This is a genomic window from Candidatus Njordibacter sp. Uisw_002 (genome assembly GCF_047730155.1).
GTDB lineage: Bacteria > Pseudomonadota > Gammaproteobacteria > Pseudomonadales > Balneatricaceae > Njordibacter.
Map to the genome: position 1 here is coordinate 887672 of NZ_CP159832.1, position 115343 is coordinate 1003014.

Here is a 115343-nt window from a genome sequence, read left to right on the forward strand (position 1 = left end):
TAAAACTAAAAGAAGATGAAATTGAACGCCTAAGAGACTTTAAACAGAAGCTTTCAACGAAAATGGTGGGTGAAAGCTTGGAGCAGCATTGTGAGATTGAATTCAACAAACTTCGCGCAACAGCCTTTCAGAATGCTTATTTTGAAAAAGACAATGACTCGAGTGGTGGAACCAAAGGCGATTTTATTTACAGGGAAAATGATAGCGAAGGCATTGAAATCATCTCAATAATGTTTGAAATGAAAAATGAAAATGATGAAACGGGTAAGAAGAAGAAAAATGAAGACTTCTTTTCAAAACTCGAAAAAGACCGTAATGACAAAAATTGTGAATATTCAATTTTGGTTTCTCTTTTAGAGTCTGATAATGAACTCTACAACAACGGAATTGTTGATGTTTCATACAAGTTTGAAAAAATGTATGTCATTCGTCCTCAATTTTTTATACCAATCATCACTCTTCTGCGCAGTGCGGCAATGAATTCTTTGAAATATAAGAAAGAATTAGGTTTAGTGAGAAATCAAAATATTGATGTCAGTAATTTTGAAGATAAAATAACTAAGTTCAAAGAGGGATTCGAAAAAAATTATGAATCAGCTTCTGAGCATTATGAAAAAGCAATAAAAGAGATTGATAAGTCTATTGCTGCTATGGAAAAAGTAAAAAAAGAACTAACAACAAGTGGAAACCAGTTCCGTTTGGCTAATCAGAAAGCCGACGACTTAACGATTAAGAAATTGACTCATGGAAACCCCACAATGAAAGAAAAATTTAATGAAATTAACTAAAATAAATGTATAACAAGGCCATTAAGTGCGCTCCGTACGGTCGCCGGACGCTCGCAAGCTCGCGCCGTTTATGGAGGCGTTAAGTAGCAAAGGAGAAATCATGCCAGACGGAAATTCTGTAATTAATCTAGGCGATTTGGCTAAGCCAGCTACTGTCCTAATAGAGAAAGTTTGTAGTGCCGTAGGGGTCTTATATGAACCTCAAAGAATCAAAAAGAAAGCGGCAGCAGAGGCTGAAGCTGAAAAAATTAAAGCACTTGCTAATATCGAGTTAAGCGAAATTGAGCAAAGAGGCCTTGAGCGTTTAGTGCATCAGGAGGGGAGAAAGCAGGAAAATATTGAGAATATTACTGCCAAGGCTGCAAAAGAACTTCCCCCAGAAGCTAGAACCGAAGAGCTTGAAGAAGACTGGGTAGCGCACTTCTTTGATAAGTGCGATAAAGTTTCAGATGAATCGATGCAATCACTATGGTCAAGTTTATTGGCTGGAGAAGCTACTAAGCCCGGAACTTACTCTAAGCGTACAGTTGACTTTGTGGCGTCTATGGACAAAAAAGACGCCGATCTCTTTACAAAATTTTGTCAATTCACATGGGTTCTGGGTGAGCTAACTCCGTTAGTTTTTAATACTGACAATGAAATATATGAAAAAGAAGGCATCGACTTTACAGCGTTAAAACATCTAGACGCGATTGGATTAATATCATTTGAACCCACTAGTGACTACCTTAGAATGGGATATCAAAAGCAGACTGTGTTTTTTTATTACGGACAGCCAACACTCGTAGAATTTTCTAAAGAAAAAGACAATCAGATTCAGGTAGGTAAGGTTTTGTTTACACAGGCGGGAAAAGAGCTTGTAAATATATGTGGCGCCAAGCGAAATCAGGAATTTTATGAATACGCAGTTCAAGAATTATCTAAGCAAGATCTTATTCTGTCGAGTTTGCTACTTAACAAGTAGCTGCACCGGAAAAATTACTCGCTGCGCTCGCATTTTTCCGGTGAGCTAGGCGTTATGTTTACTAATTTTAAAAGGAGTGAAGTTTGAGTTTTGAAACTTGGGGTGTATTTTTCGTTTCGTACTTATTTATTACTTTAGCTCCAGGGCCAAACGTTTTATTTGTCGTGCAAAACGCTATGAAATACGGGTACAAAGAAGCTCTACTTTCAATATTTGGAAATTTATCATGCCAAGCTATTATCGTAGTTCTCGTTTCATTTGGTGCCGGTGCAATATTGGAACAATCGCCATCAGCATTTTTTATACTTAAGGTGATAGGTGGACTCTATTTGATTTACATTGGGGTTAAAGGTCTACTTAAAAATGATAGTCCAAAGTCCAATACAAAAACCTCAATAGCACGTGAAGCGTCAAACAAACTATTAATCTGCAAAACAGGATTCTTTGTTTCAGCTAGTAACCCTAAAACAGTAATATTTTTATCAGCATTCTTGCCGCAATTTATTACATCCGATTACCCAGTTGAAAGTCAGTTTTTGCTCATGTTCTTCTTAATATGCGTAATAGTTTTAGTAGTCCATTTATTATATTCATATATTGCAAAAAACATAGGCAGAAATTTAAAGAATAAGCTTATAGGCCGTGTTTTCTCCAAAATTTACAACAGTATTTTTGTTGTCTTTGGTGGTGGCATTATCTTGAGTAACCGTTAACGTATACATAACTAAAAGATGGAGGCTTGTTGCAATTATCTTATCTTTGTTGCCACTTGAGCGATATCTAAAAGCAATAAGTTAACAAAGCAAGGGAGAGTGCGTAAATGATCAAAATTAGAGAAATGTTAATATCTGATTATGAAGCAGTTATAGAATTATGGAGTAAAACTGAAAGTCTTTCATTGAAAGATGCAGATTCCAAGCAAGGCATTAATTCATACTTAGTTCGGAATAAAGGTTTAAGTTTTGTTGCGTTGTTTGATCATGAAGTTGTCGGTGCATTATTGGTGGGTACAGATGGTAGAAGAGGGTATTTACAACATTTGGCTGTGTCCAATATACACAGAGGAAAAGGGGTAGGTAAAAACCTTGTTTCAGAGTCAACAAGCGCTTTATCATCAATAGGTATCTTGAAAACACATCTGTTTGTTTTAAACGAAAATGTAAAAGCGCAGGAATTTTATGTAAAGTGTGGTTGGTTTCCAAGAGAAGAAATAAGAATGTACTCTTTTAATAGCACAACTAATGCCAATGTTTGATACTTGTACGCATCCACTTTGCTAGGCATCCACTGGCTCCTAAAATAGTTTTTTCAACTCCATGCATAAAGCGTGCAAAAACCTAAAGTTTGAGCAGGCAGGTGATTACCGTGATCGCTGTATTTACTTAAAGTGCAGCTAATGAGCCGTTAAGCTCATTAGCTGCCACTAGTAGGGTGCAAGTAAAGCTCAGCTTCAACGCTTACCGCCATGGTGGTGTTGATGAGAAGGTCTTTATACTGCTTTAAATCGTCCACCGTGTGCCTAGAGGTAGAGGTAGCGATAGAGATGGCGCCAATCACTAGCTTTGATGAGGTGAGAATAGGGGCCGCGATGCTAATAATACCGTTTTCATGCTCTTCTTTATCATAAGCAATGCCTTCACGTTTTATACTGCTTAGCTCTTCAAGTAAAGCCTGTTTGTCTGTAATAGTAGTGTTGGTAAACTGGATAAAGGTTTGCCTTTGTAGGGCGTAGTCTTGTTGTTCTGGTTGCATGTAAGCTAGCATCACTTTGCCCACCCCTGTGCAGTGAGCGGGGGCAATGCGCCCAGCTTGAGCTAGAGTTTCAAAGCGGTGCGAAGTGTGGCGCTTATCGATAAATAACACTTGTCCGTTATCAATTTGCGCCAAGTGCACGGTTTCACCCACTGCACTTGCTAATTGGTTTAAGTGAGGTGCAGCTATGGGCCCTAAAGAGGCTTGTTTCCAAGCATTATGTGCAAGGCGCACTAAGCGCATGCCTAAAGAATATTTCTGGCTTTCTGCATCATAGCTAAGCATGGCTTGGCTGGTCATAGTTTGCAGTAAGCGATAGGTTGTGGCTTTTGGAAATGGGCTTACATCAAGAATGCTATTGAAACGCAAAGACGTGCCAGAGTCTGCAATAATGTCTAGCATAAGTAAGGCTTTGCCTACTGTTCCGTCTTGTTGCGAGTGATCCATAGAGAAGTCTGCTTTTATGTGTAACCAATATTAAATTTGGAACTAGGTTTCAATTCCAAATAGTGAGACCTTATATATTAGCAGTTTGTAAATATACTGGCAATTTTTAATGGGTATAATTTACGCAGTAATGTGTTTTTTTGCTGGTGTGGCTTCATTAGAGTGACTAGGCTCATTTCGTTGCTCAAACCATTGCTGTAAAACCTGTTGTTGTTGCTCACTTAAACGCAAACCTAGCTTAGTGCGGCGCCATAATACGTCATCTGCACTCATGGCAAACTCGTGGTCAATAAGCCAGTTGACTTCTGTTTCGGTTAGATTTTCACCAAAATTATGCCCTAAGCTAGTTATGTCTTGGCTTTTGCCTAGTAATTGGAATGACTCCGTGCCGTAGGTAGTTGCTAATCGCTGAGCCCACTTTTGATCAAGATAACTATAGGTGTTACACAGTTCATCTATAAGGGCAGGCACGCCGTCCACTGCCAAGTTACCCCCTGGTAATGGCACGCCAGCTGTCCAGTTGTGGTGTTTTGCATCAAAGTCTAAAGCAGCCATAGTGGCTTCTGCTAGTTTGCGGTAGGTGGTGATCTTGCCGCCGTATATATTTAATAAAGGCGCGGTATCTGCGCCCACTAGCTCTAGTACGTAATCGCGGGTTGCAGCACTGGCCTTGCCTGCGCCATCATCAAATAAGGGCCGCACACCAGAAAAGCTCCAAACAATGTCTTTAGTGCTTACGCTTTTATCTAAATATTCATTCACAAACTCACAAATATACTGCGCTTCTTCATCGCTACACTCTGCTGATTGCGGGGCTGATGAGTGGTCTACATCGGTAGTGCCTATGAGTGTGAAATCATTTTCAAAGGGCAATAAAAAAACAATGCGGCCATCATGCCCTTGCATTATATAAGGATGCTCGTGGTCATAAATTTTAGGCACCACTATGTGGCTGCCTCGCACCAAGCGCACTTTATGCATTGTGGGTACTTTTATCTGGTCTGAAATAACGTTTTGAATCCATGGGCCAGAGGCATTAACCAATTTTTTAGCACGAAACTGCTGCTCTTTTTGTGTGTTTACATCAAGGGTAGTGATGATCCATTGGTTGTTATCGCGCTGCGCATTAATCACTTTAGTGCGGGTCATTATTTTGGCCCCACGCAGCGCTGCATCTTTGGCGTTTAGCACGACTAAGCGTGAGTCATGCACCCAACAGTCTGAATATTCAAAGCCATGGGTGTAGCTGCTTTTTAGTGTCGTTCCAGCGATATGTTGGCGCATATTAATCTGGCTAGAACCTGCCAACCATTTGCGCTTGCCTAAGTGGTCGTACAAGAACAAACCCATACGAATAAGCCATTTGGCTCGTAAGCCTTTATGATGGGGCATTATAAAACGCATAGGGTAGCTGATGTGGGGCATGGCGCTTAATAACACTTCACGCTCTTTTAGCGCTTTGCGCACTAAGCTAAATTCATAGTATTCCAGGTACCTTAGGCCACCATGAAATAATTTGCTTGAAACAGAAGAGGTGCCTTGGGCCAAGTCGCCTTGTTCGGCAAGGCAAACACTTAAGCCACGTCCGGCAGCGTCGCGAGCTATGCCGCAGCCATTTACGCCGCCACCAATAATAAATATATCTACAGCCTTTTGGTTGGCTGATGTGTCTACAGTGCACTTGTGAGTGGTCAATGCAAAGTCCCTTTATGTTTTATAAATCTGCTGTGTTATCGAATACGTAATTGGGTTTGAGCATCAAATACCATGACATCGTCCAAATCTACGGCCAAGTTGATGGTTTCTACGCCACGCTCTAGCGAGCTGCCACGCTGCTCTACAATGAGTTTCTCACCTGTAGCTGTGTGCAAGTGCACATAAGATACACCGCCTAAATGTTCAATTATATCCACTTTAAATGGATTAGGTACTTCACTTTGTACAAAGTGCTGGGGTCGAATGCCAACTACCAATTCAGTGCCTTCGGCAGGCAAAGTGGCTTTAGAAGGCACGGTGATGTTATTCAACCCGGGCACCATAAGGGCGCCATTTTCTACCACAGCATTTAAGAAGTTCATGCCAGGAGAGCCAATAAAGCCTGCAACAAATTTATTCACTGGATTGTTATATAGCTCTAAAGGTGAGCCCACTTGCTCTATTCTGCCTGCTCTAAGCACTACTATTTTGTCAGCCATAGTCATGGCTTCTACCTGATCGTGGGTCACGTATATCATGGTAGCCCCCAATTCTTTATGCAGGTGGGCAAGTTCAACCCGCATTTCTACTCTTAATTCGGCATCTAAGTTTGATAGTGGCTCGTCAAATAAGAATACTTCTGGGCCGCGCACGATGGCTCTGCCAATGGCTACACGTTGACGCTGGCCGCCAGACAAAGCTCTAGGTTTGCGGTCAAGGTAAGGGGTTAGCTGCAATATGTTGGATGCGTGATCTACTTTTTTGATGATTTCTAGCTTAGGAACCTTATTCATTTTCAGACCAAAGCTCATATTTTCACGCACAGTCATGTGAGGATACAAAGCATAGGTCTGAAATACCATGGCCACGCCACGATCGGAGGAGTCTGCTTTAGTCACATCGCGCTCACCAATTTTTATACTGCCAGATGTGGTTTCTTCCAAACCAGCAATCATGCGTAAAAGGGTAGACTTACCACAGCCTGAAGGGCCTACAAATACGCAAAAATCTCCCGCTTCAATATGTAGATCCACTCCATGGATAACACGGATGTCATCATAATTTTTAGTGGTATTGATTAAAGAAACGCTGGACATGTTAATAACCCTTTTATTTGATACGTAACTAGAGATCTAGTGAGCTTATTCTACACGTTCATGATTTCGAAAGTGCTTGACAAATAGAGGTTCTCATACTTATTATTCGATTGCAATAAGTGAAAACAGATCTCATTATCTGGAACTTAATAAAAACGGAGAACCACAATGTTGCATAATAAAAAAACTTTAGCTGCCCTATTTGCTGCAGCTTCTATGATGTCTGCAAATGCCTTTTCTGGCGAGTTAGTGATCAACACTGACACGTCTGATCCAGCCCCAAAAGCTGCTTTTGAAGCACTCATCGCTGGCTTTGAAGCTGAAAACCCTGATGTAAGTGTGACTTGGAACTTATTTGACCATGAAGGTTATAAGACTTCCATTCGTAACTTCCTTACCGCAGATGCGCCAGATTTGGCCAACTGGTATGCCGGTAACCGTATGTTGCCATACGTAAATGCAGGCTTATTTGAGCCAGTAGATGATGTGTGGGCAGCCAACGGACTAAATGATTCTTTGGCTTCTGCCGCAGCATCTATGACCATTGACGGTAAGAAGTGGGGCGTGCCTTACACTTATTACAACTGGGGTGTTTACTATCGCCAGGACATTTTTGAAGCAAATAACATTGAAGTGCCTACAGACTGGGCTGGCTTAATGGCTGCCGGTGAAACGCTGAAGGCTGCTGGTGTCACGCCAATTACCATTGGTACTAAGTACTTATGGACTGCTGGTGGTGTATTTGATTACCTAAACTTGCGCACCAACGGTTATGACTTCCACATGGCATTAACTAAGGGCGAAGTCTCTTGGACTGATGATCGTGTAAGAGCCACCATGGCCAACTGGAAAGAATTGATCGATGCAGATTTCTTTTTAGCAGATCATGCTGCTTATTCTTGGCAGGAAGCTTTAGCACCTATGATTCAAGGCAAAGCTGCCATGTATGTTATGGGTAACTTTGCTGTAGCGCCATTGCGTGATGCAGGCTTGACGGATGATCAACTAGGTTTCTTCCAGTTTCCTGTGATCGATGCAAGCATCCCTGTTGCTGAAGAAGCACCTACGGATACGATGCACATTCCTGCTAACGCAAAAAACAAGGTAGACGCGAAGCGTTTCTTGGCGTACTTGGCACGTGCTGATGTGCAAACTGAAATAAATGCTACTTTAGGTCAGTTGCCAATCAACAGTGGTTCTAGTGTGTCTGATGACAAGTTCTTACAAGCTGGTTACGAAATGTTGTCTAATACCGATGGTGGTATTGCTCAGTTCTTCGACCGTGACGCACCTGCAGAAATGGCATCAGCAGGTATGGAAGGCTTCCAAGAGTTTATGGTTAAGCCTGACCGTTTAGATGCTATCCTTGAGCGTTTAGAAAAAACCCGCAAGCGCGTTTATAAGTAAACCCGTGGCGCATGGCCAGCCCATAAACAGGGCTGGCTTTTTCTATTCTAGTAAAAATCTGTGTTAAGGATAAGTATATGAGAGACTATTGGCGCGCTAATCAGCAACGTCTGGCGCCTGTGCTGTTTCTATTGCCAGGCCTATTGATGTTTTTGGTGTATGTTGTTGTGCCTATTTTCCAATCTGTTTCTATCAGCTTTTATGCATGGGATGGTTTGGGTGACAAGGAATACGTTGGCATTGCAAACTATGTTGAGCTGATGGATGACGAAGCGTTTTATACCTCTTTAAAGAACAACGTCATTTGGTTGGTGTTGTATATGCTGGCCATACCTGCAGGTTTGTTCGTGGCCTTATTTCTTAATCAAAATGTAAGAGGGATTCGTATTTACAAATCTCTGTTCTTTTTTCCCTTTGTTATTTCTCAAGTTGTAGTGGGCCTGGTTTTTTCTTGGTTCTACGATCCAAGTTATGGTTTATTTAACAAAATATTAGAATTTTTTGGTGCCGACCCTATCGCTATATTAGCTGATGAAGATTGGGTTACTTATGGCATTATTATTGCTGGATTATGGCCCCAAACGGCCTATTGTATGATTTTATATTTAACGGGCTTAAATGCTGTAGACAGCGAGCAAATTGAAGCCGCCCGTTTAGACAACGCTAAGGGACTTAAACTCTTGTGGTACATTATCTTACCGCAGTTGCGCCCTGCCACATTTATAGCCATGGTGGTGACCATCATCGGCGCATTACGTAGTTTTGATTTAGTCTCTATTATGACCAACGGAGGCCCGTGGGGCTCTAGTCGTGTATTGGCCTTTTATATGTACGAGCAAGCTTTTTCCGAATATGGCTTTCGCATGGGTTATGGCGCTGCCATTGCTGTTGTATTATTCGCTATTATGATGATTTATATCGCGTCCTTTCTTTATAAAATGTACCGTGATGAGAGGGGCCACTAACATGTTTCCAAGACCTATTGAAAAAGCTTCTCCTCCTGCCAAAGCACTCTATAAAATCGCTTTGCCAGTGGCTCTTATTATTTGGCTTTTGCCTTTATTGGCTGTGGCCTTAACGTCTTTACGTTCTCAAGCAGACATATTAACTGGCAACTATTGGGGCTGGCCTACTTCGTTTAATATGCTTGAAAACTACACCGCTATTTTTGAAAATACGCCGATTGGCCAATACATCCTAAACTCGTTTAGGGTCACCATCCCTACAGTGATAGGCGCTGTAGGCTTATCATGTATGACAGGTTTTGCCTTGGCTGTGTATAAGTTTAAAGGCAACTTAATACTGTTCTTTTTGTTTGTGGCAGGCAATTTTGTGCCGTTTCAAATTTTGATGGTGCCAGTGCGTGATTTCACCGTTAGCTTAGGTATTTATAACACCATTAGTGGCCTTGCCTTGTTTCATATTGCGTTTCAAACTGGGTTTTGCACCTTGTTTATGCGCAACTTTATTAAAGCGTTGCCATTTGAATTAGTAGAAGCAGCTCGAGTGGAAGGGGTGAGTGAGATACGCATTTTTTGGTATGTGGTTTTGCCGTTAATGAAGCCGGCTATTGCCGCATTGTCGGTGCTTATTTTCACCTTTATATGGAATGATTATTTCTGGGCTATGGTGCTTACTCAAGGTGCGGATACACAGCCTATAACTGCGGGTCTAAACTCACTGAATGGCCAGTGGGTCTCTTCTTGGCATTTGGTTTCTGCAGGTTCTATTGTGGCGGCTATGCCACCTGTGATCATGTTCTTCTTAATGCAGCGTCACTTTATCGCGGGCCTAACGCTTGGGGCAGTTAAATAATGCAAGTTTGGCGCTTGGATGATAGTGCACAAACCATCGTTGTTGCATCCATCGATAACAGTATGGCCTTTATTGCATACTGGGGTGCGGTGCTGCCAGAGCATGAGAACTTAGCACAAGTCGTTCACGCCCAAATGCGTGATCTGACGGGGGGCATGATAGATCAGAACGCGCCCGTGTCTTTGTGTCCTGTAGAAGGCGACGCTTTTCCTGGAATGCCAGCCTTAGTGGCAAGCGATGCATCAGGCATAGACCTAATGCCGTGTTTTACCTTGCGCCAAGCCCATTTTAAAAAACAATCACTAGAGCTTATCTATGTGGATAAAGCCCTAGGCTTAACCTACAGCGCAAATATTAACAGTGCCATAGACGGTGTTTGGCAATTAACCAGTCAGCTAGATTCTGAAGTTGATATTAAGGTGCATTGGCTAGCCGCTCCCGTATTACCCAGCGCAGATAAAGCGCCACGAGTGTTAGAGTTTGGTGGCCGCTGGTGTGGCGAATTTAAACTCAGTGAGCGTAGCTTTGGGCCCAGTGCCTTGGTGCGTGAAAACCGCACAGGTCGCACTGGCCATGAACATTTTCCAGGTTTAATGACACTCGCCCAAGGGGCTAACTATTGCCAAGGCGACGTTTATGCTTGGCATTATGGCTGGTCTGGTGGCCATAAAATGGTTGCAGAGCAGTTGCCAGATGGTCGCAGACAAGTGCAGTTTGGCCACGTGCCTCACTCGCACCGCGCTTTGGCAAAAACCTTTTCCAGCGCCAACCAATATATCGCTTTTAGTGCTCATGGTATCAATGGTGTAAGTGTGCCTTTGCAAAAATACGTACGAGAGCAATTATTGCCCTCTAGCATCATGCAAAAACCTAGGCCTGTGCATTATAATTGCTGGGAAGCGATCTATTTTGATCATGATGTTGATTTACTAAAAGATTTGGCTAGCCGTGCTGCAGGTCTTGGTGCAGAGCGCTTTGTACTTGATGATGGTTGGTTTGGTAAACGTGATGATGACACCACATCTTTGGGGGACTGGGACCTTGATATACGTAAATACCCCCATGGTTTAACCCCTCTTATTGAACATGTGCAATCTTGTGGTATGGGTTTTGGTTTGTGGTTTGAGCCTGAAATGGTAAATGAAGAATCTAATTTATATAAAGCACACCCGCAGTGGGTTTTGGGCAGAGCTTCACAAACCCGTGGGCGCCAGCAGTTAGTATTAAATATAGCTTTGCCTGCAGTGCAAGAATACCTCTACACCAAAGTGAGCCATATGCTTGCCAACAACGCTATTGAATACATTAAATGGGACCATAACAGAGTGCTGCCGTTTGCTGATGTGGCACAAACTCAAGCTATTTATGGCCTGCTATCACGCTTAAGAGCAGCATTCCCCCATGTGGAAATTGAATCGTGTAGCTCTGGCGGCGCACGTATTGATTATGGCGTTTTAGAGCACACCCAAAGAGTATGGCTATCAGATAGTAACGATGCGCTTGAACGCTTGCGCATCCAGCATCAAGCGGCTACTTTTTTACCAGCCATTGTGACTGGAAGTCATGTGGGCCCAAGGCATTGTCACACAAGTGGTCGAGTGCACAGTATGAACTTTAGAGCTTGGGTGGCGGCGCAGCGCCACATGGGCATGGAAATGGACCCAAGGGAGCTTACCACCACAGAAGCAGATCAACTGCGACAGGTGGTGACTTTTTGGAAGCAACAACGAGATTGGCTGTTAAAGGCAGATATTCTGCGTTTAGACAGCCATGATGAGGCTATTTTAGCCGAGCTGCACTTGGCAGCAACAGGTGAGCAATTTGTAGTGTTTGCAGGGGTTGCTGATAGCAGCGCACAAATAAGCCCTAGGCCATTGCCGCTCACTGGATTAGATGCCAAAGCCCAGTATGAAATAGATTTAGTAAACCGTGATGAACTAGTCAGTTTGTCGCGTGGAGAGATGGCGATTAAGGTGGAAAAACTAACCCTTAGTGGCAGCTATTTAATGAACTATGGTGTCACCCTACCTTGGCAGTTTCCTAACGCCATGTGGGTATTAAAAGGAAAGCGATTATGAGTAAACCAAGACGCAGCCAAGCCTGGTATGGAGGCGCTGATAAAGACGGGTTTATACATCGTAGTTGGATGAAAAATCAGGGTTTTCCAGATCATGTATTTGATGGACGACCTATTATCGGTATTTGTAATACTTGGTCAGAACTCACTCCTTGTAACTCAGGGTTACGAGAGCTGGCAGAGGGTGTGAAACGCGGCGTATGGGAAGCAGGTGGTTTTCCAGTAGAATTTCCAGTAATGAGTTTGGGCGAAACCCAAATGAAGCCCACGGCAATGATGTTTCGTAACTTATTGGCCATGGACGTAGAAGAGTCTATTCGTGCCTATGGTATTGATGGTGTCGTGCTTTTGGGTGGCTGTGATAAAACCACACCAGGCCAGCTAATGGGCGCCGCTTCTGTAGATTTACCTACTATTGTAGTGAGCTCTGGCCCTATGCTTAACGGCAAGTGGAAAGGCAAAGACATTGGCTCTGGAACAGATGTTTGGAAATTTTCAGAATCAGTAAGGGCAGGAGATCTGAGTCTAAAAGAATTTATGGATGCCGAAACTGGCATGAGCCGCTCTAAAGGCGTGTGTATGACCATGGGCACTGCCTCCACTATGGCTTCTATTGTAGAGGCTATGGGCATGTCATTACCTACTAATGCTGCACTACCTGCAGTAGATGCAAGGCGCATGGCATTAGCCCATATGACGGGCAAACGTATTGTTGAAATGGTAGAAGAAGACCTAAAACCATCAGATGTGATGACTAAAGAAAGTTTCCAAAATGCGATTTGTGCTAATGCCGCAGTGGGTGGCTCTAGTAACGCTGTGATTCACTTACTAGCGATTGCAGGGCGAGTGGGAATAGATTTGGATTTAGATGCCTTTGAGCTAGGTGGCAGTGTGCCTTTGCTGGTTAATTGCATGCCCTCAGGTAAGTACTTAATGGAAGACTTTTGTTATGCCGGTGGTATGCCAGCGGTAATGGCAGAAATTAAGGGGTTGTTAAAGCCTGCTAACACCATTTTAGGCCGTGACATTAGCGCCTATTATGAAGGAGCTGAGTGTTATAACCGTGACGTCATTTATGCCTTTGACGAGCCGCTTAAACCTGCTGCTGGTCTGCGTGTATTGCGTGGTAATTTGGCAGTGAATGGCGCCATTATTAAACCTTCTGCAGCTACAAAAGAATTACTTGAGCATGAAGGTGAAGCCTATGTGTTTGAAACCATTGAAGAGCTAAAGGCTACTATCGACGATCCCGATTTACCGGTCACTAAAGACTCTATATTGGTGCTCAAGGGCTGTGGACCTAAAGGTTATCCCGGCATGCCAGAAGTAGGCAATATGCCTATACCTGGCAAGCTCATTACTCAGGGGGTCACCGATATGGTGCGTGTTTCTGATGCGCGTATGTCTGGTACAGCCTTTGGCACTGTAGTGCTGCACGTGAGCCCCGAAGCTCAAGCTGGTGGTACATTGGCTTTGGTTAAAACTGGTGATCGTATTCGTTTATCTGCCAGTAAAGGTGAGTTGCAACTATTGGTAGATGACACTGAACTGGCCTTGCGTCGTGCTAATTGGCAGCCTGATCCGCCGCATTATGTGCGTGGCTATGCCAAGCTTTATATTGACCATGTGATGCAGGCAGAACATGGGGCCGATTTTGACTTTTTGGTGGGTAAAGATACTCGCCCGGTCACCAGGGAGAGTCATTAATGGAACTCACAGCAACTTATCCGGATTTAATGGATAAAAGTGTTTTCATTACTGGTGGTGGAGCAGGCATAGGGGCTTTTTTGACGGAAGGTTTTCTTGCTCAAGGTGCTAAAGTAAGTTTTGTACAACGATCTAATGCGTCTGAATTTGTGGCTCAAATGAAGGCTAAATACAAAAACGCACCGCTTGCAATCACTTGTGATATTACAGACATTGATGCACTGCAGGCAGCGATGGATAAGGCGGCAGCAGCCCATGGTGTGATCAATGTTGTGGTGAACAATGCCGGTGATGATACCCGTCATAGTTTGGCACAAACTTCTGTTCAAGCATGGGACCTGTGCCAAAATATTAACCTGCGCCCGCATTTTTTTACTGCACAAAAAGCAGCCCAAGGCATGGCAGAAAGTGGTGGTAGCATTATTAATGTCTCTTCTGTTTCTTATATGATGGGCAATGCAGGTTATCCAGGCTACGTGGCTGCTAATGCAGGTATCAATGGGCTAACGCGTGCTTTAGCTCGTGAGTTAGGCCCGCAAAATATCAGGGTAAATTCTCTAATGCCAGGCTGGGTAATGACCGATAAACAATTAAAAATGTGGGCCACACCAGAAAGCATGTCACAACACTTAGAAAAACAGTGTTTAAAAACACACCTTAAACCAGAAGATATTGTAGGTGCGACTTTATTTTTGGCCTCCAGTGCCAGCCGCATGATGACAGGCCAAGCCATGGTAGTGGATGGTGGTGTAGTGGTGACTGGCTAATGCAATGGAAAAACACACAAGGTGTTTGCTGGGTGGCTGTAGATTGGGGCACTAGTAATTTACGCATTTGGTTAATGTCAAAAGACAGCCAAGTGATAGACCACAATAGCAGTGATCAGGGTATGGCAAGCTTAAATAGCGCCGCTGAATTTGAGCAAGTGCTATTTGAATGTTTAGAAACATTACTTGTTGATGGTGACACTTTACCCGTGGTTTGTTGTGGCATGGTGGGCGCCAAACAAGGCTGGCAAGATGCAGGCTATTCTACAGTGCCTCATAACCCCCTGGAGTATCAAAAACCTGTTGCTTTGCCTACCAAACATAGCCAGTTATGGGTGTGGGTGCTACCGGGATTATGCCAACAGCAGCCTGCTGATGTAATGCGCGGTGAAGAAACTCAAATAGCTGGTGTATTATGTGGGCATAAAGATTTTACAGGCGTGTTGTGTTTGCCTGGCACGCATAGTAAATGGGCACTTTCTCAGGCAGGACAAGTGGTGTCTTTTAATACTTTTATGACAGGTGAGTTGTTTGCTTTGTTGTCAAAGCAATCAGTGCTGCGCCACTCAATCATTGATGATCAGTGGAGTGATGAGGCATTTAAGCAAGGTGTGAGTGATGGTTTTAATAACCCTGCCCAATTTACTGGTGCGCTTTTTTCTGTAAGGGCAGAAGATATATTGGGTAGTGGTGCTGTTTTGTTTGGTAAGGCCCGTTTGTCGGGTTTGTTAATTGGTATGGAGCTAGCTGGCACTAAGCAATGGTGGCAGGGGCAAAAAGTGATGTTATTGGGTGACAGCCTATTACAATCACTATATAAATTAGCCATGGAGCAAATGAATATCGACGTGGCTTTAATGGACGCAACACAAATGACTTTGGCAGGTTTAACCGCTGCCTACGAGCAACAAGGATAATATAATGTCCAGAAACTTAATGGCTATTTTGCGAGGTGTGACACCAAGTGAAGTGGTAGCGCTGGGTGAACAGCTTGTGCAAGCTGGGATTCATCAAATAGAGGTGCCACTTAACTCCCCTAATGCACTAGAAAGTATCGCCAAACTACACGAAGCCTTGGGTGGGCAGGCATTTATAGGGGCAGGTACAGTGCTAAATGTGCCTGATGCTAAGGCTGTTTATGCCCATGGTGGTGAATTTATCGTTTCGCCAAACGCTAACAGTGATGTGATTAAAGCCACTAAAGACATGGGTATGATGTCTTATCCTGGTGTTCTCACACCTACTGAGTGTTTTTCAGCCCTTGATAGTGGCGCAGATGTATTGAAACTGTTTCCAGCATTTTTGTTGGGCGTGAATGGTTTTAGGGCCATTCAAGCGGTATTACCCACACATGTGCAATGCTACGCTGTGGGTGGCATCGGCAGTGATGATTTTGTAACCTGGCGCAAAGCTGGCATCGCAGGCTTTGGCTTAGCTTCCAACCTTTATTCTCCAGGTGATAACCCACAAAAAATGGCCCAAAAAGCTAAAATTTTAGTCAATGCGTGGGATAATAGTTTGTGACTCCCAATCTTTTTGTAGCTAATAATGTGTTTGATGATCGAGCTTGCCAATTGGGTGAAGGCCCCTTATGGCATCCGTTACAGCAGCGCTGGTATTGGTTTGATATTTTACAAAACAGATTATTAGCAAAAGACACACATGAGAACTCTCTCCAAGCACAGTATAGTTGGCAGTTTGATGAAATGGTGTCAGCGGCAGGATGGCTAGATGAGTACATGCTGCTCATTGCCAGTGAAACAGGGCTGTATAAGTTCGATACCCGCAGCCCAAGTTCACCTCAGGCAAGTAAGCAATTAGTTGTTGAGCTAGAAGCAAATAACCCGTTAACTAGATCAAACGATGGCCGCAGCGACCCATGGGGAGGCTTTTGGATAGGCACTATGGGTAAGCAGGCCCAGCAAGGTTTAGGGTCTATTTATCGTTATTATCAAGGGCAGCTGCGACAGCTAGTAACAGACATTACCATCAGTAACGCGATTTGTTTTGCGCCAGATAAAACCTGTGCTTATTATACTGACACGCCTAGCCAACAAATTATGCGCCAAGCTTTAGATACACAAGGCTGGCCCGTGGGTAAAGCGTGTGTATGGGTAGATTTACGAGCCCAAAACCGTAACCCAGACGGGGCAGTGGTAGATGCACATGGCAACCTATGGAATGCGCAGTGGGGGGCAAGTGAAGTGGTGTGTTATAACCTAGAAGGCCAAGCCATACTTCGGGTGGCCTTTGATGCTAAACAAATAAGCTGCCCAGCGTTTGGTGGAACCCATATGAAAGTGTTATTAGCCACCAGCGCCGCGGTAGACGCGGACATAAAAGATAAAAATGCAGGTATGACATTTACAACAGACACTGCAGTTATGGACATTACTGGTTTGGCTGAATATCGCGTGGAGTTATAGCATGAGCACTGATAAATCATCACACCAATTTGCCTTACCCATTAAACCTACACTTGGTACTTGTTATTACCCTGAGCAATGGCCAAGGGAAAAGTGGCAAGAAGATGCGCAGCAAATGGCACAACTAGGTTTAACTTGGGTGCGTATTGCTGAGTTTTCATGGGGTGTATTAGAGGCTAAACCTGGAGAACTAAAGTGGCAATGGTTAGATGATGCCATAGAAGTGTTGGGGCAAGCAGGGCTTAAGGTAGTGCTTGGCACACCCAGTGCTACACCGCCAAGGTGGATGTTGGATAAATGGCCAGACATGCTAGCTTGTGATGAAAATGGCCATGCTAGAAAATTTGGCTCACGTAGGCATTACTGCTTTAGCCATCTTGGCTATCGTGAGGAATCTGTGCGCATGGCGCAGCTTATGGCCAAACGCTATGGTAACAACCCCTACATACACGCATGGCAGGTGGATAATGAATATGGCTGCCATGACACTATCTATTCATACAGCGAAGCGGCTAAACAAGGGTTTCGCACTTGGCTGCAACAACAATTTAGAGATATTGATGCGCTCAATGAAGCTTGGGGTAATGTGTTTTGGTCGATGCAATACAATAGTTTTGAGCAAATAGAGCTGCCTAATGCCACTGTTACCGAAGCTAATCCAGCCCACTATATGGCTTATCGTCGTTTTAGCTCAGACCAGGTATGTGATTTTAACCTAGCTCAAGTGCAGGTTATTAAAGCCCACTCCAAAGCCCCTGTAAGCCATAATTTTATGGGCCGTATTACCGATTTTGACCATGGCGCGGTAGCACAAGATCTAGACTTTGTAACTTGGGATAGTTACCCACTCGGTTTTTTAGAAGATCGTGTTAATGCAACGACAGACCATCAGTGCCAATATGAGCGCCAAGGTGATCCAGATTTTCAAGCTTTTCATCATGATTTATACCGTGGTGTGGGTAATGGCCGCTGGTGGGTGATGGAGCAACAACCAGGGCCTGTCAATTGGGCGCCTTATAACCCTGCGCCTTTGCCTGGCATGGTGCGGTTGTGGAGCTGGGAGGCTATAGCTCATGGAGCTGAGGCTGTGTGTTACTTTCGCTGGCGCCAAGCACCTTTTGCTCAGGAACAAATGCACTCAGGCCTATTGCGTCCAGATTCAAGCCAAGCACCGTGTTATGAACAAGTGCGTCAGCTTGCACAAGAGATTGAGCAGTTTCCAGTGAGCAAAGGCAAGGTAGATGTGGCTTTGGTATTTGATTACCATGCTCAGTGGGCCTGGGAAATTCAACCTCATGCTGCCAATACTAGTTACTTTGATTTGGTATTTGACTGCTACAAAGCGCTACGAAAGCAGGGCTTGTCGGTAGATATTGTGCCGCCATCATCGTTGCAGTTGCAAACGTGTTGTGATCAGTATGAGCTGATCTGGGCGCCAGGGCTTATGCATATGCACAGCTTGTTAAAACAAACACTAAGCCAAGCCAAAGGTCACGTAGTGTGGGGGCCGCGTAGTGCTGCCAAAACCCAGCAGATGGCTATACCAGTGCCGCTGCCACCTAACGTTGATGCTTTGCCTGTGACTGTGTTGTCATGTGAAAGCCTGCGACCAGATAGGCCCATAGCTCTAGACAACGGTGGCTATGTGGTAAATTATCGTGAAATATTGAGTATAAATGGCAGCCTCGGTGATGTTATTGAACACAGTGAAGATGGCGAGCCGGTGTTAGTGCAGTGTGGCAAGCAATTGTATTTATCAGCCTGGCTAGACCAAAGTGCTTGGCAGCGGGTGGTGAAAAATGTGTGTGCTATGGCAAATATCACTACCCAAAAAATGCCAGAAGGGGTGCGCCGTCGTAACACTCAAACCCACAGTTTTTGGTTTAACTATGACAATAAACCTCACCAAGTGGATGCACACACCATAGAACCAGGTGGTGTGTTAATCCAATGAGCTTAAGGCCTTGTGCTAAAGCCCCAGATGGTAGTGACATTGCCTGCGTGACTATTGGTGATGATCAGCTACAAGCCACAATAATTAGTTTTGGTGCCTGTCTAAAAGATCTTCGTTTAAAAAACTTTGATTATCCACTGGTGCTTGGGTTTAAAAAAGTAGAGGACTACATTACCAATGCTGCTTATTTTGGCGCAGTAGTTGGGCGTAATGCCAACCGGATTGCAAAGGGCAAATGTGTATTAGAGGGCCATCCATTAAAGCTCACTATGGCTGAAAATGACCAACATCAACTGCATGGTGGGCCTAATGGTAGCAGCTTTCGTAATTGGAAATTAGTGTCTGCAACCGCTAATCAAGTGGTGCTGCAAGATAATCTACCTGATGGGCATATGGGCTTCCCTGGTCACTTGGCGGTGCAAGTCACCTACACTGTTGAACACAATGTGTTGGATGTGAAGATTGAAGCCACTACAGACCAAACGACCTTGTGCAACTTTGCACTACATAACTATTTTAATTTAGATAATACACTCACGTTAAAAGATCATTATTTAAGCGTAGCAGCAAACACTTATTTAGCCACTGATACGAGCGGTATTCCTCTAGGGCATGAGGCAAGTGTAGTCAATACAGACAAAGACTATCTGCAACTAAAAAGCTTAGATGGTTTAGCTCAAAAGCCGTCTTTGGATCACAATTTTTGTATCAACCACTTTTCTGGAAAGCTAAAACCTGTGGCTTTATTGCAGTCGCGCTTATCAGGAATCAGCATGCAATTGTTTAGCTGCGAAGCAGGCTTGCAAGTATATGATGCGGCCCATGTGAATGTGAATGCACAAGAAGCGCTTCACGCACGCCCCTATACTGCGCACGCAGCTTTGGCATTAGAACCGCAGGGGTGGCCTAATGCAGCTAATGAGGGCGCATTCCCAAGTGTTGTGCTGCACCCTAAGAATGTGTATTCACAACATACACGATTTGCTTTTGATATAGATGCACATTAATCGTTAAGTTTTATGCTTAAATAAGGCCCAGGTGAAGTTGATATAATGGAAGGTTAGCAATACATGCAGTTTAGCGATGAAAAGCAGTTTACAACACCTCCAAATATTTGTATCATGCGCCCCCACTGATCTGTACTATGGGTCAGGAATTTTTAGGACTATAGCTCAGTTGGTTAGAGCGCATCCTTGACATGGATGAGGTCAGCAGTTCGAATCTGCTTAGTCCTACCACATATTCAACGTTTAGTTGTATTGACTAAATGTCCAAAAACTAGGCATTAATTTATGGGTCAAGCCCCTATAATGCGAGTTTTAAGTTAAAAAAGGCTATCCTTTGCGGGCTAGCCTTTTTTATTGGTTGTAATTTAGTTGTGGCAACTAACGTAATAATTAACGCCACAGCCCATGCCGGATTGGCTTTATTGATACCACAGTTATAAACACTCAAACGCACACCTAAGGTCTTTAATTGGATTCCACAAAAAGGCAAAACTGTGCTATTTTTTATCTGATTAAATGACTAATTATTTAAAGCAGCCGGCCTCACTTTATTCTAGGTGAATGCTTAGTGTTGTTCTGCTAATAAAAATGGAGCATTGAATGAGTTCTTTCATACGTGTGTTGGCTTTATTAATGACCTTGAGCTTTAGCCTCACTGTGGTGGCTAATTCAACGAAAGGCACACAAGAAACTATCCTTCAGCACTTTCAAAGGCATGCGCCGGCAGACACCTTGTTTTACATGGATGGTCTAGGGAATCCTGAAATATCCGGTGCCGCAGAAAACTTTGGCGCTAATAATTTACAAATAGACTTGTTAGTTAATCAACTGGAAAGTATAAACTCCAAGCAATACACTGCTGAGATTGACTTCCTAGTTAGCCTACTCAAAAGTGGGCTTGAAGATAAAAGTGATGGATTATATGACTTAAGCAGTGTTTATGGCCTGCATGAAAGTATGGCCAGTGCGGTTTATTTAGATGGATTGATTCCTGTTGTCCAACTGGCAGTTAACGACTCACAGTCGCTGATCAAGTTGTTTTCTCACGCAGGCAAGCAAAGTGGGGTAAAGCATCAAGTACAAACCTGGGGCATTCATGATGTCAATTTATGGCGACTACAAACAAAACAAGACTTGGGTTTTGATTTGTGGCTAGCGTTGGCAATATCAGACAATGTCGCTAGCATTTCTATCATGCCTGATAAGCTCTCTAAGGCGCGTCGCTTGGATGTACTAGGCTTGTTACCAGAAGCCTATTCTGTGGCTGATAGCCAAAGCATGGCAAAGATAAGAGAGGCTGAAGGGTATTTAACCTACTCCACTGGATTTATTAACTTGCTTGAAATAGCCAGGGCAGTGAGCGACCCACAAAGCAGCAAAGCGGGCGAAGATTTAATTGCGCTTGTTGGTGATGAGCTTTTGTCTGACATAACCAAAGCTTGCAGACGAGACTGGTTAGACATCGCAGAGGCTGTGCCACAACTAGTGTTTGGTGTGGACAGCATGGGCCTACAAGGCGATGTGTTAGATGTAGATGCGCATCTGTTATTACAAATTACAGACGTTGGAGTAGCGCAAGCTCTTGAACAGCTTAATGGGCACCTTCCCAGCTATACATTGACAGCCCAAGATGCACTTTTTTCTGCCGCCTTAGGTTTTGATATGAGTGCTTTGGTACCAGTAATGAGTCAGCTTAGAAGCAAAATGCTTGCTGCCGACTTTAGCTGTGACGAGCTTCAGGACCTACAAAAAGAGGTCATGGCTATGGATTTGTCAGCCTTATTTATTGCGGCATCTGCTGGACAAGGCTTTAGCGGATTGGGTGCTGCCATTTATGACATAGACTTAGCTACTATTGCAGATGGAAGTGTGGTCATAGACGCCATTGTTTCAATCACCACACAATACCCCGAATTACTGTCAAGTTTAGTGCCGTTTGTGCCCCAATTATCAGGTGTGGAAATACCTTCTGATGGCTCTAGCGTGGCGTTGAATATAGCAGAGCTACCGCCAGGTATAACACCAAAATTGGCGGTAAAAGGTAAACATTTTGTCATCTTTGATGGCCCAATTAGTAAACGAGTAGCACAAGAGATGCAGTTTGAAAAAACCAATAAGCTTGGCATATATTCATCCTCTATTAACTACGAAAAACTAGGCAATATGGTTAGTCAGGGGATAGGTATCTTTGCTGGTGAGAGCGGCTTTAAAGCCCATGAGTGCGCCGATTTGCATGTTAGTATGGCTACCCTTTCCAATACAAAAGCGAATATAACCATGCAAATGGCCGCACAAAGTAAAGGTATTCGTTTTGATGTTAATAGCCGTGTAAAACTACCGGCTAATAGCCCCAGTGGTGAGCCAACAAATGCCGTCAAGCCTGGTAACTACCTGCTACAAACTCTCGCCCAGGGCTGTGAATGGATTGATGTGGGCACTGAAAGCATACACGCTGATGGTACAGGGCAATATGAAATCATCAATGAAACGCAAGAATGTGCCACTTTCCAAGCGCAATATGATTGGCAGCAACGGGGTGGGCGGCTTGTGTTCAGTGAAACTTTGTCGCAAGCAAGAGAGAGTTGTAACCAGGCTATGGATGACCAAGAATTGCTGACAAGCCAGTGTATCCTGCTAGCTTCACGTGGAAGTGGATTTGACTGTTTGTTTATAGGATCCAACGATACTGATGTTATTTATCGTTATGCATTGATTCCTTAGGCGGTGTTTTACGTTAAAATTACAGGCTATGGCTACTAGATGCTAGCTTAGGCCACATCGTAGGTTTTGAGAAAATTAAGTGATTTTATATATAGCCGAAAAACCAAGTGTAGGGCGTGCCATAGCCGATGCCTTGCCTAAGCCCCACCAAAAAGGTGACGGGTGTATTACTGTGGCCTCTGGAGATGTGGTCACTTGGTGTATTGGCCACTTGTTAGAGCAAGCAGGGCCAGAAGCTTATAACCCAGATTATAAAAAATGGGATAAAGCACATTTGCCTATTATTCCTGCGCAATGGAAGTCACAAGTAAAGCCACAAACACGTAAACAATTTAATGTGGTTAAAAAACTTATTAAGCAAGCAGATACTTTGGTCAATGCAGGGGACCCAGATCGAGTAGGTCAAATTTTAGTGGATGAAGTAATCAATTATTGTAACGTAAGCCCCGCCAAACGAGCGTCAACAAAGCGGTGTTTGATTAATGATATGAACCTTGATGCCATCAAAAAATCTCTTAACAATCTTCACAATAATATAGATTTTATTCCCCTTGCGACGTCTGCACTGGCAAGAGCTAGAGCAGACTGGCTATACGGTATTAACATGACTCGCTTATGCACGCTGCAGGGACAAAGCTCAGGTTATCAGGGTGTGCTTTCTATTGGTAGAGTGCAAACCCCTATTTTGGGTTTAGTTGTGCATCGAGACCAAGCTATCGAGAAATTTGTTTCAAAAACGTTCTATGAAGTATTTATCACTTTGCAAACGACTCAAGGTGAACAGTTCATTGCTAAATGGAAGCCTAGTAAAGCGTGCCAACCCTATGCAGATGAAGAAGGCAGAATCCTTTCCAACCAGCTAGCATCCAAAGTAGTGAATAAAGTAATGCATCAGCAAGGCGTGGTCACTGTGGTTAAACAAACCAAAAAGAAGCAAGCCCCACCATTACCCTATAACCTCTCCACACTGCAAATAGATGCGTCTAAACGTTTTAACTTATCTGCCCAGCAAACATTAGACATATGTCAGCAACTTTATGAAAAGTATAAGTTAATTACTTATCCTCGTTCTGATAGCCGTCATCTACCTCGTGGCCATCTCAATGATAAGAGCAAAGTAACCCAAGCCATTGCTAAAACCAGCCCCACTTTAGCGGACGCGGTAACACAAGCAGATTTATCAATTGTGAGTAATGCATGGAACGACTCTAAGGTAGGCGCGCACCATGGAATTATCCCTACGGCAAGATCTACAGGCAGTGCTGCACTGAGCAAGGATGCCAGCAACGTATATGAATTAATTGCTAGGCAATACCTCATTCAGTTTTATCCTCACTTTGAATTTGCTGAAAAGCAAATTGATAGTGAAGTGGCAGGAGGACTATTTATAGCAAAACAAAAAGATGTGCTGTGCCAAGGATGGAAGGCATTATTTCCAAAACCTAAGTCTTCTAAAAGTGATAATGAATTTGCTAGCAAAAACCTACCTAATGTTGCAAAAGGACATTCAGTGGATTGCATAGATGCCAGCCTTAATGAAAAACAAACCAGCCCATCAAAGCATTTTACAGACGCCACTTTACTTGGGGCAATGACTGGTATTGCTAGATATGTATCAAGTGTTGATATAAAAAAAGTACTCTCAGAAACTGACGGTTTGGGCACTGAAGCTACGCGGGCAGGGATCATTGAGCTGTTATTTAAAAGGCAGTTTTTAGCGCGTAAAGGCAAAGAAATCCATGCAACACAGGTGGGCAGACAACTGATTAATAGCCTGCCAGAGCAAATGGTCTTGCCTGATATGACGGCCCACTGGGAATCTCAGCTTGAAGCGATTAGTAAAAAAGATATTAAATATGAAGCGTTTATGCACCCCCTAACTCGAAGCCTAAGCACTTTGATTGAAGAGGTGAGTCACGTAAGCTTCTCTGGTATGCAGGGCATGGGTAAGGCATATACTAAGCGCAAAGTAAGAAGAAAAAAGGCAGCATCGGCTAATAAAATTTAACTTCATGATTGAGATCTAGCTCAGTCATGACTCACTGCTCCCCTATAAATTCGCCCTATTGGCCTTTGGCAGGTTTTTCTAGCCTACATTGACTATACCAACTAAAGCCTATCTCAGTTGATGACTTAGGTATAAATGATAATATTTCACCATGTAAGCTAGGTGCCATGAAATGTACATTACTGCAGGGCTTGGTTTAAGCTATTTTGTTACGTAATAACATGCCGAGATTGCCAGTGTGTTCTGTGCCAAAAGAGAGCCTTGCTAATTTCTAGACTTATTCCTCCATGCTGCATATTATTGGTGACTTAAGCAGATCCTTATAACAGGCAAGCACGGAAACGGCATAATGTACTTATCACAAATCCATACTTACCCGATTAAATCTACACACCCAATATCACCTCAAAGCGCCTATCTGTTCCCTACAGGGATTGCTTTAGATAGGCATTGGATGGTTATAGACGGCAATAACGCTATGGTGACTTCGCGTAAGCACCCCAAATTATTGCATGTATTAAGTCGTGTTGAAGGCGATAATTTACGCGTTACATTAAAGCGCCAAGAGTTTTTATTGCCTTTAGCTGCAAAGCCAAATACGCCAATTATGGTTAAACACTGGGCGCAAGCGCCATTGCTTGCTTGGCCACAAAGCGAGGCGTTAGATGCTGCTTTAAGTGATTATCTAGGGATGAACTGCCGTATAGTTTTTAGTGCTAGCTTATACTCAAAAAGCACCAGTGAAGCCGTATCCTTTGCAGATGCGCAGCCTGTTTTGCTGACCACTACTGCTTCTTTAGCTGCTTTGAATCAACGCTTGGATGTGCCTATTGGAATGGACCGATTTCGAAGTAACTTGGTGGTTGACAATATTATTGCAGATGTTGAAGATGGCTGGAAAAGAATACGTATCGGTGAATGTGAGCTAGAAGTTACTTACCCATGTGAGCGATGTGTACTTACCACGATTGATCCTGAGTTACTCACTAAGCACCAACAGCAAGAGCCCTTGCGAACTCTGGCAACTTATAGAAAGTTACCAGAGGGTGGCGTGGGATTTGGAGTTAACCTCATTGTAGTTCGACCTGGCGCTATCTCTATCGGAGACACTGTAGAGGTTTTGAGCTAGACGGGTGAAGCTCATGCATGATCGTGGTATTAATATGACTCCATTTAAACCTAACCATAGAGCTATCTATGCCTTATTTTGATTACATTGTTGTTGGTGCAGGCTCAGCTGGGTGTGTGGTAGCTAATAGGCTCAGTGCTGACCCAAGCGTTAGTGTGTGTTTGATTGAAGCTGGTGGCAAAGCTAAGAGCCCTTGGGTCAGTATTCCTGCTGGAATATTTGGTCTTTACGGTAATCAAAAATACGATTATAACTTTGTTAGTTTGCCACAAAAAAATCTGTCCAATAGGGTGATGAAGATTAATCGTGGCAAGGGCTTAGGAGGATCTAGTGCTATTAATAGCATGGTGTACATTAGGGGCAGTCGCAATGATTATGACACTTGGGCTGAGCTGGGATGTGAAGGTTGGGGTTATGAAGACGTGTTGCCTGTGTTCAAAAAAATGGAGTCTAATCAAATAGGCCAAAGTGCCTATTTTCATGGCTTTGATGGCGAATTGAATGTGTGTAAACAACAAGACCCAAACCCTGTTGCTAAGGTGTTTGTTGCTGCAGGAAAAGTTGCTGGATTATCAGAAAATACTGATTTTAATAGCACTACTCAACTAGGGTTAGGCATCTATAATGTTAAACAAGAACGTGGCCAGCGTGTGAGTAGTTATACGGCGTTTTTAAAGCCGGTAGAGGGTCGCCGTAACCTTACTATTATGACGCATACCCAAGCATTAGCGTTAACAATTGAAGCTGATGTAGTAACAGGTTTAACCATTGAACATAAAGGTGAGCAGCAACATTTGCATTGCAACATTGAGGTGATTCTTTGTGGAGGCACTATTTTGTCACCGAGTATTTTATTGGCTTCAGGCATTGGCGACAGGGATGAACTAAGTCTGGCGGGTATTGAGTGTAACCATCATCTACCTGGCGTTGGCAAAAACCTACAAGACCATATAGACAGCATGGTAACAGTAAGATCTGTGCCGCCTGACTCTATGGGAGTATCTTTAAAAACATTATTACCTCATGTGTTATCGGCACCGTTTAAGTACTGGTTTAGCCGTAAAGGATGGTGGACAACCAATTATGTTGAAGCGGGTGGTTTTGCTAAAACAAAGCTTGCCCTCAATGAAGATACTCAGCCAAATCCAGACCCAGACGTGCAATTTCACTTTGCTCCGCTATATCGCAGTCATAGGGGCAAAAAGTTTGAATGGGGCCATGGATATTCTTTATTCACTTGTGTCTTACGCCCTCTTAGTAGGGGGAGTGTGAAACTGGTTCATGACGGATATAAGCGCAATTTGATGATTGACTATAATTTTTTTAGTCATAAAAAAGATCAGCAAACATTGATAGAAGGTATTAAGGAAGCTAGAAAGATATTGGCTGCACCTGAATTTGATCATTTACGAGGCAAAGAAATGGCGCCCGGGGAAAGTGTTCAAACGGATGCTCAAATTCTTAATTATCTGCGTGATACTGCCACTACCGTATACCACCCAGTAGGCACGTGTAAAATGGGGATAGATGCATTAGCGGTGGTGCACCCAAAAACATTAAAAGTCATTGGTGTAGATAACTTACGCGTCATGGATGCCTCTATAATGCCCAATATTATCAGTGGTAATACCTCAGCCGCCACCATGATGATCGGCGAGCGGGGGGCTGCTATGGTGTTGGCAGAGCGGCACTAAGTTTGTTTTTTATCTTTGATAACAAATAGGCTCATGCTTTAGCTAGAAAAAGAAACAAGATCTGAAACTTTTATAAGTGCTTTAGTTCTATGATACTAAAGTGGGTAGTATTATTGGTTGTGCAAAATACTCTTTTAAAGCTAGTAAATTATTCCCTCCAATACCAACTAGTAACGTTAAACCGGTATAGATCGACATCCTCAAAGCGTAACTTTTCTACCCAATGTTCAGAGCCTGAGGATGAAGGATTAAAAAAAACACAACGATTGTATAGCGGTGAGATAGTGATTGGTTGGTTGTCTTTGTTGCCTATAAAACTGAGCTCGCCACCTTTTTTATTACTCCAGTTCTTATTTAAATACAGTAACATGCAGACCTCTCTGCCAGGTGAGTCATCTGCATGTTGTTCAACAAAGTCTGTGCTTGCTAGGCGAAAGTAATTGGTGTTTATTTCAGGCTCAGCCACATTGATATCGGTTAATTGCACGTTAAAAAGGCGTGATAAGACCGACATAAATGCATCACTACGCAAAAAGGATAAAAATTCCTCAGCAAGGTTAGGGCTTACAGCATCACGTTTCCAAACATCGCGCTGTACAAAGCGCTGCGCTGCAGTTGCGTTCTTCCATGCAGCGCTATCCACATATAAAGCAGAGTAGGTGTGTTGTTGAGTTTGCCAGTATGGGGATTGTTGCAAGATGTGCATGACATCATCAAGTTTGGCCTCATTAAATAATCCATCAATCACTATATGATTAGGGCAGGCGCTTAGTAAGGACTCTTGATATTGATCTAATTTAAGATCAGTTACTTGTTCATCATTGAGCCACATTAAATCATCCCTTTATTTAATTGCGTGCGTGATTAGTAAAAATATTTATACAAAGGCACAAACTCTAGGGCATCTACGTAATGTAATCAGCACTGTTTACCACTTATTAATTACGTGTAAAATGGCTATTGACAATATGTTAGCAACTTCCATGATAATTGGCGAATTAAGGCTGCTATGATGTTGGAAGGTCGACACAGTTTATCAAAGAGAAAGACATGGAAAAAGCTAATTCAAATCCACAAGACATTGTCATTATTGGTGCCGGTTTTGTTGGTGTCGCTACAGCAATGTGGCTACAAAAAAGTGGTCATAAAGTCACACTAATAGACCCAGAACCCTTCGAAAAAGGAGCTTATTTTGGGAATGCCTGTACTATTGCCACTTACGCTAATATCCCTGTAGGGACGCCAAGCACCATAAAAAATATCCCTAAACTATTATTTAGCCCCCAAAGTCCTTTATCGCTAAGCTGGTCTTATCTGCCAAAACTCACACCTTGGTTGTTGCGCTTTGCATGGGCCAGTAGGCCTTCTCAGGTAGCGTCTATTAGTCATCAGCTTGGTGTTTTATTGAGTCACGCACAAAGTGCACTAGCGCCTTTGATTGAAACTGCTAAAGGTGAAGATCTTGTCGCTAAAAATGGCACCTTGTATTTGTATGGTAGTGAAGCAGGTTTTATGAAGGCTAAATCAGATATCCAGCTACGCCGCCTTAGTGGAATACCTGTTACTAAGCTAACTAAAGCTGAAATTTCAGACTTAGAACCTCAGTTAAACCCTGTTTACAAGCGCGGTTTGTTTTTTGACAACGCTCAGCACCTTCTTAGCCCATTAAATTTATTGCAACGTATGGGTGCTTCAGTCATTGCTAAGGGTGGGCAAATTATTACCAACAAGGCGCTAGGCATTGAAAGGGTAGATGCGCATAAGCTTAAAGTATTACTGCAAGGCAGCAGTGTGTTGGCTGATAAGGTCGTTGTTGCCGCTGGTGCTTGGTCTAAAGATTTGGCTCGACAGGCAGGTGATCAATTGCCCTTGGATACAGAGCAAGGTTACCACTTAATGTACAACGCTCAACAGCAACTTCTTCAGCGGCCAGTGGGCTGGGCTGATGCCGGTGTTTATTTGACACCGATGAACGATGGGTTAAGAGCAGCGGGGACAGTAGAGTTGGCAGGTCTTAATAACCCAATAAATCCTCGACGTTTGGAAATCATCTCAGGTGCGGTAAATGACTTGCTGCCACAACTTAAAAATTACGACAGCCAGTGGACAGGATTTAGGCCTTCTATGCCTGATTCCAAGCCTGTCATTGGTCGCTCTAGTAAGGATGGTGGGATTTTTTACGCCTTTGGCCATGGCCACATTGGCGTAACCTTGTCAGGCATCACCGGTAAGTTGATTAGCGAGTTTATTGATAACAAGGCACCTAGTGTTGATATTAGTGCTTTTGCACCAGGGCGCTTTTAAGATGATCAAAGAGCGTGGTTTATGATGGGTAACCCAGACACTTCACCCGCTTTAATCGTCTTTTGAGCATAGGCTTTACGCGCAAATACGCGCTCTAAAAAAGGGGCAAAAAATTCTAGAGATTGATTTTCATAGTCAGGCTCAAAACAGTTCTGGTCCCAGCGCTCACAAAAATCTACTGCACTTTGATAGTAGCTGTGGCCGGCATATTGATCTCGATCATTAGGGTTCCAGCCATCTATATGATGGGCGTAATAAATCATTTGGAACGCACCATGGTGCTCAATCACCCATGTTACTTCTTCACTCACAAAGGGCCTTATTATTTCTGCTGCCATACGGTCGTGATTTTGTGGTGCCAACCCATCGCCTATGTCATGCAGTAAAGCAGCCACTATCCAGTCGTCATTGGCATTGTCACGCCATGCACGAGTGGCAGACTGTAGGCTGTGTTCTAAGCGGCTGATGGGGTAACCATCTAAACTATCTTGGCCCTGGCGTTTGAGCTCTGCCAACAATCGCTGCGCTGTTTTCCCATGAAAAGATTCTTCATGTTGATGCAGCAGCTGATAATCTTCACGTGTACCATGCTTCATTTGGGTAAAACTAACGGTGGCCATACATGCTTCCAATTTCAGAGTTTTAGCGTTTGAACGCCTAGAAAGAATGCCAGTTTCATAAAGCCATGGCAAGGCAGATGTTAGAAAGGTTGGGAAGGTTGGGAAAGCTTCATAAAAGGTGATAACGATTGAGAGGCTAAGTATGTTAAATAGATTAACCATTATCACAGAGCTGAGGTAGAATAAGTCTTAACTCAATTAAATGATTCTTACATATGGCACGCTTGCATCAAGACATTCTTAGAGAGCTTGGGATTTTGCAACAAGAGCTTCAAAACTTGGGTATCTGGAGTGATATAGCGCCTTCAGAAGAGGCGTTACTTAGTACAGAGGCTTTTTGTTTTGATCGTATGGGTTTAGGGCAATGGTTACAGTGGATTTTCATACCAAGGCTGAGTTACTTGGCCGAAACCCAAGCAGATTTACCACAAAAAAGTGCCATTCTGCCGATGGCAGAAGAAGCCTTTAAAGATTTAGACGATGCAGTTAAAGGCTTGTTGGGCAGCATAAGGCGCATGGATGGTTTGCTTACGGTATAGATGCTTAGTTTATACCGCAAGCTATGTCAGATAAATACGGCTACGCGGACAAGCGTTGCCCAATCCAACCGCCTACTAGCAGTGCAGGCAAAAATACCATAGCTTCAGTAGGGTTGATCATAGCGCTTAGAATGCCAGGTCCTGGGCAATAGCCACTAAGTCCCCAACCAATACCAAATAAGCTTGCGCCTAAAAGTAATCGACTATCAACACTTGTTTTGACGGCCATATAAAACCGGTCGGCAAAGAGTGGCGCTTTGCGTTTCATAATAAAGCGTGAAGACAATAGTGTAACAGCTACAGCGCCACCCATAACAAAGGCAAGGCTTGGGTCCCAGTTGCCAAATAGATCCAAAAAGTCTTGTACCTTAGTAGGGTTTACCATTTCTGAGATGACTAAGCCTGCACCAAAAATAAGACCGGATAGTAGAGCGATGATAATACGTTTCATGTGAGTCTTCCTTATCCGATGAAGTTTCGTAAAACGGTAACGGTGATAATGCCCGTAGCCATAAAAGTGATGGTAGCGGCAATCGAACGCCCAGCCATTAAGCCGATACCACAAACCCCATGTCCGCTAGTGCACCCATTGCCAATACGAGTGCCAATGCCTACGGCTAAACCAGAAATAATAAGCAAAGCGGGTGAGTAACCTTGGCGTAATTCAAATTCAACAGGCAACATTAAATAACCACCAGCAACGATGCCTACTAAAAAAGCTATGCGCCAGTTGCGCTCTGATCCACTTAGTGGGTTGAACAATAAATTGTACAAGATACCGCTGATACCAGCGATACGCCCATTAAACGCAAGTAATAACGCAGCACTAATGCCAATCAAAACGCCACCTAGAAGGGCTTGTGTTGGGAATACTTCAAGCATGATTTTAACCTCTATATTAGAATTATCTAATTATATGCACGCTTAGGAATCCTGTCAATCCAACTTTTAGATTATATGCTTATTACTTTATTAAAATGCTTTTGGGTAAAATAGAATTACACGCAAATTATGCTGCTGGGGTGTCAACAAATGGCCCATATCGTGGTATGTTTAGTATTGTAAGAATGAAGTTAATAATATGGATTTTCACTAGATGCCAAATAATGATGATATTGATGATCTGCCCAGCTTAATGCCAGATTCAGACGAGATAAAAGGGGCTGGAAAGAGCTCTGTTTCCTCCAGCCGCAATGCAGCTGATGAGCCCGTTAGTGCGTCTTCAGCTGGTGTGGGCAGAACAAATGTGAGAGAAAATCGCAGGCCAATTGCGCCGCCTCGTAAAATGAACACAAGTGGTCCTCAAGTGATTGCTAAACAAAGCTTAATATTATGGATGTTGGTTTTGGCTATGTGTGTAGGTATTTTGGGAGGTGGTTATTGGGCTTACAACAAGTTAACTGATGTGGATCTTTTATTAACGGTATCCCGAGGTGAGCTAGACCACGCTCGCAAACGAATCGGAGAGTTAGAAGCTCTGGTTGTTGCCACTGACGTAAATGCAAATAAATCAGGCACTGTGGTTCAGGCCCAAGTAAGGTTGATGGATAACCGAGCTAAAGAGCGCAATAAATTTGTAGATACAGAGATTGATAAATTGTGGGGTGTTACTTATCGTAATAATAGGCCTGCGATAGAGGAAAACCAAAAAGCCATTGAAAATAACACCACTACTCTTAAGCAGCATCAAGAAATGTTTGTCACTCAAACTGATAAAGTCGACAAGCAAAAAACACTAGCATCCCAGCAACAGCTTTTAATACAAGAAGCTGGTCAAACTAGCCAATTGGCAATGCAAAGCGTAAACGAGCAGCTGAATAAAGTACAACTACTACAAGATACTTTGTCCACTGTGTTGAAGCAGATTAAGGAGCAAGATAAGGCCCTGTCTGATCAGCACAAGGCAGATATTGCTCATGCTCAGTTAGCTGAACAGCTTGCCTTACAGCGTGTACAAGATCTATCTACGTTAAACGCCACCATTGCAAGTGTATCGAATCAATTAGAAAGCTCTAAGGCAGATGAAGGTTTAATAGAGGTCACCAATCGTATCGATAGCCTTGAAAATAATTCTAGGGTGTTAACAGCGATTGAGCAAAATGCCAGTGAAATGGATGAGCGGGTTTATCTAGTTGAGGAGTCTATAGATTCAGTAAACTCCTTTCGAAGGGATACAAATCGAAAGTTAGATCAATTACAGAATCAAATTCGTAATTTGGCCTATAGCGAGTAATTGAATAGCCAAAAGGATGGTCGCAAGGGAGCTGAACATGCAAAAACTATTGCATCCTAAAATCCAATTGGGTCATTGGCCCACTCCGTTAGAGCCTATGTTGCGCATTAATGACATGCATAAAGGGCCAGAGTTATGGGTAAAAAGAGACGATTGTACTGGCCTTGCTTTTGGTGGAAATAAAACTCGAAAACTGGAATTTTTAATTGCAGACGCACAACTAAAAGGAGCCACTATACTGCTTACAGCTGGTGGCATACAATCAAATCATGCCAGACAAACAGCGGCGGCAGCGGCTAAAGTTGGCTTAGGGTGTGAGTTATTTTTGGAGCAAGTAAAAGGTGTTTCAGAAATAGATTACAGTCATTCTGGTAATGTTTTATTGGATCAGCTACTTGGGGCTCGATTGCATTTGCTGCCAGCAGGTCAAGATTTGGATGCGGTCATGGCTTTAAGGGCTCAAACCCTAGCCGAGGCTGGACAAGTGCCATACGTGATGCCTGTAGGGGGAAGTAATGCCATTGGCTCAATGGGGTATGTTAATTGTGGTCTAGAATTGGCGAACCAATTACAAGCTCAAGATATTAGTTTTGACGCTATTGTTTTAGCTACGGGAAGTGCGGGCACACAAGCAGGATTGCTTGCGGGATTGGCATTGGCTGGTATTGATATTCCGGTATTGGGTATCACTGTAAGTCGCTCAAGTGTTGAGCAGTGTGAAAAAGTATTAGCGTTGTTGCATGAGGTCCAAGAATTATTAAAACAGCCCAAGTTGCACGAAGATCATGTCATCTGTTTTGATCAATATTATGGATCTGGCTACGGTCATCCTACACCCTCAATGATCGAAGCAGTGCGCCTTGCTGCTAGTTTGGAAGGTTTATTTCTAGACCCTGTCTACTCTGGCAAAGCTTTTGCAGGGTTGTTAGATCTGGTTAGGCACGGCTATTTTGATAGCTCCGATCGGGTTTTGTTTTTGCACACTGGCGGTACACCAGGCTTATTTGCATACAGTGAGTGTTTGAGCGAGTGTTAATCAAGTAATTAGCTGTGTTGGGCTCTCAAGGTATTTGCTTCTATTTTTAAACGTATTAATAATAATTTGCTCTAGCGCTTTAGTTACAGGCATATGTTGATGACGACGAGACTGTAACAGGGCGATTTGACGTTTGATTTTAGGCTTTTCAATTAATCTAAAAGCTAGTTCTTCGCTGTCTTTTGGGAAGGCCATCCAAGGCAATGTGGTAATGCCAGCACCGGCTTCTAGCATCGCTACCAATGACGTCATGTTGGCCACCTGTGTAGATGCGGATAAAAATGCTTGTGCAGGAGTATTTTCTACCAATGGTGTAGTGCCGTTGCGTATGAGCTTTTCTTGGCTTAGGGCCTCCCAATCAATGTCGTTAACTTGTTGCATCCATGGGTGTGTTTTTAGAGCGACAATACCCACCCTGTCAGCGCATAGGTTTGTATGGTGCAGGTCGTTCTCTGTTTGCCAGATACTACTAATAGCTAAATCAATCCGTCCATCTAATATTTTGTCCCTTAAATTATCCCCATTATCATCTTGCACTTGCAGGTGAACCAGAGGGTGCTGTGCTAAAAAATCCCTCATTATATGAGCTAACACCGTTTTGGCAATAGACGGTAGAACCCCCAGCTTGATGCTGCCAGACTGTCCTTGTGCCATGCTCATGCCATTGTGTACAGCAGTTTCATAGTGTTTATAAAGGGCTTTAGCTTCAGGTAAAAAAGCGATGCCAAAGGCGCTGAGTTCTCCATGACGCTCAGGATTAAATAAAGCTGCTCCTAACAAATTTTCAAGTTGTTTAATTGCCAAACTAACCGCGGGTTGTGATCTACATAAAATATTTGCAGCTTGGCGAAAATTTTTGCAGTGGGCTACGGTAAGAAAGGTGTTAATTTGAGCTATTTTTATATCGGGCAACATGATGCTAACCTAAGGCGTTTATAATAAAACTTATTAAATTATATATTTAATTGATTATTATTATCAAGGCAGTAGGTCTAAAATAGGCCTAACTAAACAAATTATGCCAGTTAAATCAGTGAAGGAGCGAACATGAGCCAGGTACAAAAAAACTACATCGCAGGTCAATGGGTCGATGGTGAATCAACCATTAATAACATTAACCCTTCAAATCACAGCGAAGTGGTGGGTCAGTTTACCCAAGCTTCCCCCGATCAGGTGGATCAGGCCATTGCCTCTGCCCGTGCGGCACAAGTCCAGTGGCAAGCCACAGGCCTAGAAGCTAAGCAGCGTGTATTGCAAGCGATTGGTGATGAGATGATTGCTCGTTGTGATGAGCTTGGTGAAATGCTTTCTCGCGAAGAAGGTAAGCCTCGTGCAGAGGGCCGTGGTGAAGTATATCGAGCTGGTCAGTTTTTCCAGTACTATGCAGCTGAAGTATTGCGCCAGATGGGCGAGACTGCAGACTCTGTGCGCCCTGGTGTAGAAATTGATGTGCGTCGTGAGCCTATGGGTGTTGTGACGGTGATTAGTCCTTGGAATTTTCCTACAGCAACAGCGTCTTGGAAGATTGCGCCAGCCCTTGCTTTTGGTAATGCAGTGATTTGGAAGCCAGCTAACTTAACCCCAGCTAGCGCTGTATTATTGACTGAAATTATTGCCAAGCAAGATATTCCTGCTGGCTTATTCAATCTAGTGATGGGTTCTGGTGCAAGTGTTGGTGAAAGGCTCATCAACTCTGAAGACATAGACGCGATTACTTTTACCGGTTCATTGGCTGTAGGTAAGCGTGTAGCGGTTGCAGCTGCGGGTAATCTCACCAAATTCCAGTTGGAAATGGGCAGTAAGAATGCTTTGGTTGTATTGGATGATGCCGATTTAGATAATGCAGCAGATTGTGCTGTTAACGGTGCTTTTGGTAGTTCTGGACAAAAATGTACAGCATCGTCGCGCTTAATCGTAACGGCCGGTGTGCATGATGAATTCGTTGCTAAAGTGCAAGAACGTATGGCCAAGCTTAAGGTTGGCGGTGCTCTAGAAGAAGGCGTCACTATTGGACCAGCTGTAGATGCTAAGCAATACGCGCAAAACAAAGAATACTTTAAATTAGCCCAAGATGAAGGCGCTGATTTAGTTTGTGGTGGTGAATTTGACGACAGTAAAGGTTACTTTATGACACCTGCATTGTTTATTAACACCACAAACCAAATGCGTATTAATATCGATGAGGCTTTCGCCCCGTTAGCTTGTGTAATAAAAGTAGCAGACTACGATGAAGCCTTAGCTACTTTAAACGATACTCAGTATGGTTTAACTGGCGGTATTTGTACTACGTCTCTTAAATATGCCACTCACTTTAAGCGCCATGCTAAAACAGGCTGTGTGATGATTAACCTACCTACTGCTGGCACTGATTACCATGTGCCTTTTGGTGGTCGTAAAAACTCAAGCTTTGGCTCTCGTGAACAGGGTAAATATGCGCAAGAATTCTACACTGAAGTTAAGACCACTTACATGAAAGCATAATTACTTATAACAGTGGCAGCAACACCAATGGGCAAAGGGGAAACACTATGAGCAAAATGATGATGATCGACGGCTTACAATACAGCCACTGGAGTCGTGAAGTATTTGAGCAAATGCGTGATGGCGGATTAAGTGCTGTGCATGTCACCATTGCTTACCATGAACTAAGTCGAGAAACATTGCAGAACATCGGTCAGTGGAACCGTATGTTTGAAATGCACAATGACTTAATCATGCCTGTTCATACTGCTGCAGACATTGAGGCTGCTCATGCTCAGAACAAAGTAGGCATTATTTTTGGATTTCAAAATTGCTCACCCATTGAAGATGATATTGATCTAGTGGCAATTTTCCATCAATTAGGCGTGCGTATTATGCAACTAACCTATAACAATCAAAGCCTGTTAGGTGCCGGTTGTTATGAGGCTAAAGACTCTGGTATTTCTCGTTTTGGTAAGGTGGTTATTGCTGAAATGAACCGTGTAGGCATGGTCATTGATATGTCTCATAGTGCCCAAGAAAGTACCTTGCAAGCTATAGAGATCTCACAGCGTCCTATTGTAATTAGTCATGCCAACCCAACATTTTTTGAACCGGCTAAACGTAATAAATCTAACAAGGTTTTATCAGCTCTTGCTGAGAGTGAAGGTTTGTTAGGTTTCAGTATGTATCCGTTTCATCTTAAAAATGGTCCGCAGTGTCGTTTAGATGAATTTTGCACTATGGTGGCAGAGACTGTAGATTTAATGGGTATTGACCGTGTGGGCATGGGTAGTGACTTGTGCTTAAATCAGCCGCTTTCAGTTTTGGAGTGGATGCGTAACGGCCGTTGGACAAAACAAATGGATTATGGCGAAGGCTCTGCTAATAATGCGGCTTGGCCTGAATCTTTGTCTTGGTTTAAAACCAGTGCAGATTTCCCTAATATTGTGGTTGGTTTGCAAGATAAAGGTTTTAATGACGTTGAAGTGGAAAAAATTATGGGCCGTAATTGGCTAGATTTTTGTGCTGCAGGATTTGGGCAGCGCTAACTAATTAAACCTATATTATTATGTGCGCGTTTAGGGCTACTTGAGTCTAAGGCGTGAGCTTTGAGGTGTTTATATGAGCCAGGTTATATTACGTCCAGCAGCGCAGGCAATGGACTTAGAGCGTTTAGGCTCTGGGTTTTCTAGTCGTTTAAGCTTTATGCGCACTTTAGTTAGGCATATGGTTAAAGATCAATGGGCAATTAGTTACAGTCAATTTGAACTAGATAAAGACGGCTATGGCCATGCTGTGTTCGATATAAAAATGCCCCATAGCCAGCTAAGTTTGGTCATTTTTTCTCAATACCTAGATCCCAAAGAGCGCAATGACAGGGTCATTGCAGAAAAGTGGGATCTCACCATGTCCTTGGTTGAGGGAGAGGTGGATGACTTGTGGCTAAAGCAGCTAGCAAAAAATGTGCCTTTACAAGAAGCTGGGCGTATAGATGCGCGTAGTTTGTGCCTCTCTCGTGGCAACAAAAGTGCGCGTATATTCGATACCTTATTGACACAATTACGCAGTGGTCAACAGCCTGACCCCAAGAAACTTGCAGAAGTGGGGTACCTGTATCGCACTACTGCAGTGTATGGGTCGGGTAAGTTTGGGGCCTGCGACTGGGGTAAAATTGCCCGCCAACATCCTGATTTAGCTCGGCCTTTCTCTGCTGAAATGCTAGTGTGTTACTTATTGCGCCAATTTAGCTTAGACCAGCTTCATCATATGGTGCATCAAGCGCAGTACCCAGACGCGGTAGATTTGGATATTAATCTACAGCGCTACCTTGGCATTGGTAACTCTACTGGCTTGGGGATGGCACCTTATTTAATTAATCACCCTTTATTGATGAGTCAATGGATTGGTCAGCGAGAGCAAGCCTATGCTGAGGTGTTAGCAGAACCAGTGGATCAAGCAGATGTGATGAAGTTGCAAGGCATCTTGCTTCAGGCTATGCAGCATGTGCGAGAAGTGAGCACTTTTGATGAATGGCAAAGTGCAAATAACATTCAGCTTTTAGTGGATACACAAGATTTAAGTGATTGGTTAGGCAGCGACACGTGCAAGCTAAATGATTGGCGCGTTTTGCATGACTGGGCGTTGCAAAACTACAGCCTAGAAACGCAAGAGTTGTTAGTCAGCTTGTTGCTTGAGCTTTACCCAAGCGTTGTTAACCCCAAGGAGGATCTGTTAGCGATTAACGAAAGCCTAACTTATGACCCCACCGCGTCAGCCCAGAACTTAGCTGATAGCATTCAAGAAAGCTATGATTGGGTCTTTGATTATGACTTTAATAAAGATGAAGAAAATCAAACATTTTGGTATTACTCACAAGAAAAAATAGAGCCAAGACTTGGTAAAACAGGTGTTGATGATGGCGTTGAAGTGCAAATGTTTTTAGGTATTGCTAAGGCTGTTCAGGCCTGCCACGATGACTTATTGATCGCGATGGAAACCTTGGCTGATATAAGTGTGGCGGAATTTTTGTTACAAAAGCCAATACACCTTGGCATTGTGAATCGTATTGCCACCATGTCTCAGACCCAGTATGGTGAAATTAGAGCTAACCTATTACACAAAGACGTCTTGCCTATGCATTTGTTGCGCTGCAAACTGGCTTTTTTTGGCGTGGGTAAGTTTGATCCAAAATCAGCCTTGTGGGTGCGTAATACCATGTTCCAAGGCGCGCCTGTAGTTGATGATTTAAATCATGAGTTTAACGATGATTGGTATTTCCCTATAGCGCCTATCCTTGGCGTAGAAAAAATGAGTGGCAAGGCCAATAATATCGCTCGTGAGAAACAAGTAAATGCCTAAGTTAATGTCTTTGTCAGCTAATGAGCTTAAGTTTTTAGTCAAACGAAGCGTGGAGGGTCTGGGTTTCTCGCCAGGTGACCAATTGTCGGCAGGTATAAAAGCCGCTGCGGCTTTCCAATTGGGCCTAGCTAATAGCCGATTGTTAAATAATGCGTTAGATGCGCTCAATGGGCTTGTTAGTTCGCCTTTGCTTGTATCATTCAGTAATGATGAGGTTGTATTTGATGCTCAGGGTCAGTCGGCCCTTGTACAAGTTGAGCTGGCTCTAGGTTTTGCTTTATCTAAAGCAGCGCCTAAGTTACGCATTAAACGAGTTGTGGGGGCGGCTTTTGCTGTGCCTTGCCTAATGAACTGGCTTACACAGCCTTTAAGTAATTCCATAGCTCAGCAATGTTATGCACTGTATTTTACTCATCACAGTGGGGCGCAGCGTTGCGTATTGATTGCTGCAGATGGCCAGTTATTAGGTTTGTATCAGCCCTTACAAGAGGTGGTTGGTGCTGATGAATTGCTACTATGTATGGGGCAAGCAGACATTGATGGGGTTTTGATCACTGATGGTGCTGATTTGTTAGGTTGGCGTGAGCGTTGTTTAGATCAGGGCATACATTTAGAGAGTGAGTTGTTTGCCCGTTTACAGCGCATGATGCAGTCTTCATTTGTGCCAGAAACAGAAGCGTCAAGGGCCGGTGCTGGGCCTGGCTAATTACCCATGTGGCCCTTACTTGAACAATACCCTAGCTTTGTGTTTGTCCCATAAGTGATCCAATGGCTTGTATAAGCGCAGGGCTGCGTTCATCGGCCCTAAATGCTTCCAACACTTTTACGCGCAGTTTGGGTTGAAACATAAGCTCTTGCACTAAACCATTAAACACACCTTGATCTGCAGCACATTGATGAATAAAAAGATCCATTAATGACTCTGCCACTAGGTCTTGGCTGCATTTACTTGCAATGGTAGCGAGTAGCTCAACACCGACAGTTTGCTCCTTGCTCATTATTTCTTTTAGCCACTTTTGGCGTGATAAAAAGTCTGGAGACTGACTGACAGCCCGTAAACAAGCTACTTTTTCGCCAGCATCGTTGCTGGCCTTTGCGCGTAAGATAAACTCTGTGGATAGTGTGTGGCTAAGCTTTTGATTTTCAAGCTGTGCAGCAAGAGTATCAAGCACTGGTGCAGGTAGGTGTTTGACTTTTTGTTGCCAATCATCTTGTTGACCTAAGCGCATAGCGAAGTCGGCAAAGCCTTGCAATCCTAGTTCTTGCCAGTCTTTATGCGTGGTACCTTTGCGCATGTAGCTTTGCACAGCTGGATAAAAGCTAGATGCTGTTTGCTCTAAAGTAAGGCTTGCTTGGGCATGGAAGGCCGCCATACGAGCCTGATCTGGGGTAAAGGCAAGGTTACTGTGTTTTAGTTGTTCAGCCCACTCACCAGATGTTTTTTTGTCTAGCATGTTAGTACCAATGGTTTCTAACAGCTGATTAAGAAACTCATCACGTGCTGCTTGAATTAATAAACCACGTTCATCCAGTGGTAGTTTTAAAAACCAAATGGTTGGAGTGGTGAGTTTTTCTTCTGGCGTCTTTGGTGACCAAGATAGAATGCCCACCCAGGCATGTCGTAACCAAGGAAGAGGATAGGCTTTGCGTCCTTCTTCGAAGGCTTTAAAATCCGTTGAAGATAGTTTGCCAAGGCGACAGCCCATGTCATATATGCGATATTGACCTTGTAGTTGTTGCAAAAGATCACTTAAAGTTTCTACAGGTTGCATTTGGTCTGCTCGTGGGCCTAGGTTAAGATGACGAATATTATATCAAGTTTTACGCAAAGAGGTGTGTTGTGGTGGCAAAAAGCTGGTGGGTTTACATGGTACAAACTCAAGGCGACCGTTTGTATACTGGCATCACCACTGATCCTGCTAGACGCTTTAAAGAACACTGTGATGGTGGTAAGTTAGGGGCGAAGTTTTTTCGTACAGATCCAGCTTCAGCTATGGTTTTTGTGGAGCCACAGCCAGATCGATCTGCAGCAAGTAAGCGCGAGTTTGCTCTGAAAAAATTAACACGTAAACAAAAAATGGAATTAATTCCAGTAAATTCTATTGTGCTTTAAACCGCTGTCCAGTAATGCCTAAACTGTCAGGTCCAAGAAGGTATTGGTAAACAGGCATGATGTCTTTGGGTAGTGGGTTTTGTGCTGGGTTTTCACCAGGGTATGCTTGTGCTCTCATGCTGGTGCGAGTTGCGCCAGGATCGATAATATTAACGCGAATTTTACTAGTATTTCCAGTTTCATCAGCCAGTATCTGAGCCATGCCCTCTGTTGCAAACTTAGATACGCTGTAGGCGCCCCAGTATGCTTTGCCTTGAGCGCCAACGCTAGAGCTTGTGAATATAATAGAGGCGTCTTTTGACACCTCTAATAAGGGCAGAAGGGCTTGCGTCATCATGAATGGGGCAGTGGCATTGACCTGCATTACAAGGTTCCATGTGCGCGATTCATAGTTAGACAATGGAGTGCGTTGACCCAATATTGATGCGTTGTGCACTAAGCCATCTAAGCCGCCAAATTCGTCTTCCACAACTTGTGCCAGGCTAATGTAGTCTTCATCGGTAGCAGAGCGTAAATCTAATGGATAAATAGCAGCTTGTGGGTATCCAGCATTTTCAATTTCATCATACACAACTTCTAGTTTTTCTATGGTGCGTCCTAGCAATATAACCGTTGCACCTAGCCTTGCACTATCTATAGCAGCTGCGCGGCCAATGCCATCGCCAGCGCCTGTAATAAGTATGACTCTATTTTTAAGAAGTTGATCTGGCGCAGTGTAATCAAACATGGAAAATGGTGTCCTAAAATGATTCAAACCTAGATTATTTTAAGGTCTAAATTGTTGATCTTTTATTGATCGGTTTGGGGTTTTGTGGCGTAGACAAGGTAATTAACATCCACATCTTTAGTATTTAGAGCATATTTTTTTGTCAATGGATTATAGGTCATGCCCGTCATTTCGCATGGATTAAGATTCGCTAGGCGCATATGTTCATGCAGTTCAGAGGGTTTAATGAATTTTTTATGTTCGTGGGTGCCCTTAGGAAGCATTTTCAATAGGTATTCAGCGCCAATAATAGCGAATAAATAGGATTTTGGATTACGGTTTATAGTTGAAAAGAAGGCTTGGCCGCCTGGCTTAAGAAGCTTTGCACAAGCCTCAACCACGGCGCTTGGATCTGGCACATGCTCTAACATTTCTAAGCAGGTGACTACATCATATAAGCCTGCTTCTTCTTCGGCTAACTGCTCGGCAGTCATTTGTCGGTAATCTACCTCCACGCCACTTTCTATGCTGTGCAGCTGCGCTACTTTAAGAGGTGCTTCTCCCATATCTATGCCTGTTACAGTGGCTCCGCGCAGGGCCATTGCTTCGGCAACAATGCCCCCACCACAGCCAATATCGGCTACTTTCTTGCCATGGAGGTGGGCGCGCTCATCAATCCAGCCTATGCGCAATGGATTAATGGCATGTAGAGGTTTGAATTCACTATGCAGGTCCCACCAGCGGGCAGCAAGAGCTTCAAATTTGGCGATTTCTTCTGGGTCTACGTTTTGATTCACGGTGGCGTTTCACACTAGTAAAAAATGGCCTTCAGTATAGCGCGTAAATCTATTTTCTGCATCTGAAAATGTACTTAAAGGCAGACTGCTAATGAAGGCTTTGCAGGTGGCAAATAAGGCACAGATCGTGCTAAAGTAGGGCATTAGCTGACGCCTGTTTTTGGCGTTGTTCATAGGGGCGCCGAAAGGTGAGCTCAAAGCGTTAACCGCATAAGGAAGATGGCATAATTATGGCTGAGATGGCTAAAGAAATATCGCCTATTAATATTGAAGATGAACTCAAGCAATCCTATTTAGATTACGCCATGAGCGTCATCGTTGGGCGAGCATTACCTGATGTGCGCGATGGCTTAAAGCCAGTGCACAGACGAGTTTTGTTCGCTATGAATGAGCTAAGTAACGATTGGAACAAACCTTACAAGAAGTCTGCCCGTGTGGTGGGTGACGTAATAGGTAAGTATCATCCGCATGGTGATACAGCTGTTTACGACACTATTGTACGTATGGCGCAACCCTTTTCTATGCGCTATACCTTAGTTGACGGTCAAGGCAACTTTGGTTCAGTAGACGGTGATTCTGCAGCAGCAATGCGTTACACAGAAATCCGTATGCAAAAAATCTCTCATGATTTATTAGCAGATTTGGAAAAAGATACGGTTGATTTTGTGCCCAACTATGACGGCACCGAAATGATTCCTGATGTACTGCCGACGCGGTTACCCAACTTGTTGGTAAACGGCTCCTCAGGCATTGCTGTAGGTATGGCTACAAATATCCCACCTCACAACATTAATGAGGTAATCAGCGGTTGTTTGGCTCTTATCGAAAATCCCGATATTGAAGTGGATGAGCTGATGCAGCACATCCCTGGCCCAGATTTCCCGACTGCTGGCATTATTAATGGCCGTGCAGGTATTGTGCAGGCATACCGCACTGGTCGTGGACGCATCTATGTGCGTGCCCGCTATCATGTAGAAGAAAACCCTAAAAATAATAAGGCTTCCATCATTGTTACGGAACTGCCTTATCAAGTTAACAAAGCTCGTCTTATTGAAAAAATTGCAGAGCTTGTTAAAGATAAAAAAATTGAAGGAATTACTGAGCTGCGTGATGAGTCTGACAAGGACGGTATGCGCATGGTTATTGAATTGCGTCGTGGCGAAGTGCCTGAAGTGCTTATTAATAACCTATATACCCAAACGCAGATGGAAAATGTTTTTGGTATTAATGTAGTCGCCCTAGTAGACGGGCAACCACGCACACTAAACCTTAAACAAATGCTCGAAGCTTTTGTGCGCCACCGTCGCGAAGTGGTTACGCGCCGTACTTTATTTGAATTACGCAAAGCCCGCGAACGTGGGCATGTACTTGAAGGCCTTATGGTGGCATTAGCCAACATTGACCCAGTAATAGAGCTTATTAAAACCTCTACTAATGCTGCAGAGGCGCGCGAAAAGTTAGTAGCGCAGCGCTGGCCAGCAGGTCGAGTGGTGTCAATGCTTGAACGTGCGGGGCCAGATGCCTGTAAGCCTGATACTTTGGGTGCTTCTTTTGGCTTACAAGGTGATGAATATCAGCTTTCTGATGGTCAAGCCCAAGCTATATTAGAGCTACGTTTGCATCGTTTAACTGGATTAGAGCAGGACAAACTGGTTGCTGAGTATCAGTTGTTGTTAGAACGTATTGAAGAGCTGCTAGATATTTTAGGCTCTGCTGAGCGTTTGATGGAAGTGATCCGTGAAGAGTTGGCACAGGTGCTAGAAGCCTATGGTGATGAGCGTCGTTCAGAAATTATTGCTTCGCGTCAAGATCTCACAGTAGCAGACTTGATTCCTGAAGAAGACATGGTGGTAACCATCTCTCATGGTGGCTATGCTAAAACTCAGCCTGTCAGTGACTACCAAGCTCAGCGCAGAGGCGGCCGTGGTAAAGCGGCTACAGGTGTTAAAGAGGATGATTTTGTAGAGCACCTTATTGTGACATCATCTCACGATACTATTTTGTGCTTTAGTAACCGCGGCAAAGTGTATTGGTTGCGAGTGTTTGAGATTCCACAAGCCAGTCGCACGGCTCGCGGTCGCCCCATTGTTAATATCTTGCCACTAGAAGAGGGCGAGCGCTTAACAACAATTCTTCCATTGCCTGAGGGCGGGTATCAAGAAGGCCACTTCATATTTATGGCCACAGCAAGTGGTACCGTGAAGAAAACCCCTCTTACTGCTTTTGCGCGTCCTCGCACCAGTGGCTTAATAGCGCTTGGTCTTGATGAGGGTGATACATTAATAGGCGCCACAGTGACTGATGGCGAGCAACAAATTATGTTGTTTGCTAGTAATGGTTTGGCTGTGCGTTTTGATGAAGATGATGTGCGTCCTATGGGCCGAACTGCTCGAGGGGTGCGTGGTATTCGTCTTGCAGAAGATGCTAGCGTCATCAGTCTTATTATGCCTCAGGCAGAAGGTCGCATACTGACCGCCAGTGAAAATGGCTTTGGCAAGCAAAGTCGAAATGAAGATTACCCTGTACGTGGTCGAGGTGGTAAAGGTGTTATCGCTATTCAAATGTCAGAACGTAATGGCGCTCTTATTGGTGCAGTTCAAGTGTTTGATGGTGATGAGGTTATTCTAATCAGCGATCAAGGTACTCTTGTGCGTACGCGTAGCAGTGAAGTATCGGTGTTGGGTCGTAACACTCAAGGTGTGACCTTAATTAAGGTGCAAGAAGGCGAAAAGTTAGTGCAGGTTGCCCGTGTTGCTGAAACGATTCCAGAAGTTGCTGACGAAGTTGAAAATTCAGATGCAAGCGTGCCTGGTGCAGAGCTAGCTGAAAACAGCTCGGAGGATGTCTCGGCTGAGGCTTCGACGACGGACACACCAGAACAGGAGTAGGCTTCTATGAGTAAGCGTCTGTTTAACTTTTGTGCTGGTCCAGCTGCGTTACCTACAGCTGTGCTGGAAAAGGCACAAGCGCAGCTTTTAGATTGGCAAGATCGTGGTCTGTCGGTGATGGAAATTAGTCATCGGCATCCTGCTTTTATGTCTATGGCGCAGGAAGCTGAGAGCAAGCTACGCCAGCTCATGGGCATACCTAGTAACTATAAAGTGCTGTTTTTACAAGGTGGTGCCACAGCCCAGTTTGCTTTGTTGCCTATGAATTTGCTTGGGTCTAAGACTCAAGCAGATTATATAGATACCGGTATTTGGTCGGCTAAAGCGATTGATGCTATGGCGCCCTTTGGCACTGCTTTGGATGCAGGCTCTAGTGCGTCTGGTGGTTACCGCACAGTACCTAGTCAAGCGCAACTTAAGCTCAATAAAAAATCGGCTTACGTGCATTATTGCCCCAATGAAACTATTGGCGGTCTGGCCTTTGATTATGTGCCTGATACAGGCCTGGTGCCTTTGGTAGCAGACATGTCCTCAACCATTCTTTCTGAGCCTATTGATGTCACTAAATTTGGTTTGATCTACGCCGGTGCTCAAAAAAATATTGGCCCAGCAGGGTTGACCTTAGTAATTGTAAGGGATGATCTTCTTGGTGACGCGTGTGCAACCACACCTAATCCATTCAACTACGCCTTACAAGCAGCCAATGATTCCATGTTAAACACGCCACCCACCTATGGTTGGTATTTAGCAGGATTAGTGTTTGATTGGTTGTTGCAGCAAGGTGGCCTTGAAGTGATGGCACAAAAAAATACTGCTAAAGCACAAATGCTTTACCAAGCAATCGATGATAGCGAGCTTTATTCCAATAATGTTCATAGTGCTAACCGCTCTAAAATGAATGTGACCTTTACATTGTCTGATCCAGCTTTGGATGGAGAGTTTTTACAGCAAGCGCAAGCTAATGGGTTACTTAATCTGAAAGGCCATCGCAGTGTAGGTGGTATGAGAGCAAGTATTTATAATGCCGTTCCACAAGAAGCCATCGATGCGTTGGTGGCCTTTATGAACGACTTTGAAACAAGACACCAGGCTTAATATTACTATGACCAAGCCCGAATTAACTCAAGAGCAAGAGCTTGGTCAATTACGTCAAGACATTGATCTAATTGACCAGCAAATCCAAAGCCTCATTAATCAACGGGCAACTTGTGCTCAGCGGGTTGCTGAAGTTAAGCAGTTGCACCAAGGCAGTCAGGACGCCGTTTTTTATCGGCCAGAACGAGAAGCCCAGGTATTGCGCAATGTTATGGAACGTAATGAAGGTCCATTGGGTGACGAAGAAATGGCTCGCTTGTTTCGTGAGTTAATGTCGGCATGTTTGGCCCACGAGCAACCTATGAAGATCGCTTTTTTGGGCCCTGAAGGCACCTTTACTCAAGCTGCGGCACTAAAGCACTTTGGCCACTCAGTCATTAGTGCGCCTTTAAGCTCTATTGATGAGGTCTTTCGTGAAGTGGAAGCCAAGCGCGCTCACTATGGTGTAGTGCCTATAGAAAACTCATCTGAAGGTATGGTCAATAATACTTTAGACAGCTTTCGTCATTCCTCGTTAGTTATTTCTGGTGAAGTAGAAATGCGTATTCACCAGAATCTGTTAGTAAAATCTGGTTCTGATCTATCTCAAATAGAATGCATATATTCTCATTCCCAATCTTTAGCGCAGTGCCGGTCGTGGCTCGATAACCATATGCCTCATGCGCAGCGATTTGCAGTCAGTAGTAACGCAGAGGCTGCTCGTAGAGTGGCGCAACAATCGGGGCAAGAGGTGGGTAAAGTGGCAGCAATTGCTGGCGTTATGGCGGCGCAACTTTATGATCTAGAAGTGAAAAACGCAAATATTGAAGATCAACCTGATAATACCACTCGATTTTTGATTATTGGGCACGCTACAGTGCCAGCTTCAGGGCAAGATAAAACCTCATTATTGGTGCTGGCTCGAAATAAACCAGGCGCCTTGTACAATATTCTAGAGCCATTCCATCGCAATAAAGTAAGCATGACCAGTATTGAATCTAGACCTTCAGGTCAGGGTGCATGGGGCTATGTGTTTTATATTGACTTTGAAGGTCATCACAGTGATACGAAAGTACAGCAAGTACTTAAAGATTTAGATCACGACTCTGTTGAAGTGCGCATATTAGGGTCATACCCTCAGGCAGTGCTTTAGTGGCTGTTAATCTCTTAACACCTGAGACATCGGCATCATTTTCTCATGGCAATGTATTAGTTTTAGGCTTAGGTCTAATTGGTGGCTCCTTAGCTGCTGCGCTGCGCCGCACCAAAAAGCATCAGCTGTGGGGCTATGATCTTGACGCCGCTAGTATGCAGCAAGCCCAAGACCAAGGTGTGATTGACCACCAAGTGTCAAATCTGGTGGCTACTATTGGCAAGATGGATGTAGTGGTGTTAGCTGTTCCTGTGAAAGCTATGGAAAATGTACTAGCACAAGTAGGGCCATATATAACGCCCAACACACTATTAACTGATGTTGGTAGTGTAAAGGGTAGTATCATTTCAGCAGCCTATGAGGTGTTTGGTATGCCGCCACCAGGGTTTGTACCAGGGCATCCCATTGCAGGGTCTGAACGCAGTGGTATTAACGCTGTGAATATTGACTTATTTGTTGATCACAAATTTATTATTACTCCATTACCCACCAGCCACCCTAGTGCAATTGAAGTGTTAGGTGATATGTGGGCAGGTGTAGGTAGTGAAATTTTACTTATGGAAGTGGAAAGGCATGATGAAGTGCTAGCCGCCACAAGTCATTTGCCGCATCTTTTGGCTTTTTCTTTGGTGGATACGTTAGCTTCAGATACTGCTAATAAAGATATTTTTCGCTACGCAGCAGGCGGGTTTAGAGACTTTACTCGTATTGCTGGTAGTGACCCAACCATGTGGCATGATGTATTTATTGCCAATCGTGACGCTTGTCTCAAAGCTTTAGATCAGTTTACTGAAGGCTTGACTAAATTAAGGGGCGCTGTTGCTAAAGGTGACAGTCAAACCATAATGGGCGTGTTAACTCGAGCGCGCAGTGCTCGACACCATTTTGAAAAAATATTGGCAAACTCTGCCTATACTGGAATTATGACAAATACAAAACATTTTAACGTTCACCCAGGCGGTCAGGTAAAAGGGTGCATTCGTGTGCCTGGTGACAAGTCTGTTTCTCATCGCTCCATTATGCTTGGCGCTTTGGCTCAAGGGACCACCCATATAAGTGGTTTTTTAGAAGGCGAAGATGCCATGGCCACGTTGCAAGCGTTTCGTGATATGGGTGTGGTCATTGAGGGGCCTGCAGAAGGTAAAGTAGTGGTGCATGGTGTAGGTCTTAACGGACTTAAACCACCACCAGGGCCGCTTTATGTTGGTAACTCAGGCACTACTATTCGTTTAATGGCAGGTCTTATGGCTGGTCAAGCGTTTGATGTGGAGCTCAGTGGAGATGTGTCATTGAATAAACGCCCCATGGAACGAGTGGCAAAGCCATTACGCTTAATGGGCGCCATAGTTGAGACGGCAGAAGGTGGTTGCCCACCTATGAAAATTAAAGGCGCCCAGCAGCTTACGGGTATTCATTATGATTTACCTATGGCAAGTGCCCAAGTGAAGTCTTGTGTCATGTTGGCTGGGTTATACGCTAAAGGCAAAACCAGTGTGACTGAACCCGCACCTACTCGTGATCACACTGAAAGGATGTTAAAGGGTTTTGGTTATGATGTTGATCGTAATGCGGATACTTGTTCTATTAACGGTCAGGGTCAGTTAGTTGCTACAGATATTGATGTGCCATCTGATATTTCTTCAGCTACTTTTTTCTTAGTTGCTGCAGCGATATGCCCAGGCTCTGATCTTGTTATTGAACATGTGGGTATGAATCCAACACGTATAGGTGTGGTTAATATACTGCGCTTAATGGGAGCAGATCTTAAGGTTCAAAATGAACGTGAAGTAGGTGGCGAACCAGTAGCAGATTTACATATAAAGTACGCACCACTTAAAGGAATCCATGTGCCTGAAGATCAGGTGCCTTTGGCCATTGACGAATTTCCAGCACTCATGGTGGCTGCATCTTGTGCAACGGGTACGACCACCATTACTGGTGCTGAAGAACTACGCGTCAAAGAAAGTGATCGTATTCGGGCCATGGTAGATGGCCTTAGCGCTATGGGAGTGACTATAGAGGGTACATCTGACGGTGCCGTTATTAAGGGTATGGGCGCAGAAAAGCGATTTACTGCCGCACAAATTGTTACTCACCATGACCACCGTATCGCAATGGCGTTTACCATTGCGGGTTTGCGCGCTGAGGCTACTATAAAAATTCTAGATTGTGCTCATGTAGCCACGTCTTTTCCTAATTTTGTAGAGCTGGCGCGTACCGTAGGTATGTCACTTGACGAGGAGTATCAGTCATGAAAACTGTTCCAATTATTACCATAGATGGACCTAGTGGCTCTGGAAAAGGTACCTTATGTAAATTGCTTGCAGACCGCTTAAGTTATCATTTATTGGACAGTGGTGCTTTATATCGTTTAGTGGCTTTGGCTGCCGAGCATCATGGTGTAAGTGCTGAAAACGAGTTGGCTGTAGCAGACATTGCAGCATGTTTAGATGTGCAATTCAAAGCCCAAGGTGATGGTGTACAAGTGGTGTTGGAAGGTGAGGATGTGAGTCTTTCTATTCGCACAGAAGCGTGTGGAATGAATGCTTCCAAAGTAGCAAGCCTCACGCTGGTGCGCAAAGCTTTACAAGAGCGCCAAAGGGCTTTTGCAGAGTTGCCAGGTCTAGTGGCAGACGGCCGTGATATGGGCACAGTTATATTTCCAGAAGCCCAAGTAAAGGTATTCTTGACTGCAAGTGCGCAAGAACGCGCCGATAGACGGTATAAACAGTTGAAAAGCAAAGGTTTGAGTGCTAGCCTGTCAAATATACTGACGGATATTCAGAAACGGGACGAGCGCGACGAAAATCGCACTGTAGCCCCTTTGAAACCCTCTCAAGATGCGTTAGTAATTGATTGTACCCATATGAGCATTTTAGATGTGGAACAAAAGATACTGACATATATTCATAGTAAGGGTATTTTTTAATACGCTTACCTTACATTAACTAACTAGAGGAATTTCGAGACGCAAGTGCTGTATTTTAGCTACTGGGTATCGTTACCTCATCGAGTATTACAATGGGCGAAAGTTTCGCAGACCTGTTTGAAGAAAGTCTCCAACAGGTAGAGATGAAAAAGGGTGCTTTGATTACAGGTGTAGTCATCGCGATTGACAGTGAAGTTGTCACCATTAACGTAGGCTTAAAGTCTGAAGGTGTCGTTTCACGCAGTGAGTTTCTAAATGCAGAAGGCGAGTTAGAAGTAGCCGTTGGTGACGATGTACTGGTTGCCCTACAAGAAATTGAAGATGGCTTAGGTGCCACCCAAGTATCTCGCGAACGTGCTCGTGAAATGGAACGCTGGCATCAGCTGGAAAAAATCCAAACTGACGATCAAACTGTTACTGGTGTGATTAGCGCACGCGTTAAAGGCGGCTTTAACGTTGAACTAGGTGGCATACGTGCCTTCCTACCTGGTTCTTTGATCGATACTCGTCCGTTACAAGATGTGTCTCACCTAGAAGGTGTGGATCTAGAATTTAAGATCATCAAGCTAGATATGCTACGTAATAATGTGGTTGTTTCTCGAAGAGCATTGATGGATGAAGCTAATAAAGCACAGCGCGCACAAGTATTATCTACCCTTGAAGAGGGTGCGGTTGTGAAAGGTTTTGTTAAAAACTTAACGGACTACGGTGCATTTATTGATCTAGGCGGCCTTGATGGTTTGCTTCATATTACTGATATTGCATGGCGTCGTATTAAGCACCCAAGCGAAATGTTAACTGCTGGTGCTGACATTGAAGTTAAAGTGTTAAAGTTTGATGCTGAAAAACAACGTGTATCTCTTGGTTTAAAGCAGCTTCAGCAAGACCCTTGGACTAGCTTTACTGACACTTACCCAACAGGTAGTCGTTTACCAGCCACTGTAACTACAGTGACAGACTACGGTTGTTTCGCACGTGTGTCAGATGGTATTGAAGGTCTTGTCCACGCCTCTGAAATGAGCTGGATGAAGCGTAACCTGCACCCATCTAAGATGGTGTCTGTCGGTGAAGAAATTGAAGTCATGATTTTAGACATTAATGGAGAAAAGCGCCGTTTGTCTTTAGGCATGAAACAATGCAGCGAAAGCCCTTGGGTTGCCTTCTCTAAGCAGTATTCAGAAGGTGATAAAGTTTCTGGTAAGCTAAACTCTAAGACGGACTTTGGCCTATTTATTGGTTTAGAAGATGGTATTGATGGCTTGGTTCATGTCTCTGATGTTGATTGGAACAAGAGTGACGAAAGCTTGTTGGAAAGCTTTCAAAAAGGTCAGCAAATTGAAGCTGTGATTTTGTCAATTGATACAGAGCGCCAACGTGTTGCTCTTGGCATTAAGCAAATGGCAGGTGATCCGTTCTCTGATTACGCAGCCGCAAATGCAAAAGGCGCTGAAGTAACAGGGGTAGTTTCAGAAGTGACTTCTGGTGGTTTGTTGGTTGATTTAGCTGAAGGCGTTCAAGGCTTCCTAAAACGTGGGGAATTGGCTCAAGGTCAAGAGCTAACAGAGTTTAAGGAAGGGCAAGAAGTCACCAGTTTTGTTGCAAACGTAGACCGTAAAGGTCGTTCTATTAGCCTAGCAATACGGGCTCAAGAAACTGCGAAGCAGCGTGTACAGATGCAAGAACTAAACACTAAGACCATCGAGTCTGAAGGGCCAACCACCATTGGTGACCTTATTAAGGAACAGCTCAAAAAATAATAAAAAGGATAAGCCATGCGTAAGTCTGAACTCATTGAAAATTTGATTGACCGTTTTGAAAGTGTACCTGTAAGAAGCGTAGAGCAGTCTGTTAAGGCCATTATTGATCATATGGCTGATGCTCTTGCAGCGGGAGATCGAATTGAAATAAGAGGCTTTGGCAGCTTTTGTTTACACTACCGAGCACCAAGAATAGGGCGTAACCCTAAAACAGGTGATTCGGTAGAGTTAGCAGCAAAGTATGTTCCTCACTTTAAACCAGGCAAAGAGCTACGCGATCAGGTAAACGATAGCCTATAATAGGCTATCGTTGATTCAAGGTTGGGCTTGCTCACCACCCTGATTAGGTAAAGCACGTGAAATTAATAAAGTCATTGTTCCTTGTTATCACCATTATGTTAGCTTTGATTATTGGTGTGCTTTTTAGTACTCGAAATAGTCAGGCTGTACCTTTAGATCTCATATTTTTTCAATTCCCTCCTGTAAGCATAGCGATTTGGTTATTGCTAAGTTTGGCAACAGGCGCAATTTTGAGTGCTTTTGTTTATGGTTTTATTACCTTTAAACTTAAGCGTCGCAATGTGCAGTTGCAGCGTCAGTTAGCTAAGCTAGATCAATCTGAGTCTAGGCTTAAGGTAACGCAATAAATATGGATATTTCTTTACTTGCTGCCTCCATTATCGCTTTAGGTATAGGGTGGTGGCTGGGGCAAAGAGAAAACCAACAAAAGCGAACCGCACGGTTAGGTTTACAAGCTGATTATTATCGCGGCCTAAATTATTTACTAAACCAGCAAACAGATGAAGCGTTAGACTTATTCATTCATGCGCTAGAAGTGAACCCACAAACTGTTGAGACGCACTTAGCCTTGGGAAGTCTATTCCGGCGCAGAGGGGAAGTTGATAAAGCCATTCACATTCATCAAAATTTATTATCAAGTAAAGATTTAGGCCAAGAGCAATTAATGCTTGCTGAGCTTGAGCTGGCGCATGATTTTATCAAAGCAGGCTTATTGGATCGTGCAGAAGAATTACTACTTGACGTTGCGCAGCAGCCTAACCAACAAAAAGCCAAAGCAATAGAGCTGCTAGTAGACGTATATCAACGTGAGCAGGATTGGCGTAAAGCCCTTGAAGCAGGGGACGTGGCTAAGGTATCTGTGAGTATTGATTTGGCCCAAAGGTTATCTCACTTTTGCTGTGAGTTGGCAGAAGAGGCACTGCAGTCAAGTCAAGAGTCAGACTGTCTAGCCTACTTAAAGCGTGCCAAACGCCATAACGCAGATAACCCAAGGGTTAGTTTTTTGCGTGCAAAATTAAGCATGCAGCAAAATAATTACCTAGATGCTAAGAGACATCTATTGGTAATGGTTCAAAAAGACTTACAATTAGTGCCAGAAATTATAGACCCTTTGTATTTATGTTTCTCTAAACTTGAGGATATAGATGGATGGAGAGCTTGGCTAAATCAAGGCATGTCACAACACCCAAGTACCAGTTTGTTGTTAGCTCAGGCGCAAGAGATAGGCCTACAAGATGATTCGAGTGCAGCGGCGTACATGACCGAAAAGCTGCGACAAAGGCCTTCTTTAAAAGGATTTAATTATCTCATTGATTTACATATGCAATGGGCATCAGAGAGTGCAAAAGATAGCTTACAAGTGCTCAAAGGGCTTACTGTTGCGCTACAAAATAGCAAACCATTATATAGGTGTAGGCAATGTGGTTTTGCTGGAAACTCTATGCACTGGCAGTGCCCTAGTTGTCACCAATGGGACACCACCAAGCCTATTTACGGATTAGAAGGAGAGTAACTTGGAGCAAGATTCGCCCATCGTTGTGGCTTTGGATTATCAATCAGCAGATCAAGCGATTGTTATGGCGCAGCAGTTAGACCCAACACGCTGTCGCTTAAAAGTGGGTAAAGAACTCTTTACTGCAGCAGGTCCGCAACTAGTTGACCAGCTTCAACAGTATGGATTTGAAATTTTTTTAGATCTTAAGTTTCACGATATACCCAACACTGTAGCTAAAGCAGTATTAGCGGCAGCTCGCATGGGAGTGTGGATGGTGAATGTACACGCCAGTGGTGGTGCAGAAATGATGCAGGTCACAAAAGCGGCACTTAGTGACAAAGGCGGTCATCAGCCATTATTAATTGCAGTAACCGTATTAACCAGCATGGACGCCGCTGGTTTAAAAGCGACAGGTATAGATCAATCCCCCGCACAAAGAGTGCTCTCATTAGCTCACTTAAGTCAGGCTTCTGGTTTTGATGGCGTGGTTTGTTCAGCCCAAGAGTCTGCGTTGCTAAAAGCCCAGTTAGGCGCTGGGTTTAAGCTGGTTACCCCAGGAATTCGTCCACATTTTGCCGCGATAGGTGATCAAAAGAGGATTATGACTCCAGCGCAAGCGATAGCAGCTGGTAGTGACTATCTGGTAATAGGTAGGCCCATTACACAAGCAGATGACCCAATGAAAGTGTTAGAGTTGATTGAAAAAGAGTTGTCCTAGCAATTTAATTATCTTGTGCTAGGCTTAAAGAGTCTCAAGGATGTTGAGACTCTATATTTTAATCAAGGAGTAGATTATGAATTTAACTCGTAAAATAGCTTTATTGTTATTATCAGCGGTCATCACTTTAGGGTCTTTTGCGCCCCTATCTTATGCCCAAAGCACAGCCCCCATTAATATTAACACAGCCACAGTTGTAGAACTTGTTGAAGCTCTTGATGGTGTGGGTGAGGTTAAAGCAGCCGCTATTGTGGCACTGCGTGAGCAGCTTGGAAGCTTTGTTAACTTGGAGCAACTGCTTGAAGTTAAAGGCATAGGCAGTGCTACCCTCTTACGCATTAGCCCTGTAATCGTGCTAGAGTAGGTTATACTTTACCGTTGGTAGGTGCAGCGGCTGCATAGGCAACTGCATCTTTTTCACCATATGCACAAGGACATCAATAATGGCCATGACATGGCAAGGTTTGTTAGCTGATCAGCGTTTTGGCAAACCCTATACGCAAGAGCACAATAAGGGACGTACCCCATTCCACAAAGATTATGATCGACTGATATTTTCCAGTGCGTTTAGGCGTATGGGACACAAAACTCAGGTGCACTCGTTGTCTCATAATGATCATGTGCATAATCGTTTAACTCATAGTTTAGAAGTCTCAAGTGTGGGTCGTAGTTTGGGTATTCAAGTAGGTCAAAGCTTACAAAACCAACCACATTGGCCAAGCTGGATTGAGCCCCATGACTTAGGTGCGATTGTACAATCTGCTTGTTTAGCACACGATATTGGCAACCCGCCATTTGGGCATTTTGGTGAGAGTTCCATTCGTCATTGGTTTGCTAGCTATGCGCAGCAAGGTGGCATGACCCAATTAAACTTGGATGAGCAATCTGACCTACTTAATTTTGAAGGCAATGCCCAAGGCTTACGTACACTTACACAATTGGAATATCATCAATTTAATGGCGGCATGCGCCTCACTTACGCGACTCTGGGCAGTTTTGTTAAATACCCGTGGTTATCCAATTCGGTGCAATGTGAACGTAAGTCTAAGTTTGGTTCTTTGCAATCAGAAAAACACATATTGGCTGACATTGCAGATCGCGTAGGGCTTATACAGCAGGGCGACTTTCAATGGTGTAGGCATCCGTTAGTGTATCTGATGGAAGCTGCCGATGATATTTGTTATGCCATCATCGACTTAGAAGACGGTGTAGAGCTAGGTATCATTGACGAACAGGATGTATTGGAGCTGTTGGCGCCTATTACGGGGCCAGCAGAGGTGCCTAAACGCACCGCAATGGTTGACGCATATTACTCCACTAGGCGCTTAGCATTGCTGCGTGGCAAGGTTATTGACTATCTTGTGCAGTCTGCAGCACAAACGTTTATGCAACATATCCCCGCATTGCTTGAGGGTAAATTAGAAGGGGACTTGATCTCCCACTGTGACCCCATCACTCAAAAAGTTATTGGCGATGCTAAAGCCTTAGCAAAAAACCGTATATTTTTAGCCCCTGAGCGTCATCGCACAGAATTAGCAGCATACTCAGTGCTAGAAAAACTGCTAGACGGTTTTGTGCCTGCAGCTCTAGCAATTGGTGAGCCATCAGATGATAAACGTTTGTCTTTTAAAGCCGAAAAGCACCTAGCTTTGATGGGTGCTCATCGGCCAGAACAAGGAGCAACGGCTTACCAGGCCTTATGTTGCACTATGGATTTTATTGGTGGTATGACTGATAACTATGCAGTCGATTTAGCGCGTCAGTTAAGTGGTGAAATGAAATAAAAAATAACTTAGGTGTTATTTTTAAAATATGACCTAAGCTTAAAAGGATAGATAACTAACGCAAGGATGCGTATGTCTGATATTCCCTTAAGTACTTCTGTATCTCTTACTAATATTGTTGCGTTAACAGACCAGCTATTAGAAGTGGCATTACTGGCCAGAGCATCTGATTTGCATTTGGAACCACAGTGCCAGAGCATGCAGTTACGCATGCGGGTTGATGGCCTGATGCAATTAATGAAATCTCCATTTGACAAATTACCAGCTTCTATAGCAGATGCCATAGTAGTGCGTATTAAGTTACTTTGTGAAATGGACATTAGTGAATCACGTAGGCCCCAAGATGGTAGCTTTCAATGGCAGCTTAACGACCAGTATGTAGACATACGTTGTAGCAGTTTGACTGGACACTGGGGTGAAAAGTTAGTACTTAGGTTGCAATGGCAACAACAAAATATTGACCTGAGTAAGCAAGGGCTCTCTTTTGAACAGATAAAAATTGTACATACTCAACTGAGTAAACCCCAAGGTCTTATCTTAGTAACGGGCCCAACTGGCAGTGGCAAAACTATGTTTTTGTATAGCTGCTTAAAAAAAATTCAAACCCCCCATCTTAATATTGTGAGCGCTGAAGACCCTGTAGAAGTGGCTCTAGGTGATGTGCATCAAGTGGCAGTGAATGAAGCTATTGATTTATCTTACAGCCAAATTTTAAGGGCCCTATTACGCCAGGATCCTGATGTCATTATGCTTGGTGAGCTGCGTGATTTTGATAGTGCAGATGTTGCACTCAAGGCGGCACAAACTGGGCACTTGCTGTTAACTTCCATGCATACCAGTAGTTTAAGTGAAGCCATTCATCGATGTCATGGATTGGGTGTGGATATGTTGGCATTGAGCTATTGCTTGAGTTTAATCATTAACCAACGCCTAGTACGTCGATTATGTAGCCAATGTAAAAGCCCCATGAGCAAGCTACAGATTGAATCTTTTGCTAGTAGGGAGTGGTTAGATGCTGCAGCTAGCTACGAATTTTGTTTTGGCGCAATTAACCCTTGCCTTCCGGTCGGGTGTGATGAGTGTCAAGGTGGCTACAACGGGCGTTTTGGCGTGTTTGATCTGTTGGTTATGGATCACTCTAAACGCGACTCAGTGGCCTGTAGGAGAGTGCAAGAGCTAGAATGCGGTGCAGGCTTGCGTCAACAAGGTTTGTGGCGTGTTATTTCAGGTGATACCAGTATTGCTGAAGTGAATCGAGTCACGTGGTGAAACTTAGGATAGTGAGTTATTGGGAGCACTTATGGCAGTGGTGGCTTTGGTATGGGTTAGACTCAAAGTCGATACACACAAGTGGTGTAAAAAAATGTACCAGCCTTGCCTTATTACGTTCAACGCTTGCCTTGGAGGGAGTTGAGGTTATTAAGGTTCAAAGGTTGTGGCCTTGGCAGCGTCATTGGCCCAAACGTATTGATCATGAGCATTTACAAGCATTGCTTGGGCAATGGGCTCAGTTGTTATCTTCTGGCTTACCTTTATTGTCCTGTATTACCTTAGTGCACTTGCAGCAAGCGTCAGGGCGGCTGCGTTATGAGCTGATTCAGATACAAAATGCATTACTTAGTGGTGTAAGTTTTTCAAATTCCCTTTCCCAAAGTAGATTGTTTCCAACCACAATAGTGCACCTAGTTGAAGCGGGGGAAGCCAGTGGTGAATTGGCTACACTGTTAGCCCAAGTGCATGAGAAGCAGGTGCAGCAGGCAAACTTAAAGCGACGTTTTAAACGGAGCTTATTTATGCCGCTCATTACTTTTTTTAGCGGTTTGATGGTGAGTTTAGTAATTATCTACTGGGTGGTGCCACAGGTAGCAAACTTATATACGTCAGGTAACTATGAGCTGCCAATGCTTACTCAATGGTTGCTGGGTCTTTCCGATATGGTGCAAGATAGCATAGGCGCCATGTTAGTTGGTTTGATATGCACTTATATTAGCTTAGTTTGGCTGTGGTCTAAGGCTAATTTACGTGTGAAATTAGAGTGGGTACTCTTGCACATTCCAGGTCTTGGCGAATTGATGCGACTGCACAGTAAAGCAGATGTGTTTTTGGTGTTATCCTTGACGTTTAACGCCGGTGTTCCTTTATTAGATTGCTTGGCCCTTGCTGCCAACAGTAGCCGATGGGAGATCATGTCTAGAGACTTAAATGCTTCTATTTTAGGGCTTCAACAAGGTCAAAAACTAAGCCAAATTTTGACTAAAATGTCTTGGTCGGCACAAACCTTACAGCTAATACGGATAGGTGAAGTTGCTGGTGACTTGGGGCTTAGTTTCACTCAATTACAGCATTATTATGAAGCTCAGGTGGTTAGTAAAAGTCAATGGTTAGAGCAACTGTTAGAGCCAGCACTGCTTATTCTGATAGCTGGGTTTGTAGGTTTGATTTTAGTTGCGCTTTATTTACCCTTATTTCAAATGGGGCAAATGATGTGACAAGGATAGAGTGCTGGTATAATGATGTGTGTTGGTTTATCAGGGTAAAAAAATGATAGTGGGTCTCACAGGTGGCATTGGTAGTGGTAAAAGTGTAGTGAGTGCTCAGTTAAAAACTCTAGGTGCTTGGGTAGTGGATTCAGATCAGATTGCCAGAGACGTAGTGGTCGCAGGAAGTCCAGCTCTGGCTGCCATTGCTAAGCATTTTGGTCACGAAATACTGCTTGAAAATGGCACGTTAAATCGAGTCTCATTACGTCAAAAAATCTTTGCTGATAAAGCTCAAAAGCAGTGGTTAGAAGCGTTATTGCACCCTCTTATAAGCTGCGCTGTTGATGCGCAATTAGCGACATCTCATGGCATCTATAGTGTCTTGGAATCACCCTTATTATTAGAAACTCTGCAATATAAAAAGACAAGTTTTGTAGTCGTGGTTGACACCAGTGAAGCCCTCCAAAGGCAACGTGCATGTCAACGAGATGCTAGTGAGGTCGATCAAATTAACGCTATTATGAATGCTCAATTGCCAAGACATGAGCGCTTGTTAAGGGCAGATTGGGTGTTGGATAATCAACACGATCTCAAGTACCTTAGTGCAAAAGTATTGCAACTACACCAACACCTTTGTCAGATGACGGAACAAACATTATGAGCCAATATCCCTGTCCCCAGTGCCAAAAAGAACTTACGTGGAGTTTACAAAATGACCATAGACCTTTTTGTAGTGAACGCTGCCAGCAAATAGATCTAGGTGCATGGGCTAGTGGCGAATACGCTATTGCAGGTGATGAGCTAGAAAATGATTTCTCAAGTGCCTTGCTTGAATCCTCTGATCAGCACGATTAATTAAATCAATTAATCTGCAACCACCGGTATGTGAGCTATATTTAAAGCGTATTAAAATAATCACAGGAAGGTGATATGTTGTACGCTATTAAAAATTGTCTAAATTTGAATAAAAAGCCCACAGGCTTGAGCAATGGTTTTTCTTTGCTTGAATTGCTGCTTGTGGTCGCCTTGATCGGCATATTAGCTGCGTTTGCGGTGCCAACCTATCAAACATATCTTCAAAAAACACGTTTTATGGAAGTGGTGCAACTAAGCCACGCCATCCGTGTTGCTCAATCTGCTTGTTTATTGCAGGTAGGGGAGAATATCAGTGCTTGCGATACCTTTGCAGAGCTTGCTATGCCCGTACCACAAGCTAGCGATAATACTCAAAGTATTAATATATTAGCAACTAATGGCACGATCACAGGGGTTGGAACCAAAGCAGCTGGAAGTTATACATTTATACTAACCCCCAATATAAATAGTGCTGGCTTATTAACCTATTCTTCGGGGGGGACTTGCATAGAGATGGGTTTTTGCAGGCCTTAAGTTAGGCCTGCGTGACTAAACCCATTAGTGATAAATTAGCGTTTATCGACAGCTTGCTTAGCTAAGTATTCGCCATAGGTACCGTGGAAATCAACCAAAGTCTGATCTTTTATCTCTAGTACTCTAGTGGCTAGTGAAGATACAAATTCACGGTCATGGCTCACAAAAATCAGTGTGCCATCATAAGCTTTTAAAGCTTTGTTCAAAGACTCAATGGCTTCCATATCTAAGTGGTTAGTGGGTTCGTCCATAATTAACACGTTAGTGTCTTGCATCATCAACTTACCAAACAATAGGCGGTTTTTTTCACCACCAGAGCATACAGCTACTTTCTTTAGATAGTCATCTGCAGTGAAAAGCAGGCGACCTAACATACTCCTTACGGTAAGGTCGTCGTGTTTAGGTGTACGCCATTGAGAGATCCAATCAAATAATGTTAAATCAGAACCAAAATCAATAGTGCTATCTTGAGGGCAGTATCCAAGCACTGCGTTTTCAGACCACTTTATAACCCCTTTATTAGCTTTGAGTTGCTCTAATAAGCAGCGTAAAAAGGTCGTTTTACCAACGCCGTTTTCACCAATGACAGCAAGTTTTGACCCAGCCTCTAAGATGATTTCACCATCATTAAACAAACTTTCGTCGTCAAACCCATGGCTAAGTTTTTCTATGACCAATGCTTGGCGATGAAGTTTTTTATGTGGGGTGAAGCCAATGTAAGGGGACACCCGACTGGATGCAATGACTTCATCTAGTTCTATTTTTTCCAATTTCTTTGCTCTAGAAGAAGCCTGTTTAGCCTTTGATGCATTGGCAGAGAAACGTGCTACAAATTGTTGTAACTCTGCACGTTCGGCACTTTTCTTAGCATTTGATGATAGTAGTTGTTCTTGTATTAAGTTAGAAGCAGCGGTATAGGCTTCGTAGTTACCGGCATACACCCGCAGCTCTCCATAGTCGATATCAGCCATATGGGTACATACAGAATTTAAGAAATAACGATCGTGAGAGATAATAATCATGGTGCTGCGGCGCTGACTCAAGACTTCTGTCAGCCAATTTATAGTAGTAATATCCAGGTTGTTGGTAGGTTCATCTAACAATAAAATATCTGGATCAGCAAATAATGCCTGAGCTAAAAGTACACGTAATTTCCAGCCTGGTGCTACTTGAGACATTAAGCCCCAATGGAAAGATTCATCGATACCTGCTTGAGTTAGAATCTCTGCAGCACGACTTTCAGCACTGTAGCCGTCCATTTCTGCAAATTCAACTTCTAACTCAGCCACCTTCATGCCATCCTCTTCACTCATTTCAAGCTGGCTATAGATAGCTTCACGGTCTTGTTTTACTTGCCATAGCTTGGCATCGCCCATGATGACAGCATCAATGACAGTAGATTCTTCAAACGCAAACTGGTCTTGGCTTAAAGTTCCTACAGTGTCATTAGGAGAGAAGGAAACGTTACCAGAAGTTGGTGTTAGCTCACCACTTAGTATTTTCATGAATGTAGACTTGCCACATCCGTTGGCACCAATGAGGCCGTAGCGATTGCCATTGCCAAATTTAGCTGAAATGTTTTCGAATAATGGCTTAGCGCCAAACTGCATGGTGATGTTTGCGGTAGTTATCAAGGGAATATACTGTTTACTGGTAGTGAAATTAGGGCGCGTAGTCTACCAGTTCTGCGCCTATCAGGCTAACATAACCAGCCTTTTAATTGAGCATCATCAACTAATGGCTCAAGTAGGTCCCAAAGTTGCGGGCAACCTGCTTTTATACGAATACCATTAACCGTTTTAACCTGTTCTTTAGTGATGCCGTGGGTGATCCAGCTGTGTCCTTGGTCATTTAAATTATGCATTAATGGTAAAGCTCGATCTAAGGCCTTGGCAAAGCGCGCATCAGCGCTATTGGCAGCTTCAAATTCGTGCCACAGTGTAATGTATTCATCTCCCATGTTGTTAGGTAGCATGCCTAAAATGCGCTTTGTGGCAGCCGCTTCTGCTTGTTCGTGGTCTTCACCTACAGCGTCATAAACAATCACGTCGCCGGTGTCAATTTCGCATAGATCGTGAATCAAAAGCATGCGTATTACGCGATTTATATCCACAGTTTGCGCGGCATAATCTTTGAGCATTAGTGCCGCTAGGGTAACTTGCCATGAATGCTCAGCGGAGTTCTCGTAACGCTCCATACCCATTGGGCGGGTCTTTCTAAGTACTGCTTTGAGCTTATCAATTTCTTTTACGAAGCCAATGATTTGAGTAAGTTCTTGCATAATAGGCCTAAGCTTGAGGTTTTTTAAAGACAAATGCATTGAGCCCAGTTTGGGTTTGTTCATCTTTTAAGTTGTTTAACATATGCTCACTGGCATAGTCGTAGGCTTGCTCCAAGGGCATATCTAACTGAGGATAAAACATTGCTTTGCCTGTTCGCACAGCAGCTTTCGCTTTTTGGCTTAACTTACGGGCCATGGCCCTTGCTGCGTATTCTAGCTCATCATCCGTAACAACCTGGTTAACTAATCCTAAGCTTACTGCTTTATCGGCAGTAATGAAATCTCCAGTTAAGAGCATTTCCATCGCGTGCTTTGGATGAATGTTGCGGCTAAGAGCGACAGCAGGAGTAGAGCAAAAGAGACCCAAGTTAATGCCAGATACTGCAAAACGAGCATTATTAGATGCAATGGCTAGATCACAACTAGCGACTAACTGACAACCTGCAGCTGTGGCAACGCCTTGCACTTGCGCAATTACTGGAATTGGGCATCGCACTATTGATTGCATCAACTGGCTACACTGTTTAAATAGTTCTTGGTAGAAGTTTTGTGTGGCATGGTTTTGCATTTCTTTAAGGTCATGCCCGGCACTAAAAGCTTTGCCTTTAGCTTTAATGATAATGCAGGTAAGAGTGTCGTTTTCATTTGCCAGAAAAATCGCCTCTTGCAGCTCCGCCATCATTTTTTGAGATAATGCATTAAAGCTGGCTGGGCGGTTAAGTGTAATCTCTAACCATTGATCGTGGTATTCTAAACTTACATAAGCTTGTTGATCTTTAAGCATAAGGCTTCTTCCTATGGTTCATCGCCTGCTATTATGGGTTAAGTTGACGGTCCACCCACAAGGCTAGTTTGTGTTGCATGCTAGGTTGTGACACCTGGTTTTCTGGCAATGGTTGAATAAGCTTATCGTGTACAAGTAGCCTATAGATATATTCTATTTTATTTGCTGCAGAGTCTGTAGCTTCAAATTGTGCAACACCACGTGTTTTGGCATAAGCGGCACCTAAGGTGATGGCTTTTTTGACAAGCTCTTTTTCATTTTTGAGTTTTTTCATCGTCCATTTATCTCTAAGAGGTTCAAATCCGAACTTTATTTATTTACTGCGTCATTCAACCACTGCATAAACTGCTGCTGTGGTAGAGCTCCACTTAATTGGTCTATGACTTTGCCATTTTTAAAGACCATTAAAGTAGGTATGCTGCGTATATTAAATTGCCCCCCAAGCGCTTGCTCTGCTTGAGTGTCTACTTTTACAAAAATAAGTTCTTTTGATTGTGTTTGAGCCGCTTGTTCAAATACGGGTGCAAAGCCAACACATGGGCCACACCAAGGCGCCCAAAAATCTACCACTACTGGTTTTTCACCTTGAATTAGTGCATTAAAATTAGTTTGAGTGCCAACAACTGGTTTGCCAGAAAATAATGTTTTTTTACAGGCTCCACAAGTAGGGTCATCTTTCACTCTTTGTGTAGGTAGACGGTTGTTTTTTTGGCAATGGGGGCATCGGCTAGTGATAGTAGTCATGGGTTACTCTTGGTTATTCGTACGTACAGTGATAAGCCGTTTGACGCACAACCTTTACTTCAAAGCTGCTGTTAGCTTCTACCTCAAATTGGTCTCCATTGGTGAAAGTGTTAAAGCTTTGTGTGCCTGGTAGCTTCACCTCAAGTTCACCGTCTATTACGGTCATTACTTCATATTGGCTAGTACCAAATGTAAATTCGCCTATGTCCATCACACCTACGGTAGTGGCGTTGGTTTTACCTTGAAAGGCGATGGATTTAACATGATCGTCGAAGTACGAATTGATCGAAAGCATAGCATGAGTCTCTTTTGTATTATTTGAGCGTATATCTTGCCCTATTTAATGTTTGAATCATAGCTCAAAAAAACACTATACATGGTGATTATTAAAGCCTTTTAGAACATTAACTGTATTGGTGCCAATCTCTTCTACAGCATACCCTCCTTCCATTATAAATAGGGTGGATAACCCCATAGTCGCAATGGTTTCACCCATGTTAGTAAAATCATCACTTTTGAGTTTAAAAAAGCTAATAGGATCGTTTTCGAAGGTATCTACGCCTAATGAGACAACCAGAGCATCTGCACCATATTCAAGGATTTTTTCCATCGCACGACAAAGAGCTAAGCGCCATATCGAGTAGGATGTGCCTCGTGGCAGAGGAATGTTAAGGTTAAAGCCTTCGCCTTTACCTTGCCCTGTTTCATCAGCAAAGCCTAAAAAATAAGGAAAAGCTACCATAGGGTCACCATGGATCGAGCAAAATAATACGTCATCGCGTTGATAAAAAATTTCTTGTGTGCCATTTCCATGATGAAAATCAACATCTAAAATTGCTACCTTTTTTGCACCATCAAAGCGCAATTTTTGTGCTGCTATAGCCGCATTGTTGATAAAGCAGTAACCACCATATTGATCGTGCGAAGCATGGTGTCCAGGAGGGCGGCAAAGAGCAAAAGCGCTTTTTTCGCCTTGATTCAATATTTCTGCTGCAGATAAAGCTACATTTGCTGACGCCCATGCGGCCTCTGCGGTACCTTCACTAATGCTAGTCTCTCCCGCTAAGCTGTAATAGCCTAGTTGGCCTTCAATATGTCTAGGAATTCGTTGACTTGTCATGGAGCGAGAGGGCCAAATATTAGGAATCGCCTCACCCTGATTACCTGCATATATCCAGCGTTGCCATACAGTGTCTAAAAAAGTTAAATAGTTGGTGTCATGTACGCTTTCTATCCAATTTCTTGGCCACTGTGACGGCGCAATAATTTCACCAAGTTGAGCATCCTTTATAGCTGACAGGATGTAATCTGCACGTTGTGGGCATTCGTAAGGTGTGACTAGTTGCCCACCTGTAAGTTCAGTTTTAGCATTGCGCAAAATATGTTCAGATGAATAAACTGTTTTCATAAAAAACTCCAGTACCGCACGTTTAGATTAGCTTAATTTAGATGCAGGTGTAGGTGAAAGGGTCCGTTGGATTAATAGAGCAATAAAACCTAGTATTAAGCCCCAAAATGCGCTGCCTATACCCCATATAACCACACCTGATGCAGTAGCAATTAAAGTGATAAGCGCTGGAATACGCTCAGCTTCTAGAGCTAGTGCTGTGTTAAGGCTGCTACTTATAGTGCCAAGCAATGCTAAGCCCGCAATAGTCACTACCACTGCCTGCGGCATACTGTTAAATAATCCAGTTAAACTTCCAGCTAATACGCCAGTAGCTATAATGAATAGTCCAGCCCAAATCGCAGATCGATATCTTTGTGTAGGATCAGTATCTACGTCTTTGCCCATACATATGGCTGCCATGATGGCCGATAAGTTAAAAGCAAAACCACCAAAAGGGGCCAGAACAAATCCAGTAATACCAGTCCATGTGATTAAAGGCGCTGCAGGTGCGTCATAGTCGTGGCTTCGAAGCACTACTATGCCAGGTACGTTTTGTGAAGCCATGGTGACAATAAATAGTGGAATTGTTACACCTATAGTTGCTGACCAAGACCATTGTGGAGTGGTCCAAATGGGGCTTGAGACATGTAAGCTAACGTCTTGCCAGATGATTAAATCTTGAGTTGCTGCTACTAAAAAACCCAGTAATAAGGTGAACATCACAGCAGTTTTTGGCCAAATAACACGGCTTACAAAAAATGCCACCATCATCAATAAAACTAAGGTTAATTGTGTTTGTAATGACAAAATCATATGTATAGCAAAGGGCATTAAAATCCCAGCCAACATTGCGGCGGCTATAGATTTGGGCAGGTAGGACATAATGCGATCAAACCACCCAGTAATACCCACTAGGATGATTAATGCTGAACATGCTACAAATGCGCCAATGGCCTCAGCAAAAGGCACCCCTGCTAAACTTGTCACTAAAATGGCTGCGCCAGGCGTAGACCATGCTGTAAGAATTGGTTGTTTATAAAACCACGATAAGCCTAGAGTAGACAAACCCATGCCGACACCTAAGGCCCAAAACCAACTGGTTACCATGGCATCATTGGCACCTGCACTATTTGCAGCTTGAAATATGATGGCCGCAGAGCTGGTGTACCCTACTAAAGGGGCAATAAAACCTGCACTGATATGGGCAGGTTTAAACCAATGATTAATGCCCATGGTTTAAGCTAGTTTTAACTCGTAATGGCGTTTTTCAAATTCTATAGTGTCACCAGCCACCATTTTACGGCTTTTGCGTGTTTCAATATCACCGTTAACTTTTACTAATCCTTCACCAATTCTTTTTTTAGCTTCGCCGCCACTGCCAACAATAGATTCAAATTTTAAGATTTTAAATAATTCAACAGGTTCAAAATTGATCGTAATAATGTGCATAAAATAGTCTTCTTTTAAAGGGTTTGGTACCAGATAGCACCCATATCATCGGTGCTGGTTTGGAGTTTGTTTTTACTTACTAAATAGTTCAGATGAGCTTGAGTTTCACCTACAGCCAAAGTCAGTACATCATCAGTTATAGGGCGGCGGAACAAATGGCTGAATAGATCCACATTGCGCTGTGGTTGTGCACATGCTGATACTATTTTAACAAGAGATTTCTCATGACCATCTATGAGCCTTTGTAAGCGTTGATGGGCACCAAAAAACACCTGTCCGTGTGACGGTAATACTAGCACATCAGCAGGAACCTTTTGTTGTAACATTGCACATGAATCAAGCCAATCTTTTAACGGGTTAGAGTGAGGTTCCGTAGGCCACACACTCACATTGGAAGAGATAGAGGGTAATAGTTGGTCGCCAGCTATGAATACATTCAGTGCGGGGCACATAAGGCACAAGTGTTCTGGGGCATGCCCACGACCAACAATGATGTGCCATTGTTGTCCAGCCATTACGACTGTTTCATTATCTTGCAGGCGTATAAAGCTATCAGGCATAGGATATATACTTTTGCCATAACCACCAAATTTAGCTTTATAAACGGCCAGCTGTTCATCACTGACACCTGCGCGTTGGTAAAAATTAATGGCTGCTTTAGGAGCTGGTTTTCCCGTGTCAGACATCAATACTCGACAAGCCATATAGTCTGTGCGGGACATCTGTAATTCTAAATCCCAAATTTCACACAACCAGCCAGCCAAGCCAACATGATCAGGGTGTAAATGAGTGACGATGAGCTGATTAACGGGTTTGTTTTTAAGATGACTATCAAATACTTGCTGCCACAGATCCTTGGTGGCTAAGGTATTGATGCCAGTATCTACGATAGTCCAACCGTCATTGTCTTCCAATAGCCATAAGTTTATGTGGTTAAGGGAAAATGGTAAGGGCATGCGCAGCCAGTATACTCCGTCGGCAACTTCCATTGGTTGACCCATGGCGGGTGCCTCACCTATAGGAAACTGTAGTGCGTTAGTTGCAGTCATGGAGTCTTGCCTGAGTTAATGGGCCTGATGTCTGAACATTATACGGAGCTATAGCAAGATTATACAAAGTTTTTTGAAAGCGATTGGTGCTGATTAAATATAGCCAGAAGGATATACTTGAGCATTGAATCACTACCTAATGGCTATTATGACCAACGAAGCTCATCCATTTTCAATATTGACACCTAGTTACATCATGGATGCGGTTGAAAGCCAAGGCTATGTGTGCGATGGACGAATTTCTGCGCTTAATAGTTATGAAAATCGTGTTTACCAAGTTGGTCTTGAAGATCAAGCAGTTCCTGTTATAGCAAAGTTTTATCGGCCCAAGAGATGGTCTAGCGCACAAATTTTAGAAGAGCATAGTTTTAGTATTGCCCTGGCAGATTATGAACTGCCTGTAGTGCCTCCATTAATTAATGCGCAGGGTTTAAGTTTGTTGCACTATGAGGATTTTCAATTTGCTTTGTTTGAAAGAAAGGGAGGACATGGCCCAGAACTTGATGATCTTGATAACCTTTATACAATGGGCAGATTGTTAGGGCGTATTCATGCTCTTGGAGCGGTAGAACCCTATCAACATAGACCATCTATAAACCCTCAAACCTTTGGTCATAATAGTGTGGCCTTTGTGAGTGAATACTTTATTCCTCCATCTTTAAAAGCGGCATACGACAGCTTAACAACTGATTTACTGGCTCTCATTGACCAAGCTTTTGCACATACTGATGGTGTGAACTACATTCGTGTGCATGGCGATTGCCACGGCGGTAACTTGTTGTGGCGCAACGATGCTCCAAATATTGTCGACTTTGATGATTCACGTATGGCGCCGGCTATTCAAGATATATGGATGTTACTTTCAGGCGATCGCGATCGACAAAGAGTGCAATTGTCTGAGATTGTGGAGGGTTATAATGAATTCTACGACTTTAAACCCAAAGAGCTGGCATTGATTGAGCCGCTGCGTACTTTACGAATGATGTATTACGCGGCATGGTTGGCAAGGCGCTGGGAGGACCCAGCCTTTCCCCATAGCTTCCCTTGGTTTAATACAGAGCGCTATTGGGGGGAACATATTTTAGAACTAAGAGAGCAGCTATCGGCCCTGAATGAGCCCATGATGGAGCTTATCTAGCTAGCCTCCAGTTATTGTGCCAGATGAATCCAATCCGCAATTACCTGGCCCCCTGCAAGTACATGGGGGTCGTTTTGTGCGTCTTCATAATCAAACTCATGATCTTGTACGTCTGTCACAGGTTCTAAATTGTGGCTTAAGCGCAATTTATTGATATGTCCTAAATACCAATCTTGTTGTTCTTGCCAGTACTTTTGGCGCTCAACAGAGTTGAGGCTAATCTGGTCTGGCCTGTTTTTTTCATGTTCTGCTACAGCTAAGATATACTGCCAATCGTTACTTTCTTTATTGCGTTTGTCTTGTTGGGCTTGTAGATATGGGGTAATTACGTCCAGTGCAAAATAAGTTTTGTGACTAACTGACTTAACTTGATCCCATTGCAGTGCATGGTCTTGGGTGCTTTCACCCACTTTTTCTGGGTTATCTAAACTAGGTAGAATAACATCAGGAACTACCCCTTTGTGCTGTGTACTCGCTCCTGACACGCGGTAAAATTTGGCTTGAGTGAATTTTATTTTCCCGCTTGAAAGATCAGAAAATGTTTGAACAGTGCCTTTACCATAGGTTTGAGTGCCTACTACTAAAGCGCGTTTGTAATCTTGCATAGCCGCTGCAAAAATTTCTGATGCTGAAGCGCTGTAACGGTTAACTAATACCACAACTGGGCCAGTGTAGGCTAAAAAAGGATTACGATCTATTTGCTTTTCTATGGTTCCATCAGCATAACGAACTTGTACTGTGGTTCCTGTTTCAATGAACAATCCCGTTAATTGATTGGCTTCTCGTAAAGAACCACCACCATTGTTACGCAAGTCAATAATAATGCCGTTTACTGCTTCTTCTTTAAGCTCTTCGACAAGGTTATAGACGTCACGAGTGGTGCTACGGTAATTGGGATCGCCACTTTGTGCAGCAGCAAAATCCATATAAAAGGTTGGTAAGGTGATGACACCAAACTTAAGAGCGCCTTGGTCAGTTTCTAATTCAATGATTGATTTTTTAGCAGCTTGATCTTCTAGTGCTACTTTATTACGGCGTATTTGAATCGTCTTTTTTGGCTGCTGCAAGTCAGCACCTGGAATGATTTGTAACGTAACTAAGGAGTCTTTAGGGCCTCTAATTTGACCCACCACGTCATCCAAGCGCCATCCCAATATATCTTGAATTTCTTCACCTTCTTGAGCGACACCAACGATATAGTCAGACGCCTTAAGCTGTCCAGCTTTATCTGCTGGGCCACCTACGACGATGCGCACGACTTTTGTATAATCATCTTCACTTTGTAATACAGCACCAATGCCCTCTAAAGATAAACTCATGTCAATGTTGAAATCTTCAAGCCCACGCGGCGAGAGATAGCTTGTATGGGGATCAATAACGGTAGTAATGCTATTAATAACACTTTGGTAAGCGTCTTTAAGTTCTACTTGTGAGACTCGTTTACGTAGGTTGGTATAACGTTTTGTGAGGCGTTTTTTGATATCTTCAGGCGTTTCCTCGTTTAGCTGGCCGTTAATAAATTCATTTTTTAACTGCCGACGCCAAAGGTCTTTGATAGACGATAGGTCGTCTAGCCTAGGCTCATCATATGGTGATGTTCGAATGCCTTCTACAAGGTCAAAATTAAACATGGCTTCATCTTGGGCCAGTGTAGCTAAGCTATAATCGATAAATGCTAGGCGTCTTTTTTGTAATAAGCTATATAGCTGTCCCATTGCATCTAAATTGCCTTTTGCTAACAAGTCATCAAGCTCAGTACTGAGGTAGCTAAAAGGTACCAGGTCTGCGGCACTAAGGTAGCTATGCTGAGGGTCTAAAGCTTTTAAATAATTGGCGTATACATCACTAGAAAATTGGTCATTAAGGGTTCTATTTTGATAGTGTTCTTTACCTAACAATTGTAAAATTTCTTGCGTTAATAATCCGTATTCTTTTGTAAACTCAATGCTGCCATTCACTACTTGTGTGTTTGCAGTCGCATATGGCAAAACCATAAGGCTCGTAGCAAGCAGTGCAGTAGATAAAGTGCGGCGTAAATACTTACCCAAAAAAACATTAAGTGGAGAGATTTTATTAGTATTAAATTTCATGTGTATCATTCTAGTCTTTTAATAGGCAGTGGAATGTAGGTCAAAAAATACTTGCAAGCTATCTTAGCTTGATTTAAGTTGATTTTTCAAACCTCTTGAGGGAATCTAGCGTAAATTAAGCAATGCTTTACGCAATCGTTACGGTTGCACGCAGAATGTGTCAAAATTCAATCTTTGCAACAATGGAATCAATGCCAATGTCACAACAAGCTTACCTTAATGGGTTAATGGGTTTCATTACTCATTCACCTACTCCATTTCATGCAGTAGCTTCAATAATAAGCAAGCTAAGTGCAGCGGGCTACAATGCTCTTGATATGGCAAGCCATTGGGATTTGGTGCCAGGTGGTTGTTATTACATCACTAAGAACGACTCAACCATAATCGCTTTCCAGTTGCCCAAGCAAGGTGCATTGCAAAGAATGCATATGATAGGTGCTCATACGGATAGTCCGTGTTTAAAGGTCAAGCCTAATCCTGAACGACAATCTAAAGGCTATCATCAACTAGGTGTGGAGGTTTACGGTGGAGCATTATTGCATCCTTGGTTTGACCGTGACCTATCTTTGGCCGGCAGGGTAGTTAGTCGTGATGTAAGTGGTCAGTTAGTAAGCCATCTAATAGACTTTAAGCGCCCTGTGGCTTGTATTCCAAGCTTAGCTATACATTTAGACCGAGAAGCTAATAAGGGCCATAGTGTTAATCCACAAACAGATTTGCCAGTGCTTTTGGGTCAAGCGCTAGGTGATGATTTTAATTTACGCGCTACACTTGCAAAGGAGCTAAGAAAAGATGGTATTGAAGTTGATGAGGTCATTGATTACGAACTAAGTTTCTATGACGTACAAGCACCTGCTTTAGTAGGGTTAAAGCAGGAGTTTTTAGCAGCTGCCAGGCTGGATAATCTATTAAGTTGTTACATGGGTTTAACTGCTATGCTTGCTGCTAATACAGATCAGGGCATGTTGTTAATTTGTAATGACCATGAAGAAGTGGGTAGCCAATCAGCAGAGGGCGCTCAGGGTGCTTTCTTAATGTCAGTGTTACAAAGAATCTATCCCAGGCCAGAATTGCTGCATCAGGTGTTAGATGCATCAACCTTTATATCTGCCGATAATGCACATGGGGTCCACCCCAATTTTCCCAGCAAGCACGATGACCAACACGGCCCAAAACTTAATCAAGGTCCTGTAATTAAGGTTAACGCAAATCAGCGTTACGCCACTAATGCGATTACCAGTGCCATGGTGAAAGAGTTAGCTGCACAGGTAGACGTACCAATTCAAACTTTTGTTGTACGCAGTGATATGGGTTGTGGTAGTACTATTGGGCCAATTACAGCAGCTCAATTGGGTGTGCGAACGCTAGATTTAGGAGTGCCCACATTTGCAATGCACTCCATTCGTGAGCTAGCAGGTAGTGCAGACCCTCATATTACTCACAAATTGTTACAGCAGTTTTTTGAGACGAACATGACCTTTTAGTGATGAGATGTTAGAGCCAATCTAAATGCCTATTTTATTGGTGCTTGATCAAAAAAGCGCGGCTATTACCTATTTCTGCTGCTTGTGCTAGTCCGCTTAGCTGCTTGTCTTCAAGCGTTCCAAACCAGCTAATAACAGCATGACACGTGCCACTTTTTAGAGCTTGGCGGGCTAAACTTAAAGTGTCATGTTGGGCATCTGGCTTTAATAAGATAATTTTATTTAGGTCAAAACCTGCAGCTATTAATTGAGCTTTAGGTAATAACTGAGGTGGTGCAACCCAAGCTAACCAGCGTTGGTCATGGCTAAGCTGAGCCATTAAAGGTAGTAATGTTTGTACATTATTCCAAGCTTCACCACGCATGATGATTTCAGTAATACTACTAAGATCTTGCGTTTGTTCGCTTTCTTCTTGAGCCCACAAATCAAGTTGATGTTCTGCCAAAATACCTTCAATGTTTGTGTTGAGCTGGTGCTGTTGTTGAAACATTTTAGTGCTCCTGAGTTAGGTTTAGTTACCGCGGCGAATCACACCTACACTCAGGCCTTCAATGCTTAAGTGTTCTTGCGTTAAGTCTACTTCGATAGGAGAAAAATCTGGATTTTCTGCTATCAGCTGTACATTATTGCCATTGCGTTGGAAACGTTTCACAGTCACTTCGTCATTAAGGCGTGCCACTACCACTTGACCATTTCTGGCTTGGTCTGTTTTGTGTACCGCTAATAAATCACCATCATAAATGCCAATATCTTTCATCGACATACCGCTTACTTTAAGTAGGTAATCTGCTTTAGGATAAAATAAGTTTTCAGGAATAGCGCAATAATCACTAATATGCTCTTGTGCAAGTAAAGGGCTACCTGCTGCAACCATACCTATGATAGGTAGACCTAAATCAACCTCATGCATATCGGGGATGCGTATACCGCGAGAAGCACCTGGAATGATTTCTATAGCGCCTTTACGGGCCAGTGCTTTGATGTGTTCTTCTGCAGCATTGGGCGACTTAAAGCCAAGTTCTTTGGCAATTTCCGCACGTGTTGGCGGATAGCCTGTGTCGATGATGTAGTTACGGATACAGTCGAGCACTTGGTCTTGTCGTGGGGTCAACTTGATCATATTACGTCCTTCTAACACTTGGGTTAATGTGCTGGTTGTTTGTACAGTTACTGTATATAATACCAGTAATATTGCTTCTGGCAAGGTTTATTTTTTTTGACCTATTTTGTATCTGATTTTGTGGCTGAAATGGTGTACTCTGATGACCGATTATTTGATGCTAACTGAGAACTTGCAACGTGTCTGATTCAGCAAATGTAAAACAAGATATTCAACAACTTTATCGTCAGTTGGTTAAGCAGCTGGAGCTAAAGCCTCGTTGGGGTCAAAAGCAAATGATCGCAACAGTTGCTAACCATTTTTTGTCAATCAAAGCAGATGTTGAGGGTAATCGTAGTGATGATAACCCAGTATGTTTGGTAGAGGCAGGCACAGGTACGGGAAAAACATTGGCATATATGGTGGCTTGTTTACCTATAGCCAAAGCACTGGATAAAAAATTAGTTATTTCTACGGCTACTATCGCCTTGCAAGAGCAGATTATACAAAAAGACCTGCCAGCGCTTAAAAAGCATGGAGGTTATGATTTTGATTTTCGTCTTGCTAAAGGTCGCCGCCGTTATCTGTGTGTATCCAGGCTGGACCAGGCATTATCTCAAAATGCCTCCATCGACCCTACCCAAGCCCTCTTTGAAGATGAGCTAGCACTCAAGCTTGATGTGCATCAGCAGGCGCTTTATAAAGACATGGTGGTGCAATTAGGTGGAAATCAGTGGGATGGTGATAGGGATGCTTGGAAAGAGCCTTTGTCTGAAGATCATTGGCGGCCGATTACTACGGATCATAAGGGCTGTACTAATCGTCGTTGTAGCCATTTTAGTCAATGCCCATTCTTCAAGGCTAGAGATGGCCTAGAACAAGCCGATTGCATTGTGACTAATCATGACTTAGTGCTTGCCGATTTAGCTTTGGGCGGAGGTGCTATTTTACCAGCACCACAGGATACGATTTATATCTTTGATGAAGGCCATCATTTGGCTGATAAAACCCTAAAACAGTTCACTCACCAGCAAGGCATTCGTCAACTAAGTCGTTGGTATGGGCAAACAAGATCCGGTTTAAAGAAATTTTTAAAGGAATGGCAAGGCGCAGGTAAGGGTGCACAGTTATGTGTACAGATTCAAGATCATGTGCAAGGGCTTGAAACCCAACTTGTTACGTTAGAACAGTTTTTGGATCAATCCGCTTTTAGGCCTGAAGATGGTTACCAAAAACAAGAAACTTATCGCTTTTCTCAAGGTGTGGTACCTGCTGAATTAGTTCAAATTACTCATGATATGGCTGTTAGTAGTGCACGTTTGGCTAGAGACTTAGGCGCCTTGCATAGTTTGATGGATGATGTGGTCAAAGGCGATCAAAATGGTCTACCAAAAGATCAGGCTGAAAATTATCTGGCCGCTTTTGGTGTATTGCAGCAAAACTCAGAACAACAATTAAGCCTTTTTCAAGCCTATGCTAAAGTAGATAAAGAGGGAGAGGTGCCGATGGCTAGGTGGTTGCATCATTGGCAAACGCCAGAGAGAGTCGACTTAGAAATGTCAGCAAGCCCAATAATGGCGGCCGACCTTTTGCAAGAAAATTTATGGACTCGTTGTTATGGTGCCTTACTCACTTCTGCAACATTAACAGCACTAGGGCGATTTGATAGGTTAATTACTCATGCAGGTTTAAACCCGCGTAGTGCTATGTTGGCTGTAGCGAGTCCTTTTGATTTTGCCAAATCTCATATATGTGTCCCTAAAGAAGCCATAGAACCAGGCCCAGAAGCGGTATTTGTCGATGACCTTATTGTGGGTCTTAAAGCGCAACTTAATCAAGATGAAGCCAGCCTGGTATTATTCACTTCCAAACGTGTGATGCAATTGGTATTTGAAGGCATGGGGGACCTATGGCAAGACTTGATCTTGCAACAAGGAGAGTCCTCTAAGCAACGGTTGTTGGATCAACATAAACAACGTATCGATGAAGGTGACGGCAGTGTATTGTTTGGTCTAGCAAGTTTTGCAGAAGGTATTGATTTGCCGGGTAACTATTTAACGCATGTGGTGATTACTCGGTTGCCCTTTACTGTGCCAGATCGCCCAGTGCCATCAGCTTTAGCCGAATGGATAGAAAAATCTGGTGGTAATAGCTTTGCCGAGCTGTCAGTACCTGAAGCAAGTGTTAGATTGGTGCAGGCCACGGGGCGTTTATTGCGTAAAGAGGATGATCAAGGCCGTATTACTATTTTGGATAAACGTATCGTTAGCAAGCGGTATGGTCAGCAGCTATTACAATCTTTACCACCCTATGAACGAAGATTTGGTTGATGATGGATACGCACAACAAAAGCTGTTTTGTGTAATGCCATTAAACGCTCTATACTGCTTCGTTGTAATTTATCTTACTGAGGCATAAATACGTCTCAATGGAACATAATTTTGAAATCAAATGATTCAAATATCACTGACCAAGCCTGGTCATTAGACGAATTCGTCGTTGCACAAGAAGAAGGCAAAACTAGGTTTCATGATTTGGATTTACCTGATCAGGTGATGCAAGGGATTGCTGCTTTGGGATATGAGTATTGCAGCCCTATACAAGCTCTAACGCTGCCAGAATCTTTGGCCGGAAAAGACATCACTGGTAAAGCACAAACTGGCTCTGGTAAAACAGCGGCATTTTTGCTGAGCATTATCACTGACTTTTTAGATTTCCCTATCAGCGGTCCGCGTCGATTAGGCACCCCAAGAGCCCTAATTGTAGCGCCTACGCGTGAGCTAGTTATGCAAATTGCCAGTGATGCCGAAGATCTTACCCGCTTTTGTGACGTTAACGTACAGCAGCTTGTGGGCGGTATGGATTTTGAAGGCCAGCAAAAGCAATTAAAAAAGCAGCATGTAGATATTATGGTGGCCACCCCTGGCAGACTATTAGATTTTTGTCGCAGAGGGCACGTCAATCTACGAGAGGTTGAAGTAGTAGTGTTGGATGAAGCTGACCGTATGCTAAGTATGGGATTTATTCCCGATGTACGCGCTATCATTCGTCAAACACCTAAAAAAGAAGACCGTCAAACTTTATTGTTTAGCGCTACTTTTAGTGAGCAGATATTGCGTTTGGCAGAGCAGTGGACATTTGAGCCAGTGCATGTGGAAATAGAGTCTGATGAGCTTGCTTCTGCCAGCGTAGATCAACGATTTTATTCAGTAGCCCGAGCAGATAAATATAAAGTATTGCTCAATTGTTTAAAAACAATGGGTGTAGAGCGAGCCATTGTGTTTGCTAACCGACGTCATATCACTCGAGATTTAGCAGAAAAGTTACAAAAAGATGGCATTAAAAGTGCACTTTTGTCAGGCGAAGTGGCGCAAGCAAAGCGGGTGAAAACCTTGGAACGCTTCCGCAGTGGCGAAACGCCTATATTAGTTGCTACTGATGTTGCTGGTCGAGGCATCCATGTAGATGGCGTAAGTCATGTGTTTAACTATGATTTACCAGAAGAGCTTGAAGATTACGTGCATCGTATCGGGCGCACAGGGCGAGCAGGCGCTTCAGGTATATCCATCAGCTTTGCTTCTGAAGATGATGCGTTTATTATGCCTGATCTAGAGGTGATGCTGGGTAAGCGTTTAGACTGCGAACCCACGCCTAGCGAACTACTAGTGTAATAGGATTTTCATGAACCTTAAACATAGAGTAGCAGTGATTGGTGGTGGTAGTTTTGGCACCGTATTAGCTAACATCGTTGCACATAATGGTTTTCCTGTGCGTTTATGGCTGCGGGATGAAGCATTAGCTCAACAAATGCGCTTAACAAGGGTTAATTCACGTTATGTGCCGGGACTAGAGCTTCATGGAGATCTGGAAGTTGTCACTGATTTGAGTTTATGTATTAGTGATGCAGACACCGTTATTTTTTCCATACCCAGTAAAGCTTTTAGGGGTTTGTTGGAGCAATCTAAAACCTATATCAATCCAAAACAATATCTTGTTACTACGGCCAAAGGCATAGAGTCAGACAGTTTTTTATTGATGAGCCAGGTGCTTGAAAGTTGTTTTCCTGATAATTGTGTAGGTGTAATTAGTGGGCCTAATTTGGCGAAAGAAGTAGCGGCTAAACAATTAACTGGCACTGTTATTGCCAGTGATAGTGAAGGGTTACGAGAGCAAGTACAAGCGATCCTGCAATGTAGTTTTTTTCGTGTATACGCTAGCAATGATCGCTATGGCACAGAACTTGGTGGTGCACTTAAAAACATCTACGCTATTGCTGCAGGCCTAAGCGCAGCACTGGGTTTGGGCGAAAATACACGCAGTATGTTATTAACTCGCAGCTTAGCTGAAATGAGCCGTTTAGCGGTGCATATGGGAGCTAACCCTATGACTTTCCTAGGCTTATCTGGAGTAGGTGATCTCATTGTTACTTGCATGTCTCCACTGAGTAGAAACTATCGCGTAGGCTATGCGTTGGGCCAGGGTAAAGACCTAGAAGCAGCTGTGGCTGAATTAGGTGAAGTAGCTGAGGGTGTAAATACCCTTGCTATAGTAAAGAAAAAAGCGGATCAACTACAGGTGAATATGCCCTTAGTAGATGGTCTTTATGCATTGGTTTATGAAGGTGCAGATGTTTCAAGTGTGGCTCAAGCCCTCATGTCTCGGGATCAAAACTCAGATGTTGAATTTGTGCTAAAACGCAGCTAAGCCCTTGAAATGCTCGTGCATGCCCCTATCTTAATTAAAGTACGTTTAAGCTGCCTATGACCTTTTAGGTTAGCGCATATAATTTAATGGAGTAAACGCTATGCAAGCTTTTAAAAACAACCTGACCTCAGAAGAGTTTTGGCTGCGTCTAGTCTTCATGCTATTGCATTTAGTGTTGTTAGAAGTTGCAGCGTCAGTTTTAGTGTTATTAATTGTCGTTCAGTTTTTGTATCGTTTGTTTAATGAATCTAGCCATATAGCAATACTGAAATTTAGTAATAGCTTAGGGCGCTTTATTCATCATAGCTATCGATTTTTGTCTTATCAAACGCAAAGTAAGCCGTTTCCATTTAATGATTGGCCAGAAGCTGAAGGTATGCCTCACAAAGAGGATCACTCACAAGCTCCAAATGAGTAAGATGGTTGCTTATTGGTCTGGGTGACACACGTTTAAATTTAGTCTAGCGCCTCAAAGACTCAGACTTCAGTGACCCTTTTGGCACAGCGCTTTAAGTGAGCACTTATATTTCACCCATGAAGAGAAAATAATATGACAATAGCTTCTCGTATAACCGTTAACGTTCGTGTGCTAATGAGTTGTATTTTTGTTTGTTTCATATCTCAAGTAGCTCTAGCAGAGGCACCCCTAGCTTTAACAAAGCAAAGCCCATTAATCCTAAAAATACAGCGCAGTGTGCCTTACTACACACTTCCAATAAGCGCCATGCGTAAGGTTAACGGTGAAATTGGTGCTGAATACAACTTATTTTTGTCTGGAAACCTAACAAGTTACACTTGGGAAATGCTTCCTGGGTTGAGCGCCAAAATCGCCCACAACATCGCCTTAGATGAACTCAAAATACAAGATACTCAAGTGATGTATCAGTGTCATGGTCGCACATGTGGGTCTAGTAATCAGTGGGCTAATAAAGTATTTGGTGAATCGCGCTTATATGGTTTAAATACACAGCAATCATATGCAGCGCTTAAAAAAGACGCTTTAGATGGGGTTTATTATTACGCGCTCTACAGTACACAGCGTGGTAATAAAAAAGTGTATTTACATCTTGATGTAATCCAAGAAAAGTAATAGTAAAGGACAATAAACTATGCCTACTGTTGCACTTGTATTAGGTAGTGGTGGTGCTCGAGGTAACGCGCATATTGGCGTGATTCAAGTATTAGAAGAACAAGGCTTTGACATTATCAGCATCTCAGGATGTTCTATGGGAGCTGTGGTGGGCGGCATGTATGCTGCTGGAAAGTTACCTTTATTTACTGAATGGGTTACTGGCTTATCACGTTTTGACGTATTTCGTTTAGTTGACATGTCGTTATTATCCATGGGAGCCATCCGTGGCGAAAAAGCCTATACCATTTTAGAAGAATTTGTAGGTGACCAGCTGATTGAAGATTTACCAATGCCTTACACGGCAGTGGCAACAGACTTGGTAAAACAAAAAGAAGTATGGTTTCAGTCTGGCAAACTAATGGACGCAATACGAGCTAGTGTTGCCGTGCCAGGTTTGATTATGCCCGTGACACAGGATGATCGTTTTTTGGTGGATGGGGGCTTATTAAACCCAGTGCCAATAATGCCCACAGTTGCAGATCAGGCTGATCTAATTATCGCTGTCAATTTGAATATCAATGTAGATGAATCACACGCCATAACCAGACAACAGTTAGTTAGATCGCAGTTTGAAGATACCCCAGAGTTACCTCATCATAAATCCACTAAGAGTGAGCGTAGTCATTTGCAATGGAATAAAATGGAAATGCTTATCCAGTGCTTTGAAACCATGCAAGCAACTATGACGAAGTACAAAATGGCGGGTTTCGAACCAGACGTTGAGGTGCGAATAAATCGGGATGTATGTAGTTTTTTTGAACTCTATCGAGCCAAAGAAATGATAGAAATAGGCAGAACTGCAGCACTTGAAGCGTTGCAGTCTAGCCGTAAGATTTAACGTCTTTTTTTGGTACTGTTAATTAATCTTTAATAAGGGTTAAAAACTCTGCTCTGGTACGAGCGTCTTCACGTAATTTGCCAAGCAGTACTGAAGTTTTCATACTGGCGTTCTGTTTTTGCACGCCGCGCATCATCATACACATATGTTTTGCTTCAATTACAACGCCTACACCTTTAGCTTGAGTAACTTCCATAATAGTGTCGGCAATTTGTTTGGTCATGTTTTCTTGAATTTGCAAACGTCGAGCGAACATGTCAACAATACGTGCAACTTTGGATAATCCAAGCACTTTTCCTGAAGGCAGGTAAGCAACATGGCATTTGCCAATAAATGGCAATAGGTGATGCTCGCACAAAGAATATAATTCTATGTCTTTTACGATCACCATCTCCTCATTATCGGATGGAAATAGTGCACCATTAATGACTTCGTCAAGATTTTTTTCGTAGCCATTATTGAGAAATTTAAAGGCTTTAGCAGCCCTTTTAGGGGTATCCTTTAAGCCAGGGCGGTTTATGTCTTCGCCAATACTGGCAAGAATATCTTCGTATGCTTTTTCCATGGACCTTCTCATTGATAATGGTTTTACTGCATTATGAATTGATATAACAAAACACAGATTATTTTTACGCGCACAATACTTGAAGCCGTGCTTAAGGTAAAGGCTTAAGCTTCTATATTACGCTCTTTTTGTTTTCTTTTTAAGTAATACATAAAGTGCACCAGTGCCACCATCTTTTGGTAAGGCAGAGGTAAATGCCAAAACAGCATCTAATTGCTGTAACCAGTGGTTTACATGAGACTTTATTAAAGCTTGGCCTGCGCCTCTAACGCTACCGTGCTCATCTTTATAGCCAGCACCAGCTTTGCCATGGACAATGAGCAAACATCGGTCCCCCTCACTTTGCCCATGCTTCACTGCATTCCATACTGAATCCCTTGCATCATCTATTCTATAGCCATGTAGATCAAGAGTAAGGGTAGGGCGCATATGTCCATTGCTAAGCCTTCGCAAGCTACCACTGTCAAGTCCCACTCGAGAGTATGTAATACTTTGCTCTGATTCAAGCATCTCAAAGCCTTGCTCGCCAAGTGCAGCTTTTTCTCTTACTTGCTCAATAGCAGCAGCGCGTCTGGTAGCTGTACTCAAAGGATCAGGAGTTTTTGAGCCAGGTTTAGTTTGGCGCCCAGCTTTTTTTAATGGCGAAGCTTTTCCAAATGCAGTGCCAAAATCAGTACTATATTCGACGCTTTGGTCTTGTGCTTTTGAAATATCTTTTGAATCTGGCTCTGGAGGTATGCTCATGCTTTATTAACAGTAGTTTCTACTCATGCCAATATGGTATCGGGACAAGGCTTAGCTTACAATGCACACATCAAAATATTCTTATAAAAAATGTCATGACCACTACACTCTCACACGCAATTGAAACAGCTCAATCGGCACTCATTGAAGCTCAAGTCCATTTCGGGCACGGCACAGATAACGCTTGGGATGAAGCTGTTTTTTTGGTTCTTGGCGCCTGTGGTATGTCATTAGATACGCAAAAGGATGAGTTAAACAAAGTATTAACTGGCCAACAGCTAGCACAAATAGAGCAGTGGTTGGCTGCACGTATTCAGCAACGATTGCCTTTGCCTTATTTGTTAGGTGAAACTTGGTTTGCTGGCATACCTTTTAAGGTAACCCCAGGAGTTATTATTCCTCGCTCTCCAATAGCAGAATTGATTGGTAGACATTTTTCTCCTTTTATAAAAGACACCCCAAAAACAGCTTTAGACCTTTGTTGTGGCAGCGGTTGTATAGGCATAGCTATGGCTTTGCATATGGGTATTGAGCAGGTGGACATGGCTGATATAGAACCAGCGGCCATACACTTAAGTCAAAAAAATATAGACCATCATGATGTGGGTGATCAAGTACGGGTGTTTGATTCCAACTTGTTTGCTGGCTTGCCTACTAAAACTTATGATCTGATAGTGAGTAATCCACCTTATGTTGATTTGAATGACTATGAAGATATGCCAGCTGAGTTTTCACATGAACCAAAATTAGCTTTGGTTTCAGGTGATGATGGTTTGGATCTCACTGCAAAAATGTTGGTAGAAGCCTCTGACTGGCTTTCACAAGACAGCCTTATAGTTATAGAAGTGGGTAATAGCGAAGTAGCGCTGCAAGATGCCTTACCTGACGTGCCGTTTATGTGGCTTGAGTTACATGAAGGAGGAAATGGTGTTTTCTGCCTTACTGGAGCCCAGTGTAGAGAGTATCAGCCTAGGTTTAATGCATGGTATCGGTCACGTTTATAAGGTGATTGTTTGCTGCTTGGTGTACTAACCAGCTATAATTTAATTTGAAAAATTTTAGAGTGAAAATTCATGTCGGGTAATACCTTTGGTAAGTTGTTTACGGTCACTACTTTTGGTGAAAGCCATGGTCCAGCACTAGGCGCTACAATCGATGGCTGTCCAGCTGGCATTGAGCTAAGTGAAGCTGACTTACAAATTGATTTAGATCGCCGTAAGCCTGGATCTTCACGCCATACTACTCAGCGCCGTGAAGCTGATCAGGTGCGTATTTTATCAGGTATATTTGAAGGTCGAACAACAGGCACTCCTATTGGCTTGCTGATTGAAAATACAGATCAACGCTCGAAAGATTATGGCAACATAAAAGACCAATTTCGCCCTGCGCATGCTGACTATACCTACATGCACAAATATGGCTTACGAGATTATCGTGGTGGTGGTCGATCTTCAGCACGTGAAACCGCTATGCGTGTAGCAGCAGGTGCAATTGCAAAGAAATTTTTGGCAGGCCAGGGCATTGCTATTACTGGCTACTTGTCACAATTAGGCCCCATTAAGCTAGATTGTTCAGACCCTAGTATTGTCAATGACAACCCATTTTTCTGTGGCCAAGCTGATAAAGTAGAAGAGCTAGAAAAATTCATGGATGCGTTACGAAAATCTGGTGATTCTATAGGGGCTCAAGTGACTGTGGTTGCTACAGGCGTAGCAGCAGGCATTGGAGAGCCCGTATTTGATCGTTTAGATGCCGAGTTAGCACATGGTTTGATGAGTATTAATGCTGTAAAGGGTGTTGAGATAGGTGACGGTTTTGAAGTAGTTACCCAGCGTGGTACAGAACACCGTGATGAAATGACTCCTGTTGGATTTTTATCCAACCATGCAGGTGGTATTTTAGGTGGCATAAGTAGTGGACAGGATATTATTGCTCGTATCGCTCTTAAACCTACCTCCAGCCTACATATACCTGGGCAGTCCATAGACCTTCATGGAGACTCAGTAGAAGTGATTACCAAAGGCCGTCATGACCCGTGTGTTGGTATTCGTGCCACACCTATTGCTGAAGCCATGATGGCGTTAACAATAATGGACCATTTTTTACGCCAACGTGGACAAAATGGCTGCGTTACCTACGACCTTCCCACCATTAAATAACATGCCATGAAATATTTTCATTTGCGGCTAACGCGCACAGTATTAGCCATGGGGTTTATCTTCTTAAGCGGTATTTCATGGGCGGATAGTATTCGCTTTGCCACTACAACCAGCACCTATAATTCTGGTTTATTAGACTATTTAGTTCTCCAGTATGAAAAAGTTAGTGATACCCAAGTTCAAGTGATCTCTGTGGGCACAGGTAAAGCCTTAAAAATGGGTGAAAATGGGGATGTTGATATAGTCATGACACACGCTCCCTTAGCAGAAGCTCATTTTGTCGATCAAGATTTTGGAATTGAACCTTTAAGCGTGATGTATAACGACTTTGTGCTCGTAGGTCCTAAAAAAGATCCAGCAAGTGTGAGTCACGCCCAAACAGTGATTGAAGGGTTAACGCTCATTATGGAGTCAAATCAGCGTTTTATATCTCGAGGTGATGACTCAGGAACCCATAAAAAAGAATTACAATTATGGAGGCACCTTGGTCAGTCACCAGCTTTTGATGGTTATCTCGAATCGGGTCGTGGCATGGGTCATAGTTTACACATGGCATCAGAAATGAACGCCTACACTCTAACTGACCGTGGCACTTGGTTAGCCTTAAAGAATAAACTTCAATTGCGCTTAGCGCTTGATAGTGACCCAAGATTAATCAACCCATATCAGGTGATCTTAGTTAACCCTAAGCGCCATCCCCATGTAAACGTTGATTCAGCCAGAGACTTTGCTCAATGGTTGGTGAGCGGGGCAGGTCAAGAGTTGATTGGTGCATTTCGTATCAATGGTGAGGTGTTATTTATTCCTTCTGCTAATCAGCCTATTTTATGAATGATCTATGGAGTACATTTAGTGCTGCAATAGCCGCACTTTTAAGTGGAGACCCGCAGCTTTGGAGTATTGTTGGTGTGTCTTTTGGAGTTTCTGCAAGCGCCATATTGATTGCTTTATTACCTGCACTTACTTTAGGTTTTGTTTTGGCTTACTTTCGTTTTCCTGGTCGCTGGGTGATCATTAGTTTATTCAATAGCCTCTTAGCTGTGCCAACAGTAGTAGTTGGCCTAGTGCTTTATATGCTCTTGTCACGCGCAGGTCCGCTTGGAGATTTGCAGCTTTTATTTACTCGACCAGCGATGATTATTGGGCAAATACTATTGTGTTTTCCGCTATTGGTCGCTATGAGTTTAAGTGCCTTTCAAGCAGCAGATTACCGTGTATTAGAGACAGCAAAAACCTTGGGTGCAAGCCCATTGCAAGCATTTTTTACGCTATTGTTTGAAGTGAGGTTTGCGCTACTTGCAGCCCTAGTAACAGCTTTTGGGCGTATTATTGCTGAAGTGGGCAGTGCCATGATGGTGGGTGGCAACATACTCCATCACACACGTAACATCACTACTGCCATTGCCTTAGAAACGGGTAAAGGTGAATTTGTACAAGGTGTTGCGCTTGGTATTGTGCTGTTAGTGCTAGCGCTGGTGCTAAACGTGAGTTTAGGCTGGATGCAAAGTCACAGTAGAGTATTGAGACACGGAACATAATGCGCTTAGAACTAGATCATATTTATCAAAAATATGGCGAACAAGAATTGTTTGTCATCGATGAATTACAACTCATTACTACAGATGCTGTGCACCTTCATGGTCCTAATGGTGCTGGTAAATCTACCTTGATGAAGATCATGGCGGGTCTGCAAAAACCAACTTCAGGCCAAGTGAGGTGCATTCCTACTCAGGGGGAAACCTTACGTCAGCAAGCGGTGATTTACCTACATCAAAACACCTACCTATTTGATATGGACGTGCGTAGTAATGTGGAATATGGGCTGCGACTAAGGCGCGAGAAAAACCCAGAGAAAGTAGATGATGCTCTAGCATGGGCAGGTTTGGATCATCTTCAAGAGCGTCAGGCGCATTTGCTTTCTGGTGGGGAAAGGCAGCGTTTGGCATTGGCCAGAGCCTTAGTACTAGACCCAGCGTTGGTTTTACTTGATGAACCCACAAGTAACTTAGATCATGCGTCTGTGGAACGTATAGAAGTCATGTTGCAAGACTTACACCAAAAAGGCACAGGCATATTGTTGTCTTGCCACCAAGACAACGCCCTTACCAAGCTATGTAATCAGCACTGGTTGCTAGCTAAAGGCAAGCTCACAGTGCACAGCGACTAGGTAATGGTTATTAAGTTTTAGCGTTTTTTGCTAGGCCCTGAAGCCTTCTTGCCAGCGTAGCCACCTTTAGGTTTGTCAGCGGGCACGCGGAACAACAAATATAAATCTTGTAGTAATTCTGGAATTTGCTCACATAGTTGCTGGCAAAATTCTGGCTGAAGGCGCAGCTCTTCAAGCTCTGCATCTTCGTCTAATTTAGCAGCCAACATGAAGGGTAGTAAGCATTCAGCTACGTCTTCTTCTTGTTCAGAAAACCAAACATCTTCCTGGCTAAATATCAGTTCCATAAAGCCTTGAGCCCAGTATTCAAGTAAGCAGTCATCTTCTTGGTCTAGCTCTAAGGTTAGATCACAGGGAAGGTCAATGTCTTGATCAGACTCCAAACACTCGCGTAAAAAAGCATACTCTTGACGTATTAAATTGAGCATTTCTTGGCGTTCAGCTTCGTCTTCTTTTACGGGTGTTTCAGCCATTACTTGTTCCAGCCACTCATGCTCAGGCATGTGAGCTGGGCTAATAGCTAAGGCACATAGGTAGCCGTGAAGAGCAATGTAGTCTAAAGCTTCTTCTTGCACTTTGTCAGACAACAAGTATGCGTCTAACTGGTCAATTTGGCTATCGGTTAAGGGGTCGTTAGAGATGGACATGTGGCGTGACTCGATCATTAAATATTAGCTATTGTAACTCATGGAACCTATTAACAGCTAATAAACTAAAGCTGTAGCATAGCTATTGGGCTGTATTTTTAAGTGCCAAAGCTTTCGAGTAATACGGTCATTTAAGGCCTTTGTGTACACAAGTGTTCCCATGAAATTTTAGGCCTATTTTCATTTAAGCCCCAGTAAGATAAATTCATTGGCTTATTTGTCCAAGAGTAGCCAGTAAGTTCTTTATAAGGGTGACAGCTGGGCTACCTTGGAGGATAATGCGCGCCATGAGAGACACTCCCCAACAACTTTTACACAGCCTCTTTGGCTATGAGCATTTTCGTGGCCAACAACTGGATGTAATTCAGCATGTCATTGACGGGGGTGATGCATTAGTGCTGATGCCCACGGGGGGTGGAAAGTCGATCTGTTATCAGATTCCAGCAATGCTTAGGGAGGGTTTAGGGATAGTCATCTCTCCTTTGATCGCGTTAATGCAAGACCAGGTTGCGTCCATGCAGCAGCTGGGAGTGAATGCGCAGGCATTGCACTCAGGTATCGACTGGCAACTACAAAAACAAATCGAGCAACAAGCATTAAATGGCGAGTTAGACTTACTTTACATCTCTCCTGAACGTTTGATGACAGATGCTTGTATGAACTTGTTGTGGTCTTGTAAGTTGGCCTTGTTTGCTATTGACGAAGCACATTGTGTATCTCAATGGGGTCACGACTTCAGGCCAGAATACCTTCAGCTAGAGTGTTTACAGCAAAACTTCCCCCATGTGCCGCGTATGGCGCTGACTGCCACAGCAGACCGGCCTACTCAGCAAGAAATGGTGAAACGTTTAGGGTTGGGTAATGCACGTCAATACATCAGTAGCTTTGACCGTCCCAATATTCGTTACCGTATAATGCAAAAGCAAAAAGGTAAACAGCAGTTATTAGACTTCGTGCAATCACAGCATCAAGGCAATGCGGGCATAGTGTATTGTATGTCTCGCAAAAAGGTAGACGAAACCGCCCTTTGGCTAATGGAGCAGGGCATTGCAGCTTTGCCTTATCATGCAGGCCTGGGGGCAGAAAAGCGAGCCCAAAACCAACATCGTTTCCTCAATGAAGATGGTTTAATCATGGTAGCCACCATTGCTTTTGGTATGGGCATTGATAAGCCTAACGTGCGTTTTGTGGCACACCTAGACTTACCCAAAAGCATAGAGTCTTATTACCAAGAAACCGGCCGTGCTGGTCGTGATGGGCTACCTGCCGATGCGTGGATGGTATATGGACTGCAAGATGTGATGTGGCTTAGGCAGCGGCTTGAGCAAACTGATATGGACGCAGGTATAAAGCGTTCAGAGCAATCCAAACTAGACGCTATGTTAGGTCTGTGTGAAATAACACAATGTCGAAGGCAAGCCATTTTAAGCTATTTTAACGAAACTTCTTCAAGTAGCTGTGGTAATTGTGATAACTGTTTAGAACCTGTAGCAACTTTTGATGGCACAGAAGTGGCTCGTAAGGCATTATCGTGTGTTTTTCGTAGTGGTCAGCGCTATGGTGTAGCTCATTTAATAGATATTTTAATGGGTAAACCTACCGACAAAATTAAAGCTGCAGGCCATGATAAAATATCCACCTTTGCACTGGGCCAAGAGCTTGATCAAAAACAATGGCGCTCGGTATATAGACAGCTTTTAGCCTCTGGCTTAGTCTCTAGTGATCCAGAAAATTATGGTGGATTACGCCTATTACCACCTTGCAGGCCGTTACTTAAAGGTGAGGCTTCATTACAACTTCGACTTGATCGTAAGGTGTCTATTAAAGCGCCAAAAGCAGCTAAAGCAAGGCTGCAAATAGATGATGCTGATATGGATTTATGGCAATTGCTCAGGGAGCTGCGTATGGCCCTAGCTCAAGACCAAAAGGTGCCCCCCTATGTTATTTTTAGTGACTCTTCATTGCTGGAAATGCTTCACGCTAAACCACAAACGCTGCTGGAAATGAGCCATGTTCACGGTGTGGGCGAAAAGAAATTAGACCGCTACGGTGATGACTTTTTGGCGTTAATTAAGCAACACGCGTAGTTAGCTATGATAACATCATCAATCAGTCGCGCTGCTAATACTATTATTTTTAAGGAAGCCAATAATGGCCAGTTTACAAGATCAATTGCTAAAGGCCGGTTTAGCCAACGAAAAGCAATCTAAGCAAGCCACAAAGGCTAAAAAGAAACAAACTCGAGATGTGCGCAAAGGCGTTGATGTGGGTGAAACAGCCGCCCAGCGTGCACTGAGTGAAAAAAAGGCGCAAGCTATTCGTTCCAAAGAGCTCAACGCCCAGCGTGATGCACAGCATCAAGACCGCGCAGTAGTAGCCCAAGTGAAGCAAATAGTAGAGCGTTGTCGCTTAGATTTAACTGGTGGTGAAGTAAGCTATAATTTTGTTGATGGAAAAGTCATTAAAAAGCTGTATGTTGACGCTATGCAACAAGCTGCATTAAGCCGAGGATCCCTAGTTATTGTGGGTTTAGACGAGACCTATTATGTGGTTCCAGCCAATGTAGCTGTGAGCATTGAAGAGCGCTCTAGTGACACGGTAATTATACGTGCTGAATCTGCTGCAGATGCAGTGGCACCAGAAGATGACCCTTATGCAGACTTTGTTATTCCCGATGACTTGATGTGGTAACTACAGTGACTCATTCACCACCTAATGTGCAAGATGATGCCAAACGTCAACAAAAGCTACAAAAGCGCCTGCGCCGTGATGTAGGCCGTGCAATCGATGACTACGCCATGATAGAGCAGGGCGACAAAGTTATGGTGTGTGTGTCTGGGGGTAAAGACTCCTATGCCATGCTTGATATATTGATGCAATTGCAAAAAAGTGCACCGATTGATTTTGAGATATTGGCCGTTAATCTAGATCAAAAGCAACCAGGTTTTCCAGAGCACATATTGCCTAAGTACCTCACACAAGTGGGTGCAGATTTTCATATTATTGAGCATGATACTTACAGTGTAGTCAAAGCAGTGATCGAAGAAGGTAAAACTACCTGTGGTTTATGCTCGCGCATGCGCCGGGGCACTTTATATCGCTTTGCTCAAGAACGAGGCATTACCAAAATAGCCTTAGGGCACCATCGCGATGATATATTAGAAACGTTATTTTTAAACATGTTTCATGGCGGTAAACTTAAAGCGATGCCAGCTCGTTTGCTTAGTGATGATGGATTAAATACAGTGATTCGTCCCATGGCTTATGCCCGTGAACAAGATATTGCGCAATATGCTCAGCTTAAACACTACCCCATTATTCCTTGTAATTTATGCGGGTCTCAAGACAATTTACAACGCCAGCACATCAAAGGCATGCTACAAGATTGGGAAATAAACTACCCAGGACGAGTAGAGAGCATGACTAAATCACTACAAAATGTAGTACCTTCACACCTTATGGACACGAAGATACATAACTTCAAACAAACTGAACGAATGTTTGAAGGCACAGTGACTCACATGGTTAGTGATCATGCAGATGCAGATTTAGCACTACTTAATTTAGCACTTTAGTTTTTGCATGAAGGCTTAGCCTAGCCTCAAATATAACGAGATGGACTACTCATGGTTTTTGACGTAGCACAGCTAGATGCACAACAAAATTACCAGCTTTTAATTGGCGGTATCACTCCTAGACCTATTGCTTGGATTAGCACACGCTCAAAAGAGGGGGTGGATAATTTGGCGCCTTACTCCTTCTTTACTGTGGCAAGTTGCAATCCACCGGTGCTACTTTATACCCAAGTCACTCAACGAAGTGGTAATAATAAAGACACCCTGCAAAACCTTCTAGAAACTAAGGAGTGTGTGGTGAACATAGTAAATAGTGCGTTGTTAGAACAAATGAACGCCACCAGTGCTGCTCTAGGTATTAAAGAGAGCGAATTTAGCTTTGCTAATGTTGAGGCTTGCGAAAGCGCCCAAGTGTTAACTAAATCTGTGAAAAATGCTCCTGTTCGTTATGAATGTCGTTTACGAGAAGTGGTAAGGGTAAGTGACTTACCTGCCGGTGGCCAGCTGATATTACTGGATGTGACCGGTATTTACGTCGATGATGCGCTTTATAAAAATGACACTATAGACCAACAAGATATAGATTCGGTGGGAAAAATGGGTGGTAACCACTTTAGTTTAACTACGAATACTATAGAACTTACAAGGCCTTAATGAGTCACTATCAGTTAGCCCAGATCAATATTGCACTGGCGCGCGGCGCCATGGAATCTGAATTAATGAAGATCCAAATGTTCAGGTGAATATGAGTGTATGGCAAAAAGTCGACACGCTTAAGCACTTTGGTGGGTGCTACTGGGCCAAACACCTACCGCACAAGAAGGCAAAAAAAGGCTGGAATACTTGCAGCTACATGGTGCTAGTTAATATGTCTTTAGCTTTGCCAAACCTTTCGTTGCGCCTCATAATTAACCTGCGGCTAATTCTTGTATGCGATTCCACAAGGTTGTGCGTATGCCTATGCCATTTTCTTCACAGCGGCTGCGGTAGGCTTCTATGTCTGCTGTGCCCGCCACGGTTTTGCAATCTGATGGGGCAGGGCCTATAGTAATGCGCACTTCGTTCCATGCCAAATCTCGCTCTCTAGGCTGTAAAAGGCCAAGTAGCTGCCCTTGGGATGCAAGGTCAAAACGCCGCATTCCTCCTTCTAAGTTATTAAAATACACACACACGTTTTGTATATTGGCTCCTTCTTCGCCTGCGTGCTTGGCTAGGTAGTGGGTAATAGCAGGCACTGCAAACGCGCCGCAGGCGGTTTTATGAATGCGAATCTCTGGGATACCAGCCTTTAAGGCATGGACAAAGGCTTCTTCCAGCTGTATTAAGGCGGGCTGACCACGGGCATCATAAATAAGGCTCTGTGCACTTTCTACTAACACCTTAGGTGCACTTAAGGAAGCATCTAGCCCTGCTAAAGAAGTTTCTAGTAAGTCACTATTGGCTAGGCCGTGTTGCATTGCAAAGGCTGCACGAAAACCAGCAGCCTTTTGGTCTAGAGCCTCAAAGCCGCGGCTGGCGACCACCTTTTCTACTGCATGGCTAAGTTGCTGGGCGCTTAAAAAGGTGGTGTCGCTCATAATGAATCCTTGGTGTGTTTTTATTATTAATGAGCGTTGATTTTGTCACTTGCGGCAGTGGCATGCAATGGGGTGGTGAGTTGTTTAGGTGGTTAAAAGATTGGGTTTCGTAGATATGTGCAGGCGGGGTCAATATGCTTTGAGCTTATACCTAGCATAGTCAGATTGAAGTGAGTATGGGATAATTATGATCTAGTAAAAGGAGTTTTATGATGATTACGCAAGCGACTCATACCAAGGTGCAAAAGTATGGCACGGGGGCCATCAATGTGGTTTTTGCCCATGGTTCTGGAATTGGTATGAATCATGAGTTTATGCAGGCAGTTGCGAGTAAGATGAGTGCAAAGGATTTCACGGTGTATTTATTTGAATTTGGCTACATGCAGCAAATGCAAACTTCAGGTATTAGGCGGCCGCCCACAGCAGTCTCTAAGCTGCAGCTAGAGTTTATAGCATTACTTGAATCTCTGGCATTGTCTGGGCCACTTATTATTGGTGGCAAGTCGCTTGGGGGGCGTGTGGCAAGTTTAATTGTAGAGCAGACTCATGCTTTAGGTTGGTTCGCCCTAGGTTATCCCTTCCACCCACAGCGTAAGCCAGAGACTTTACGAGTAGCACATTTGTTAACTAGCCAAAAGCCTGGCATTGTTTTTCAAGGTACACGAGATGCTTTGGGTAGTTATGATGAGGTTTTAAGTTATCAAATGCCAAAACACATTAATGTGCATTGGTTTGATCATTTGGATCACAGTTTAAAGCCTTTTAAAGATGCAGAATTGAGTCAAATTCAAGCTATTGAACACTCAGTTTTAGAGCTTGAAAAGTGGGCTAAGCACACGTTAATATCAACCAAATTTAGCGTGTAATAAAATTTAAAAAATGTGAGATCGCTTTTTAATGGCGGTCATTACCAGAGTATGAAAAGTGATGCACAATACCCATACCATCGACAAACTGTTAGACACCACAGGGCTTTTTTGTCCGGAGCCTGTGATGATGTTGCATAGTACTTTTAAAGACATTAAAGCAGGTGATGTGGTTAAAGTGTTGGCGACAGATCCTTCAACCAAAAGAGATATTCCTAAATTTTGTTTGTTTTTAGGCCATGAGTTGATCCAGCAGGTAGATGATGGAGCGCAGTATCAGTATGTTATTCGCAAAGGCGGTTGATGCCAATTAATGGCGGGTTATCCACTGAACTGATCGGCAGAAACTATATTCACAGACTCATGTAACTCACTATAAACTACCACAATACGCTTTTGCTGCAGCTGTACTTTTAGCTGAACCACCTTGTCCTCTAAGCTCGTTTCATAAACCCCATAGTCTGTACCGTCTCTGCTAGCAAATTCTTCTAATAAGTGGTTTAGCGTATCTGTATTGATGTTTTGCCAAGGTACTATCATGAAAAGGTCCGTTGTCAACTACGATAAATTATATGGGTGAGCAAAAATCCAACTGGCGGCGATAACGCTCAGCTTGATGAGCAACATCTTGAGCCACATTGAGTAACCAAGGTTTGGCCAAGTATGATTTGTTAGCAAAGCCGCCATGGCCCTCGTGGTAAGCTAGATAAAGGTTGTAGGTATCGTTTGGCTGTATGTTATTTAGACGCACTGATCGTGCGTTGTACCAGCCTACAAAGTCAATCGCATCATTAAAGTCAGTGCGCTGGGCGTTGGTGTAACCGGTCAATTTTTTGTACATGAGCCAAGTGCCATTAATAGCCTGCGGATAGCCGTAAGCAGAAGATAGATGTTTGCCTGGGATAATACCAAATGTTCTTTTACGAGGTGGTCTTGCTTTAGCATTAAAATCAGATTCATGGTTAATGAAAGCCATGCTAATGGATTGATCTATTTTCCACTGCTGTTCAGAAGCAATAGCGCTTGTTTGCCAGTCTTTAAATTGCGCAAAAATACCACACAAGTTGTCTGGCGTATGTGGTTTGCTAGACACGGTGCCCAGGCTGCTACATGCACTCACTAGCAGCATTAATAGAGCTGAAACAACGAGCTTAAAATTCATCACTTTGTCTTGCCCAGCATAGCTGCATCAGCCTTACCTGATCTTCAGCTTGTAATAAATCTAAGCCCATTTCATGAGATAGATCCTGTAATTCATCACGCCAGTCATGGCCAAGTAATTCACTTATGTCTAGTTGATTAGTAGATACTTCAAACGCTAATTCAATATCTAAGGCATCTACTAAATGCTCTAAGCCTTGGGCAGGTGAGAAATCTGCATGGCCCACAACATGGCTAGCATCTAGGTCAACATTCATTTCCAATAAAACATCTTTTACTGAGTGGCCTAAAGCATCTATAGTTTCATCAGAAATATGATCGCTATAGCACAGGTGAGGTGGCCAGCTGTCATCGGCAATGATTAGACTAGATTTGATGCTACCATCAGGCAAGGTCCAGGCTGCTACAATAGGGTAATAAGGAGGTTCTGAACACGTTTCAACAGCGATAAATAAAGCAAGGCTTAGGTCAGTCATAGGCATTTGTAAGAGTATTTTAAGTCATAATAACAAATGATGGCGTATGCCATGCCTCAAGGCAAGATAAGTTTACCAAATGAAGTGCTGTATTAAGCCAAAGTAGTATTTTAATATGCGCTCCAACTTGGTATAAATGTACAGCTAAACCTCTGCCCTACAAAATCAGGAACCATCCAATGAGTGACGTGAAGACATATCCAGCAGATGCATCAATTGCCCAAGCCTCTGGACTGAACCAACAAAAACGTGAAGCCATGTATCAGCAGTCTGTTGCAGATCCAGAAGAGTTCTGGCGTAAGCAGGGTGAAAGATTGGATTGGATTAAGGCGCCTACGCAAATAAAAAACACTAGATTTACTCCAAATGATGTATCTATTAAGTGGTATGCCGATGGTCAATTAAATGTTGCTGCCAACTGTTTAGACCGTCATTTGGCAGACCATGGTGATGAAATTGCTATTATTTGGGAAGGCGATGATCCAAGCGACTCTCGCCATATTAGCTATAAAGAACTGCATCAAGAAGTGTGTCAGTTTAGTAATGCTTTGTTGGCCCAAGGCGCTAAAAAAGGTGACGTAATCACCTTATACATGCCAATGATTCCTGAAGCTGCAGTGGCCATGTTAGCGTGTGCCCGTATTGGCGCAGTGCATTCTGTTATTTTTGGTGGTTTCTCCCCTGATGCTATTGCAGGGCGTGTACAAGGTGCTAAAAGTAATATTGTGATTACGGCAGACGAAGGCCTGCGTGGTGGTAAGAAGATCGGCCTAAAAGCCAACGTAGATGCTGGTTTAACTAACGTAGATTGTGTTGATACAGTCATCGTTGTTAAGCGCACAGGCGCTGACATTGCTTGGGTAGAGGGTCGTGACGTTTGGTATGGCGACATTGTAGCTACTGCCAGCACTGAGCATGAGCCACAAGTAATGGGCGCAGAAGACCCACTGTTCATTCTTTATACGTCAGGCTCTACTGGCCAACCTAAAGGCTTAGAACACACCTCTGCAGGCTATTTAGTGTGGAGTGCAATGACACACGAACTTGTGTTTGATTACAAACCAGGCGATGTGTATTGGTGTACAGCAGACGTAGGTTGGATTACGGGTCACAGTTATATAGTTTATGGACCACTTGCCAACCGTGCCACCACATTGATGTTTGAAGGGGTGCCTAATTACCCTACTAATGCGCGCTTTGGACAAGTGATTGAAAAACACAAAGTCAATCAGTTTTATACTGCACCCACAGCGATACGAGCATTAATGCAGCATGGCGACGATGTGTTGTCTGGTTCTGACGTATCAAGTATTCGTGTTTTAGGTAGTGTAGGTGAACCCATCAACCCTGAAGCGTGGCTTTGGTATAGGCGTGTGTTTAGCACAGGTAATGCGCCTGTTGTGGACACATGGTGGCAAACAGAAACAGGTGGTCACATGATCACACCGTTACCTGGGGCTGTAGATACTAAGCCAGGTTCTGCAACCTTGCCATTCTTTGGCGTACAGCCAGCCATAGTTGATAATGAAGGCCGTGAGCTAGAAGGCGCCGTTGAAGGCAATCTAGTCATTAAAGACAGCTGGCCTGGCCAAGCTCGATCTATTTGGGGCAATCATAAGCGCTTTGAAGAAACTTACTTCTCTACGTTTGCCAACTATTACTTTACAGGTGATGGCGCAAAAAGAGACGAAGATGGATATTATTGGATTACTGGTCGTGTTGATGATGTATTGAATGTTTCTGGTCATCGCATGGGCACTGCCGAAATAGAAAGTGCTTTGGTAGCCCATAAATCTGTGTGCGAATCTGCCGTTGTAGGTTACCCACACGAAATTAAGGGCCAAGGCATATATTGTTATGTTACATTACAGGACGGTATTGATAGTAGTCCTGAGTTAATGAAGGAATTAAGGCAGTGGGTAAGAACTGAAATTGGCCCAATTGCCTCACCAGATTTGATTCAGTTTGCACCTAATTTACCTAAAACACGTTCAGGAAAGATTATGCGTCGTATTCTACGTAAAATTGCTGCTAACGACTATGGCGAGTTGGGCGATACCTCTACGTTATCAGACCCAGGTGTAGTGACGGAATTGATTGAAAATCGCTGCAATAAATAACTTAACAATCTGTATATTTTTTAGGAGGTGCGTCTATGTCTAATGCTTACACCATTATCGTAGCTGATGATCATCCGTTGTTTCGGGCGGCGTTAACACAAGCTATCGGTGCGCAAGTTGATGGTGCGAAGGTATTAGAAGCGGAGCACTTAGAGCATTTAGAGCGCCAAATGCATAGTGAAATAGATTTGGTGTTATTAGACTTGCACATGCCTGGAGCAAATGGGTTTTCGGGGCTTATCTATTTACGAAACCACTTTCCAAGTGTGCCAGTAATAGTGATCTCAGGTAATGAACAAGCCATTGTAATCCACCGCGCCATGCATTTTGGTGCGGCAGGTTTTATTCCTAAATCCTCTTCAATGTCAGATATTATTGAAGCTATTACAGAGGTTCTCAACGGTGGCCAATGGGTTCCGGCAGACTTGCCCGCAGCTAACAAAGAAATGGACGCCCAGGACAGTAAGTTTGCTGGTCAGTTGGCAAGCCTCACTCCTCAGCAGTTTAAGGTTATGGTGATGCTCACTGAAGGGCTGCTTAATAAACAGATTGCCTATGAATTAAGTGTGTCAGAAGCCACTATTAAGGCCCATGTTACAGCAATATTGCGGAAATTAGGCGTATATAGCCGCACCCAGGCTGTTATCTTAGCGGGGCGTTTACGTATCGAACACCCTCAAGATGAGTCTGTTAAGTAGACTCACCAAGTCGTTTACCTAAGTAAGTCGCCTGTGGATAGTCACTCCATGTTTATCTAAGGCGACTTAATGTTGCTCTAAGTGCAGCAGGCTTTAGAGGCTTGTTCAGCAGTAATGCATCCTCATCAGAAACCACCTTTGCTACCTCTTCTGTGCGATCAGCTGTAATACAAATGGCCGGTATTTGGCATTCATAAACTTGCCTTATTCTTGCAATAGCCGCAGTGCCTGTCTGATCTTGGTCTAAGTGATAATCAGCTAAGATCACGCTAGGTTGTACATTTGCATCTGCTAGATTCTGTAAGGCCTGTGAGGTACTAAGGGCGGTAATGACAGTGCATCCCCAGCCACTAAGTACTTGTTCCATTCCTATTAGTATAGAGGCTTCATTGTCTATACATAGCACTATCATATTAGCTAAGCTTCCTCCTCCTGCGTTGTATTGAGTGTGAGTGGAGGATTTAGTGACCACCTTATCTGGGTCTCCAGTCGGTACTATGATGCCAAATAAACTACCGCTGCCTTGCCATGATTTTACTGTCAAATGGTGGCCTAGTAGTTTAGCTGTCCGATCTGCTATTGCTAAGCCTAAACCTAGGCCTTTAATGTCTTGAGTGGCAGGGTGATCTATGCGTTTAAACTCTTCAAATACTTCAGTAAGCTTTTGAGGTGCTATACCTATGCCAGTATCCCAAACTTGAATCTCGATGGCATTTTGTTTTAATCGACAACCCAGCAAGACCTTACCTTTTGGGGTGTAGCGCATGGCATTAGTTAAAAAGTTCTGCACGATACGACGTAAATGCTGTTCGTCACTGTAAACTGTTACGCTGCACGGCATATAGTCAAACTCAATGCCTTTTTGTTGACACAATAAAGACAGCTCTGCAGCCAGCTTTTGTAACATTTTATCTATTGGAAAATGGCTAAATTTGGGAGACAGGTTTCCTGCATCTAGCTTAGATATTTCTATTAAAGTGCCAATCAACTCTTCAGCCGCACCTAACGAATCATCTAAATGATGCAAAGTATCTGAGAGTTTTCCAGTGGGGTGTTGTTGTGACAAAGAAGAAGAAAATAGTCGTGCTGCATTTAGGGGTTGCATTAAGTCATGGCTGGCTGCGGCTAAAAAGCGTGTTTTACTTTGGTTCGCTTGGTCTGCTCCAATTTTTGCTTGGCTTAATTCATCATTAGCTACTACTAGAGCTTTGGTGCGGTTTTGGACGCGCTGCTCTAGGGTTTCGTTGGTTTCTTTTAAGGCTGCTTCAATACGTTTATGGTTAGTAATATCCATATAAGTGTTAACGTATCCGCCACCTAGCATGGCATTGCCTCGCACTTCAAACACAGCGCCGTCAGCTCTATAGCGCAGGTGTGTGCTGCTTTTTCCTTCCATCATAGTGCTTAGGCGCTGTTCAACTTGTTGTTCAAGCACGCCTAAACCATAGTCTCCATTTATGGCATTATGACGAATGACCTCCTCAATGGGCCTGCCGATGTTAATAAGACCTTCAGGAAAGCCAAACATTTCTTGATAGCGTTGATTCCAAACTACCAAGCGCATGTCCTTATCCACCACACTGATGCCTTGGTCTATGTGTTCAATAGTGGACTGCAGCATAGTCCGGTTAAATTGGAAAAGGGCAGAAGCTTCATCGGCAATGGATACCACGTCCCCTAAATGCATTTCTGTATCCATTAAGCTTGAAGCCACAATAATACGGGCCGAAGATGCGCCGATCACACCTGCTAAAAGGCGTTCTGCATAAGTCGCTAGTGCTTGGTCTATGGGGTCATTTAAGTTTAGGTCGCGGTTTTGCGCACGAGCAAACTGATGAAATGCTTCATGGGTTCTATTAGAACCTAAAAAGCGCTCACAGAGTGTTTGAAGATCGCTAAAGCGCGTATTTTCAAAGTTATTATCAGTATTTCCTATAGATTGGCTCAATCTTAGATCCACAAAATGATCTGCTTGAATTCGATCTTGCAAACGGGCCTGAGTGAGTCTGGATACCCATACAAATGCCACAATATTTAAACTTAGAGATAATAGGGTAGCGTGAGTTATAGGATCAAACCCTTCTAGTCCAAACATAGACGTGGGACGAAGCCAACTGAGACCAAATAATCCATCTTTGACTAAACTTAAGGTATCAAATCCAAGGCCACTAAGATTGGGGACCATAAGGGTGTAAATCCAAATAGTGAAGCCTGTGCCTAATCCAGCCAAGGCACCATAGCGATTACCCCGGCGCCAAAATACAGCGCCGATTAATGCGGGGGCAAACTGGGCCACGGCAACAAAAGCGGTTAAACCTAAAGACACCAAGCTTTTACCGTCACCAATCAATAAAAAGTAACCGTAAGCAGCTAATAGCATAGCCACAATAACTACTCGGCGCACTTTGAGTAATAACCGGCCTATGTTTTTATCTTCTGATGCTTGTAGTGGTGATAAGTGAAATATTACTGGCATCACTATGTCATTACTGATCATGGTGCTAATAGATACGGTGGCTACAATAACCATGCCTGTAGCAGCAGAGAGGCCACCTATATAGGCTAGTGTGGCTATGCTGCTTGCGCCCTGGCTTAGTGGCACCATCAAAACATAGGTGTCAGTGGCTATTTCTTGACCACTGAAAAGAAAGCTGCCAGCTGCTGCAATGGGCAACATAAAGATACAGAATATAATTAAGTAAAGTGGAAACAACCAGCGTGCAGTATGCAAATCGTTAGGGTTTGTATTTTCAACAATACCCACTTGAAATTGTCTTGGAAGGCAAAGCATGGCTAGCAATGCCAGTAGCGTTTCGGTAAGAAAACTCACTCTTAAAGGATTAAAGTTGTCTAGCTGCTGTTGCAGGCCACTTTGGCTTATATGGGCGCTTAAATCTGCAATGCCATCAAATAAACTAAAGGTTACAAATAGGCCTACAGCCACAAATGCCACCAACTTCACAATAGATTCAAACGCAATAGCCAGTACCATGCCACGATGGTGTTCACTAGTGTCTATTTGTCGAGTTCCAAATAAAATCGCAAAGGCTGCCATCAAAATAGCAACCACTAATGCAGTATTGCTAGAACCAAAGTCTGAACTTCCTCCACCAGAAATCATAATAGTAAAGCTTTGAGCTACCGCTTTTAGCTGCAGAGCAATGTAAGGAAGTATGCCAAAGGTTGCCATCACGGTAATAACGATCGCTAAGCTTCGGCTCTTACCGTACCTTGAGGCAATAAAATCCGCAATCGTAGTGAGGTTTTCTTGCTTGGCAATAAGAATGATTTTATAAACCAAACCCCAACCAAAGGTGAAAAGAAGAATTGGGCCTAAATAAATAGATAGGAAGTCCCAGCCTTGGGTTGCACGAGATACTGACCCGTAAAAAGTCCATGAAGTGCAATAGACTGCTAAGGATAAGCTATAGATGACAGGTTGGCTAAGTAACTTTGAGCCGCGTTGTGGACGATTGTCACCATAATAAGCAATGCCAAACAGCAAACCTACATAGGCTAATGAAATGAATAGAATGACCCAGATGTCTAGCATGTGATGCCTACAGTGTTAACACAGAATAAATAAACGATGACTATTTATAACACGCCAGCTGGTTTTATGCCTTAAAACTGGACTCTGATAAAATTTATTAAAATCAATTACCTATGATTTTTCTTACAATTGTTTATACTAAAGTCTAATGTTTGTTTTTATGATTTGACAGTGAACTTTTGCTTGGATCTTTACCCGACAATGTCGTTGCCCTCAATCGTTCAAGTGGTTATGATTGAATCATAAAAAATAATAAAAAAAAGGCACGTGATGAAACAAGATATTAATAAAGCAGAGCAGTATTGGCATCGTAATTTACAAATTATTTTCTCCTACCTTGTGGTTTGGTTCGTGGTCTCTTTTGGCTTTGGCATTGTTTTTGTTGAAGAGCTAAATCAATTCAATATATTTGGATTTAAGCTAGGCTATTGGTTTGCCAATCAGGGCAGTATTTTAGTTTTTTGTGCACTGACTGTGGCTTATGCAATTCGTATGGGGCGCCTGGATAGTGAGTTTGATGTACATGAATAACTGCGAACAAAACTACTAATTAATCTCTCGTTACTAACAATAGGAATTCAACATGAGCCTAGAACAGCTCACTTACATGTTTGTGGTAGGGTCTTTTTGTATCTACATCGCCATCGCTTTTTGGAGCAGGGCGTCAAGCACGCAAGAGTTTTATGTGGCAGGCGGCGGTGTAACTCCACTGGCTAATGGCATGGCAACTGCAGCTGACTGGATGTCTGCAGCTTCATTTATATCCTTGGCGGGTATTGTCTCTTTTGCAGGTTACGATGCCAGTGGATTTATTATGGGCTGGACTGGTGGTTACGTACTTTTGGCGTTACTTTTGGCACCATACCTGCGTAAATTTGGTAAATTTACAGTACCTGACTTCGTAGGAGATCGTTACTATTCAAGTGTGGCTAGAGTTGTGGCTGTTGTTTGCGTATTGTTTATTTCATTCACCTATATATCTGGACAAATGCGAGGTACTGGCATTGTATTTTCTCGCTTTTTACAAGTTGAAATAGATACTGGGGTAATGATCGGTATGGCTGTGGTCTTTGTTTATGCTGTGTTAGGGGGCATGAAAGGGATCACTTATACGCAGGTGGCCCAATACTGTGTAATGATTTTTGCTTTTACAGTGCCTGCATTATTTTTGACTTTTTCAATGACAGGTCATTTGTTACCTCAAACGGGTTTAGGGGCGACCCTAAGTAATGGCCAGCCTGTATTAGACCATTTGGATGCTTTAGTGACAGAGCTTGGTTTTGCAAGTTTTACCGAAGGCAGTAAGAGTAAGATGGATATGTTTTTCATTACCGCCTCTTTGATGTTCGGCACTGCTGGCTTACCTCATGTTATTGTGCGTTTTTTCACTGTACCCAGAGTACGCGATGCACGCATATCAGCTGCATGGGCTCTGGTATTCATATCATTACTTTATTCAACAATACCAGCGGTGGCAGCGTTTGGGCGCATCAACCTCATAGAAACTGTCAATGGTGCAGACAACACAGGCACTCCGTACGAAGAAATGCCTCAATGGTTTAAAAAGTGGGAAAATGCTGGCTTGATTGCTTGGTATGATCACAATGCTGATGGTCGTACACAGTATGCCGCAGGTGACGCCTTTACAGGCCGTCAGCATAAACCTATTTATTGGGGAGCTGCCGAAGATAAGGTTGCTAGAAATTTTTATTTTAATCAGCGCCATGTTGTCAATCCAAGTAGTGGTGAGTTTGACCCGCAAGTGCAGCCCTTTGCGAATGAAATATACGTAGATCCAGACATAATGGTGCTCGCTAACCCAGAAATTGCTGAATTGCCTGATTGGGTCATTGCCTTGATTGCAGCAGGAGCTATGGCTGCAGCATTATCAACTGCAGCTGGGTTGCTTTTGGTGATTGCGACTTCTATTTCTCACGATTTAATTAAAAAGACTATTAGACCTCAAATAACGGATAAACAAGAGCTACTAGTGGCGCGTGTGGCGGCCATGGTTGCAATTCTCATCGCTGGTTATTTGGGTATGAACCCACCAGACTATGTGGCTGCTGTGGTGGCTTTGGCCTTTGGATTAGCATGTGCGTCATTCTTTCCCGCTATTATCATGGGTATTTTTTACCAACGGATGAATAAGTATGGAGCTATAAGTGGCATGCTGGTGGGTTTGATCACTACCATATGTTACATCGCCTACTTTAAATTTATGGGCGGCGAGCAAGAAGATTGGTTGCTGGGGGTTTCTCCTGAAGGATTTGGTGCTTTAGGCATGGTGCTAAACTTTATTGTGGCCTATTTGGTGTCACACTTAACACCTGAACCACCCAAACACATACAAAATATCGTGCAAAATATCCGTGTGCCTCGAAACACAGGTTCTGCATACTATTGACCAATAAAGTCATTTTTATATCTGATAAGCGATGAAATATGAATTCTAGTAGTGGGTTTAATGCTGATGTTTTGCCGTTTAATTTATTAGATGAAGATGAGCGCACTTTGCTACAAGATAATCTTGATATTGTTTATTATCAAACTAGTGAGGTCATTATTAAAACCGGTAATGCTCCAGAGGGGATGTATATCATTCTTAAAGGTTGCGTGAGTGAGTTAGATGTTCAAAGCTCAGATGTTAATCATGGGCATACCTTTGTTCATTACACTAATGATGATTATTTTGGAGCTTGGTCGGCACTTCGTGGCAATGCCATTCATGATTTTGTAGCTGATGAAGAAACCATCTGTTATTTACTTCCTACGAAGGTTTTGCTGGACTTAATCTACCGTAATTCCACTTTTGGTGACTTTTTTAACAAAGACTTATCATTACAAAAGCAGTTATTGGCGCAAAGAGATGATTCACTAAATATGACCGAGTTTATGCTCGCTCGTATAGATAGCTCATGCATGAGAGAAGCTGCATTATTGCCTAGTGGTACTGACCTAGAAGGCGCCACTGCTTATATGAGTGAGCAACAGGTTGATTGTGTGCTCGTACAGCGTGGTAGTCGTTATGGCATGGTGACTCGCACGGATTTGTTAAATGCAATTGTATTAGACAAACTGCCTTTGACATCTGACGCCCAATCTATTGCAAACTACAGGCTTATTACTGTGGAGTCTGGTGATTACTTGTTTAACGCTCTTGTGCTGATGACAGCGAACCAAATTGATCGTGTAGTTGTAATGAAAGATTCTAAACTATATGGAATTATTGATTTAGCAGATACCTTAAGCTATTTTTCCAGCCATTCTCATGTGGTTGGATTGCGTATTGAACGTGCCACCAGCATTGAACAGCTCAAAGCTGCAGCGGGGGACATGGGTAATCTAATTCGGTCTTTATACTCTCAAGGAGTGAAGATCCGCTTTGCCATGGATCTATTAGCCGCACTTAATAACAGGTTGATGTCAAAGCTGTTCAATCTTGTGGTTCCAGAAAGCCTTTTGCCTCATGTATGTTTGGTGGTTATGGGCAGCGAAGGGCGTGGTGAGCAGGTGATCAGAATTGACCAAGACAACGGACTTATTATGCGAGATGGTCTTGATTGGCCAGAGTGCCAGCAAACCTTAGAAGCATATACCCAAGCCCTTGTTGATCTAGGTTATCCTAAGTGTCCAGGAGGGGTGATGGTTAGTAATCCATTTTGGGTGCAGCCGATCAGTGAGTGGACTCAACGCATGCGAGACTGGGTAGCTAAAGCAGATAGCGATAGTTTGTTAAATCTAGCAATCTCTATAGATGCGCATCCTGTTGCTGGTAATAAAGCCTTATTTAAGACCAGTCGCAATTGGTTGTTGAAAGAACTAAAGCAGCAAGAGCGATTTTTATCATTGTTTGCAGAGGTTGCTTTAGTGTTTGAAACTCCACTCAATTTTTTGGGAGGTATTAGAGACAGAGCTTCTGGTGTCGATGTCAAAAAAGGGGGTGTTTTTCCCATTGTGCATGGCGTACGAGTGCTTGCTATGCAATATCAAATAGCAGAAACCAACACTTACAAACGTATTGAAGCATTGGTTAAGCTGGGTGTTTTGCCGCAACGCTTAGGTAGTGAGCTAAAGGAATCTTTTTCACTGTTACAGTGGTTTCGTTTGGCGCACCAGCTTAAACAGCAAGAAAGTGGCTGCAGCCCAGAGGAGATCAATAACGATATCAATTTGAGTGATTTGGATCGTTTAGATAAGGATCTATTACGCCAGTCTTTTCAGGTGGTAAAAGACTTTAAGAAACACTTATCATTAAGGTACCGTTTAGGCATGGGGCTATAATGATAAAACGTAGATTGCGGCGCATCAAAGATGTCTGGAGGGTGCGTCAGCTTAAAAGCTCATGGATGTACCTTTTTCATCACTATCAAGGAGAAGAGCTAGTCTCTTTGGATATAGAGACTACAAGCTTAGATGTTTCTAAAGCGCAAATATTATCCATAGCAGCAGTGGTGATTAAGGGTAACCGTGTAATGAGTAGCAATAAGCTATCGGTTACTTTGGCCCCGCCTAAAGAGCTACCCAAGGCTTCAGTGAAAATCCATAAACTGCGACGTATGGATCTAAATGAAGGCTTACCTGTAGAGGAGGCATTGAAAAAAATGCTTCAATTCATAGGTAATCGTCCTATTGTTGGATACAACATCGCATATGATCTAGCCGTATTGGATAAGCACTTAAGGCCGTTATACGAATTTGGGGTGCCAAATCCTTGTGTGGATGTGATGGATTTGTACCGTAATAAGGCGCGCCTATCTGGCGGCGCTGAATATCAAATCAATTTGTCTTTTGAAGCTATAGCCAAAACACTAGACGTGCCTATACTAGGTCGCCACACAGCTTTGGGCGATGCTATTACTACAGCTATTATGTATGTACGTTTAAAATCGTCAGCTAGCCTCTTCTAAAACCTACTGCATACCACCTATGTCGTAGGTAAAAATTTGTAATTCAATGCTGATCTGTCTTCGCATCCTCTTTTGAAACCGTTACAATGGCAGGCTCTAATATAAAAGAGTTAACGCTTCGTGTCTTCTTTACCTCCTGTAAATTCACCTTTATTGAGCATCAGCGATTTAGCTTGTGAGAGAGACTCACGAGTGTTGTATCAAAGCCTTAATATTACTATTGAAGCTGGTGATTTGTGGCACATAAAAGGTCGAAATGGTGCTGGAAAAACGACTTTCTTGCGTCAGCTGGCAGGGCTTCACCCGGTAGATGAAGGTGAGATTTCATTACTAAATAACAATGCTAGAGTTATCTATATAGGCCACAAGTTAGGGCTTAAAGAGCAGCTTACAGCCGATGAAAATTTAACTTGGCTTGCGGGACTAAATGGCAGCTCAACTCAACAGCAGCGTTATATAGCGCTAGAGCGAGTGGGGCTAAGAGGTTACGAAGAAAGCGTGGTTGCGCAACTGTCTGCAGGTCAAAAGCGCAGAGTCGCTTTAGCTCGACTACATCTATGTAAAGCTGATATATGGTTGCTAGATGAGCCATTCACTTCTATTGACCAGCAAGGCATTGCGGATGAACAGGAGTGGTTAAACAAGCATACCCTTGCAGGGGGAGCGGTGCTGATGACCAGTCATCAAGACATCACCTTGGCGCAAGTTAAAGTGTTAGATTTGAGCCACTGGGCACTTCAACGTTCCACAAATGAACATGGCGATATAATATGATCAGGTTTATATTGGCGATCATCCGTCGTGACTTATTGCTGGTTGCAAGACAGCCAGCAGAAATGATTAATCCGCTGGTGTTTTTTGTGTTGGTGGTGGCGTTATTTCCTTTAGGTGTTAGTCCTGAAGCATCGCTACTATCCCAAACAGCCGCCGGTGTTATTTGGGTGGCTGCAATGTTAGCTACGCTTTTATCATTAGAGCTGTTATTTAAGCTAGATCACGACGATGGTAGCCTAGAACAGCTGTTATTGGCCCCATATCCTAGTTGGACTTTGGTGCTTGCAAAAGTTTTTGTGCATTGGCTGGTCAGTGGTTTACCTCTAATATTAATATCACCGTTGATTGCTATGATGTTATTTTTACCAAGTGAGGCTGTGCCCACACTAATGCTAAGCCTTCTTCTTGGTACACCAACCCTTAGTCTATTGGGTGCTATTGGTGCGGCACTAGTCACTGGAGTAAGAGGCGGCGGCATGCTGCTAACTTTGTTAATATTGCCCTTGTATGTGCCTGTGATTATTTTTGGTGCTTCAAGCGTAGCTGCTGCAGCACAAGGTATGCCAGTTGATGGTTATATGGCCTTGCTAGCGGCCATGTTTGTATTTGCGTTGATGATCACACCTTGGGCTGCTGGTTCAGCGCTTAAGTTATAGAATATATATTAAAAAGAGATAATATTTATGGCCCAATTTAGTTGGCATATGCCCCGTTGGTTTCATCAAATGGGTTCGCCTAAGTGGTTTTATAATTTTGGTGGCTTTCTACAACCATGGTTTGCATTGGCTGCGGTTGCATTATTAACCTGTGGCATGGTTTGGGGCTTAGCTTTTGCTCCAGCAGATTATCAACAAGGTAACAGCTTTCGTATCATGTACGTCCATGTGCCATCTGCTATTTTATCCCAGTCTATTTTTTTAAGTATGGCTATAGCAGGAGCTATTGGCCTTATTTGGAAAATGAAAATTGCTTTTATGGTAGCCAGAAGCTGTATCGCTATTGGTGCAACATTTACTCTTATTGCCCTAGTTACAGGTGCTATTTGGGGTAAACCAACGTGGGGTGCATACTGGGTTTGGGATGCAAGACTGACGTCTACTTTAGTATTATTGTTTCTCTACGCTGGGGTAATGGCGTTAAATCAAGCCATAAGTGAGCGCCAAATTGCAGGTAAAGCCACAGCTATATTAGCTATTGTTGGTACTGTCAATATTCCTATCATTAAATACTCTGTAGAATGGTGGAATACCTTGCACCAAAGCTCTAGCTTTAGTCTCACCGAAAAGCCAAGTATGCCTGCAGAAATGTACTTACCCTTACTTTTGACGGTGTTAGGAAGCTATTTTTTGTTTGGTTTGGTGGTGTTGATCCGTACCAGATCGCAAATATTGCAAACACAAAATGGCGCAAGTTGGCTTTTGCAGCATAAAGATATTTCTGGAGCAAAGTAATGTATTTTGAATCTGTAGGTGAGTTATGGCGTATGGCAGGACATGGACCTTATGTCTGGTCCTGTTATGGACTTTTCATGGTGCTTTTGGCAGTCAATGTATTGCATGCTCGAAGTGAAAGACTGAGCGCCCTAAAACAGGCTAAAGCCTTTATACGACGTAACAGAAACTAAAAGGCAAACACCTATGTTGATACACCCTAAAAGACGCAAAAAGCTACTGCTTATCCTAGGTTTACTTGCAGGCACTAGCATTATTGTAGGTCTGGTTTTGTACTCGTTGTCACAAAATATAAATCTATTTTTCTCTCCCACAGATATGGCTCAAGGAAAGGCGCCTGCAGGTCAGCGTATTAGGGCAGGGGGCATGGTTCGTGAAGGCAGTTTAGAGCGTGCCACTGACAGCCTAAAAGTACGCTTTGTTATTACCGACTTTGTAGAAGATGTGAAGGTAGATTATACGGGCATATTGCCCGACCTATTCCGTGAAGGCCAAGGTATTGTGGCGCAAGGAAAAATGAATGATGAGGGTGTGTTTTTAGCAGATGAAGTGCTAGCTAAACATGATGAAAACTACATGCCTCCAGAGGTGCTTCAAGCATTGAACGAAGCTCAAGCTGCAAGCGTAAATGCTACAAATACTAATCTTCAAACAACCACTGATTCCACGTTACAAGAGACTTCAAAATGATTCCAGAAATAGGACATGTGGCGTTAATATCATCATTATTTTTAGCCTTGAGTTTAGGTCTTTTGCCAATGTTAGGCTCATATACTGGCCAAACACGTTTGATGCTTAGTGCGAAGCCTTTGGCTGTGGGTTTGGGGGTGATGCTTCTGATTTCCTTTGCCATGCTGATGGTGGCATTCGCTCAAGACGACTTTAGTGTGAGCTATGTAGCACAAAACTCCAATACAGCTTTACCTATGCAGTATAAGATAAGCGCAGTGTGGGGAGGGCATGAAGGCTCATTACTACTTTGGGTGTTGATCTTGGGTTTGTGGACGATGGCTGTAAGTCTGTTAAGTAAAAGCTTGCCGTTAACTATGCAGGCAAGAGTTTTGTCTGTCATGGGCATGATCGGTGTTGGCTTTATTTCCTTCACCTTATTTACAAGTAATCCTTTTGCGCGTTTATTACCAGATGCAGCGCTGCAAGGAGCAGATCTTAATCCTTTGTTACAAGATTTTGGCCTTATTGTTCATCCTCCTATGTTGTATATGGGTTATGTTGGATTTTCTGTCGCTTTCTCCTTTGCTATCGCAGCTTTGTTAGACGGTCGTTATGATGCTGCTTGGGTGAGATGGTCACGTCCATGGACTAGCGTTGCTTGGGCTTTCTTAACGGCAGGTATTGCTTTGGGTAGTTGGTGGGCATACTACGAACTTGGCTGGGGTGGCTGGTGGTTTTGGGATCCTGTTGAAAATGCTTCTTTTATGCCTTGGCTAGTAGGTACGGCGTTATTGCACTCTTTGGCAGTGTCAGAAAAAAGAGGCTTGTTCAAAAACTGGACTATATTGTTAGCTATTTTGGCGTTTAGTTTAAGTTTGTTGGGCACCTTTTTAGTGCGATCAGGTGTATTAACGTCTGTGCATGCTTTTGCTTCAGATCCAGATCGTGGCTACTATGTGTTAGTGTTATTGGCCATCACTGTAGGTGGCTCTTTGTTGTTGTTTGCACTACGAGCAACCACCGTAGAAAGTCGGGTTGGATATCGTTTTTGGTCTCGAGAAACTTTCTTGTTATCTAATAATATTTTGCTGATTGTTGCTGCTTTAACTGTATTGTTAGGCACTTTGTACCCATTGTTATTGGATGCTGTAGGTGGTGGAAAAATATCTGTAGGCCCACCGTACTTTAACGCTGCATTTGTGCCTTTGATGGTGTTATTGATCATTTCCATGGGGTTAGGTTTAGGCTCAAAGTGGAAGCGAATTAATCCAAGTGAACTTTGGCAAGTGTTGCGTTCCCCAGCACTTATAGCCATCATCCTAGGGGTGTTATTTCCGTTCGTATATAAAGGCGAATTTAATCCCTCAACGGCACTAGCTGCGGCACTTTTGGTGTGGCTGTTATTGGCGTCTTGGGTAGATTTGAAAAGACGGTTACGCCATCAAACATTTTTTGCAGGCTTGAAGCAGTTGAATCCTGGTTACTACGGTATGTTATTAGCGCACGTAGGTATTGGAATCACGGCCTTAGGCATTGCCGTTGTGAGTCATTATTCTTTACAAAAAGACTTGCGAATGGATGTTGGAGACAAAGCGACTCTTGGCCAGTACGAGTTTACTTTCATGGGTGTTGAAAATGTCACGGGGCCTAACTTTACTGCGATTGAGGGCAAGGTTAAGCTTGTTAAAAATGGCGATTTTTCGGCTTATTTATTACCTCAAAAACGTACTTATACGGCTCGTGGTCAAACCATGACTGAAGCGGCTATTGATCCAGCTTTAAATCGTGATGTTTATGTCGCTATGGGTGAGCCACTGGCAAATGGAGCTTGGGCAATGCGCTTGCATATCAAGCCAATGATACGTTTGATTTGGCTTGGCGCTCTTATGATGGCTTTAGGTGGGGTATTAGCAGTATGGGATAAACGCTATAGGCGTAAAAAATCTGTCGCACAGGAAGCTTTATCATGAGCACAGCTACAAAACGGCTACTAATGATCTTACCAATGTTAATGGCCTTTGGATTAGGTTTGTTTCTATACCAAGGCATTGGTCAAGACCCCAATAAAATGGAGTCTAGTTTGATTGGCAAACCATTGCCTGAATTCAGCAGCGAAACCCTAATGTCAGCTACTACCATAGTGACACGAAAGGATATGCTCGGACAGCCTGCTTTAGTCAATGTGTGGGCTACCTGGTGTCCTACATGTCGGGCTGAGCATGAATTTTTATTGTCCATAGCAGCACAAGAAAATGTACGTATCTTCGGTGTTAATTACCATGATCAAAGAGCCGCTGCACAACAGTGGCTAACTGACTTAGGCAACCCCTATGTATTTTCAGTGTTTGACCCACAAGGTGACCTAGGTATTGATTTAGGCGTTGTTGGTGCGCCAGAAACCTATTTAATTGATGCCGATGGCATAGTTATTGATAAGGTGACGGGCGAATTAAACGAACGTACGTGGGTAGATTTGCGGACACAATATCTTAGCTTGCTGAAGGATGTAAAATGATGGTTAGAATTTTTTTAACCTTTGTGTTTTTTTGTATGGCAAGTGTAATACCTTTGGTTACACAAGCAGATATCACTTCTTATGAGTTTGAAGAGCCTGAAATGGCGCAGCGTTTTGTAGGTTTAACTACAGTTTTGCGTTGCCCAAAGTGTCAAAACCAGAACTTAGCTGACTCAGACTCTATTATTGCTAAAGATCTGCGCACTCAGATACAAACTTTGATTAATTCAGGCAATACAGATCAGCAGATTACTGAATTTATGGTGCAGCGCTATGGTGATTTTATATTGTATGATCCTCCATTTAACAAATCCACCATGGTGCTTTGGCTCACACCCATTGGAATGATTCTTATTGGTTTATTTGCTTTATGGTTTTTTGGCCGAAAAGCCCAGCCACAAAGTGCAATGTTAACGCCTGACGAGCAACAACAGCTGAATCAGCTCCTAGCCGATAATAAGCTTCAGGACAGGGATTAAAAAATGACTGAACTATGGGCAGCTATTGCTCTTTTACTGTGTTTGACAAGTGGTTTTATTTTATGGGCTTGGTTGCGTCCTCTGCCCCCTTCAGTAGTTCCTAACAATAGACACCATCTTGTAGTCGATCTTTATCGCATCAAGCAAAAAGAGCTTGATCAAGAGCTTGAGTCTGCACAGATAAGTCGGGGTGATTATGACCTGCGGTTAGCAGAAATGCAGCGTACATTATTGCTAGAAACCGCAGACACAAAAGCGGCTCCTGCTCCTTCAGGTTCATCTAGCCGAGCGGGTGGCCTATCTTTACTGTTTGTCGCATTGGTGGTGCCTGCTGCAGGCTTGCTCACATACCTTGAGCTAGGCGCTTATAATAGTTTAGAGCAAAACATCAATTTACAAACAACGCGCTCGATCACACAGTCTGCTGCGTCATTACAAGTTTTAATTGTCAATCTTGAACAAGAGTTAGAGCAAAAGCCTAATAACCCAGAAGGATGGTACTTGTTAGCCAATAGCTATATGCAAGGTGAGCAAACACTTTTGGGCATCAATGCGTTTGAGCAAGCTCTAAAATATGTACAAAGTGGCAGCCGCCAAGAGGCTGCACTTTTAGGTCAATATGCTCAAGCGTTATTCTTCCATGAGGGTGAGTTTAGTCTAAGGGTCAATGAAGCTATTGCTAGTGCTCTAGAAAAAAATCCTAATGATGTTTCTGCTTTAAGTTTATTGGGTATACAGGCCTTTGAAAGTGAAAATTATAATGCGGCGATACAGTTTTGGCAGCGTGCTTTACCAAACGCAGGTGAAGGCCAAGGTAAAGCCTCACTTCAAGCTGGAATTGATAGTGCACAACAACTTCAAAACGGTGGCAAAGAGATAGAGCTAGGTATAAGCGTGCCGATTAACGTGTCTTTGGCCAATGGATTATCCTTGCCCTCCCCATCAGCTACACTGTTTGTTTACGCAAAACAGGTTGGTCAACGTATGCCTTTATTTGCAATTAAACTTAATCCTAATAATCTTCCGCTGGAGGTGCTTTTAACCGATGCGATGGCTTTGCAACAGGGCACTAAGTTGGCAGATTATAAAACACTGCACTTAAGTGCTCATGTTGCTATGGCTGGAGTGCCTGGCCAAAAAGCAGGCGATTTATTGAGCCCAACAGTGGTTATTAATGTGGATGAAGCTAGCGCTGGGCAAGTAAATTTGACCATTGACCAAATCCTGAAGTAATCTAGGTCAGATAATAATCATAATAGAGTTTATGGATGCGCCTAAAGAGCATCAAGTTAGCTGGTTTTAAATCATTCGTTGATCCCACTAAAGTCAACTTACCAGGCAATTTATGTGCTGTAGTTGGCCCCAATGGTTGTGGAAAATCTAACATTATTGATGCTGTACGTTGGGTTATGGGAGAAAGTTCTGCCAAAAACCTACGTGGTGAAAATTCTACAGATGTTATTTTTAATGGATCCACCAGCCGCAATCCTGTGGGGCAGTCCACTGTTGAACTCATATTTGACAACCAAGACCGAACTTTAGCTGGTGAATTTGCAAGCTATAATGAAGTCTCGATTCGCCGCAAAGTCACTCGTGAAGGTCAGTCTACTTATTTTTTGAATGGTCAAAAGTGTCGCCGAAGGGATGTCACAGATTTATTTTTAGGTACGGGGTTAGGGCCTCGTAGTTATTCTATTATTGAACAAGGCACCATCTCTCGCCTAATCGAATCGCGCCCTGAAGAGCTGCGCGTCTATATAGAAGAAGCTGCTGGTATTTCACGTTATAAAGAAAGAAGGCGAGATACCTCTAACCGAATTAGCCGCACCCGTGAAAATTTATCCCGCCTGCAAGACATCACAGATGAACTTAGCAGACAGTTAGATACCCTCAAACAGCAAGCTGAGTCAGCAGAAAAATATACCCAATTAAAGCAAAGCGAACGTCAGTTTAAGTCTCAACTTGCTACTCTACAATGGCGTGAGTTAAGTCAAAAATTGGGTGCTCAAAGTATTATTATTAAAAATTTTGAAGAGCAAATTATTTTGCAACGTAGTGAACAAGACGTACGTTTTTCACAAATAGATGTGCAAAAAAATGACTTGGTGGTGCTTAATGAAAACTTTGGGCAGCTGCAGGGCGAGTTCTATAGTTTGGGTGCAAAAATTGCGCGTATAGAGCAGTCTATTGAACACAATCAAATGCAACAAAAGCGTTGGTTTGAAGATGTATCAGAAGCCACGTTGCAGCTTGGGCGTATAGACGAAGCGTACGCTACGGACAACAAAGAACTAGAGCACCTGACTCAGCAAAGCCAGCAGCTTGCTTTAAATGTTGAGCTAGCTTGTGAGCAATTACTTGAAGCTGAGCAAAATTTACAAGGTAGCCATGAAAGTCATCAACATGGACAAATGTTGTGGCAGGAAAAAAATGAAGAGCAGGGGCGGCTTAAAGGCCTTATTGATGTTGCGAAAACGGGACTAAAGCTGACACAACAACAAAGTGAGCAGGCGCATCAGGACCATCAAGAATGTTTGATGCAACTGCAAAATCTAAACTTGCCAAATGTTGAGGATGCAAAGCTTTTAAGTGAGCAAATTGACCATCAACAAGAGCAACAGCACAACTTGACTGAGCAAATATTAAGCCAAGAAGGTGCATTACAATTATCAAGGCAGCACGAACGAGATTACCAACAGCGCCTAGATGTTCAAGTGCAAGAGCTAGGTGTTTTAGCTGGTCAGATTTCATCTTTGCAGTTACTTATGTCAGAAGCTGAACAGGAGGCGGTGTTATTGCCAGCTAAATGGCAAACTGATGAGTGTGCAAAGCTCATTGATACAATGTCTGTGGAGTCTGGTTGGGAACCTGCTGTAGAGCACGTCTTACGCGACTGGTTGGGTAGTTATCTAATGCCTCAGTCAGAACATTTAAGCCAGAATGACTTGTTTGATGTAAAA

114 protein-coding genes and 1 tRNA gene (2 of these 115 running past the window's edge) are annotated in these 115343 nt (G+C 43.2%); 83 read left to right on the forward strand and 32 right to left on the reverse strand.

Translation table 11 applies throughout. The annotated features are described in order from the left end of the window. The 5 genes from ABXT42_RS04215 to ABXT42_RS04235 form a co-directional block, all read left to right on the forward strand. Nucleotides 1-788 carry the 3' portion of a DUF2130 domain-containing protein gene (locus ABXT42_RS04215; RefSeq protein ID WP_443629119.1) on the forward strand. It extends 478 nt beyond the left edge of the window, so 788 of the gene's 1266 nt are visible here — the last part of the coding sequence; its start codon lies beyond the left edge, outside the window; the stop codon is at nucleotides 786-788. A 100-nt stretch (nucleotides 789-888) separates the two neighbouring features. Next, nucleotides 889-1752: a DUF2806 domain-containing protein gene (locus ABXT42_RS04220; protein WP_443629120.1), complete on the forward strand. Its 864-nt coding sequence runs from the start codon at nucleotides 889-891 to the stop codon at nucleotides 1750-1752. Between the two features lie 83 nt (nucleotides 1753-1835). After that, complete coding sequence (locus ABXT42_RS04225) at nucleotides 1836-2465, forward strand: LysE family translocator (protein ID WP_443629121.1); 630 nt, start codon at nucleotides 1836-1838, stop codon at nucleotides 2463-2465. A 107-nt stretch (nucleotides 2466-2572) separates the two neighbouring features. Beyond that, nucleotides 2573-3007 carry a GNAT family N-acetyltransferase gene (locus ABXT42_RS04230; protein ID WP_443629122.1) on the forward strand — a complete coding sequence of 145 codons (435 nt, stop codon included), beginning with the start codon at nucleotides 2573-2575 and terminating at the stop codon, nucleotides 3005-3007. A 61-nt stretch (nucleotides 3008-3068) separates the two neighbouring features. Next, entirely contained in the window at nucleotides 3069-3149 is an 81-nt protein-coding gene (locus tag ABXT42_RS04235; RefSeq protein WP_443629438.1) for a UvrB/UvrC motif-containing protein, read from the forward strand. A gap of 16 nt (nucleotides 3150-3165) precedes the next feature. Here the strand turns inward: ABXT42_RS04235 and ABXT42_RS04240 are convergent, their stop codons facing one another. The 3 genes from ABXT42_RS04240 to ABXT42_RS04250 form a co-directional block, all read right to left on the reverse strand. After that, complete coding sequence (locus tag ABXT42_RS04240) at nucleotides 3166-3951, reverse strand: IclR family transcriptional regulator (protein WP_443629123.1); 786 nt, start codon at nucleotides 3949-3951, stop codon at nucleotides 3166-3168. A gap of 120 nt (nucleotides 3952-4071) precedes the next feature. Next, entirely contained in the window at nucleotides 4072-5646 is a 1575-nt protein-coding gene (gene glpD, locus ABXT42_RS04245; protein WP_443629124.1) for a glycerol-3-phosphate dehydrogenase, read from the reverse strand. A 35-nt stretch (nucleotides 5647-5681) separates the two neighbouring features. Next, entirely contained in the window at nucleotides 5682-6743 is a 1062-nt protein-coding gene (locus ABXT42_RS04250) for an ABC transporter ATP-binding protein (RefSeq protein WP_443629125.1), read from the reverse strand. Nucleotides 6744-6911: 168 nt separating this feature from the next. Between ABXT42_RS04250 and ABXT42_RS04255 the strand changes: the two genes are divergently transcribed. From ABXT42_RS04255 to ABXT42_RS04330, 16 genes are all read left to right on the forward strand, one after another. Next, nucleotides 6912-8150, forward strand: coding sequence for an ABC transporter substrate-binding protein (locus ABXT42_RS04255; protein ID WP_443629126.1), 1239 nt, complete (start codon nucleotides 6912-6914; stop codon nucleotides 8148-8150). Between the two features lie 77 nt (nucleotides 8151-8227). Then, nucleotides 8228-9115 carry a carbohydrate ABC transporter permease gene (locus ABXT42_RS04260; RefSeq protein ID WP_443629127.1) on the forward strand — a complete coding sequence of 296 codons (888 nt, stop codon included), beginning with the start codon at nucleotides 8228-8230 and terminating at the stop codon, nucleotides 9113-9115. A gap of 1 nt (nucleotide 9116) precedes the next feature. After that, nucleotides 9117-9965 carry a carbohydrate ABC transporter permease gene (locus ABXT42_RS04265; RefSeq protein WP_443629128.1) on the forward strand — a complete coding sequence of 283 codons (849 nt, stop codon included), beginning with the start codon at nucleotides 9117-9119 and terminating at the stop codon, nucleotides 9963-9965. After that, nucleotides 9965-12043 (forward strand): alpha-galactosidase, encoded by a 2079-nt coding sequence (locus ABXT42_RS04270; RefSeq protein ID WP_443629129.1) that lies wholly within the window; start codon nucleotides 9965-9967, stop codon nucleotides 12041-12043. Before ABXT42_RS04265 ends, ABXT42_RS04270 begins: the two co-directional genes overlap by 1 nt. After that, on the forward strand, nucleotides 12040-13749 hold the full coding sequence (locus tag ABXT42_RS04275; RefSeq protein ID WP_443629130.1) for an IlvD/Edd family dehydratase: 1710 nt from the start codon (nucleotides 12040-12042) through the stop codon (nucleotides 13747-13749). The genes ABXT42_RS04270 and ABXT42_RS04275 overlap by 4 nt, the downstream gene beginning before the upstream one ends. Further along, nucleotides 13749-14516, forward strand: a complete 768-nt coding sequence (locus ABXT42_RS04280) for an SDR family NAD(P)-dependent oxidoreductase (RefSeq protein ID WP_443629131.1) — start codon at nucleotides 13749-13751, stop codon at nucleotides 14514-14516. Before ABXT42_RS04275 ends, ABXT42_RS04280 begins: the two co-directional genes overlap by 1 nt. Then, on the forward strand, nucleotides 14516-15433 hold the full coding sequence (locus ABXT42_RS04285) for a 2-dehydro-3-deoxygalactonokinase (RefSeq protein ID WP_443629132.1): 918 nt from the start codon (nucleotides 14516-14518) through the stop codon (nucleotides 15431-15433). The genes ABXT42_RS04280 and ABXT42_RS04285 overlap by 1 nt, the downstream gene beginning before the upstream one ends. 4 nt (nucleotides 15434-15437) lie before the next feature. Next, a complete protein-coding gene (locus ABXT42_RS04290) occupies nucleotides 15438-16040 on the forward strand; it encodes a 2-dehydro-3-deoxy-6-phosphogalactonate aldolase (RefSeq protein ID WP_443629133.1) in 603 nt (200 codons plus the stop codon). Beyond that, on the forward strand, nucleotides 16037-16942 hold the full coding sequence (locus tag ABXT42_RS04295) for an SMP-30/gluconolactonase/LRE family protein (protein WP_443629134.1): 906 nt from the start codon (nucleotides 16037-16039) through the stop codon (nucleotides 16940-16942). The genes ABXT42_RS04290 and ABXT42_RS04295 overlap by 4 nt, the downstream gene beginning before the upstream one ends. 1 nt (nucleotide 16943) lies before the next feature. Continuing rightward, nucleotides 16944-18896: a beta-galactosidase gene (locus ABXT42_RS04300; protein ID WP_443629135.1), complete on the forward strand. Its 1953-nt coding sequence runs from the start codon at nucleotides 16944-16946 to the stop codon at nucleotides 18894-18896. Continuing rightward, entirely contained in the window at nucleotides 18893-19903 is a 1011-nt protein-coding gene (locus tag ABXT42_RS04305) for an aldose epimerase family protein (protein ID WP_443629136.1), read from the forward strand. Before ABXT42_RS04300 ends, ABXT42_RS04305 begins: the two co-directional genes overlap by 4 nt. Nucleotides 19904-20057: 154 nt before the next feature. After that, nucleotides 20058-20134 (forward strand) — tRNA-Val (locus ABXT42_RS04310). Between the two features lie 369 nt (nucleotides 20135-20503). Then, the gene (locus ABXT42_RS04315; RefSeq protein ID WP_443629137.1) at nucleotides 20504-22624 is read left to right on the forward strand and encodes a hypothetical protein; all 2121 of its coding nucleotides are present in this window, start codon (nucleotides 20504-20506) and stop codon (nucleotides 22622-22624) included. Between the two features lie 79 nt (nucleotides 22625-22703). Next, the gene (locus ABXT42_RS04320) at nucleotides 22704-24632 is read left to right on the forward strand and encodes a DNA topoisomerase III (RefSeq protein ID WP_443629138.1); all 1929 of its coding nucleotides are present in this window, start codon (nucleotides 22704-22706) and stop codon (nucleotides 24630-24632) included. 349 nt (nucleotides 24633-24981) lie between these two features. Then, nucleotides 24982-25761, forward strand: a complete 780-nt coding sequence (locus tag ABXT42_RS04325; RefSeq protein WP_443629139.1) for an MOSC domain-containing protein — start codon at nucleotides 24982-24984, stop codon at nucleotides 25759-25761. A gap of 68 nt (nucleotides 25762-25829) precedes the next feature. Beyond that, nucleotides 25830-27455: a GMC family oxidoreductase gene (locus tag ABXT42_RS04330; RefSeq protein ID WP_443629140.1), complete on the forward strand. Its 1626-nt coding sequence runs from the start codon at nucleotides 25830-25832 to the stop codon at nucleotides 27453-27455. A gap of 148 nt (nucleotides 27456-27603) precedes the next feature. Here the strand turns inward: ABXT42_RS04330 and ABXT42_RS04335 are convergent, their stop codons facing one another. Continuing rightward, nucleotides 27604-28287 carry a 2OG-Fe(II) oxygenase gene (locus ABXT42_RS04335; RefSeq protein ID WP_443629141.1) on the reverse strand — a complete coding sequence of 228 codons (684 nt, stop codon included), beginning with the start codon at nucleotides 28285-28287 and terminating at the stop codon, nucleotides 27604-27606. Nucleotides 28288-28490: 203 nt separating this feature from the next. On the opposite strand from ABXT42_RS04335, the gene ABXT42_RS04340 reads away from it, so the two are divergent. Further along, nucleotides 28491-29759 (forward strand): NAD(P)/FAD-dependent oxidoreductase, encoded by a 1269-nt coding sequence (locus ABXT42_RS04340; RefSeq protein WP_443629439.1) that lies wholly within the window; start codon nucleotides 28491-28493, stop codon nucleotides 29757-29759. A gap of 5 nt (nucleotides 29760-29764) precedes the next feature. On the opposite strand, the gene ABXT42_RS04345 is transcribed toward ABXT42_RS04340, so the two are convergent. Then, nucleotides 29765-30379, reverse strand: coding sequence for an HD domain-containing protein (locus tag ABXT42_RS04345; RefSeq protein WP_443629142.1), 615 nt, complete (start codon nucleotides 30377-30379; stop codon nucleotides 29765-29767). 215 nt (nucleotides 30380-30594) lie between these two features. Between ABXT42_RS04345 and ABXT42_RS04350 the strand changes: the two genes are divergently transcribed. Then, a complete protein-coding gene (locus tag ABXT42_RS04350) occupies nucleotides 30595-30918 on the forward strand; it encodes a YqcC family protein (RefSeq protein WP_443629143.1) in 324 nt (107 codons plus the stop codon). A 40-nt stretch (nucleotides 30919-30958) separates the two neighbouring features. Here the strand turns inward: ABXT42_RS04350 and ABXT42_RS04355 are convergent, their stop codons facing one another. Then, complete coding sequence (locus ABXT42_RS04355; RefSeq protein WP_443629144.1) at nucleotides 30959-31369, reverse strand: DUF6691 family protein; 411 nt, start codon at nucleotides 31367-31369, stop codon at nucleotides 30959-30961. A gap of 11 nt (nucleotides 31370-31380) precedes the next feature. Continuing rightward, nucleotides 31381-31800 carry a YeeE/YedE family protein gene (locus ABXT42_RS04360; protein ID WP_443629145.1) on the reverse strand — a complete coding sequence of 140 codons (420 nt, stop codon included), beginning with the start codon at nucleotides 31798-31800 and terminating at the stop codon, nucleotides 31381-31383. A 214-nt stretch (nucleotides 31801-32014) separates the two neighbouring features. Between ABXT42_RS04360 and ABXT42_RS04365 the strand changes: the two genes are divergently transcribed. Together ABXT42_RS04365 and ABXT42_RS04370 are read left to right on the forward strand one after the other, a co-directional pair. Continuing rightward, a complete protein-coding gene (locus tag ABXT42_RS04365; RefSeq protein WP_443629146.1) occupies nucleotides 32015-33151 on the forward strand; it encodes a hypothetical protein in 1137 nt (378 codons plus the stop codon). A 37-nt stretch (nucleotides 33152-33188) separates the two neighbouring features. Beyond that, nucleotides 33189-34187: a D-cysteine desulfhydrase gene (locus ABXT42_RS04370; protein ID WP_443629147.1), complete on the forward strand. Its 999-nt coding sequence runs from the start codon at nucleotides 33189-33191 to the stop codon at nucleotides 34185-34187. Here ABXT42_RS04370 and ABXT42_RS04375 read toward each other — a convergent pair whose 3' ends face one another. Then, nucleotides 34188-35102: a LysR family transcriptional regulator gene (locus tag ABXT42_RS04375; protein WP_443629148.1), complete on the reverse strand. Its 915-nt coding sequence runs from the start codon at nucleotides 35100-35102 to the stop codon at nucleotides 34188-34190. A 132-nt stretch (nucleotides 35103-35234) separates the two neighbouring features. On the opposite strand from ABXT42_RS04375, the gene ABXT42_RS04380 reads away from it, so the two are divergent. From ABXT42_RS04380 to ABXT42_RS04395, 4 genes are all read left to right on the forward strand, one after another. After that, a complete protein-coding gene (locus ABXT42_RS04380; RefSeq protein WP_443629149.1) occupies nucleotides 35235-36668 on the forward strand; it encodes an aldehyde dehydrogenase family protein in 1434 nt (477 codons plus the stop codon). A 47-nt stretch (nucleotides 36669-36715) separates the two neighbouring features. Beyond that, nucleotides 36716-37699 (forward strand): membrane dipeptidase, encoded by a 984-nt coding sequence (locus ABXT42_RS04385; RefSeq protein WP_443629150.1) that lies wholly within the window; start codon nucleotides 36716-36718, stop codon nucleotides 37697-37699. 73 nt (nucleotides 37700-37772) lie between these two features. Then, entirely contained in the window at nucleotides 37773-39509 is a 1737-nt protein-coding gene (locus ABXT42_RS04390; protein ID WP_443629151.1) for a hypothetical protein, read from the forward strand. After that, the gene (locus ABXT42_RS04395; protein ID WP_443629152.1) at nucleotides 39502-40215 is read left to right on the forward strand and encodes a hypothetical protein; all 714 of its coding nucleotides are present in this window, start codon (nucleotides 39502-39504) and stop codon (nucleotides 40213-40215) included. The genes ABXT42_RS04390 and ABXT42_RS04395 overlap by 8 nt, the downstream gene beginning before the upstream one ends. Before the next feature lie 31 nt (nucleotides 40216-40246). Here the strand turns inward: ABXT42_RS04395 and ABXT42_RS04400 are convergent, their stop codons facing one another. Further along, nucleotides 40247-41281: a DUF3549 family protein gene (locus ABXT42_RS04400; protein ID WP_443629153.1), complete on the reverse strand. Its 1035-nt coding sequence runs from the start codon at nucleotides 41279-41281 to the stop codon at nucleotides 40247-40249. Nucleotides 41282-41376: 95 nt separating this feature from the next. Between ABXT42_RS04400 and ABXT42_RS04405 the strand changes: the two genes are divergently transcribed. After that, the gene (locus tag ABXT42_RS04405; RefSeq protein WP_443629154.1) at nucleotides 41377-41622 is read left to right on the forward strand and encodes a GIY-YIG nuclease family protein; all 246 of its coding nucleotides are present in this window, start codon (nucleotides 41377-41379) and stop codon (nucleotides 41620-41622) included. Here ABXT42_RS04405 and ABXT42_RS04410 read toward each other — a convergent pair. Together ABXT42_RS04410 and ubiG are read right to left on the reverse strand one after the other, a co-directional pair. Next, on the reverse strand, nucleotides 41609-42349 hold the full coding sequence (locus ABXT42_RS04410; RefSeq protein ID WP_443629155.1) for a YciK family oxidoreductase: 741 nt from the start codon (nucleotides 42347-42349) through the stop codon (nucleotides 41609-41611). The genes ABXT42_RS04405 and ABXT42_RS04410 overlap by 14 nt on opposite strands. Nucleotides 42350-42411: 62 nt before the next feature. Beyond that, the gene (ubiG, locus tag ABXT42_RS04415) at nucleotides 42412-43125 is read right to left on the reverse strand and encodes a bifunctional 2-polyprenyl-6-hydroxyphenol methylase/3-demethylubiquinol 3-O-methyltransferase UbiG (protein ID WP_443629156.1); all 714 of its coding nucleotides are present in this window, start codon (nucleotides 43123-43125) and stop codon (nucleotides 42412-42414) included. A 230-nt stretch (nucleotides 43126-43355) separates the two neighbouring features. Between ubiG and gyrA the strand changes: the two genes are divergently transcribed. From gyrA to ABXT42_RS04500, 17 genes are all read left to right on the forward strand, one after another. Then, nucleotides 43356-46013: a DNA gyrase subunit A gene (gyrA, locus tag ABXT42_RS04420; RefSeq protein ID WP_443629157.1), complete on the forward strand. Its 2658-nt coding sequence runs from the start codon at nucleotides 43356-43358 to the stop codon at nucleotides 46011-46013. Nucleotides 46014-46019: 6 nt separating this feature from the next. Continuing rightward, the gene (gene serC / locus ABXT42_RS04425) at nucleotides 46020-47108 is read left to right on the forward strand and encodes a 3-phosphoserine/phosphohydroxythreonine transaminase (protein ID WP_443629158.1); all 1089 of its coding nucleotides are present in this window, start codon (nucleotides 46020-46022) and stop codon (nucleotides 47106-47108) included. 7 nt (nucleotides 47109-47115) lie between these two features. After that, nucleotides 47116-48240: a prephenate dehydratase gene (gene pheA, locus ABXT42_RS04430; protein WP_443629159.1), complete on the forward strand. Its 1125-nt coding sequence runs from the start codon at nucleotides 47116-47118 to the stop codon at nucleotides 48238-48240. Next, nucleotides 48240-50495, forward strand: a complete 2256-nt coding sequence (locus ABXT42_RS04435) for a bifunctional prephenate dehydrogenase/3-phosphoshikimate 1-carboxyvinyltransferase (RefSeq protein WP_443629160.1) — start codon at nucleotides 48240-48242, stop codon at nucleotides 50493-50495. The genes pheA and ABXT42_RS04435 overlap by 1 nt, the downstream gene beginning before the upstream one ends. After that, nucleotides 50492-51169: a (d)CMP kinase gene (gene cmk / locus ABXT42_RS04440; protein ID WP_443629161.1), complete on the forward strand. Its 678-nt coding sequence runs from the start codon at nucleotides 50492-50494 to the stop codon at nucleotides 51167-51169. The genes ABXT42_RS04435 and cmk overlap by 4 nt, the downstream gene beginning before the upstream one ends. 92 nt (nucleotides 51170-51261) lie before the next feature. Continuing rightward, nucleotides 51262-52926: a 30S ribosomal protein S1 gene (gene rpsA, locus ABXT42_RS04445; RefSeq protein ID WP_443629162.1), complete on the forward strand. Its 1665-nt coding sequence runs from the start codon at nucleotides 51262-51264 to the stop codon at nucleotides 52924-52926. Nucleotides 52927-52941: 15 nt separating this feature from the next. Beyond that, nucleotides 52942-53226 (forward strand): integration host factor subunit beta, encoded by a 285-nt coding sequence (locus ABXT42_RS04450; RefSeq protein ID WP_443629163.1) that lies wholly within the window; start codon nucleotides 52942-52944, stop codon nucleotides 53224-53226. 56 nt (nucleotides 53227-53282) lie between these two features. Beyond that, nucleotides 53283-53573 carry a lipopolysaccharide assembly protein LapA domain-containing protein gene (locus tag ABXT42_RS04455; protein WP_443629164.1) on the forward strand — a complete coding sequence of 97 codons (291 nt, stop codon included), beginning with the start codon at nucleotides 53283-53285 and terminating at the stop codon, nucleotides 53571-53573. A gap of 2 nt (nucleotides 53574-53575) precedes the next feature. Further along, nucleotides 53576-54739, forward strand: coding sequence for a lipopolysaccharide assembly protein LapB (gene lapB / locus ABXT42_RS04460; protein WP_443629165.1), 1164 nt, complete (start codon nucleotides 53576-53578; stop codon nucleotides 54737-54739). A gap of 1 nt (nucleotide 54740) precedes the next feature. Continuing rightward, on the forward strand, nucleotides 54741-55439 hold the full coding sequence (pyrF, locus tag ABXT42_RS04465) for an orotidine-5'-phosphate decarboxylase (protein ID WP_443629166.1): 699 nt from the start codon (nucleotides 54741-54743) through the stop codon (nucleotides 55437-55439). A 76-nt stretch (nucleotides 55440-55515) separates the two neighbouring features. After that, complete coding sequence (locus ABXT42_RS04470) at nucleotides 55516-55803, forward strand: ComEA family DNA-binding protein (RefSeq protein WP_443629167.1); 288 nt, start codon at nucleotides 55516-55518, stop codon at nucleotides 55801-55803. Nucleotides 55804-55882: 79 nt separating this feature from the next. Further along, entirely contained in the window at nucleotides 55883-57223 is a 1341-nt protein-coding gene (locus tag ABXT42_RS04475) for a deoxyguanosinetriphosphate triphosphohydrolase (RefSeq protein ID WP_443629168.1), read from the forward strand. 72 nt (nucleotides 57224-57295) lie between these two features. Beyond that, complete coding sequence (locus ABXT42_RS04480) at nucleotides 57296-58492, forward strand: GspE/PulE family protein (RefSeq protein ID WP_443629169.1); 1197 nt, start codon at nucleotides 57296-57298, stop codon at nucleotides 58490-58492. 11 nt (nucleotides 58493-58503) lie between these two features. Then, nucleotides 58504-59712, forward strand: a complete 1209-nt coding sequence (locus tag ABXT42_RS04485; protein ID WP_443629170.1) for a type II secretion system F family protein — start codon at nucleotides 58504-58506, stop codon at nucleotides 59710-59712. 52 nt (nucleotides 59713-59764) lie between these two features. Next, nucleotides 59765-60364 carry a dephospho-CoA kinase gene (gene coaE, locus ABXT42_RS04490; RefSeq protein ID WP_443629171.1) on the forward strand — a complete coding sequence of 200 codons (600 nt, stop codon included), beginning with the start codon at nucleotides 59765-59767 and terminating at the stop codon, nucleotides 60362-60364. Next, nucleotides 60361-60558: a DNA gyrase inhibitor YacG gene (locus ABXT42_RS04495; protein ID WP_443629172.1), complete on the forward strand. Its 198-nt coding sequence runs from the start codon at nucleotides 60361-60363 to the stop codon at nucleotides 60556-60558. Before coaE ends, ABXT42_RS04495 begins: the two co-directional genes overlap by 4 nt. A 75-nt stretch (nucleotides 60559-60633) precedes the next feature. Beyond that, on the forward strand, nucleotides 60634-61092 hold the full coding sequence (locus ABXT42_RS04500) for a pilin (protein WP_443629173.1): 459 nt from the start codon (nucleotides 60634-60636) through the stop codon (nucleotides 61090-61092). Nucleotides 61093-61127: 35 nt separating this feature from the next. On the opposite strand, the gene ABXT42_RS04505 is transcribed toward ABXT42_RS04500, so the two are convergent. The 10 genes from ABXT42_RS04505 to ABXT42_RS04550 all read right to left on the reverse strand — a co-directional run bounded on the left by ABXT42_RS04505 (nucleotide 61128) and on the right by ABXT42_RS04550 (nucleotide 68789). Then, a complete protein-coding gene (locus ABXT42_RS04505) occupies nucleotides 61128-62726 on the reverse strand; it encodes an ABC-F family ATPase (RefSeq protein WP_443629174.1) in 1599 nt (532 codons plus the stop codon). Nucleotides 62727-62791: 65 nt separating this feature from the next. Then, the gene (locus ABXT42_RS04510) at nucleotides 62792-63373 is read right to left on the reverse strand and encodes an HD domain-containing protein (RefSeq protein ID WP_443629175.1); all 582 of its coding nucleotides are present in this window, start codon (nucleotides 63371-63373) and stop codon (nucleotides 62792-62794) included. A gap of 7 nt (nucleotides 63374-63380) precedes the next feature. Beyond that, nucleotides 63381-64157 carry an enoyl-CoA hydratase gene (locus ABXT42_RS04515; protein ID WP_443629176.1) on the reverse strand — a complete coding sequence of 259 codons (777 nt, stop codon included), beginning with the start codon at nucleotides 64155-64157 and terminating at the stop codon, nucleotides 63381-63383. A gap of 31 nt (nucleotides 64158-64188) precedes the next feature. Continuing rightward, nucleotides 64189-64431 (reverse strand): DUF5062 family protein, encoded by a 243-nt coding sequence (locus ABXT42_RS04520; RefSeq protein ID WP_443629178.1) that lies wholly within the window; start codon nucleotides 64429-64431, stop codon nucleotides 64189-64191. A 35-nt stretch (nucleotides 64432-64466) separates the two neighbouring features. Continuing rightward, nucleotides 64467-64901, reverse strand: a complete 435-nt coding sequence (trxC, locus tag ABXT42_RS04525; RefSeq protein ID WP_443629179.1) for a thioredoxin TrxC — start codon at nucleotides 64899-64901, stop codon at nucleotides 64467-64469. A gap of 13 nt (nucleotides 64902-64914) precedes the next feature. Next, the gene (gene ppnP, locus ABXT42_RS04530) at nucleotides 64915-65196 is read right to left on the reverse strand and encodes a pyrimidine/purine nucleoside phosphorylase (protein ID WP_443629180.1); all 282 of its coding nucleotides are present in this window, start codon (nucleotides 65194-65196) and stop codon (nucleotides 64915-64917) included. Between the two features lie 75 nt (nucleotides 65197-65271). Further along, nucleotides 65272-66309 carry a histone deacetylase family protein gene (locus ABXT42_RS04535; RefSeq protein WP_443629181.1) on the reverse strand — a complete coding sequence of 346 codons (1038 nt, stop codon included), beginning with the start codon at nucleotides 66307-66309 and terminating at the stop codon, nucleotides 65272-65274. 27 nt (nucleotides 66310-66336) lie between these two features. Further along, a complete protein-coding gene (locus ABXT42_RS04540) occupies nucleotides 66337-67524 on the reverse strand; it encodes a benzoate/H(+) symporter BenE family transporter (protein ID WP_443629182.1) in 1188 nt (395 codons plus the stop codon). Nucleotides 67525-67527: 3 nt separating this feature from the next. Further along, nucleotides 67528-67740 (reverse strand): RNA-binding S4 domain-containing protein, encoded by a 213-nt coding sequence (locus ABXT42_RS04545; RefSeq protein WP_443629183.1) that lies wholly within the window; start codon nucleotides 67738-67740, stop codon nucleotides 67528-67530. A 14-nt stretch (nucleotides 67741-67754) separates the two neighbouring features. After that, nucleotides 67755-68789: an MBL fold metallo-hydrolase gene (locus ABXT42_RS04550; RefSeq protein WP_443629184.1), complete on the reverse strand. Its 1035-nt coding sequence runs from the start codon at nucleotides 68787-68789 to the stop codon at nucleotides 67755-67757. A gap of 124 nt (nucleotides 68790-68913) precedes the next feature. Here ABXT42_RS04550 and ABXT42_RS04555 point away from each other — a divergent pair, with 124 nt between their 5' ends. After that, entirely contained in the window at nucleotides 68914-69927 is a 1014-nt protein-coding gene (locus ABXT42_RS04555; RefSeq protein ID WP_443629185.1) for a serine/threonine protein kinase, read from the forward strand. A gap of 11 nt (nucleotides 69928-69938) precedes the next feature. Here the strand turns inward: ABXT42_RS04555 and ABXT42_RS04560 are convergent, their stop codons facing one another. Then, nucleotides 69939-72017, reverse strand: coding sequence for a carboxy terminal-processing peptidase (locus ABXT42_RS04560; protein WP_443629186.1), 2079 nt, complete (start codon nucleotides 72015-72017; stop codon nucleotides 69939-69941). Nucleotides 72018-72214: 197 nt separating this feature from the next. On the opposite strand from ABXT42_RS04560, the gene ABXT42_RS04565 reads away from it, so the two are divergent. After that, nucleotides 72215-73501 (forward strand): M18 family aminopeptidase, encoded by a 1287-nt coding sequence (locus ABXT42_RS04565; RefSeq protein WP_443629187.1) that lies wholly within the window; start codon nucleotides 72215-72217, stop codon nucleotides 73499-73501. Nucleotides 73502-73535: 34 nt separating this feature from the next. On the opposite strand, the gene ABXT42_RS04570 is transcribed toward ABXT42_RS04565, so the two are convergent. Both ABXT42_RS04570 and lexA read right to left on the reverse strand, forming a co-directional pair. Beyond that, nucleotides 73536-73991, reverse strand: a complete 456-nt coding sequence (locus ABXT42_RS04570) for a cell division inhibitor SulA (protein ID WP_443629188.1) — start codon at nucleotides 73989-73991, stop codon at nucleotides 73536-73538. Between the two features lie 21 nt (nucleotides 73992-74012). Then, a complete protein-coding gene (lexA, locus tag ABXT42_RS04575) occupies nucleotides 74013-74621 on the reverse strand; it encodes a transcriptional repressor LexA (protein WP_443629189.1) in 609 nt (202 codons plus the stop codon). 179 nt (nucleotides 74622-74800) lie between these two features. On the opposite strand from lexA, the gene dinG reads away from it, so the two are divergent. The 6 genes from dinG to ABXT42_RS04605 all read left to right on the forward strand — a co-directional run bounded on the left by dinG (nucleotide 74801) and on the right by ABXT42_RS04605 (nucleotide 81274). Beyond that, nucleotides 74801-76930: an ATP-dependent DNA helicase DinG gene (dinG, locus tag ABXT42_RS04580; protein WP_443629190.1), complete on the forward strand. Its 2130-nt coding sequence runs from the start codon at nucleotides 74801-74803 to the stop codon at nucleotides 76928-76930. 111 nt (nucleotides 76931-77041) lie between these two features. Next, entirely contained in the window at nucleotides 77042-78271 is a 1230-nt protein-coding gene (gene rhlB, locus ABXT42_RS04585; protein WP_443629191.1) for an ATP-dependent RNA helicase RhlB, read from the forward strand. A 10-nt stretch (nucleotides 78272-78281) separates the two neighbouring features. Next, entirely contained in the window at nucleotides 78282-79304 is a 1023-nt protein-coding gene (locus ABXT42_RS04590) for an NAD(P)H-dependent glycerol-3-phosphate dehydrogenase (RefSeq protein WP_443629192.1), read from the forward strand. Nucleotides 79305-79404: 100 nt separating this feature from the next. Beyond that, a complete protein-coding gene (locus ABXT42_RS04595) occupies nucleotides 79405-79722 on the forward strand; it encodes a DUF4389 domain-containing protein (RefSeq protein ID WP_443629193.1) in 318 nt (105 codons plus the stop codon). A 132-nt stretch (nucleotides 79723-79854) separates the two neighbouring features. Beyond that, entirely contained in the window at nucleotides 79855-80394 is a 540-nt protein-coding gene (locus tag ABXT42_RS04600) for a DUF4892 domain-containing protein (protein WP_443629194.1), read from the forward strand. 19 nt (nucleotides 80395-80413) lie between these two features. Continuing rightward, a complete protein-coding gene (locus ABXT42_RS04605) occupies nucleotides 80414-81274 on the forward strand; it encodes a patatin-like phospholipase family protein (RefSeq protein WP_443629195.1) in 861 nt (286 codons plus the stop codon). 22 nt (nucleotides 81275-81296) lie between these two features. Here ABXT42_RS04605 and folE read toward each other — a convergent pair whose 3' ends face one another. Together folE and ABXT42_RS04615 are read right to left on the reverse strand one after the other, a co-directional pair. After that, on the reverse strand, nucleotides 81297-81839 hold the full coding sequence (folE, locus tag ABXT42_RS04610) for a GTP cyclohydrolase I FolE (RefSeq protein ID WP_443629196.1): 543 nt from the start codon (nucleotides 81837-81839) through the stop codon (nucleotides 81297-81299). Nucleotides 81840-81956: 117 nt separating this feature from the next. Then, the gene (locus tag ABXT42_RS04615) at nucleotides 81957-82583 is read right to left on the reverse strand and encodes a Smr/MutS family protein (protein WP_443629197.1); all 627 of its coding nucleotides are present in this window, start codon (nucleotides 82581-82583) and stop codon (nucleotides 81957-81959) included. Between the two features lie 95 nt (nucleotides 82584-82678). Here ABXT42_RS04615 and prmB point away from each other — a divergent pair, with 95 nt between their 5' ends. From prmB to ABXT42_RS04640, 5 genes are all read left to right on the forward strand, one after another. Next, nucleotides 82679-83587 carry a 50S ribosomal protein L3 N(5)-glutamine methyltransferase gene (gene prmB, locus ABXT42_RS04620; RefSeq protein WP_443629198.1) on the forward strand — a complete coding sequence of 303 codons (909 nt, stop codon included), beginning with the start codon at nucleotides 82679-82681 and terminating at the stop codon, nucleotides 83585-83587. Between the two features lie 69 nt (nucleotides 83588-83656). Then, nucleotides 83657-84742 (forward strand): chorismate synthase, encoded by a 1086-nt coding sequence (gene aroC / locus ABXT42_RS04625; protein WP_443629199.1) that lies wholly within the window; start codon nucleotides 83657-83659, stop codon nucleotides 84740-84742. Nucleotides 84743-84748: 6 nt separating this feature from the next. Next, nucleotides 84749-85573 carry a substrate-binding domain-containing protein gene (locus tag ABXT42_RS04630; RefSeq protein ID WP_443629200.1) on the forward strand — a complete coding sequence of 275 codons (825 nt, stop codon included), beginning with the start codon at nucleotides 84749-84751 and terminating at the stop codon, nucleotides 85571-85573. After that, complete coding sequence (locus tag ABXT42_RS04635) at nucleotides 85570-86280, forward strand: ABC transporter permease (RefSeq protein WP_443629201.1); 711 nt, start codon at nucleotides 85570-85572, stop codon at nucleotides 86278-86280. Before ABXT42_RS04630 ends, ABXT42_RS04635 begins: the two co-directional genes overlap by 4 nt. After that, on the forward strand, nucleotides 86280-86909 hold the full coding sequence (locus tag ABXT42_RS04640; RefSeq protein WP_443629202.1) for an energy-coupling factor ABC transporter ATP-binding protein: 630 nt from the start codon (nucleotides 86280-86282) through the stop codon (nucleotides 86907-86909). Before ABXT42_RS04635 ends, ABXT42_RS04640 begins: the two co-directional genes overlap by 1 nt. A gap of 17 nt (nucleotides 86910-86926) precedes the next feature. Here the strand turns inward: ABXT42_RS04640 and ABXT42_RS04645 are convergent, their stop codons facing one another. Further along, entirely contained in the window at nucleotides 86927-87556 is a 630-nt protein-coding gene (locus ABXT42_RS04645; protein WP_443629203.1) for a YecA/YgfB family protein, read from the reverse strand. 287 nt (nucleotides 87557-87843) lie between these two features. Between ABXT42_RS04645 and recQ the strand changes: the two genes are divergently transcribed. The 5 genes from recQ to ABXT42_RS04670 all read left to right on the forward strand — a co-directional run bounded on the left by recQ (nucleotide 87844) and on the right by ABXT42_RS04670 (nucleotide 91998). Continuing rightward, nucleotides 87844-89643: a DNA helicase RecQ gene (gene recQ / locus ABXT42_RS04650; RefSeq protein WP_443629204.1), complete on the forward strand. Its 1800-nt coding sequence runs from the start codon at nucleotides 87844-87846 to the stop codon at nucleotides 89641-89643. Between the two features lie 64 nt (nucleotides 89644-89707). Further along, nucleotides 89708-90247, forward strand: coding sequence for a DUF2058 domain-containing protein (locus ABXT42_RS04655; RefSeq protein ID WP_443629205.1), 540 nt, complete (start codon nucleotides 89708-89710; stop codon nucleotides 90245-90247). Nucleotides 90248-90252: 5 nt separating this feature from the next. Next, the gene (gene ttcA / locus ABXT42_RS04660) at nucleotides 90253-91131 is read left to right on the forward strand and encodes a tRNA 2-thiocytidine(32) synthetase TtcA (RefSeq protein WP_443629206.1); all 879 of its coding nucleotides are present in this window, start codon (nucleotides 90253-90255) and stop codon (nucleotides 91129-91131) included. 51 nt (nucleotides 91132-91182) lie between these two features. Next, a complete protein-coding gene (locus tag ABXT42_RS04665; protein ID WP_443629207.1) occupies nucleotides 91183-91785 on the forward strand; it encodes a flavin reductase family protein in 603 nt (200 codons plus the stop codon). A 135-nt stretch (nucleotides 91786-91920) separates the two neighbouring features. Further along, nucleotides 91921-91998 carry a hypothetical protein gene (locus tag ABXT42_RS04670; RefSeq protein ID WP_443629441.1) on the forward strand — a complete coding sequence of 26 codons (78 nt, stop codon included), beginning with the start codon at nucleotides 91921-91923 and terminating at the stop codon, nucleotides 91996-91998. A 41-nt stretch (nucleotides 91999-92039) separates the two neighbouring features. Here the strand turns inward: ABXT42_RS04670 and ABXT42_RS04675 are convergent, their stop codons facing one another. Then, complete coding sequence (locus ABXT42_RS04675) at nucleotides 92040-92708, reverse strand: hypothetical protein (protein ID WP_443629208.1); 669 nt, start codon at nucleotides 92706-92708, stop codon at nucleotides 92040-92042. A gap of 209 nt (nucleotides 92709-92917) precedes the next feature. Between ABXT42_RS04675 and ABXT42_RS04680 the strand changes: the two genes are divergently transcribed. Next, complete coding sequence (locus ABXT42_RS04680) at nucleotides 92918-93574, forward strand: alpha/beta family hydrolase (RefSeq protein ID WP_443629209.1); 657 nt, start codon at nucleotides 92918-92920, stop codon at nucleotides 93572-93574. A 61-nt stretch (nucleotides 93575-93635) separates the two neighbouring features. Further along, entirely contained in the window at nucleotides 93636-93878 is a 243-nt protein-coding gene (gene tusA / locus ABXT42_RS04685) for a sulfurtransferase TusA (RefSeq protein ID WP_443629210.1), read from the forward strand. A 17-nt stretch (nucleotides 93879-93895) separates the two neighbouring features. On the opposite strand, the gene ABXT42_RS04690 is transcribed toward tusA, so the two are convergent. From ABXT42_RS04690 to ABXT42_RS04700, 3 genes are read right to left on the reverse strand one after another with little or no spacing between them, the layout of a single operon-like run. Continuing rightward, the gene (locus ABXT42_RS04690) at nucleotides 93896-94114 is read right to left on the reverse strand and encodes a YheU family protein (protein WP_443629211.1); all 219 of its coding nucleotides are present in this window, start codon (nucleotides 94112-94114) and stop codon (nucleotides 93896-93898) included. 28 nt (nucleotides 94115-94142) lie between these two features. After that, nucleotides 94143-94736 carry a transglycosylase SLT domain-containing protein gene (locus ABXT42_RS04695; RefSeq protein ID WP_443629212.1) on the reverse strand — a complete coding sequence of 198 codons (594 nt, stop codon included), beginning with the start codon at nucleotides 94734-94736 and terminating at the stop codon, nucleotides 94143-94145. Further along, the gene (locus ABXT42_RS04700) at nucleotides 94726-95211 is read right to left on the reverse strand and encodes a hypothetical protein (protein ID WP_443629213.1); all 486 of its coding nucleotides are present in this window, start codon (nucleotides 95209-95211) and stop codon (nucleotides 94726-94728) included. The genes ABXT42_RS04695 and ABXT42_RS04700 overlap by 11 nt, the downstream gene beginning before the upstream one ends. 179 nt (nucleotides 95212-95390) lie before the next feature. Here ABXT42_RS04700 and acs point away from each other — a divergent pair, with 179 nt between their 5' ends. Next, a complete protein-coding gene (gene acs, locus ABXT42_RS04705; protein WP_443629214.1) occupies nucleotides 95391-97331 on the forward strand; it encodes an acetate--CoA ligase in 1941 nt (646 codons plus the stop codon). Nucleotides 97332-97366: 35 nt separating this feature from the next. Then, nucleotides 97367-98029, forward strand: a complete 663-nt coding sequence (locus ABXT42_RS04710; RefSeq protein WP_443629215.1) for a response regulator transcription factor — start codon at nucleotides 97367-97369, stop codon at nucleotides 98027-98029. Nucleotides 98030-98081: 52 nt separating this feature from the next. Here the strand turns inward: ABXT42_RS04710 and ABXT42_RS04715 are convergent, their stop codons facing one another. Further along, nucleotides 98082-101582: a PAS domain-containing hybrid sensor histidine kinase/response regulator gene (locus ABXT42_RS04715; RefSeq protein WP_443629216.1), complete on the reverse strand. Its 3501-nt coding sequence runs from the start codon at nucleotides 101580-101582 to the stop codon at nucleotides 98082-98084. 270 nt (nucleotides 101583-101852) lie between these two features. Here ABXT42_RS04715 and ABXT42_RS04720 point away from each other — a divergent pair, with 270 nt between their 5' ends. From ABXT42_RS04720 to smc, 14 genes are all read left to right on the forward strand, one after another. Next, a complete protein-coding gene (locus tag ABXT42_RS04720; RefSeq protein WP_443629217.1) occupies nucleotides 101853-102113 on the forward strand; it encodes a DUF4212 domain-containing protein in 261 nt (86 codons plus the stop codon). Between the two features lie 52 nt (nucleotides 102114-102165). Continuing rightward, nucleotides 102166-103989 carry a sodium:solute symporter family protein gene (locus tag ABXT42_RS04725; RefSeq protein WP_443629218.1) on the forward strand — a complete coding sequence of 608 codons (1824 nt, stop codon included), beginning with the start codon at nucleotides 102166-102168 and terminating at the stop codon, nucleotides 103987-103989. Nucleotides 103990-104027: 38 nt separating this feature from the next. Then, complete coding sequence (locus ABXT42_RS04730; protein WP_443629219.1) at nucleotides 104028-105866, forward strand: DUF294 nucleotidyltransferase-like domain-containing protein; 1839 nt, start codon at nucleotides 104028-104030, stop codon at nucleotides 105864-105866. Next, a complete protein-coding gene (locus ABXT42_RS04735; protein ID WP_443629220.1) occupies nucleotides 105866-106492 on the forward strand; it encodes a 3'-5' exonuclease in 627 nt (208 codons plus the stop codon). The genes ABXT42_RS04730 and ABXT42_RS04735 overlap by 1 nt, the downstream gene beginning before the upstream one ends. A gap of 120 nt (nucleotides 106493-106612) precedes the next feature. Beyond that, a complete protein-coding gene (gene ccmA, locus ABXT42_RS04740) occupies nucleotides 106613-107266 on the forward strand; it encodes a cytochrome c biogenesis heme-transporting ATPase CcmA (RefSeq protein WP_443629221.1) in 654 nt (217 codons plus the stop codon). Beyond that, nucleotides 107263-107922, forward strand: a complete 660-nt coding sequence (gene ccmB, locus ABXT42_RS04745) for a heme exporter protein CcmB (protein WP_443629222.1) — start codon at nucleotides 107263-107265, stop codon at nucleotides 107920-107922. The genes ccmA and ccmB overlap by 4 nt, the downstream gene beginning before the upstream one ends. Before the next feature lie 27 nt (nucleotides 107923-107949). Then, on the forward strand, nucleotides 107950-108717 hold the full coding sequence (locus ABXT42_RS04750; protein WP_443629223.1) for a heme ABC transporter permease: 768 nt from the start codon (nucleotides 107950-107952) through the stop codon (nucleotides 108715-108717). After that, the gene (gene ccmD / locus ABXT42_RS04755; protein WP_443629224.1) at nucleotides 108717-108890 is read left to right on the forward strand and encodes a heme exporter protein CcmD; all 174 of its coding nucleotides are present in this window, start codon (nucleotides 108717-108719) and stop codon (nucleotides 108888-108890) included. The genes ABXT42_RS04750 and ccmD overlap by 1 nt, the downstream gene beginning before the upstream one ends. 19 nt (nucleotides 108891-108909) lie before the next feature. Beyond that, nucleotides 108910-109407, forward strand: coding sequence for a cytochrome c maturation protein CcmE (gene ccmE, locus ABXT42_RS04760; RefSeq protein ID WP_443629442.1), 498 nt, complete (start codon nucleotides 108910-108912; stop codon nucleotides 109405-109407). After that, the gene (locus tag ABXT42_RS04765) at nucleotides 109404-111359 is read left to right on the forward strand and encodes a heme lyase CcmF/NrfE family subunit (RefSeq protein ID WP_443629225.1); all 1956 of its coding nucleotides are present in this window, start codon (nucleotides 109404-109406) and stop codon (nucleotides 111357-111359) included. The genes ccmE and ABXT42_RS04765 overlap by 4 nt, the downstream gene beginning before the upstream one ends. After that, nucleotides 111356-111904, forward strand: coding sequence for a DsbE family thiol:disulfide interchange protein (locus tag ABXT42_RS04770; protein WP_443629226.1), 549 nt, complete (start codon nucleotides 111356-111358; stop codon nucleotides 111902-111904). The genes ABXT42_RS04765 and ABXT42_RS04770 overlap by 4 nt, the downstream gene beginning before the upstream one ends. Beyond that, nucleotides 111901-112383, forward strand: a complete 483-nt coding sequence (locus ABXT42_RS04775) for a cytochrome c-type biogenesis protein (protein ID WP_443629227.1) — start codon at nucleotides 111901-111903, stop codon at nucleotides 112381-112383. The genes ABXT42_RS04770 and ABXT42_RS04775 overlap by 4 nt, the downstream gene beginning before the upstream one ends. Nucleotides 112384-112386: 3 nt before the next feature. Then, complete coding sequence (gene ccmI, locus ABXT42_RS04780; RefSeq protein ID WP_443629228.1) at nucleotides 112387-113616, forward strand: c-type cytochrome biogenesis protein CcmI; 1230 nt, start codon at nucleotides 112387-112389, stop codon at nucleotides 113614-113616. A 35-nt stretch (nucleotides 113617-113651) separates the two neighbouring features. Next, nucleotides 113652-115343: the 5' end (the start) of a chromosome segregation protein SMC gene (gene smc / locus ABXT42_RS04785; protein WP_443629229.1), read on the forward strand. 1836 nt of this gene lie beyond the right edge of the window; 1692 of the gene's 3528 nt are visible here — the first part of the coding sequence; it begins with the start codon at nucleotides 113652-113654; the stop codon falls past the right edge of the window.

Coding starts and splice junctions, on each gene's coding strand:
- ABXT42_RS04380 (WP_443629149.1), top strand. CDS start 35,235: ATGAGCCAGGTACAAAAAAACTACATCGCAGGTCAATGGGTCGATGGT.
- ABXT42_RS04695 (WP_443629212.1), bottom strand. CDS start 94,736: ATGAATTTTAAGCTCGTTGTTTCAGCTCTATTAATGCTGCTAGTGAGT.
- ABXT42_RS04725 (WP_443629218.1), top strand. CDS start 102,166: ATGAGCCTAGAACAGCTCACTTACATGTTTGTGGTAGGGTCTTTTTGT.
- ABXT42_RS04560 (WP_443629186.1), bottom strand. CDS start 72,017: ATGAAATTTAATACTAATAAAATCTCTCCACTTAATGTTTTTTTGGGT.
- ABXT42_RS04385 (WP_443629150.1), top strand. CDS start 36,716: ATGAGCAAAATGATGATGATCGACGGCTTACAATACAGCCACTGGAGT.
- ABXT42_RS04480 (WP_443629169.1), top strand. CDS start 57,296: ATGTCTGATATTCCCTTAAGTACTTCTGTATCTCTTACTAATATTGTT.
- ABXT42_RS04365 (WP_443629146.1), top strand. CDS start 32,015: ATGCCAAATAATGATGATATTGATGATCTGCCCAGCTTAATGCCAGAT.
- ABXT42_RS04345 (WP_443629142.1), bottom strand. CDS start 30,379: ATGGCCACCGTTAGTTTTACCCAAATGAAGCATGGTACACGTGAAGAT.
- ABXT42_RS04235 (WP_443629438.1), top strand. CDS start 3,069: ATGCATAAAGCGTGCAAAAACCTAAAGTTTGAGCAGGCAGGTGATTAC.
- ABXT42_RS04270 (WP_443629129.1), top strand. CDS start 9,965: ATGCAAGTTTGGCGCTTGGATGATAGTGCACAAACCATCGTTGTTGCA.
- ABXT42_RS04370 (WP_443629147.1), top strand. CDS start 33,189: ATGCAAAAACTATTGCATCCTAAAATCCAATTGGGTCATTGGCCCACT.
- ABXT42_RS04305 (WP_443629136.1), top strand. CDS start 18,893: ATGAGCTTAAGGCCTTGTGCTAAAGCCCCAGATGGTAGTGACATTGCC.
- ABXT42_RS04255 (WP_443629126.1), top strand. CDS start 6,912: ATGTTGCATAATAAAAAAACTTTAGCTGCCCTATTTGCTGCAGCTTCT.
- ABXT42_RS04475 (WP_443629168.1), top strand. CDS start 55,883: ATGGCCATGACATGGCAAGGTTTGTTAGCTGATCAGCGTTTTGGCAAA.
- ppnP (WP_443629180.1), bottom strand. CDS start 65,196: ATGCTTTCGATCAATTCGTACTTCGACGATCATGTTAAATCCATCGCC.
- ABXT42_RS04520 (WP_443629178.1), bottom strand. CDS start 64,431: ATGAAAAAACTCAAAAATGAAAAAGAGCTTGTCAAAAAAGCCATCACC.
- ABXT42_RS04250 (WP_443629125.1), bottom strand. CDS start 6,743: ATGTCCAGCGTTTCTTTAATCAATACCACTAAAAATTATGATGACATC.
- ABXT42_RS04590 (WP_443629192.1), top strand. CDS start 78,282: ATGAACCTTAAACATAGAGTAGCAGTGATTGGTGGTGGTAGTTTTGGC.
- ABXT42_RS04395 (WP_443629152.1), top strand. CDS start 39,502: ATGCCTAAGTTAATGTCTTTGTCAGCTAATGAGCTTAAGTTTTTAGTC.
- ABXT42_RS04735 (WP_443629220.1), top strand. CDS start 105,866: ATGATAAAACGTAGATTGCGGCGCATCAAAGATGTCTGGAGGGTGCGT.
- ABXT42_RS04550 (WP_443629184.1), bottom strand. CDS start 68,789: ATGACTGCAACTAACGCACTACAGTTTCCTATAGGTGAGGCACCCGCC.
- ABXT42_RS04690 (WP_443629211.1), bottom strand. CDS start 94,114: ATGATAGTACCTTGGCAAAACATCAATACAGATACGCTAAACCACTTA.
- prmB (WP_443629198.1), top strand. CDS start 82,679: ATGACCACTACACTCTCACACGCAATTGAAACAGCTCAATCGGCACTC.
- ABXT42_RS04565 (WP_443629187.1), top strand. CDS start 72,215: ATGTCACAACAAGCTTACCTTAATGGGTTAATGGGTTTCATTACTCAT.
- ABXT42_RS04280 (WP_443629131.1), top strand. CDS start 13,749: ATGGAACTCACAGCAACTTATCCGGATTTAATGGATAAAAGTGTTTTC.
- serC (WP_443629158.1), top strand. CDS start 46,020: ATGAGTAAGCGTCTGTTTAACTTTTGTGCTGGTCCAGCTGCGTTACCT.
- ABXT42_RS04325 (WP_443629139.1), top strand. CDS start 24,982: ATGTACTTATCACAAATCCATACTTACCCGATTAAATCTACACACCCA.
- ABXT42_RS04545 (WP_443629183.1), bottom strand. CDS start 67,740: ATGCACATTATTACGATCAATTTTGAACCTGTTGAATTATTTAAAATC.
- ABXT42_RS04630 (WP_443629200.1), top strand. CDS start 84,749: ATGAAATATTTTCATTTGCGGCTAACGCGCACAGTATTAGCCATGGGG.
- ABXT42_RS04265 (WP_443629128.1), top strand. CDS start 9,117: ATGTTTCCAAGACCTATTGAAAAAGCTTCTCCTCCTGCCAAAGCACTC.
- ABXT42_RS04750 (WP_443629223.1), top strand. CDS start 107,950: ATGGCCCAATTTAGTTGGCATATGCCCCGTTGGTTTCATCAAATGGGT.
- ABXT42_RS04720 (WP_443629217.1), top strand. CDS start 101,853: ATGAAACAAGATATTAATAAAGCAGAGCAGTATTGGCATCGTAATTTA.
- acs (WP_443629214.1), top strand. CDS start 95,391: ATGAGTGACGTGAAGACATATCCAGCAGATGCATCAATTGCCCAAGCC.
- ABXT42_RS04655 (WP_443629205.1), top strand. CDS start 89,708: ATGGCCAGTTTACAAGATCAATTGCTAAAGGCCGGTTTAGCCAACGAA.
- ABXT42_RS04285 (WP_443629132.1), top strand. CDS start 14,516: ATGCAATGGAAAAACACACAAGGTGTTTGCTGGGTGGCTGTAGATTGG.
- ABXT42_RS04640 (WP_443629202.1), top strand. CDS start 86,280: ATGCGCTTAGAACTAGATCATATTTATCAAAAATATGGCGAACAAGAA.
- ABXT42_RS04570 (WP_443629188.1), bottom strand. CDS start 73,991: ATGTTTCAACAACAGCACCAGCTCAACACAAACATTGAAGGTATTTTG.
- ABXT42_RS04715 (WP_443629216.1), bottom strand. CDS start 101,582: ATGCTAGACATCTGGGTCATTCTATTCATTTCATTAGCCTATGTAGGT.
- ABXT42_RS04330 (WP_443629140.1), top strand. CDS start 25,830: ATGCCTTATTTTGATTACATTGTTGTTGGTGCAGGCTCAGCTGGGTGT.
- lapB (WP_443629165.1), top strand. CDS start 53,576: ATGGATATTTCTTTACTTGCTGCCTCCATTATCGCTTTAGGTATAGGG.
- ABXT42_RS04710 (WP_443629215.1), top strand. CDS start 97,367: ATGTCTAATGCTTACACCATTATCGTAGCTGATGATCATCCGTTGTTT.
- ABXT42_RS04260 (WP_443629127.1), top strand. CDS start 8,228: ATGAGAGACTATTGGCGCGCTAATCAGCAACGTCTGGCGCCTGTGCTG.
- pheA (WP_443629159.1), top strand. CDS start 47,116: ATGACCAAGCCCGAATTAACTCAAGAGCAAGAGCTTGGTCAATTACGT.
- ABXT42_RS04300 (WP_443629135.1), top strand. CDS start 16,944: ATGAGCACTGATAAATCATCACACCAATTTGCCTTACCCATTAAACCT.
- ABXT42_RS04765 (WP_443629225.1), top strand. CDS start 109,404: ATGATTCCAGAAATAGGACATGTGGCGTTAATATCATCATTATTTTTA.
- lexA (WP_443629189.1), bottom strand. CDS start 74,621: ATGATCAAGTTGACCCCACGACAAGACCAAGTGCTCGACTGTATCCGT.
- ABXT42_RS04730 (WP_443629219.1), top strand. CDS start 104,028: ATGAATTCTAGTAGTGGGTTTAATGCTGATGTTTTGCCGTTTAATTTA.
- ABXT42_RS04275 (WP_443629130.1), top strand. CDS start 12,040: ATGAGTAAACCAAGACGCAGCCAAGCCTGGTATGGAGGCGCTGATAAA.
- ABXT42_RS04600 (WP_443629194.1), top strand. CDS start 79,855: ATGACAATAGCTTCTCGTATAACCGTTAACGTTCGTGTGCTAATGAGT.
- ABXT42_RS04645 (WP_443629203.1), bottom strand. CDS start 87,556: ATGTCCATCTCTAACGACCCCTTAACCGATAGCCAAATTGACCAGTTA.
- ABXT42_RS04540 (WP_443629182.1), bottom strand. CDS start 67,524: ATGGGCATTAATCATTGGTTTAAACCTGCCCATATCAGTGCAGGTTTT.
- ABXT42_RS04495 (WP_443629172.1), top strand. CDS start 60,361: ATGAGCCAATATCCCTGTCCCCAGTGCCAAAAAGAACTTACGTGGAGT.
- ABXT42_RS04510 (WP_443629175.1), bottom strand. CDS start 63,373: ATGCAAGAACTTACTCAAATCATTGGCTTCGTAAAAGAAATTGATAAG.
- ccmI (WP_443629228.1), top strand. CDS start 112,387: ATGACTGAACTATGGGCAGCTATTGCTCTTTTACTGTGTTTGACAAGT.
- coaE (WP_443629171.1), top strand. CDS start 59,765: ATGATAGTGGGTCTCACAGGTGGCATTGGTAGTGGTAAAAGTGTAGTG.
- ABXT42_RS04535 (WP_443629181.1), bottom strand. CDS start 66,309: ATGAAAACAGTTTATTCATCTGAACATATTTTGCGCAATGCTAAAACT.
- ABXT42_RS04605 (WP_443629195.1), top strand. CDS start 80,414: ATGCCTACTGTTGCACTTGTATTAGGTAGTGGTGGTGCTCGAGGTAAC.
- ABXT42_RS04375 (WP_443629148.1), bottom strand. CDS start 35,102: ATGTTGCCCGATATAAAAATAGCTCAAATTAACACCTTTCTTACCGTA.
- ABXT42_RS04390 (WP_443629151.1), top strand. CDS start 37,773: ATGAGCCAGGTTATATTACGTCCAGCAGCGCAGGCAATGGACTTAGAG.
- cmk (WP_443629161.1), top strand. CDS start 50,492: ATGAAAACTGTTCCAATTATTACCATAGATGGACCTAGTGGCTCTGGA.
- recQ (WP_443629204.1), top strand. CDS start 87,844: ATGAGAGACACTCCCCAACAACTTTTACACAGCCTCTTTGGCTATGAG.
- ABXT42_RS04355 (WP_443629144.1), bottom strand. CDS start 31,369: ATGAAACGTATTATCATCGCTCTACTATCCGGTCTTATTTTTGGTGCA.
- rpsA (WP_443629162.1), top strand. CDS start 51,262: ATGGGCGAAAGTTTCGCAGACCTGTTTGAAGAAAGTCTCCAACAGGTA.
- ABXT42_RS04700 (WP_443629213.1), bottom strand. CDS start 95,211: ATGACTGACCTAAGCCTTGCTTTATTTATCGCTGTTGAAACGTGTTCA.
- gyrA (WP_443629157.1), top strand. CDS start 43,356: ATGGCTGAGATGGCTAAAGAAATATCGCCTATTAATATTGAAGATGAA.
- ABXT42_RS04350 (WP_443629143.1), top strand. CDS start 30,595: ATGGCACGCTTGCATCAAGACATTCTTAGAGAGCTTGGGATTTTGCAA.
- aroC (WP_443629199.1), top strand. CDS start 83,657: ATGTCGGGTAATACCTTTGGTAAGTTGTTTACGGTCACTACTTTTGGT.
- ABXT42_RS04405 (WP_443629154.1), top strand. CDS start 41,377: ATGGTACAAACTCAAGGCGACCGTTTGTATACTGGCATCACCACTGAT.
- ABXT42_RS04450 (WP_443629163.1), top strand. CDS start 52,942: ATGCGTAAGTCTGAACTCATTGAAAATTTGATTGACCGTTTTGAAAGT.
- ABXT42_RS04230 (WP_443629122.1), top strand. CDS start 2,573: ATGATCAAAATTAGAGAAATGTTAATATCTGATTATGAAGCAGTTATA.
- ABXT42_RS04315 (WP_443629137.1), top strand. CDS start 20,504: ATGAGTTCTTTCATACGTGTGTTGGCTTTATTAATGACCTTGAGCTTT.
- ABXT42_RS04680 (WP_443629209.1), top strand. CDS start 92,918: ATGATGATTACGCAAGCGACTCATACCAAGGTGCAAAAGTATGGCACG.
- ABXT42_RS04500 (WP_443629173.1), top strand. CDS start 60,634: ATGTTGTACGCTATTAAAAATTGTCTAAATTTGAATAAAAAGCCCACA.
- ABXT42_RS04410 (WP_443629155.1), bottom strand. CDS start 42,349: ATGTTTGATTACACTGCGCCAGATCAACTTCTTAAAAATAGAGTCATA.
- ABXT42_RS04360 (WP_443629145.1), bottom strand. CDS start 31,800: ATGCTTGAAGTATTCCCAACACAAGCCCTTCTAGGTGGCGTTTTGATT.
- ABXT42_RS04595 (WP_443629193.1), top strand. CDS start 79,405: ATGCAAGCTTTTAAAAACAACCTGACCTCAGAAGAGTTTTGGCTGCGT.
- ABXT42_RS04635 (WP_443629201.1), top strand. CDS start 85,570: ATGAATGATCTATGGAGTACATTTAGTGCTGCAATAGCCGCACTTTTA.
- ABXT42_RS04335 (WP_443629141.1), bottom strand. CDS start 28,287: ATGTGGCTCAATGATGAACAAGTAACTGATCTTAAATTAGATCAATAT.
- ABXT42_RS04240 (WP_443629123.1), bottom strand. CDS start 3,951: ATGGATCACTCGCAACAAGACGGAACAGTAGGCAAAGCCTTACTTATG.
- ABXT42_RS04665 (WP_443629207.1), top strand. CDS start 91,183: ATGGTTTTTGACGTAGCACAGCTAGATGCACAACAAAATTACCAGCTT.
- ABXT42_RS04470 (WP_443629167.1), top strand. CDS start 55,516: ATGAATTTAACTCGTAAAATAGCTTTATTGTTATTATCAGCGGTCATC.
- ABXT42_RS04400 (WP_443629153.1), bottom strand. CDS start 41,281: ATGCAACCTGTAGAAACTTTAAGTGATCTTTTGCAACAACTACAAGGT.
- ccmD (WP_443629224.1), top strand. CDS start 108,717: ATGTATTTTGAATCTGTAGGTGAGTTATGGCGTATGGCAGGACATGGA.
- ABXT42_RS04775 (WP_443629227.1), top strand. CDS start 111,901: ATGATGGTTAGAATTTTTTTAACCTTTGTGTTTTTTTGTATGGCAAGT.
- ABXT42_RS04675 (WP_443629208.1), bottom strand. CDS start 92,708: ATGAGCGACACCACCTTTTTAAGCGCCCAGCAACTTAGCCATGCAGTA.
- ABXT42_RS04220 (WP_443629120.1), top strand. CDS start 889: ATGCCAGACGGAAATTCTGTAATTAATCTAGGCGATTTGGCTAAGCCA.
- folE (WP_443629196.1), bottom strand. CDS start 81,839: ATGGAAAAAGCATACGAAGATATTCTTGCCAGTATTGGCGAAGACATA.
- trxC (WP_443629179.1), bottom strand. CDS start 64,901: ATGACTACTATCACTAGCCGATGCCCCCATTGCCAAAAAAACAACCGT.
- ABXT42_RS04770 (WP_443629226.1), top strand. CDS start 111,356: ATGAGCACAGCTACAAAACGGCTACTAATGATCTTACCAATGTTAATG.
- ABXT42_RS04290 (WP_443629133.1), top strand. CDS start 15,438: ATGTCCAGAAACTTAATGGCTATTTTGCGAGGTGTGACACCAAGTGAA.
- ccmB (WP_443629222.1), top strand. CDS start 107,263: ATGATCAGGTTTATATTGGCGATCATCCGTCGTGACTTATTGCTGGTT.
- ABXT42_RS04615 (WP_443629197.1), bottom strand. CDS start 82,583: ATGAGCATACCTCCAGAGCCAGATTCAAAAGATATTTCAAAAGCACAA.
- ABXT42_RS04515 (WP_443629176.1), bottom strand. CDS start 64,157: ATGCTTAAAGATCAACAAGCTTATGTAAGTTTAGAATACCACGATCAA.
- tusA (WP_443629210.1), top strand. CDS start 93,636: ATGCACAATACCCATACCATCGACAAACTGTTAGACACCACAGGGCTT.